The organism is Paenibacillus plantarum, from assembly GCF_013141695.1.
Classification (GTDB): Bacteria; Bacillota; Bacilli; order Paenibacillales; family NBRC-103111; genus Paenibacillus_E; species Paenibacillus_E plantarum.
Window position 1 is genome coordinate 1 of record NZ_WHNY01000057.1, and the last position, 115343, is coordinate 115343.

General features: G+C 44.9%; 84 protein-coding genes (1 of these 84 running past the window's edge). 28 read left to right on the forward strand and 56 right to left on the reverse strand.

Annotated features, from left to right (window positions below):
* Positions 1-328: 328 nt before the first annotated feature.
* Entirely contained in the window at positions 329-607 is a 279-nt protein-coding gene (locus tag GC096_RS16940; protein ID WP_171631790.1) for a hypothetical protein, read from the reverse strand.
* A gap of 167 nt (positions 608-774) precedes the next feature.
* Positions 775-1989, reverse strand: coding sequence for an S-layer homology domain-containing protein (locus tag GC096_RS16945; RefSeq protein WP_171631792.1), 1215 nt, complete (start codon positions 1987-1989; stop codon positions 775-777).
* Positions 1990-2207: 218 nt separating this feature from the next.
* Here GC096_RS16945 and GC096_RS16950 point away from each other — a divergent pair, with 218 nt between their 5' ends.
* From GC096_RS16950 to GC096_RS16965, 4 genes are all read left to right on the forward strand, one after another.
* Positions 2208-3863, forward strand: coding sequence for an FAD-dependent oxidoreductase (locus GC096_RS16950; RefSeq protein ID WP_171631793.1), 1656 nt, complete (start codon positions 2208-2210; stop codon positions 3861-3863).
* 154 nt (positions 3864-4017) lie between these two features.
* A complete protein-coding gene (locus tag GC096_RS16955; RefSeq protein WP_171631794.1) occupies positions 4018-4794 on the forward strand; it encodes a DeoR/GlpR family DNA-binding transcription regulator in 777 nt (258 codons plus the stop codon).
* Complete coding sequence (locus GC096_RS16960; protein ID WP_171631795.1) at positions 4787-5611, forward strand: HAD family hydrolase; 825 nt, start codon at positions 4787-4789, stop codon at positions 5609-5611. The genes GC096_RS16955 and GC096_RS16960 overlap by 8 nt, the downstream gene beginning before the upstream one ends.
* Complete coding sequence (locus GC096_RS16965; RefSeq protein WP_171631796.1) at positions 5608-6786, forward strand: MFS transporter; 1179 nt, start codon at positions 5608-5610, stop codon at positions 6784-6786. Before GC096_RS16960 ends, GC096_RS16965 begins: the two co-directional genes overlap by 4 nt.
* Before the next feature lie 273 nt (positions 6787-7059).
* Here the strand turns inward: GC096_RS16965 and GC096_RS16970 are convergent, their stop codons facing one another.
* From GC096_RS16970 to GC096_RS16980, 3 genes are all read right to left on the reverse strand, one after another.
* Positions 7060-7605: a hypothetical protein gene (locus GC096_RS16970; protein ID WP_171631797.1), complete on the reverse strand. Its 546-nt coding sequence runs from the start codon at positions 7603-7605 to the stop codon at positions 7060-7062.
* A 48-nt stretch (positions 7606-7653) separates the two neighbouring features.
* Positions 7654-9090, reverse strand: coding sequence for a DEAD/DEAH box helicase (locus GC096_RS16975; RefSeq protein ID WP_171631798.1), 1437 nt, complete (start codon positions 9088-9090; stop codon positions 7654-7656).
* A gap of 85 nt (positions 9091-9175) precedes the next feature.
* On the reverse strand, positions 9176-9751 hold the full coding sequence (locus tag GC096_RS16980; RefSeq protein WP_171631800.1) for an RNA polymerase sigma factor: 576 nt from the start codon (positions 9749-9751) through the stop codon (positions 9176-9178).
* A 410-nt stretch (positions 9752-10161) separates the two neighbouring features.
* Here GC096_RS16980 and GC096_RS16985 point away from each other — a divergent pair, with 410 nt between their 5' ends.
* Positions 10162-10425, forward strand: a complete 264-nt coding sequence (locus GC096_RS16985; protein ID WP_056613709.1) for a DUF2573 family protein — start codon at positions 10162-10164, stop codon at positions 10423-10425.
* A 43-nt stretch (positions 10426-10468) separates the two neighbouring features.
* Here GC096_RS16985 and GC096_RS16990 read toward each other — a convergent pair whose 3' ends face one another.
* Both GC096_RS16990 and GC096_RS16995 read right to left on the reverse strand, forming a co-directional pair.
* Complete coding sequence (locus tag GC096_RS16990; RefSeq protein ID WP_171631801.1) at positions 10469-11245, reverse strand: SDR family NAD(P)-dependent oxidoreductase; 777 nt, start codon at positions 11243-11245, stop codon at positions 10469-10471.
* A 74-nt stretch (positions 11246-11319) separates the two neighbouring features.
* Entirely contained in the window at positions 11320-11778 is a 459-nt protein-coding gene (locus tag GC096_RS16995; RefSeq protein WP_056613703.1) for a chemotaxis protein CheX, read from the reverse strand.
* Between the two features lie 280 nt (positions 11779-12058).
* Between GC096_RS16995 and GC096_RS17000 the strand changes: the two genes are divergently transcribed.
* A complete protein-coding gene (locus GC096_RS17000) occupies positions 12059-13738 on the forward strand; it encodes a PAS domain-containing sensor histidine kinase (protein ID WP_171631803.1) in 1680 nt (559 codons plus the stop codon).
* A complete protein-coding gene (locus GC096_RS17005) occupies positions 13735-14517 on the forward strand; it encodes a TIGR01457 family HAD-type hydrolase (RefSeq protein WP_171631804.1) in 783 nt (260 codons plus the stop codon). Before GC096_RS17000 ends, GC096_RS17005 begins: the two co-directional genes overlap by 4 nt.
* A gap of 279 nt (positions 14518-14796) precedes the next feature.
* On the opposite strand, the gene GC096_RS17010 is transcribed toward GC096_RS17005, so the two are convergent.
* Positions 14797-15375: a PadR family transcriptional regulator gene (locus GC096_RS17010; protein WP_171631806.1), complete on the reverse strand. Its 579-nt coding sequence runs from the start codon at positions 15373-15375 to the stop codon at positions 14797-14799.
* A 13-nt stretch (positions 15376-15388) separates the two neighbouring features.
* Positions 15389-16915, reverse strand: a complete 1527-nt coding sequence (locus GC096_RS17015; RefSeq protein ID WP_171631807.1) for an MDR family MFS transporter — start codon at positions 16913-16915, stop codon at positions 15389-15391.
* A gap of 267 nt (positions 16916-17182) precedes the next feature.
* On the opposite strand from GC096_RS17015, the gene GC096_RS17020 reads away from it, so the two are divergent.
* Positions 17183-18085 (forward strand): LysR family transcriptional regulator, encoded by a 903-nt coding sequence (locus GC096_RS17020; RefSeq protein ID WP_056613689.1) that lies wholly within the window; start codon positions 17183-17185, stop codon positions 18083-18085.
* 11 nt (positions 18086-18096) lie between these two features.
* Positions 18097-18903: a histidinol-phosphatase gene (locus tag GC096_RS17025; RefSeq protein ID WP_171631809.1), complete on the forward strand. Its 807-nt coding sequence runs from the start codon at positions 18097-18099 to the stop codon at positions 18901-18903.
* A 62-nt stretch (positions 18904-18965) separates the two neighbouring features.
* Here GC096_RS17025 and GC096_RS17030 read toward each other — a convergent pair whose 3' ends face one another.
* A complete protein-coding gene (locus tag GC096_RS17030) occupies positions 18966-21281 on the reverse strand; it encodes a bifunctional diguanylate cyclase/phosphodiesterase (RefSeq protein WP_171631810.1) in 2316 nt (771 codons plus the stop codon).
* A 318-nt stretch (positions 21282-21599) separates the two neighbouring features.
* Here GC096_RS17030 and GC096_RS17035 point away from each other — a divergent pair, with 318 nt between their 5' ends.
* From GC096_RS17035 to GC096_RS38475, 7 genes are all read left to right on the forward strand, one after another.
* Positions 21600-22682 carry a ParB/RepB/Spo0J family partition protein gene (locus GC096_RS17035; RefSeq protein ID WP_171631812.1) on the forward strand — a complete coding sequence of 361 codons (1083 nt, stop codon included), beginning with the start codon at positions 21600-21602 and terminating at the stop codon, positions 22680-22682.
* A gap of 183 nt (positions 22683-22865) precedes the next feature.
* Positions 22866-23543, forward strand: a complete 678-nt coding sequence (locus GC096_RS17040; RefSeq protein WP_171631813.1) for a GntR family transcriptional regulator — start codon at positions 22866-22868, stop codon at positions 23541-23543.
* Positions 23544-23573: 30 nt separating this feature from the next.
* Positions 23574-24680, forward strand: coding sequence for a mannonate dehydratase (gene uxuA, locus GC096_RS17045; protein ID WP_171631815.1), 1107 nt, complete (start codon positions 23574-23576; stop codon positions 24678-24680).
* The gene (locus tag GC096_RS17050; RefSeq protein ID WP_171631816.1) at positions 24664-25518 is read left to right on the forward strand and encodes an SDR family oxidoreductase; all 855 of its coding nucleotides are present in this window, start codon (positions 24664-24666) and stop codon (positions 25516-25518) included. Before uxuA ends, GC096_RS17050 begins: the two co-directional genes overlap by 17 nt.
* A gap of 157 nt (positions 25519-25675) precedes the next feature.
* A complete protein-coding gene (locus GC096_RS17055) occupies positions 25676-26332 on the forward strand; it encodes a transcriptional regulator (RefSeq protein WP_171631817.1) in 657 nt (218 codons plus the stop codon).
* A 37-nt stretch (positions 26333-26369) separates the two neighbouring features.
* Positions 26370-26552, forward strand: coding sequence for a hypothetical protein (locus tag GC096_RS17060; protein ID WP_171631819.1), 183 nt, complete (start codon positions 26370-26372; stop codon positions 26550-26552).
* Between the two features lie 357 nt (positions 26553-26909).
* Complete coding sequence (locus GC096_RS38475) at positions 26910-27101, forward strand: hypothetical protein (RefSeq protein ID WP_216626158.1); 192 nt, start codon at positions 26910-26912, stop codon at positions 27099-27101.
* Positions 27102-28353: 1252 nt separating this feature from the next.
* Here the strand turns inward: GC096_RS38475 and GC096_RS17065 are convergent.
* The 4 genes from GC096_RS17065 to GC096_RS17080 all read right to left on the reverse strand — a co-directional run bounded on the left by GC096_RS17065 (position 28354) and on the right by GC096_RS17080 (position 33570).
* Positions 28354-31629 (reverse strand): response regulator, encoded by a 3276-nt coding sequence (locus GC096_RS17065; RefSeq protein ID WP_171631820.1) that lies wholly within the window; start codon positions 31627-31629, stop codon positions 28354-28356.
* Between the two features lie 68 nt (positions 31630-31697).
* On the reverse strand, positions 31698-32111 hold the full coding sequence (locus GC096_RS17070; RefSeq protein ID WP_171631822.1) for a hypothetical protein: 414 nt from the start codon (positions 32109-32111) through the stop codon (positions 31698-31700).
* Positions 32112-32247: 136 nt separating this feature from the next.
* Complete coding sequence (locus GC096_RS17075; RefSeq protein ID WP_171631823.1) at positions 32248-32739, reverse strand: CYTH domain-containing protein; 492 nt, start codon at positions 32737-32739, stop codon at positions 32248-32250.
* A gap of 18 nt (positions 32740-32757) precedes the next feature.
* Positions 32758-33570, reverse strand: coding sequence for a helix-turn-helix transcriptional regulator (locus GC096_RS17080; RefSeq protein WP_171631825.1), 813 nt, complete (start codon positions 33568-33570; stop codon positions 32758-32760).
* A gap of 119 nt (positions 33571-33689) precedes the next feature.
* Here GC096_RS17080 and GC096_RS17085 point away from each other — a divergent pair, with 119 nt between their 5' ends.
* Positions 33690-35396, forward strand: a complete 1707-nt coding sequence (locus tag GC096_RS17085) for a glycoside hydrolase family 2 protein (protein WP_171631826.1) — start codon at positions 33690-33692, stop codon at positions 35394-35396.
* A gap of 57 nt (positions 35397-35453) precedes the next feature.
* Here the strand turns inward: GC096_RS17085 and GC096_RS17090 are convergent, their stop codons facing one another.
* Positions 35454-35816: a group I truncated hemoglobin gene (locus tag GC096_RS17090; protein ID WP_171631828.1), complete on the reverse strand. Its 363-nt coding sequence runs from the start codon at positions 35814-35816 to the stop codon at positions 35454-35456.
* Between the two features lie 162 nt (positions 35817-35978).
* On the opposite strand from GC096_RS17090, the gene GC096_RS17095 reads away from it, so the two are divergent.
* The gene (locus GC096_RS17095) at positions 35979-36248 is read left to right on the forward strand and encodes a hypothetical protein (protein ID WP_171631830.1); all 270 of its coding nucleotides are present in this window, start codon (positions 35979-35981) and stop codon (positions 36246-36248) included.
* 250 nt (positions 36249-36498) lie between these two features.
* On the opposite strand, the gene GC096_RS17100 is transcribed toward GC096_RS17095, so the two are convergent.
* The gene (locus GC096_RS17100) at positions 36499-37263 is read right to left on the reverse strand and encodes a hydroxypyruvate isomerase family protein (RefSeq protein ID WP_216626161.1); all 765 of its coding nucleotides are present in this window, start codon (positions 37261-37263) and stop codon (positions 36499-36501) included.
* Between the two features lie 71 nt (positions 37264-37334).
* Between GC096_RS17100 and corA the strand changes: the two genes are divergently transcribed.
* Entirely contained in the window at positions 37335-38285 is a 951-nt protein-coding gene (corA, locus tag GC096_RS17105) for a magnesium/cobalt transporter CorA (RefSeq protein WP_171631832.1), read from the forward strand.
* Positions 38282-39190: an AraC family transcriptional regulator gene (locus GC096_RS17110; RefSeq protein WP_171631833.1), complete on the forward strand. Its 909-nt coding sequence runs from the start codon at positions 38282-38284 to the stop codon at positions 39188-39190. The genes corA and GC096_RS17110 overlap by 4 nt, the downstream gene beginning before the upstream one ends.
* A gap of 268 nt (positions 39191-39458) precedes the next feature.
* Here GC096_RS17110 and GC096_RS17115 read toward each other — a convergent pair whose 3' ends face one another.
* Both GC096_RS17115 and GC096_RS17120 read right to left on the reverse strand, forming a co-directional pair.
* Positions 39459-41147 carry a DUF8769 domain-containing protein gene (locus GC096_RS17115; protein ID WP_171631834.1) on the reverse strand — a complete coding sequence of 563 codons (1689 nt, stop codon included), beginning with the start codon at positions 41145-41147 and terminating at the stop codon, positions 39459-39461.
* Positions 41148-41150: 3 nt separating this feature from the next.
* Positions 41151-42200, reverse strand: coding sequence for a glycoside hydrolase family 88/105 protein (locus tag GC096_RS17120; protein WP_171631836.1), 1050 nt, complete (start codon positions 42198-42200; stop codon positions 41151-41153).
* 190 nt (positions 42201-42390) lie between these two features.
* Here GC096_RS17120 and GC096_RS17125 point away from each other — a divergent pair, with 190 nt between their 5' ends.
* Positions 42391-42996, forward strand: coding sequence for a hypothetical protein (locus tag GC096_RS17125; RefSeq protein ID WP_171631837.1), 606 nt, complete (start codon positions 42391-42393; stop codon positions 42994-42996).
* A 314-nt stretch (positions 42997-43310) separates the two neighbouring features.
* Here the strand turns inward: GC096_RS17125 and GC096_RS17130 are convergent, their stop codons facing one another.
* The 26 genes from GC096_RS17130 to GC096_RS17255 form a co-directional block, all read right to left on the reverse strand.
* Positions 43311-51065 (reverse strand): S-layer homology domain-containing protein, encoded by a 7755-nt coding sequence (locus GC096_RS17130; RefSeq protein ID WP_171631839.1) that lies wholly within the window; start codon positions 51063-51065, stop codon positions 43311-43313.
* Between the two features lie 32 nt (positions 51066-51097).
* Positions 51098-51463, reverse strand: coding sequence for a heme-copper oxidase family protein (locus tag GC096_RS17135; RefSeq protein ID WP_171631840.1), 366 nt, complete (start codon positions 51461-51463; stop codon positions 51098-51100).
* A gap of 38 nt (positions 51464-51501) precedes the next feature.
* Positions 51502-52254 carry an SDR family oxidoreductase gene (locus tag GC096_RS17140; RefSeq protein WP_171631842.1) on the reverse strand — a complete coding sequence of 251 codons (753 nt, stop codon included), beginning with the start codon at positions 52252-52254 and terminating at the stop codon, positions 51502-51504.
* Positions 52255-52339: 85 nt separating this feature from the next.
* The gene (locus tag GC096_RS17145) at positions 52340-52795 is read right to left on the reverse strand and encodes a DUF2269 family protein (protein WP_171631844.1); all 456 of its coding nucleotides are present in this window, start codon (positions 52793-52795) and stop codon (positions 52340-52342) included.
* Between the two features lie 300 nt (positions 52796-53095).
* Positions 53096-55147, reverse strand: coding sequence for a LuxR C-terminal-related transcriptional regulator (locus tag GC096_RS39095; RefSeq protein WP_281366813.1), 2052 nt, complete (start codon positions 55145-55147; stop codon positions 53096-53098).
* 129 nt (positions 55148-55276) lie between these two features.
* A complete protein-coding gene (locus tag GC096_RS17155) occupies positions 55277-56092 on the reverse strand; it encodes a carbohydrate ABC transporter permease (protein WP_171631846.1) in 816 nt (271 codons plus the stop codon).
* A 15-nt stretch (positions 56093-56107) separates the two neighbouring features.
* On the reverse strand, positions 56108-57001 hold the full coding sequence (locus tag GC096_RS17160; RefSeq protein ID WP_171631970.1) for a carbohydrate ABC transporter permease: 894 nt from the start codon (positions 56999-57001) through the stop codon (positions 56108-56110).
* 121 nt (positions 57002-57122) lie between these two features.
* Positions 57123-58454 (reverse strand): ABC transporter substrate-binding protein, encoded by a 1332-nt coding sequence (locus tag GC096_RS17165; RefSeq protein WP_171631847.1) that lies wholly within the window; start codon positions 58452-58454, stop codon positions 57123-57125.
* A gap of 11 nt (positions 58455-58465) precedes the next feature.
* Positions 58466-59344, reverse strand: coding sequence for an HAD-IIA family hydrolase (locus GC096_RS17170; RefSeq protein WP_312886288.1), 879 nt, complete (start codon positions 59342-59344; stop codon positions 58466-58468).
* Positions 59345-59564: 220 nt separating this feature from the next.
* A complete protein-coding gene (locus tag GC096_RS17175; protein ID WP_171631849.1) occupies positions 59565-60113 on the reverse strand; it encodes a glycerol-3-phosphate responsive antiterminator in 549 nt (182 codons plus the stop codon).
* A 98-nt stretch (positions 60114-60211) separates the two neighbouring features.
* Entirely contained in the window at positions 60212-65617 is a 5406-nt protein-coding gene (locus GC096_RS17180) for an S-layer homology domain-containing protein (protein ID WP_171631850.1), read from the reverse strand.
* A gap of 410 nt (positions 65618-66027) precedes the next feature.
* The gene (locus GC096_RS17185) at positions 66028-66954 is read right to left on the reverse strand and encodes a dihydrodipicolinate synthase family protein (RefSeq protein ID WP_171631851.1); all 927 of its coding nucleotides are present in this window, start codon (positions 66952-66954) and stop codon (positions 66028-66030) included.
* A gap of 41 nt (positions 66955-66995) precedes the next feature.
* Positions 66996-68009: a succinylglutamate desuccinylase/aspartoacylase family protein gene (locus GC096_RS17190; protein ID WP_171631852.1), complete on the reverse strand. Its 1014-nt coding sequence runs from the start codon at positions 68007-68009 to the stop codon at positions 66996-66998.
* A 16-nt stretch (positions 68010-68025) separates the two neighbouring features.
* Positions 68026-68760 carry an MBL fold metallo-hydrolase gene (locus GC096_RS17195; RefSeq protein WP_171631854.1) on the reverse strand — a complete coding sequence of 245 codons (735 nt, stop codon included), beginning with the start codon at positions 68758-68760 and terminating at the stop codon, positions 68026-68028.
* Positions 68757-69779 (reverse strand): Gfo/Idh/MocA family protein, encoded by a 1023-nt coding sequence (locus GC096_RS17200; RefSeq protein WP_171631855.1) that lies wholly within the window; start codon positions 69777-69779, stop codon positions 68757-68759. Before GC096_RS17200 ends, GC096_RS17195 begins: the two co-directional genes overlap by 4 nt.
* 27 nt (positions 69780-69806) lie before the next feature.
* The gene (locus GC096_RS17205) at positions 69807-71009 is read right to left on the reverse strand and encodes a threonine synthase (protein ID WP_171631857.1); all 1203 of its coding nucleotides are present in this window, start codon (positions 71007-71009) and stop codon (positions 69807-69809) included.
* A 77-nt stretch (positions 71010-71086) separates the two neighbouring features.
* On the reverse strand, positions 71087-72589 hold the full coding sequence (locus tag GC096_RS17210) for a glycoside hydrolase family protein (RefSeq protein WP_171631858.1): 1503 nt from the start codon (positions 72587-72589) through the stop codon (positions 71087-71089).
* Positions 72590-72619: 30 nt separating this feature from the next.
* Positions 72620-73510 (reverse strand): carbohydrate ABC transporter permease, encoded by an 891-nt coding sequence (locus GC096_RS17215; protein ID WP_171631860.1) that lies wholly within the window; start codon positions 73508-73510, stop codon positions 72620-72622.
* Positions 73511-73523: 13 nt separating this feature from the next.
* On the reverse strand, positions 73524-74453 hold the full coding sequence (locus tag GC096_RS17220; protein WP_171631861.1) for an ABC transporter permease: 930 nt from the start codon (positions 74451-74453) through the stop codon (positions 73524-73526).
* A 149-nt stretch (positions 74454-74602) separates the two neighbouring features.
* Positions 74603-76153 (reverse strand): extracellular solute-binding protein, encoded by a 1551-nt coding sequence (locus tag GC096_RS17225; RefSeq protein ID WP_171631862.1) that lies wholly within the window; start codon positions 76151-76153, stop codon positions 74603-74605.
* Positions 76154-76373: 220 nt separating this feature from the next.
* The gene (locus GC096_RS17230) at positions 76374-78629 is read right to left on the reverse strand and encodes a helix-turn-helix domain-containing protein (RefSeq protein WP_171631864.1); all 2256 of its coding nucleotides are present in this window, start codon (positions 78627-78629) and stop codon (positions 76374-76376) included.
* Positions 78630-78970: 341 nt separating this feature from the next.
* Positions 78971-80284 (reverse strand): aspartate aminotransferase family protein, encoded by a 1314-nt coding sequence (locus tag GC096_RS17235; protein ID WP_171631865.1) that lies wholly within the window; start codon positions 80282-80284, stop codon positions 78971-78973.
* An 18-nt stretch (positions 80285-80302) separates the two neighbouring features.
* Positions 80303-81760, reverse strand: coding sequence for a M81 family metallopeptidase (locus GC096_RS17240; RefSeq protein ID WP_171631867.1), 1458 nt, complete (start codon positions 81758-81760; stop codon positions 80303-80305).
* 54 nt (positions 81761-81814) lie between these two features.
* The gene (locus tag GC096_RS17245) at positions 81815-82207 is read right to left on the reverse strand and encodes a RidA family protein (protein WP_171631868.1); all 393 of its coding nucleotides are present in this window, start codon (positions 82205-82207) and stop codon (positions 81815-81817) included.
* Positions 82208-82419: 212 nt separating this feature from the next.
* Positions 82420-84195: a sensor histidine kinase gene (locus GC096_RS17250; RefSeq protein WP_171631870.1), complete on the reverse strand. Its 1776-nt coding sequence runs from the start codon at positions 84193-84195 to the stop codon at positions 82420-82422.
* Positions 84192-84953 (reverse strand): response regulator transcription factor, encoded by a 762-nt coding sequence (locus tag GC096_RS17255; RefSeq protein WP_171631871.1) that lies wholly within the window; start codon positions 84951-84953, stop codon positions 84192-84194. Before GC096_RS17255 ends, GC096_RS17250 begins: the two co-directional genes overlap by 4 nt.
* 331 nt (positions 84954-85284) lie before the next feature.
* Between GC096_RS17255 and GC096_RS17260 the strand changes: the two genes are divergently transcribed.
* On the forward strand, positions 85285-87486 hold the full coding sequence (locus tag GC096_RS17260) for a glycoside hydrolase family 88/105 protein (protein ID WP_171631873.1): 2202 nt from the start codon (positions 85285-85287) through the stop codon (positions 87484-87486).
* 125 nt (positions 87487-87611) lie between these two features.
* Here the strand turns inward: GC096_RS17260 and GC096_RS17265 are convergent, their stop codons facing one another.
* The 9 genes from GC096_RS17265 to GC096_RS17305 all read right to left on the reverse strand — a co-directional run bounded on the left by GC096_RS17265 (position 87612) and on the right by GC096_RS17305 (position 105667).
* On the reverse strand, positions 87612-88457 hold the full coding sequence (locus tag GC096_RS17265) for a carbohydrate ABC transporter permease (protein WP_246302800.1): 846 nt from the start codon (positions 88455-88457) through the stop codon (positions 87612-87614).
* On the reverse strand, positions 88454-89356 hold the full coding sequence (locus GC096_RS17270; protein ID WP_171631874.1) for a carbohydrate ABC transporter permease: 903 nt from the start codon (positions 89354-89356) through the stop codon (positions 88454-88456). The genes GC096_RS17265 and GC096_RS17270 overlap by 4 nt, the downstream gene beginning before the upstream one ends.
* 14 nt (positions 89357-89370) lie before the next feature.
* Positions 89371-90732 (reverse strand): ABC transporter substrate-binding protein, encoded by a 1362-nt coding sequence (locus GC096_RS17275; protein ID WP_171631876.1) that lies wholly within the window; start codon positions 90730-90732, stop codon positions 89371-89373.
* A gap of 231 nt (positions 90733-90963) precedes the next feature.
* Positions 90964-96021 (reverse strand): Ig-like domain-containing protein, encoded by a 5058-nt coding sequence (locus tag GC096_RS17280; RefSeq protein WP_171631877.1) that lies wholly within the window; start codon positions 96019-96021, stop codon positions 90964-90966.
* Between the two features lie 726 nt (positions 96022-96747).
* Positions 96748-98631, reverse strand: a complete 1884-nt coding sequence (locus tag GC096_RS39355; protein ID WP_171631879.1) for an ATP-dependent helicase — start codon at positions 98629-98631, stop codon at positions 96748-96750.
* On the reverse strand, positions 98631-100430 hold the full coding sequence (locus GC096_RS17290) for an ATP-dependent nuclease (RefSeq protein WP_171631880.1): 1800 nt from the start codon (positions 100428-100430) through the stop codon (positions 98631-98633). The genes GC096_RS39355 and GC096_RS17290 overlap by 1 nt, the downstream gene beginning before the upstream one ends.
* Before the next feature lie 182 nt (positions 100431-100612).
* Positions 100613-102904, reverse strand: a complete 2292-nt coding sequence (locus tag GC096_RS17295; protein ID WP_171631882.1) for a helicase-related protein — start codon at positions 102902-102904, stop codon at positions 100613-100615.
* A complete protein-coding gene (locus GC096_RS17300; protein ID WP_171631883.1) occupies positions 102894-103832 on the reverse strand; it encodes a Hachiman antiphage defense system protein HamA in 939 nt (312 codons plus the stop codon). The genes GC096_RS17295 and GC096_RS17300 overlap by 11 nt, the downstream gene beginning before the upstream one ends.
* A 1019-nt stretch (positions 103833-104851) precedes the next feature.
* A complete protein-coding gene (locus GC096_RS17305) occupies positions 104852-105667 on the reverse strand; it encodes a hypothetical protein (protein WP_171631885.1) in 816 nt (271 codons plus the stop codon).
* 540 nt (positions 105668-106207) lie between these two features.
* Between GC096_RS17305 and GC096_RS17310 the strand changes: the two genes are divergently transcribed.
* Positions 106208-107176, forward strand: coding sequence for a cation diffusion facilitator family transporter (locus GC096_RS17310; RefSeq protein WP_171631886.1), 969 nt, complete (start codon positions 106208-106210; stop codon positions 107174-107176).
* An 87-nt stretch (positions 107177-107263) separates the two neighbouring features.
* Here GC096_RS17310 and GC096_RS17315 read toward each other — a convergent pair whose 3' ends face one another.
* Together GC096_RS17315 and GC096_RS17320 are read right to left on the reverse strand one after the other, a co-directional pair.
* On the reverse strand, positions 107264-108325 hold the full coding sequence (locus tag GC096_RS17315; protein WP_171631888.1) for a LacI family DNA-binding transcriptional regulator: 1062 nt from the start codon (positions 108323-108325) through the stop codon (positions 107264-107266).
* Between the two features lie 94 nt (positions 108326-108419).
* Positions 108420-110003 carry a PucR family transcriptional regulator gene (locus GC096_RS17320; RefSeq protein ID WP_171631889.1) on the reverse strand — a complete coding sequence of 528 codons (1584 nt, stop codon included), beginning with the start codon at positions 110001-110003 and terminating at the stop codon, positions 108420-108422.
* A 208-nt stretch (positions 110004-110211) separates the two neighbouring features.
* Between GC096_RS17320 and GC096_RS17325 the strand changes: the two genes are divergently transcribed.
* The 5 genes from GC096_RS17325 (at position 110212) to GC096_RS17345 (ending at position 114286) form a co-directional block, all read left to right on the forward strand.
* Positions 110212-111018 carry a cysteine hydrolase family protein gene (locus tag GC096_RS17325; protein ID WP_171631891.1) on the forward strand — a complete coding sequence of 269 codons (807 nt, stop codon included), beginning with the start codon at positions 110212-110214 and terminating at the stop codon, positions 111016-111018.
* Positions 110990-111418: a cupin domain-containing protein gene (locus GC096_RS17330; protein ID WP_171631893.1), complete on the forward strand. Its 429-nt coding sequence runs from the start codon at positions 110990-110992 to the stop codon at positions 111416-111418. Before GC096_RS17325 ends, GC096_RS17330 begins: the two co-directional genes overlap by 29 nt.
* A 37-nt stretch (positions 111419-111455) precedes the next feature.
* Complete coding sequence (locus tag GC096_RS17335) at positions 111456-112529, forward strand: aromatic ring-hydroxylating dioxygenase subunit alpha (RefSeq protein ID WP_171631894.1); 1074 nt, start codon at positions 111456-111458, stop codon at positions 112527-112529.
* Between the two features lie 42 nt (positions 112530-112571).
* Positions 112572-113408: a creatininase family protein gene (locus tag GC096_RS17340; protein ID WP_171631896.1), complete on the forward strand. Its 837-nt coding sequence runs from the start codon at positions 112572-112574 to the stop codon at positions 113406-113408.
* Positions 113409-113497: 89 nt separating this feature from the next.
* Complete coding sequence (locus tag GC096_RS17345) at positions 113498-114286, forward strand: phytanoyl-CoA dioxygenase family protein (protein ID WP_171631897.1); 789 nt, start codon at positions 113498-113500, stop codon at positions 114284-114286.
* Positions 114287-114625: 339 nt separating this feature from the next.
* Here GC096_RS17345 and GC096_RS17350 read toward each other — a convergent pair whose 3' ends face one another.
* On the reverse strand, positions 114626-115343 hold the 3' portion of the coding sequence (locus GC096_RS17350) for an ABC transporter ATP-binding protein (protein WP_171631899.1). It continues 107 nt past the right edge of the window; only the last 718 of its 825 coding nucleotides appear in the window; its start codon lies off the right edge, out of view; its stop codon occupies positions 114626-114628.

Consider the following 115343-nt stretch of genomic DNA (forward strand, 5'->3'; position numbering starts at 1 on the left):
GGTACCCAAAAAAGTGACGTTAACCTCCGAAGAGAATTCCGATTACTTTTCCGGGGCCCAAATTTAAAGCTGACTTGCTCATTTGAAGCTAGCGAGATTATTAATCTCATTTAAAGTCACTTTCGTGACTGTGCTTACTCACTCGTTGTTCAGTTTTCAAAGATCAATTTCTTTCTTTTCCCAATCCGCTCTCACGAACAGGAATTACAATATAGCATATTCATCCAACCAAATGCAAGCTTTATTTCTACAAGTTTCGATAAAATTTGCAGTTCGTTTTGGCCGGACCAGTAATATACCATGGGTATTTGGATAATGCAACACCTTTTTAAAAAGAATATCGATTCAACTCTTGCACCACAAGTTCTTGCTCAAATTGCTCTTTCAATGAATCATTACTTGGAGAAGTCGCAAGACCAATTTCCTTGAACTCACGAATGAGATTCTGAATCTCATGAAGATTACCCTGCTGCACATAGTGCTCTGTCTGATTAATGACGTGGAAGGCCGTAGCCTGATAAGCATCCGTAAAACTTTGATCAACACCCACTGCGCCTCGATAATCAGCATAATACCTCTTGAACGTATCCATTAAACTTTCTTCCATCCTAACCATCTCCTCTCCTGATATAGCATAGTTTCCCATTAACCTTTCCAATTTATACAATTTAATGTACAACAAGCCCCCTGCGAATTTATGCAAGGAGCTTGTTGTGAGAATCTAACCTTTTTCATCTCTTTATATATCTATAGTAAGAATGCAACTTATTAGCTTTATTTAACGTCAATTGTAGTAACGGATTGATTTTGGCCTTTAAGCTGAATCACATGACCTGCTGAGAAGTTAGCTAGGTTCCCCGTCAAAGCGAAAGTCGAAGACACATTATATGTAGTTGATTGATCAACGCCATTGATATTTTGTGTGATCGTGATTGTTGCAATTTTACCTTGAGCGTTAATTGTTGTTGCAGTCAATGTACCCAAGATGTCGAATGAAGTGTTTACAGGTGCATTACCTGTTACTTCTACAAATACTACTGTATTGTTGAAGGTACGTACTTTAACTGTATCGCCAACAGCAATTTCAGTAGGGGCAACCTTGACACCATTACGCAATACGAAAACATCTGGGTGCAAGTTATACACAGTCGTTGTACCATTTTTAGTTAGGGAAAGAACATTGTTGTACACAGCTGTGTTTACCGTTCCTGAATTTGAGTTTTGATCTTGGCCAGGTAATTGCTCGTTAGTACGATCTAGAAGAGCTGCTAATTGCGCACGTGTTACGCTTTGATTAGGTTTGAAAGTATTGTCTTCAAAACCGTCAATTAAACCTTTATCAACCGCTACTTTCACATAACCAACAGATCCAGCTGGAATTTGCTTAGCATCCTTGAATGTAAGTGTGCTAGTCATGTTTGCTTTAGCTTCTGCTTCTAATTTCAATGCTTTCACTAGAAGAGTAGTTGCCCATAGACGGTTTGCATCTTCATTAGGCTTAACACTGTCATCACTCTCTGTGAACAGGTCGTTCTCAAGAGCTACTGCAACATAACCTACTGCCCATGCAGGAATTTTGTCAGCATCTTTGAAGTTCAATTTTGTTTGCTTTTCAGCATCAGACTCTGCTTGCTCACGCAATCCCATCAAACGAACAGCAGCTGTAATCGCCTCAATACGAGTTACTGTTTTCTCTGGTTTAAAGCTTCCATCTTCATATCCTTCAAATACACGCTTGGACGCTAGACTTGCAATGTAACGCATTGCCCATTGTGAATTTTTCATATCGTTAAAATTAATGTTAATTGTTACGTTTCCATTAATAACATTTTGTGTATAGCTCGTATTATTTTTAGATCCATTATTATTGTTTCCTTTACCACGATCATCGTTTTTATTTCCATTTGCAAATGCGGCAGTTCCGCCACCAGCAACCATAGTTAGAACAAGACCTGTAGCTACGAATTTTTTCATTAGGTTTTTTTTCATTTTAAAATCTCTCCCTTAGTCATTTTATGGTTTATACATAAGATTAAGATGGAGCCTTCGCGAAGGGTTCCTGGTTATGCTACAAGGATTCGCCAATGCTTGTCAGTTTTTGGGGGTGCAGGTTGTAAATCTTTCAGAATCAATTCTCAAAGTCTATTAAATCCACCCTGAAACTGCTAAACTTAGACCATATAGTTTAACGCTAAAGGAGCTTATGTATGCGCTTACGAAACCCGCGAGTTCAGCTCGCTATTGCTCTGGCTGTACTCCTAATTGTTGTATCAGCCTTCTCATTCAGCAAGATTTGGTTCAAACAAGGAAGCATCAACGTAACCGCTGTAGTTCCAACTGTTACCCACCAAGATACACCTCAAGTGAGCGAAGTACCTTCAGCCGTACCCAGTCCAGATACGAAAATAGCGAGCGTTGCCACATATCCAACTGAAAACGTAGATGTTGTTGTAATTGGTAGTGAGCTTGAAGGCCTTTATTTGGCCCGCGCTGCCATGGATGAAGGTCTCAAAGTGAAAATATTAGATCCCCATCAAGCCTTCGGCGGTCAAATCCTTCAAAGTCAGATGTTGTTTCTAGATGAAACACGAGATGAACAAGGACATTTACTCGTACAGGGCCGTGCTAAAGAACTATTCGATGGCTTCCGAAACGCTAAGATTCGAAAACTTTCTGAATTCACGACATATATGGACAAGTTAAGTAAAGATATCCCGATTGAGTCAGGCATCACAATTCAAGAGGTTGAACAAATTCAAACACCTGATTTTATGCACAAAATCCCATCCATCCTATATAAAACCAATAAAAATGAAGTTAAGAAAATTACGGCCTCCTATTGGGTAGATAACAGTGATTTTGCCGCATTAATGAGTCGCTTGGACGCTAAACGTCTACCAGGTCTTGAGAAATTCTATGGGCAAAAAGATATTGAGTACATGAGCGCAGGCATGATGATGAAGTTTAAAAACGTAGATTGGAAGAAGTTCAATACGACCTTCAATGCATTAAAGCCAGAGGAAAGATCGAAGCAATTCGGAGGTGGAAGTGTCAGTGATAGTTTCGCTATTGGGCTTAGCGGCATGACGAAGGCGTATCATCCTTCTAATGATCGTGTTTTCCTTAGAGGTTTGAATGCCGTGAATCAACGTGATGGCGAAGTCCTCATTAATGCGTTGCTAGTCTATACCGTGGATCCTGCCAAGCCGGCGTCTGTGCAAGAAGCAGTCTATTTGGGAAATAAGGAAACTGCTCAGATCTTGCAGCATTTCCGTAAAACATTACCAGGCTGGGAGAAAGCTGAGCTAGGCGAACTGCCAACTTACCCTTATATCCGAGAATATAATCACTACGAAATGGATTACACCCTCAAACCATCTGATCTCCTCGGAGGTACGATGTTCTGGGACAATGTCAGTATTGGCGGTTATCCGCTTGATCTCCAGGGTACGAGTGCCAACAAATGGGGAATTGAGATGGGACGCCCTGACAAATACGGCATGCCGCTTCGCAGCTTTTTACTGAAAAATTATGAAAATGTCATAGCAGCAGGAAAAAATGTTGGTTCCTCTGCGATTGCATATGGCAGCACACGCATTCAGCCAAACACGAGTTTAGCCGCAGAGTCCATCGGCGTCATCTTGGGCCAGCTTCATGGCAAACAGAAACTTCGCGAAATTAAACCCGAAGATATGCTGAAGCTCCAAACGTACTTAGCTACTCGTTATCAAATCAAGTTGACTGGCGTAACAGGAACCAACAAGATCACGGGTTGGAATGAAGAGGAAATTCGCAAACTGGATACTGGCGAAATCACTTATCCTAGCTACGTTCAAACACGTAAAAAACCAGCCGTTAAATGACATAAGAGTATTAATGACCGTGTCCTCGTTCAAGTAACGAGTGAGCACGGTTTTTTCTTTTCAAAAAAGGATTGAAAGCCAAGCAACATGCGTATACAATAAGTAATACACTTATATTCACTTACAAATACTTAAGTAAAGGAGGTTATCATCTTTGTTTCAAGAAGAACGACTCGTGTCCATCCTTGAATACTTAAAATCAAATAAGCGTATCTCCGTAGATCTGATTTGTGAGCTTTATGAAGTTTCTCGCGATACGGCTAGGCGGGATATGGTCAAATTAGAGGAGCAAGGATCCATCGTTCGTACGCGAGGTGGTGCAATTCTTCCCACACTTTCTAAAGAAGTAGGCAATTATGATCAACGGCTTCAGGAGGAATCCTCTTCGAAACTGACGATAGGTAAAACGGCTGCAACCCTCGTTCAAGATGGCGATTATCTAATGATGGATGCTTCAACAACTGTTCTGCATGCAGCTACTGCTCTGGCCTCTAAAAACAACATTGTCATCACAAGTTCCATTCAAACAGCCGCTATCCTTACTCGCAAAGATGGTATTACGATTCATATGCTTGGTGGTGTGCTAGACAATAAGCAACATAGTGTCTACGGGGCTAAGGCGATTGAAATGTTAAACGAGTATCACGTCGATAAGCTTTTCATTGGCACTTGCGGCATTTCCGAAAATGGGCTATCCGCCCCCAATGAGGAAGATTGTTATTTAGTAAGAGCGATGATGGAGCATGCTGATCAAGTGATCGTTCTCGCAGATCATTCGAAATTCGGCAAGCGTCTGTTCCATCGTGTTGTAGGATTTGAAAGTATTGATATTCTGGTAACGGATCAAGCGCTGAGCGAGGAAATGAAAGAGCGCTTACTGGCCAGTGAGGTTGAAATTGTACTAGCAGGAGGAGAAGAACAACATGATTAAACTAATCGTAAGCGATCTGGACGGCACGCTGCTTGACCATCATAAGAAAGTCACGGAACGGGAGCTGAAAGCTCTACAACAAGTGAGAGACGCAGGAATAACGCTTTGTCTGGCCTCTGGTAGAATGAATTCGGAGATGCAGCGAGTACTTCAAGATATCAATCATCAAGCTCATTCTGTTTCCCAAAATGGTGCTTTTATCCATTTGATGGATGGTGCGCTTCTGCAAGCGAAGCTATTTGAGCCTTCCATTGCCCACCGAGTGTATCAACTCATCGAATCTTTCGATGTAGTTAAGTTTATATGCTCCGGAAGTGCCAATTATATCGAGCACTTGAGTCCCGCTTCGGACGAGATTCAGAAGAGAATGTTCGAACTTTTTATCGTCCAGAACGAGATGAAACAATCCCTGAAGGATGCGTTTCCGATTTGTAAATTCTCACTTTTCGGGCATGTGGACATTTTGCTTGAGATCAAGACGATGTTAGAAAAAGAACACTGTGATCAATTGGACATCTATATCTCTGATAAAGATTGCCTAGACATCATGCCTCACCAAGTTTCCAAAGGCAGCTCCCTCCTTACACTTGTTTCCCACTTGGGATTAAAACCTGAAGAGATCGCGTGTATTGGAGACTCCTTTAATGATGTCTCGATGTTCGGTATTACTCCGCATAGCTTTGCTATGCACACAGCTCATTCTGATGTGAAAAAGGTTGCCACGAATACGGTAAACTCTGTTTCCGAAGCGATTGCCCAAGTACTGGCTTATAATGAAAAGTTTACGACTGAACGTAAAGGAAGCACAGCATTATGAAAAGATTATTAATTATGGGCTGTCTCTCCTACTTGTTAACAGGCTGCACGCACGTCATTTTCGGCGCGGTGTTACCTGAACTACTAGCCCATTACGGACGAAGCTACAGCGGTGGCGGCATGCTCGTCTTTTTGCAATTTGGAGGTTTCATGCTAGGTGTGCTTGCGATGCCTACACTCATTCGTACCATCAGTCGTCGAAGTACAATTACAATGGCATTTTGTTTACTTTTTATCGCTATGCTGGCTATAGGGTTGCTGCCCCCTTGGCCAATGGTCATAGGTCTGACATTCATTGCTGGTATCTCCTTCGGACTTGTGGAATCTAGTATCAGCACCTTTGTCCTCATGGCTGCCAAAGATCAACAAGCCGTTGCTTTCAGTAAGCTTGAGGTATTCTTTGGACTTGGCGCCTTATTCATGCCGCTTGTATCCAGTCTGCTCATTGCAAATGGGCTATGGAAATTCGCCTTTATGCTGCTCGGACTAAGTGCTCTTGCAACAGGCATCATTTGGTCAAAGCTATCCTTAGGCGAGCATGATGAATTACTTGCACATAAAGCGGATCGTTCGCAGAAAGCAGATCGAGTTCCTGTACTTTCTAAAAAATCGTTCATTTTTCTATCCTTACTTATGACCGTCTTCTTCTTGTATTGCGGCATGGAAAATACGATTGTAAATTTCTTACCGTCGATCTTTAAGGACCAGCTACAGGCTTCAAGCTCTGTCTCTACACTCGGTGTGACCGCTTATTGGTTAACTATGGTTGTGGGCCGCTTATTTGCGGGTGCACTAGCTGAGAAGATGACCTATTTCAAATACTTAGCTTTCTCGTTCGCATTAAGCTTAATCACCGTAATCATATGGGTATTTAGCACGAATCTTTGGAGCAGCTTTGCCGTGATCCTCTTGCTTGGATTGTTCATGTCAGGTATGTTCGCCGTTGCCCTTATTTATGCGAATCAACTGTTGCCTGGGCGTACGGAGCAAACGACGAGTGCACTCATTGCCTCTGGTGGTTTAGGAGGAGCGATCCTGCCACTTGGTGTTGGTTGGGGCATGGATCATTTCCATGTAGGTGTCTCGATCTGGTTTGTACTGATTAGCATGTGTGTTGTGTTTGGCATTATTCTGTATACACGTAGATGGCAGGCTCCTGTGTTGGGGGCAAATTAACTGGATAAACTACAGCTATTTTTTGAAGTTTTCGCCCTAATTTCCAATTAGATGGAAAATATGTAGGTGATTTTCGCCAAAACGACCAATCTAACCATTTCGGGGTAAATTAACTGCATAAAATCCATCTACTTGCTAAATTTCCGTTAAACTAGTGAAATTAACTGTAGAAATTACAGCTATTGTGCCAGACGGGGTGTAGTGGGTGGAGAACAATCCAAAAAGCAAAAGACCCTTCACATCCACTTAAGTGGATGTGAAGGGTCTTTCTTTTTACTGAAATGGCTTTAGTTGAATGAGAATCGCATTATCTTCAAATACAATATTTTTAATGCCAATTAATTTAGGCAAGTAAGATTGCAATGGAATTTCAATCGGAGCTAGTTGAAGCCACTCGCTAGGCAGTTGCCAATTCCGGATCTGTGTATTCACATGCTGGATGACCAAGTTAGGTGGATCCCATGCCAATGTGAATGTCGTGTGAGCACCAATTGGAATCCGATCGTGCCACCTCATGTTTACATCCGCCTCAACCCTAGCACCCTGCAGATCCAACTCTGCACCTTCCATCCGAAAATTATGCGGCAGTGTGCTGTGCGAGGCTAACTGCTTTTTGAGCAATTGATTGACTTCCTCTTCCGAAAGCCGCACGTCCAGCTTTCGGGAGAGGATCATTTCTGCAATTTTGCTGCTTATGGCGATCTCTTTATATTGTAGATCTAGCGACTTTGTTGGTTTCACATACTGAATGATGATGAATAGCATCACCGCGGCGATGACAGCCAGCATCAGGAGTGTGATCGTAACTTTCTTCAGCATGCCAATACACCTCGCAGATCATGAGTAGGCTTCGCGAGGAAGCGCGCGCTACTCTTCTTTATTCTGCTGCTTCTCTTTCAGCCAGCGCGGAGCGCCCTTGCTCTTGCGATCGCGCTCGCGTTGCGCTTTGCTGACGGCCTTGCCTGCGGCGGCCGTCTTCCCTTGCGCTGCCGGCTTCGCCGGAGCAGCGGCCTGCTGGCCGCGCGCGTCTGGCGCCGCGGCACTTACACGCACCGCGCCCGCAGGCGCGGCAGCCTCACGCGCGCCGGCGGAGCCGCTGCGCGAAGGTGCTGCTGCGCTTGGGCGCGCAGCTTCACGGCGGCTGCGCATCGTAGCCGCACTGCGGTCTTGGGCCGGGTCAACCAACCGGCCCTCGTACATAGCCTTCGGCTCGATCGTAATACCGAGCTGCTTCTCGAATTTCTCGATGATGAAGAGCTCTCTCGAGGTCACGATAGAAATCGAAGTTCCCTCACGGCCCATCCGGCCTGTCCGACCTACACGGTGCAGGTAATACTCTGCATTCGTCGCCACATCCAGATGGAATACGTGCGTCACACCTTCAATATCAAGTCCTCTGGCTGCAACGTCAGTGGCCAACAATAATTGGAATTTCCCCTCACGGAAATTACCCATGACTTTGGCACGATCCTGCTTGCTCGCTTCTCCATATAGAGCTTCAACAGAAAGCCCGACATATTGAAGCTTACCAACGACTTGTGCAATATCATCAGTTACATTAATGAAGACAATCGCAGAAGTTGGTTTAATCATCCGAACAAGTCTTCGGAGGGTGTCAATCTTTTCACGTTCCTGACACACGACATAGTGATGTTCCAACGTTTCAGCCGTACGCTGGGAGGGGTTAATTTTGATAATAACCGGATCCTTCAACCATCTACCTGCTGCTTGCTCCGTACTTTGAGGAATTGTCGCCGAGACAAACACCATTTGACTCGTGCGAAGCATACCTTTGAGTACCGCTTCTACATCCTGCATAGAGCCAAGTTCAAACACTTGATCAACTTCATCAACAATGCCCATTTTCACATGATGCAGCGTAAGCTTGCGAACTTTCATTAATTCCAACAATCGTCCAGGCGTTCCAACAACGATATGCGGGTGAAGACGCAGCTTTTCGATCTGTCTGGCAACAGCCGCTCCGCCGATTAAAGATTGCGAACGAATAGGGCCCCCGCTCGTCAATTTCTCAATTTCCTGCATGATCTGCATGCCCAACTCTCGCGTAGGGACAATAACCATGACTTGCAATTGTTTCTGTGTTGGATCAATTCGCTCCAAGGCAGGCAGCAAATAAGCGAGGGTTTTACCCGTTCCTGTCTGGGATTGAATAATCGCGTCTTTCCCTTGCAGGAGAACCGGAATACCTTCCGCTTGAATCGGTGTTGGCTCACCAATCCCTAATTCTTGTAATTTATCTAAATAAGTCTGTGCAATCTGCAGCTGTTCGAAACTCGTGCTCAATACGATATACCCCTTTTCTCTTCCAACCTCATGCCCATATTATATGCTAGAGTGCCTCAGCAAACAAATATGCAGACGCCGCCCTCTATCGATCTGATCCCCATTCGTCCAAAAACTTCTGTTTAATGGCATCCCGTGCACGAAAAAGCCTTTGTCGCACAACGCCTTCGGTCACACAAAGTTCGCTAGCCATATCTTTATAAGATAAATTATGAATCCATTTCATCGCGATAATCTGTCTATAAGAAGGATTAAGTTGATTGATATAAGCAATAACGGCTTCTCTCATGACTTTCATTTCAACCTCTACGTCTGGCGCAGCCGAATAATCTGAAGTTGGAGCTGACTCCTTTAAGGAAAACAATACCTCTGTCTCCAGTTCATCACGGTTACGTCTATGTTTGCGCAAATGATTGAGAGTCACGTTCCGCGTAAGTCTCTTGAGCCAGCCCTCATATTTATCAATTTCTGTTAATAAAGGGGCTTTGTGAACAGCACGGAGAAAGGCTTCCTGGATAATGTCCTCCACGGCAGCGTGATCTCTCAAAATAAAATTAATCATCGGATAAACGAGCAAGTAAAATTCTTTATAAATTTGTTCCTGCAACCCTTTATCTAATGTATTAAAGTCCCTGTTGAATATCTCTCTCAGTGACTTCATTTTATCCCCCCTAGCCTACAGGTAAAAAGACCCATCGGTTATCTACCTTATTTTAGGTTAAAAAGGGGGAGTAAACAATCGTTACCGTTAAAATAACAGGAAAAATTTTCCCCTTCACGAGGAAGCATTACTTGTAGAAGGCAGAATACTTCGCGACATTTTGACAGCCTCTACTTCATCTATTGAGAAAACCTCTATCGAAGCTACTCAAAGATGAGCGACCGCTATTCCACCCCACAAAGTGATGATAAGCTTCGATGTAAATTCCGATTACTTTGTGGGGACCCCAAGACATGTAGGTTTTATCGCCAATATGAAAGCCGTTTTCGGTTTCCGAATACTTATGCTTTCCTATGTGGTAAACTAAAAGTGCTCCAACTACTCTATTTCCATCCGAAGGGATGACGTACATGCCTACTGATTTCGAAAACGATTTTAACACGTTGGTCGCCAAGACCGCAGAACTTATTACTGGTGATACTTCCCCAGAAATGATCGAGAAAATCAAAATATGGGCTTTCTTCAATCATGTTCACAAGGCACTCCCCGCATTGGCTTCCCACTGGAATCAATCTCATCCTGAGGGCAAGGCAGAAATGCGAAAGATTTTCGAAGAAATTCGCGCACTGAATCAAGCGAAGCAAGCAGCGAAGTCTGATTCATCCGAAACGTAGCAAAGGCAGAGAAAAAGCGACCCCAATGTGACTGGGAGCCGCTTTATTTTTTATTCATGATACCTGATGCTAGTTTGTTAAAAAGGCGTGGAAACAGATGAAATAATTTAATCCCAACACCCGCTACAAAAGGCAGGTTTTTCTCTGGAATGTTTTTCTCGATCGCATGAATGAGCTCTTTGACTACTTTGTCGGGCTTTAACATAAACCAAGCGATGTTCTTGACATAATTACCGCTCGGATCCGCCTTGTCGAAAAATGGTGTCGCAATCGGACCTGGATTAATCGCTGTCACGGATACCCCTGTTCTCGCTAGTTCCATCCGCAAGCTATTCGTGAATCCTAGCACTGCATGCTTGGTTGCCGAATAGGCTGTTGATTTGGCTGAACCAATTTTACCTGCCATTGAGGCAACATTGACAATATGACCACTACCTGCCTTTAACATGTGCGGAAGCACTGCCTGCGTGCAACGCACGAGCCCCAAATAATTCACATCCATCATCTCTTCAAAATGAGCAAGTGGCGCTTCCGTAAATGATTCAAATATGCCATATCCAGCGTTATTAATGAGTATATCAATTCGCCCAAACTCGGCGATGATGCGGCTCACAACTTGATTGACCTCATCTGTATGGGTAACATCCATGGCGTAGACAGCGTGTTTCCCCGGCAAGCTCGAAGCAATTTGTTTCAACATATCCGTACGCCGTGCTGTCAACACAGGAATAGCACCCTTAGCTGCAAATTGCTGCGCCATCAATGCTCCAATTCCACTTGAAGCCCCTGTAATCAAGACGACTTTGTTCTTGATTTCCAACTTATTCCACTCCCTTCGACACGCAAAAAAAATGGAGCTACCATCCTACTGGTACTCCAACGTTTCTACTTATATTACGTAATTAGCACTTGAATGTCTAGTTCACCAATGCCATCCATGATTAAAGGAATGGTTAATGCTCTCTTCGGCACAAATCCTGCTGCCGTTGCAGATTGGACTAACTTCGGTGGTGTAATGTCGACCCGAACGCCTTGGTTAAAGAGCATCGTGCTCGCATTACCACTAATCATATTGCCCAATTCAGAAATGGCACTCTTTCCCATTTCATCCATCTCAGTGATGACGAATCCGCCCATCATGGCAGAAACCATTTTCAGAGCAACATCTTCAGCCAAGCCGAAAACGACGTCGCCTTCCATTTGTCCAGTCATACCAATTTGGATCCAGATATACTTTTCCACAAATTTGACGTCTTTAATGCCGAGCTGTCCTGTCGTTGGGCGAATGTTAGCAACTTGCTCGATGACGATTCTAGCCGACTCCAAAAAGGGATTAATGTACTCAGCCTTCATAGCTCCGCTCCGATCTCATTTGTGAATAAGTTCCACAGAAAAACGACCTTTTTCAACATTATACATAATATTTTAGGACAAGTATACTGTCAATTTAACAAAAATAGTTCCATCTACTCAGATACATGCCACAATTCTACCTTCATACTTAAATTGTCGAAACCTAGTATCGAATGCTTCCAAATAATTAAAATCCAAAAGCAATGGTAAATTTATACAAAATAATAACTATTCCTGTTAAACTAAGAAAGAGAATCCCAATAAGGAGAGATGAGAGTCAATGACGATGAACCCCCCTCCTGCAAGTACCCAAAAATTCACGATTTACCTGATAGCCGTCATAGCGATCTTCGGTATTCATTTAATTTATTTGCACCATCTTCCCCTTTTTCAAAATAACCGCTTGGCCAGCATCGCAATCGATAGTGGTATGTTCGTCGTATTTATGTTACTCATCTTATTAGGAATACGGTTACTCAAACGACGTGAAACGAGTATTTCGGAAAGTGCTGAACGATATAAATCACTATTCGATAACCATCCTGATTCCATTATTTCCTTTAGCTTGGATGGAGATATCCTTTTTTCGAATCATGGACTTGAAAGCTTGCTCGGATTGGGTGAAGAATCGTCCAAATCCGCCTCGTTTCTTCCAATGATCCATCCTCCTGATCTACTCAAAACGCTGCACCATTTCCAAGTAGCCTCAGAAGGAATGCCCCAAAATTTCGATGCTTCTTTCTTACATCAAAATGGTTTCCCTATCCCTTCTAATGTAACTTTTGTTCCTACTAAGGTGGGCAACCAAATCATTGGGGTGTATGCTATTCTGAAAGATTTGACCGAGATCAGAGAACAGAAGAAAGAAATTGATAAGCTCTATAAGCAAAATCAACTTATTCTCAATTCGGTATCGGAAGGCATTTATGGTATTGATACGAATGGACGCACGATTTTCTGGAACAAAGCCGCGGAAGCCATCACCGGTTGGAAAGTGGATGAAATGCTAGGTAGACGCATACATAACCTAATTCGGCCGCTTCATGAAGATGGAACTTTGGTCATACCTGAGGATAACGCGACAGTAAATACGATGCTTCAACGCGAAGGCGCGATCATGAATGAAGATTTGTTTTGGAAAAAAGATGGAGCCAGCTTTCCAGTAGAGTACATGTCCAGTCCTATGTTAGATAGTGGTGGTCAGCTGCTGGGTACCGTCATTACATTCAGTGATATCACAGAATTGAAGAAGACGCAGGAATTGCTTATTAAATCGGATAAGCTATCTGCCGTTGGACAGTTAGCTGCTGGTGTTGCACATGAGATCCGCAATCCGCTGACCGCGTTAAAAGGATTCCTCAAGCTGCTCAAGACAAGCTCTGCCAAGGAGCAATATTACATTGAAATTATGCAAAAAGAGCTGCAGCGTATAGAATTCATTGTGAATGAGTTTTTGTTTGTATCCAAACCACAAGCTACCCACTTCGTTACTAGCACGTTATACACGATCATCATGAGCACGGTAGAGTTACTTCAACCACAAGCACTTCTCTCTAATATCGAAATTGAAGCAGAGGTTGACTCAGGGCTTCCGCCTGTCATGTGTGATGAGAATCAAATCAAGCAGGTCTTCATTAATATTATGAAAAATGCGATTGAATCGATGTCGCAAGGTGGGAGTCTGCGCATTCATGCAGAGCTGAAAGGTTCGGGCAATCAGATTCTTGTTCGTTTCGTGGATCAGGGCTGTGGCATTGCACCTGAACGTCTTCCCAAGCTTGGAGAACCTTTCTATAGTACAAAGGAAAAAGGAACAGGACTGGGCCTAATGGTTTGTTTTCGGATCATTGAAGCACACGGTGGGTTCATGAACATTAGCTCTAAACTTACGGAGGGTACGATCGTCGAGATCACACTGCCGACAACAACTTACCTATCTAAAGGAGAAGCAACAGGATGAACGGATTTCTAATCGATCTAGATGGCACACTATATAGAGGGCACGAGCCTATCCCTGGTGCCGCCGCTTTCTTGCAATGGCTCCAGCAGGAGCAATTGCCTTACCTCTTGGTGACGAACAATTCGTCCCGCACCCCCGAGCAGGTTGCCGAGCATCTACAAGCGCTCGGCATGGAGGTACCCGCGGCAGCCGTCTATACGTCTTCGCAGGCGGCTGCGCAGTACTTGACCGAGCAGCGCGCTGGCCAGCGCGTGCATATGATCGGCGAAGACGGCCTGCGGATTGCGTTGGACGCAGCCGGCTTCGCGTTGGATGAGACGACGCCGGATTACGTCGTCCAAGGCATTGATCGCAGCTTCACCTATGGGAAGCTGACGGAAGCGGTCCGCCATCTGAAGCATGGCGCGACCTATGTCTTAACCAATCCCGACCGGATGCTTCCGTCGGATGGAGGGCTTATGCCAGGGGCTGGCTCCCTGGCCGCTGCGATCACCGCCGCCTCCGGCGTGGAGCCGGTGGTGATCGGGAAGCCTTCGCCGATCATCATGGCGTATGCCATTGAGCGGCTCGGTTTGCCTGCCGCCGATGTCTGGGTCATCGGCGATAACGTGCACACCGACATCCGCGGAGGCGCGATGGCGGGGTGCCGCACTGCCCTTGTCTTGACGGGCGTCGCGACGCCAGACAATGTGCACGAGCAGCTGGCGTCGGCTGGTTTGACGCCGGACTTGGTCTGCACGGATTTGCCCCATTTCATAGCGCAGCTGAATGACCGTTAATGACTTTAGCTTCTCACCTGAAGCTGAGTTAGTCCGATTTCCCCAAATTAAAACGAGAAATTCTGTTTGAATAGTACAAATAGTCCGGATTCGCCGAACTAAATACCCATTTTCCGTGTGTGAGTCGCGTATTGGGCGATTTAGTTAGGTAAAAAAGGACTAATTACGATGCAATGACGCTGCCAGTGATTTTTGTTCGGCAATTCCGGACTAATCGATCATTTACTACATAAAAAAGCATTACCTTGTTAAACAAGGTAATGCTTTTTTCAATTCGCTTCACTCGATCCGATCCCAGTCCACATCGAGCTCCGTATTTCTTTCCTGCAATCTACCGTCTCGGGCATCCTGTTGCAGCTCTTCCAGCCATTTCAACTCAGTGAAAGCACGTTTATAGCTGCCGACCATCATATGCAAGACGACGCGTGGAACGATGTTTAAGTGCTCGTCGTACAAACTTTTCATCTTATTCATGATCATTTTCTGTTCCAAAATTTTATGTTCAAGAATATCTGCAATTTTAGATTGATCACCATGAACGGTAAATGGCAGTGCCACATAGAGCGGATGATAATGTTTGATCTCTTCATGCAATTGATGAGACAACAGCTCTTGAAATTTTTGCGAACCCGCTTCCGTGATTTGATATATGGTTTTCTCGGGCCGATTCGTATCCCGCACGACTTCCAGTGCTTCTACATGACCATCCTTATGCAGTTGATCCATGGCATAATAGAGTGAACCGTCCTGCAGCTTCATATAATTCGCCATGCCGCGTTCTTTCATCGTTTGACGAATCTCATAGGTATGCCGATTGGCTTCCATTAAGAGTCCGAGAATGACCAGCTTCATCGACATTTGTGTTAACCTCCTAGTGTCCTACTGGTACATCTCCTTTGACAGGCGCTTTACCAACTTCTAGTTTAGCATTTCCCATCAATAAAATGAACGCGAGACCTAGTATAGCTAGAACAATCGTAGTTTGGAAAACTACGGCAATCGAATCCGCCAATGCGGTTAGAAGCTTATGCAATACCTCTTTGGGGATATTCGCTCTCACTTCGGGTTGAAGCAGCATGCGCGCGTCATGGAATTTCTCAGCCATAGCTGGGTCATTCAATGATTTCGTAATATTGTCTTTCAAAGCATTTACTTGAATGCTTCCGAATATCGCTACCCCAATGGCAGAACCAACGGAACGGAAGAAAGCTACTAAGGATGTTACCGTACCCCGGCGACGGAAATCGACTTTATGGAGTGCAGACATCGACGTGATTGGAAAACATGCGCCAATACCTAGCCCAAGAATAATCATGTAGGTTGTGATAACCCATCTCTCAGAATCAATGGAGATACCGCCAAGAAGCGATGTCGCCAACAGTAGAAGAGCAACGGATACAAGAAGCACATTCCGATAGGAGAATTTACCGATGAAGCGACCACCTAATGCACTACTTACAACAACACCCAACATCATAGGAGTCAAAGTCGAGCCAGCCGATGTCGCTGAACCTTCGAATACGCCTTGGATAAACAAGGGAATGTAGGTCCCGGCCGAAATGAGAACCGCTCCATAAGCAAAGCTAACTCCCATGCTAGATGTAAATAGCCGATTCTTGAACAAATCTAATGGCACAATGGGCTCTGCTGCGTTTTTCTCAATAAAAATAAACCCTGCTAAGAGCACGACGAACCCTGCAAATAAACCAATAATCTGCATCGAACCCCAAGCATACTCTTTCCCGCCAAACTCCAATGCGAACATGAGTGAAACGATGGCTGCCGTTAATACAACCGTACCGCCCCAATCAATTTTAGCCTTACTATGTTCCACGGACTCGTGATAAGAGAAAATAATCATAATCAGAGAAATAATACCTAGAGGTAAATTGATGAAGAAAATCCATTCCCACGTCACATGATCTGTGAAGTAAGCCCCAATAATAGGACCAAGCACACTGGATAAACCGAAAACTGCGCCGAATAAGCCCTGCATTTTACCCCTTTTCTCAGGAGGAAAAATGTCAAAAATAATAGCAAAGGTAATCGGCATCAACGCACCGCCGCCAATACCTTGGATCGCACGGTAGATGATCAGCTGTGTCATCGACGATGCTGTCCCACATAACGCGGATCCAATCATAAAGACGACGATCCCGATAATGAAAAATAATTTGCGCCCATACATATCCGAAAGTTTACCGAAGATGGGCATTGCCGCCACATTGGCAATCAGATAAGCCGAGAATACCCAAACAAATTGGCTAAAACCGCCCAGCTTAGATACAATCGTTGGCATCGCAGTCGATACAATCGTCTGATCTAGAGAAGCCAGCAAGAGCCCAAGCATCAAAGCTACAACTGTCACGGTCGGATTTGATTTACGTGATAAAGACATACGTGGAGTCTCCTTAATCGTTCTGTTTTAAAATACATAAATTATTATATTCAAATTTGAGTAATTTGCAAAGATAATTTTCAGTTATCCGCTTCTCTTCTATACAACAGTAGCTTACGCTCAGAGACCCGCAATTATCCCGCCATGTTGCCTAGTTAGCACTTCCTATCATATAATAAAGTCAGAAAAGGTTTTTATGTCCTTTACAATTTCGATAAATTTTATTTGTACCCTTGATCTTACATCTAACTTGCAGGAGGTAATCTGATGAATATGAACCAGTTAGAAACCCTGCTCACGATTTCTAAGACGATGAGCTTTCGTAAAGCTGGTGAAATTCTAAACTTGACCCAACCTGCCGTTTCCGCGCAAATAAAAAGTCTTGAGGATGAATTTGGTACGATTCTCATTGATCGTAATCAGCCTGTTACTTTAACAGATAGTGGAAAGCTTTTCTTGGAACATGCGGAAAAAATATTACGGATCACGAGTGATCTGAAACAGCGTCTTTCCGATCTGAGTCAAACCCCTCAAGGTCATATCCATATTGGCACAACGACTTCCATTGCCATGCAGATCTTGCCGAGGGTCCTTTCCTATTTCCAGGATCAATTCCCGCTGATTAAAACAACCATTCATTCCATGACCTCTTCTCAGATCATGACATCCGTGGAAAACGGTCATATCGATATTGGGATCACGTATTTGTTTGAGAAGAATCCAGCTTTGGAGACTTCCGTGCTTTACTATGATAATTTTGAACTCATCGTCTCCACGCACCATCCTCTTAGTCGTTTCACACATTTATCTATCGAGAAGCTTAGAAATATTCCGTTTATTATGCTTTCCCCAGAAACTGCGGGTCGACGTTTCGTCGATCAAATCTTCAAATCCTATGATGTCTCGCCTCATATTGTCATGGAGTTGTCAAGCAGTGAGGAAGTGAAGCGCATGGTCGAGTTAAATCTAGGTGTTGCGATCATATCCAAAATGTCTGTTGCGGATGAACTTCGACATGGCTCATTGAAGATGGTAAAAGTAAACGAACTGGATATTACCCATCCGGTAGGCGTAGTATATAAGTCAGGAAGATACTTGAATTCTGCCATGCAACAATTTCTTCGCGATCTCAAAGGAATGCCGGAAACGCAATTTATCGGTTCTGAATAGGAGGCCTTTCAGTGAAATTCGACTTACATACGCATCATGAGCGATGCGGACATGCGCAAGATACCATACGTGACTATATTGAGGCAGCCATTGCCGCTGGCCTTCAAGTAATTGGCATCTCCGATCACTCCCCCTACTTTGGAAGCTCGGAAGATCATGCACAACCTGCCATCGCCATGGCAAAAAGCGAATTTCCCCGCTATATTGAGGAAGTACTTCAACTCAAACAAGCGTATGCAGGTAAAATTAATGTACTCTTAGGTGTGGAATCAGATTATTTCCCAGAGCACGTGGAGATTTATAAGCAAGAATACGCGAAGTATCCGTTCGATTACATCATTGGCTCCGTTCATCTATCCGGAGGTGTGAGCATCTTCAATCGCAACCGATGGAAGAAGTTGAACGAAGCTGAGCACGTTGAGCATAAGGAAGAGTATTATCGTCTGATTGCTGAGTCCGCGCGATCGGGAATGTTCCAAATTCTTGGGCATATCGATGCGATGAAAGGCTTCTACCCTGCCTTTTCAGATATCACGACACCAAAGGTCGATGAGACTTTGAAAATCATCGGAGAATCCGGCGTTGCGATTGAGATTAATACGTCAGGCAAAACGAAAGATGTTGGCGGCTGGTACCCCTCACATGAGATTCTAGAGCGTGCGCTGCATTATGGCGTTGAGGTTACTTTCGGTTCTGACGCCCATGTCCCTAGCCGCGTTGCTGACGATTGGGAAGAAGTTCAGAAAACTTTGAAAGAAATTGGCTTCCAGCATTGGGTCTATTTCGAAAATAAACAGAAGCAAATTGTCGCGCTGTAGCGGACTTTTTCTTATTCCATATACCAAAGAGGTGCCCTAGTGATGGGGCACCTCTTTGGTATTTATATATCATAATTATGAACAGAATTTGCTCCTAAGAATGCCAATTTATCATGGAGTTCTTCATTCAGAATCGCTTGCAACTGTGCGGGTTTCATCGGCTTATAGAAATAATAGCCTTGGATGTGATGGCAGCCATTCGCCACCAAGAAGTCCGCCTGTTCTTCCGTCTCTACTCCCTCTGCAATCATTTGCAGCCCAAAAGCATTCGCCACAGAAATGATCGCTTTGATCATGGCGCGATCTTTGTCATCGGTTTGAACACCACGAACAAAGGACTGGTCCAGTTTAATCTTCGTGACCGGAAACCTTTTCAGATAGCTTAAGGATGAATAATGCGTACCGAAATCATCCACGGAGATAGAGATTCCTAATTGGCGAAGCCTATTCAAAACGCCCATTTGTTCATCCTGCATCGCTACATTTTCCGTGATTTCCATCTCCAAATATCGCGCTTCCAGCCCGGTCTCTTCTAGAATCGCAATAACCTTATCCACAAAGCGTTCATCATGCAGTTGTTTGACAGATATATTAACAGAGATCCTCAGCGGTTCAGTGGTTTGACGATGCCAAGCTTTCATCTGACTGCACGCGCCGCGGAGCACCCATTCACCAATTACATCAATAAGTCCTATTTCCTCCGCTACCGGAATAAAATCGGACGGCGAAATGTAGCCTTTCGTCGTATGATTCCAACGTAAAAGTGCTTCAACGCCTGTAATTGCCCCCTTCATGCAATCCACCTGGGGTTGATATACAATCTCAAGCTCATTTCGATCCATCGACTGACGGAGGTGATTCTCCATTTCCAACTTAGAAATTGACAACATCTCCATGTGTTGATTGAAGAAGCTATAGGAGCTGCCACTTTCTTTTTTAGCCATATACATCGCAATATCCGCATTTTTCAGCAGCGCTTCCCACGTTTCACCGCCATATGGATACTGTACAATGCCAATACTCGCATTTATAAAGAAAGAACGATTCGCCAATATACAAGGTGGTTTCAAGACAGCAATAAGTTGTTCGCAGAAAGCTTGAATTTCCTGCTGGCTAGAGCAATTCTCCAATAAAATCGCAAATTCATCTCCACCAAACCTAGCAAAGGTATGGAAAACCAAATGAGATTGCTGGATGCGTTGAACAACCTTTTGCAGCATATAGTCACCCATATGATGCCCATGTGAATCGTTGACCATTTTAAAATTATCAAGATCAAAGAAAAGGACGACGAGTGAGGTCCCCCTCACCTGATTGTAAGTAATTTGCTCTTTCAACATCATCTGAAAATGAGCACGGTTATGTATGCCTGTCAGTACATCGTGGTAGGCCATATAGGACAACATTTGCTCCGATTCCTGCATCCGCTTCGTAGACTCCTGTAGTTCCTGCTGACCCGCAATCAACTCTTCATTGGCCGCTGTCAAATCTTCATTCGCGATCTGCAGCTCTTGTGTCCTCTCGTTCACAGCTTCACTGAGCCGATCACGTTGTCGAATGATATAGATAATGAAGAATAAGCCAAGAAATAAAACGAGAAGTATGGAAAAGCGGATGATGAGCATTTGAATATTGATCGTTTTTACCGCGCTATCAGGAGGGGTAGCTGCTAGTTCCCATTTCGTATCCTGAAGATCGATCACTGAGATCAAAGGGGACTGAAAGAACATTCTATTTTCCCCGTAAAATGCTGGCATGCCTGGACTACGAATGGCCATCCGCGGCCCTTCATCAGCATCGTCTTCAATCCCTGCTTCAATAAGCAACTTGTCCATGTTAATGGCAACGGAGACGAAGCCCCAGAAAACGCCATCTTGAAATAGTGCTTTACGAGCTACCAAACCTTGCACACCTTGAAGCAGCATAAAAGGACCGTCGGTCGTCATTTTTTTCGTTTGCAGAGCTTGATTGACTTGCTTCTGAACATTCTCTCGAGGATCCTGCAGGAGATCCCAATTCATAATATCCTCATTCCCTTTCAAAGGATAAACGAACTTCATAACCCCATGTGGTGCTATGACAACATTAAAGGCAGACGCTTGTGAACCTGCATATAACGCTTCAATATACGCTTGAATCTCTTGATCACTTTTGTCTTTCAAATAGCCGGCGCTGACATAGGCCTCTAAACTTACCATCAAATTGAAATTACGATTAATGACAGACTGTAAAGCAACAGCTTTGGCAGATAATTGCGCAGCCTCCGTACTTTGCAGTTCATTCAGAAGCGATTTTTTATAGGTAGTGAGAACCGATTCAGTTGAGGTAAACAGAAGGACAAAGATGAGGGATAAGAAGAAATACTGCATTCTGTTCATAGGTCTTTCCTCCCATATTTGACTTGAAGCAGGAACATAATTCGACAACTTTCTCTATTATTTCATCTCTTCTCCCTTACTGGCAATACATTTATTTGCCTCCGGGCTCGTTTATACATGAGTTATGAACTTCTTGGTAACGCCTAGTATTTCTGGGACTTAAGTCTCGCCATAATGACTGCTCGTTTAATTAGCACTATGCCATAACTCAGGGTCCATAATCCCCCTACCAAATCCTTTCTAGCGAGTTGGCGTTCCCACACTTCCTTACTTGATATATAATTAGACTAGATGACCCTGACGAATGGAGACATGAAGATGGACATACATAACATTTCTATGCATCTCATTGATGAGGACACGGACCAGCCCCGCTACCAGTTCAATGAAGAAGCACTGCAAGAATTAATGAAAAGTATTGGGGAAATTGGCTTACTTTCTCCGATCAAAGTGCGTACAACCGCCAACAACCGATATAAGATCATTTATGGCAATCGCAGATATAAAGCTACCAAAATGCTCGGGCTTCCAACCATTTCATGTATCGTGTCCACGGTAACGGATGAGATGGAAATCTATCTAGAGCAGATTGCTGAAAATCTCACACGAGAAGGCTTCTCTCCCATTGAGGAAGCCGAAGCTTTCCATAAGCTCATGCATGATGCGAAATTTAGCTCATCTATTAAATATCTTTCTGGTAAGCTTGGCAAACCTGAAACGTATATCAAAAACAAGTGTGAGCTGCTTAAGTTTGGTAACTCCGTAAAGAAGCTCATCGTAGGCGGCACGGAGATTCGCAAAGATAAGCTTACGGAAGATCAATTGCTGCCGTTGAAAGATCTTCCAATGGAGCATCGTGATCCCTTAGCTCTGATCATGGCACGTGATGAAATGCCAGTCAGTGATGTGAAGAAAATTGCCAAGATGTTTAAAGATAAAGACATCTCTGACCGAATCAAGGGGCAGTTGCTCTATAAATCAGGGCCTGAACTAATCGAAACCTGGTCTACCTTCCAGAACAATCGGGCTGAACGCGCGAAACCGATCGCTGCCAAGGCACCTGCGAAAGCTGAGAAGATCAAAGTTGAGGTTCAAGAAGTTGCCGTACCTGCTGTGCAGGGGATTGATGGTAACAACGTGGGGCTGCCAGTAGAAGCTAATCCTTCTATATCGCAAGCTGATGTAAGTGCTGCTGCTGGATCGCTGTTACAAGCTAGACTACAGCAATTACTTCAAACGATTCCTACTCCACCTACTTCTAGCGAGCTGCAGCAGGAACAGGTTGGGATGAATGAGCAACAAAGAGAGCAATTCTCCCAAGACGTCTCGACGTTAGTGGAACAATTAGAGAAGCAATTAGAAGCTTGGAGAACGGTACAAAGCTTCGCTGTCTCTCGTTAAAATTAACCTACACCGCATGTGATTCGTGTTACTCCTAGTGAGGAAAGCACGAGCTGCATGCGGTGTTTTTATTGCTTGTTCAAATGTAGACGGCGATCCGAATCAACGAAGATTTACTACTTCCATACTACCATACAAGTATGGTAGTATGAGTTTAGGCTTCATTTTGCAAAGGAGATCCCTATGGATTATTTCAAAAAACCACTGATTAGTTCGACACGTGATGCCGTCTATCACACGCTAAAGGCTCAAATTCTGAGTCTTGCCCTGCTTCCAGGCGCTACTATTTCAGAGAAAGAAATGTCGGTAAGCTTCAATGTGAGTCGGACACCTGTTCGGGAAAGCTTCGTGCAATTAGCACAGGAAGGCTTGCTGGATATTTATCCGCAACGCGGTACGGTAGTCTCTCGCATTGATCTGGAGCTGGTGGATGAAGCTCGCTTCATTCGCGAACATCTAGAAAGCGCCGTTATTCGCTTGGCCTGTCTCTCTTTTCCGGAAGAGTCCCTGCGCTTGCTTCGAATGAATTTAGCCTCGCAGAAAGTGTGTATGGATGAACAAGACTTCAAGAAAATGTTTGAGCTTGATGAGGAGTTTCATCGGACGATCTTCGAAGGCTGCAAGAAAATGAACACATGGGCCGTCATTGGGCAAATTAATGTGCATTTGAACCGCACCCGTATGCTTCGCTTAGCGACTGATCATCATTGGGATGAACTCTATGCACAGCATGGGCAGATAGTGGATGCCATCCAAGAGCAGCAGCCAGATAAGGCAGAACAATTGATACGCAGGCATCTTCAAGTTGGCATTGCTGATCAAGCATTATTAAAAGAGAAGTTCCCTACGTATTTCAAATAGGTTGATTATATTGGAGGCGAATGTTCATCTATGAAAATGGTATTCCGCTGGTTTGGAGAGGGCAACGATACCGTCACCCTAAAGCAAATTAAACAAATTCCCGGTGTTGAAGGTATCGTCTGGGCACTGCATGATATACCTGCCGGTGAAGAATGGCCGATGGATAAGATTCAGAAAATCAAAGCCGGGGCTGATCGTGCGGGGCTGCATATGCAGGTCGTGGAGAGCGTCAACATTCATGAGGATATTAAATTAGGACTGCCAAGTCGCGATACGTACATGGCTAATTATAAGAAAACGATCGCCACGTTAGCGCAAGTTGGTGTCAAGGTCATTTGCTACAATTTTATGCCTGTATTCGATTGGGTACGGACAGATTTACATAAGGAGCTGGAAGACGGCTCGACGGCACTATTTTATGAAAAAAGTAAAATTGCCAACCTCGACCTAACTGAGCATGTTGGACGGATTAATGCCAACCCCGATTTCAGTATGCCAGGCTGGGAGCCTGAGCGACTCGCTCATTTGACGGAGCTATTTGATGCCTATAAGGATGTCACCGAAGAGCAGCTGTGGGCGAACCTCAAGTATTTCTTGGATGAAATTATTCCCGTGGCCGCCGAGCACGGTATTCGCATGGCAATTCACCCGGACGACCCGCCTTGGTCCGTCTTCGGATTACCAAGATTAATGACGAGCCAAGTAAATATTCGCCGTTTCTTAGCCTTACATGACAGCCCGTATAACGGGCTTACGATGTGCAGTGGCTCACTCGGTGCGAACCCGAGCAATGATATTGTCTCGATCGTGCATGAATTCGCGGATCGGATTCCTTTTGCCCATCTGCGGAATGTTCGCGTGTATGAGAATGGTGATTTCATTGAAACCTCTCATCGTACACAGGATGGCACGGTAGATATGTCAGGCATTGTGCAGGCGCTGCATGCGAACAATTATGAAGGATTTTGCCGGCCGGATCATGGTCGACATATTTGGGATGAGCGTTGCAGACCTGGATACGGGTTGTACGATCGGGCATTAGGTATCATGTATTTATGGGGACTTTGGGACATGCTGTGTCGCCAAGGTGGTAAATTACAAGAAGGAGCTGTCACTGCATATGAGCGGATTAACTAAATTCCCATCCCTGCAAGGGAAGGTCGTTGTGATTACTGGAGGCGCTGGCGTTCTGTGCCGCGTTATGGCATTAGAATTAGCTAGACAAGGCGCACACATTGCCATTCTGAATCGTACGCATGAGAAAGGCTTAGCTGTGGTTCACGAAATTCAAGCAGCTGGTGGCGTGGCCATTGCTGTTGCTTGCGATGTAACCGTGACGGAAAGTGTAGAACAGGCTGCTGCCTCCGTGACGGGACAGTTGGGTACATGTGATATTCTCATTAATGGTGCGGGTGGCAATCATGCCAGTGCGAATACGACGAATGAGATTTTCAAAATGGAAGACGTGGCAAATCCAGATGTGCAATCCTTCTATGATCTAAGTATCACTGGTTTCCGCAACGTGCTGGATCTTAATTTCGTGGGCACCTTAATTCCTACGCAAGTGTTCACTAAGCATATGCATGGCAAAACGGGGGCAACCGTAATCAATATCTCATCCATGAGCGCACCTTCGCCCATGACGAAAGTTCCTGCCTACAGCGCAGCCAAAGCGGCTATCGATAACTTTACGAAATGGCTAGCTGTTCATTTGGCAGAAAGTGGCATTCGTGTAAATGCCATCGCACCTGGGTTCTTTTTGACGGAGCAGAATGCCAAGTTGTTGATGAAAGAGGACGGATCGCTGACGGATCGCTCTCATAAAATCATTGCTCACACCCCGATGCGCCGATTCGGCAAGCCGGAGGATTTACTAGGCACGTTGCTGTGGCTGGCGGATTCCGACATGTCCCGCTTCGTTACAGGTACGACGATCCCGGTGGATGGCGGATTTATGGCTTATTCGGGCGTTTAGATTACTTACCCTGGTGATTTTAACCTTTCTCTTATATACTAATTTTATAAGATATACGGAGTGAAGCACACGCCGTTTCATTGCATAACGCTCATTATGAGCTATGCGGTGGAACGGTTTTGTTTGTTTATTTACAATGAATAGGAGGCTGAGATGAATGTCATTTGAGGAAAAATATAACGAATGGATGCAGGCAATGATCGCGCACGCTGGGACTGGGACCGTAAATTATCGAAGGCTCGAATTGTTAGAGAAAGGGTTGGGCCACGGAACAATTGAGTTTTTACGTTGCATTTGGTTTCCTGCCATCGGTAATTTCAATCATTTATACCCCGAGTGGGAGGTACGTGATTTCAATAATGGCTATCGCTATCTCGATCTTGCCTATATGCCTGGCGGCGTAAAAGGAGGAATCGAAATACAGGGATTTGGATCTCATGCCAGAGATCTTGATGTTAGAAGATTTAAAGATCTATGCATGCGACATAGCTTGCTAACCCTTGATGGGTGGACTTTTATGCCTATCGCTTATTTGTCTATCAAAGAAGATCCGAAACAATGCCAACAGCTTATCCTGTCATTCGTCGGAAAGTTCCTTTCAGCCGATGTGTCAGCTGGCTTGGATTGGGCAGAGGCAGAAGTCGTGCGTTATGCACGTCGCTTGCTTCGGCCAATTACACCGATAGAAATTACTGAACACCTTCGGCTCTCCGATCGCCACGTAAGACGAGTGCTGCATCAACTAGTTGAAAAGCAACTCTTGACTGTCGTCGGAGGGCGTCAGCGATACCGTACATTTCAGTTGAAGTTGTGACAGATGGGCGGGGCGTGGTTCGACGGGACACGGCTGGGTGGGGAGTGGCCGGGCTAACGGATATAGGCGCGGGACGCGGCGGGGTGTGGCCGGGCTAACGAACATAGGCGCGGGACGCGGCGGGGTGGGGCTAACGGACACAGGCGTGGGACGCGGCGAGGTGGGGCTAACGGACACACGCGACGCTATTTGGCATTATTCGATGCTCCTGCTTCGCTAACGGACACAGCGTACACTATGGAGTGGAAATCGGGCTAGAATCAGGTGTTTTGGACGAAATAGCGGCTGTAGTGGCCATTAGCGTGGGAAGGGGGCTGGATTTGGCTAAATAACGGCCGTAGTGGCCGTTAGAGTGATGGGGAGCTACTCTTGATCGTTCATACTCGCTCCCCTGATCCTTTATGCTCTTATTTCTATGTGCTCGCTCCCTCTCCCCCTGTTCAGTTGACGCTATGATTGTTGGGAGTGACGGGGCTAACGGATACAGAGTACGCTATGGAGTGGAAATCGGGCTAGATTCAGGTGTTTTGGACGAAATAGCGGCTGTAGTGGCCGTTAGCGTGATGGGGAGCTACTCTTGATCGTTCATGCTCGCTCCGTTGATCCTTTATCCTCTTTAGTCTATGCGCTCGCTCCCTCCTGTTCAGTTGAGGCTGTGATTGTTTGGAGGGGAGCTGCTAACGGACATAGACGACGCTATTTGGCATTATTCGATGCTCCTGCTTCGCTAACGGACACAGCGAACGCTATGGAGTGGAAATCGGGCTAGAATCAGGTGCTTTGGACGAAATAGCGGCTGTAGTGGCCGTTAGCGTGGGAAGGGTGCTGGATTTGGCCAATAACGGCCGTAGTGGCCGTTAGAGTGATGGGGAGCTACTCTTGATCGTTCATGCTCGCTCCCCTGTTATCCTATGTGCTCGCTCACGTTGATTCTTTTTGCTCTTTAGCCTATGCACTCGCTCCCCCTCCCCCCTATTCAGTTGAGGCTATGATTGTTGGGAGTAGCCGGGCTAACGGACACACGCGACGCTATTTGGCTGAATTCGATGCTCCTGCTTCGCTAACGGACACAGCGTGCGCTATGGAGTGGAAATCGGGCTAGAATCAGGGGTTTTGGACGAAATAGCGGCTGTAGTGGCCGTTAGCGTAGGATTGGCGCTGGATTTGACGAAATAACGGCCGTAGTGGCCGTTAGCGTAATGGGTAGCAACTCTTGATCGTTCATACTCGCTCCCCTGACATCCTATGTGCTCGCTCCGTTGATCCTTTGTGCTCTTAGTCCTATGTGTTCACTCACGTTGATCCTTTAAGATCTTTACCCTATGCACTCGCTCCCCTCTGTTCAGTTGAGACTATGATTGTTGGGAGTGACGGAGCTAACGGACATAGGCGACACTATTTGGCTGAATTCGATGCTCCTGCTTCGCTAACGGACTCAGCGTGCGCTATGGAGTGGAAATCGGGCTAGAATCAGGGGTTTTGGACGAAATAGCGGCTGTAGTGGCCGTTAGCGTAGGATTGGCGCTGGATTTGGCTAAATAGCAGCCACGGTGGCCGTTATCATAGGATTGGCGCTGGATTTGGCTAAATAGCAGCTGTAGTGGCCGTTAGCGTGGGATGGGCGCTGGATTTGGCTAAATAGCAGCTGTAGTGGCCGTTAGCGTAGGATTGGCGCTGGATTTGGCTAAATAGCAGCCGTGGTGACCGTTAGCATAGGCATGGCGCTGGATTTGACTAAATAACGGCCGTCGTGGCCGTTAGCATAGGATTGGCGCTGGATTCAGCTAAATAACGGCCGTCGTGGCCGTTAGCATAGGATGGGCGCTGGATTCAGCTAAATAAAGGCCGTGGTGGCCGTTAGCATAGGCATGGCGCTAGATTCAGCTAAATAACGGCCATGGTGGCCGTTATCATTGTTCCGCTCGCGGGCTACACATGAGGGAAACGGCTAACGGACACAGCGTACGCTATAGAGTGGAAATCCGGCTTGGATCACGATGAGCCTACTCCTTCATCAACGCTTACGCTTCATCCGGAATACAAACGATAATGCGCTCAATTTCCGCTGCGATCTCGGCAATCTGGTCCTCATAATTCTCATTCAGGAGAATTGTTGCTTGGAGCTTCACAGCTCCCGCATGCAGCGCTCCTGCCGATAAGCTGCCTGCTACACCGATTAGCGTATGCGCAGCTCTTTTGGCAGCGACCCAATCCCCTTCACGGTGATTGATCCGGAGCAGATCTGCGAAGTCACTATAATTCTTCTTGAACAGCTGCAGCATGACGAGAAGAATACTCTCTTTACCCTCCACTCGGGCCAAAGCTCCCTCCCAGTCTATCGCGGCGATACCTTGATAATAAGGTGTCTCTTCTCCATCAACCGGTTGAGGATCATTGAATCTTCGCTCCCGTTCCTTCCTCTTCTCGGGTTCCAGCCATTTGTGAATCACTCGAAACAGCAACTTCACATCTAGCGGTTTGCTTATCACATCGTTCATACCCATTCGGACGTATGCTTCTTGGTCTTGTTTAACGACATTAGCCGTAAGCCCGATGATCGGCATTTCACGAAATCTTGGGTTCAGACGTAGAAGTCTTGTAGCCTCGACACCATCCATAACTGGCATGTGGATATCCATGAGGACCAAGGCATATTCGCCTTTTTCCAGCTTGTCGAGCGCTTCTCGACCATTTGTCGCTAATGTGACTCTGTAGCCCCGCTCCTCAAGCAGCTCCATGGCCACTTGTTGATTAATTTCATTGTCCTCAACGAGTAGAATGTGCCCCCATTCCTCCACTTCAGCAGAAGGATTCAAAACCGATCCATACTCCACGACCCGCGACTCATGCTTAGGATGGAACAAATATTCCAACGTCTGATACAGCTCTAGTCGACTAATCGGTTTAACAAGTACCGCATCAGGCCTTATCTCCTCAGGGAGTGTAAGCAGCTCTTCCTTCCCCATTGAGGATGTCAGACAAATTAAGCGCGTTCGATCTCTTTGAATCAAAGCGAGAAGAGCATCCCATGTTTCTAGGCCATACATATCATCGCTTTCCATATCCAGGAGGAGACAATGGAAGTCATCTGCCCCGTTTTCTTTCCCGCCTAGCCGTTTGAACAACGAATCCCAAGAAGGAACCGTCGTTGCGATGAGTGCAAACGATTCTAAGGTATCCTGTAAGCTGTTTCTCATAAGGGGATGATCTTCAACAACCAACACATGATAAGGATCATTTCCCTCTCCAATATCCCACTCATCAGGATCGTCTTGCTCAATGATTTGAAAAGGTAAGGCAAAAGTGAAACGGCTCCCGCTTCCCATTATACTTTCTGCTTGGAGCACACCGCCCATTAACGTGATCAAATGTTGGCTGATCGGCAGTCCCAGACCAGTTCCTCCATACTCACGGCTCGTTGATCCATCTGCTTGAGAAAAAGGCTCAAAAATGTAAGAAAGCCGATCAGCCGAAATGCCAATCCCCGAGTCTTCGACGCTAAATCCCAGCATCATCTCCTCACCGGATGTCTGTGGGCCCAGCTCAATGTGAAGCATCACATAACCTGCACGCGTAAATTTAATGGCATTGCTGCAGAGGTTCAGTAAAACTTGCTTCAACCGAAGCGGATCTCCGAGAAGCCGTCTAGGCAGCTCAGCAGGCGTGCTGAAAATAAGCTCTATGGGTTGGCTCTTCGATAGTACACTGCAAATACTGGAAAGTTCCTTCAACAGCTCGTCCAGATTAAAGCTCGTTCGTTCCACCTCTAATTTACCTGCTTCAACTTTGGAAAAATCCAACACATCATTAATAATACCTAACAACGTATGCGAAGAAGAGGTAATATTCGTTAAGTAATCCTTCTGGTGCTCGGAGAGCGGTGTCTTCCCCAACAGTTGAGACAGCCCGATAATCCCATTCAAAGGCGTTCGAATTTCATGACTCATTTTGGCAATAAAATGACTCTTCGCTTGATTGGCTTGATCAGCTGCATGACGCATCGAAGCTTCGGTAAAATCGTGAATCGTACCCACAATCCCTTTCACTTCACCAGAGGCATGATGATAGGCTGAAAGTGTTACCCGATAGTCTCTTCTTGGCCCCTCCGACGACGGAATCGCGATTTCGAATCTCACATTATCACCACTCGTAAGCACTTCTTGAAAGTGCTGCTCCCAAAGCTCCTGCTCGGATACGGGTAAAAAAGCAATCATTGTAAGACCCAGCATATCCTCAGCTCTCGTTTGTGATAGGTAACATGCCGCTTGATTCACTGACGTAATTTCACCTTCCGTTGTGAAACCCAGAATGCCCTCCTGCGAGTTCTCTACGAGAATCCGATTCCGCTCTTCACTTTCCTGAATCCGACGTTCTGCCAGACTCTTCTCCGTAACATCCGTCGCCGAGCCTATGATTTCAACCACCTCGGTGCCATCAAAAACAGGCTGTAACGTCGTGAAAATGATTTTTCCACGTACATCCATTTCGTAGGCGACTTGATTCCCTCGGTAGGCTTCTTCATATTTGGATTGCAGGAATTGCGCAATGTCTTCCGAATACGATGGAATCGCATACACATTCTTGTAGAAAAAGTCATCTGGTTTAATGCCGAGCTGATGCAATAATTGACCATCAATGATCGTATATACCAAGGAATTCTGTATTTTTTTGAGCTTAAACATAAGCCCTGGTTGAAAACGCAAAATATCAAAAAGCTCTTGCTGTACCTGTCTTACTTGCCGTTTAAGCTCCTCGGAGCGCAAGAAATAGCGAGTAAGTCCTGCAACGAACATGCCGGCCCCTAAATGCAAAAGTAAATTCGGAATGACAAGCTCCATAGCAGGAAGTTTATAAATAAGAACCATATCAACAAATAACACAATGACAGGACATAATACGAGCAGCATCCATTTCTTCCAATAGTCGCGGATGTAAGAATGAATAAGTAAACCACCCGCATATATAATAAATCCTAGCAGCGATACCCGAAACAAAACTGCTGGATCGATCATCGTCCGGCCAATAATGATGACTACCGTCGTTATAAAACCAGAAACACCGCCACCGATGAAAGTAGCCATCAGAATTGCAACCGCTTTCAAATCTAGAATATGCCGTTCACTCACATGGACTCCAGTATAAGCAAGCATAACTCCGAAAAGTCCGTGTGTTATGCCTGCCCAAAACTGAAATTTCCATCGGGCAGCCTTTTGTAATTTGGGGGAGTAAAAAATTTGAATCGATATAAAAACAAATACGGCAACAAGCGAGAAATTGTTTAATAAGTCTCTCAACATCGTACTCACCCCATCGGATTGCAATCTCGTCCATCTACATCTATTATAGATGTCGAATTGTGTAAGGTCTACACGGTTTCATAATCGACTTGTTTAATCGCAGAGAAGACTAAATCAATCATCTCGGCACGTGCTTGGTGAATAAAGCCTAATGACGTTTGCTGTAAATTTTCAATGGAAACACATGATGTCAACATAATTTTACTTGAGAACACATACATGGACAGTTCGTAAGCAGAAGCAACATTTTTGATAACCTCGCTAATGTTCGTTCTTTTATAAGACTCAGGAAGCTCCATGGCATACATCAAATAAAGCGGTTCCTGTCTCGTTTGTGTCATTTGGAACATTTCTTTATACAAGGAACTCACATGTGAACGCCAAAGAAAACCAAATTTATAATGCGAATCTTCCTCCCACACTTTTTCAAACTGGGCTGTTAACTCGACAAACTGTTGACGGTAATAGTGGATTAAATTCATGAATAGCCCCTCGCAATCCCTTTAGAAGTTCTTACAATACTTAGATGATACCTAGTAATTGTTGTAAAACTTCTATCTAGACTTTTAGGGAAGCATGTTTTTTCCTCATACTTCGCTAATGAATCTAGGAGAGGAATTAGCGTTTCTGTAAAGTAACCCACATCGACTTATTACGGAACTCTTCCTCTGAACCAAGTTCTCTTCCGAACCAGCTCGGCGGTACAAACTGTTGCGCAGTCTGCAAATCAGGAAACTCCACTTCAACGACAAGCAGGTCGATTTGTTTATACTCATCGATTTCATAAGTAACCCCATCTGCTTCGAGGGTCGTACGAATCTTCTCTAATGGAATTAATCCTGTGCGCTCAAGCAGCTGTTTATAGATAGGCTCCGTGATGCTGTATTCGACTTCTTCTCGAACCATCCCATGTCCTGACTTGAACGTATGCGTAAAGTGGGATTCTCCTGAACTGTCCACTAGCTGGCGTACGCGAATTTCTTGATCGTCCGAGAAAGCCAAATACGTCTGATAAATATATTGTTTCGACACTTGCGTCAACTCATTATTTGCTAGTTCAGCCGCAGGAAATGCGGGCAATAAATACTTTCTTTCAATCTCGGCACCCATAATTCGGTTAGCCCCTCTCTATTTGTTCATTGTTCGAAAGCGAACCGGTGAAATCTCGTTCCATACTCGAAACATTTTACCAAAATGAAACTCATCTGCAAATCCACAAGCATCCGCGATCGCCTTCATGGGCTCATCCGTCAGTAAAAGCATCGTCTTCGCCTGCTCATTCCGAATCTGATTTAAATACGCTTTGGGCGAGATGCCCACATACTTCATAAACATTTTGCGTAATTGCGACACGGAGATATGGTAGGTTTTCGCCAGTTCTTCCAACCGAATAGGCTGATGATAACAGGTTTCCAACCACAGCTTCGCTTGCTGAAAAGCTTTCATGTAGGGATCACTAGACGTATCCGTATCCTTCATAAATTGGATTAATCGTGATAAGACATATTGGAATTCCGCTTGTCGTTCATGCGGGTCCGTTCCTCTCATGGACCACAAACGAGTAAACTGTGCTTCGAGCCAATCTGACTGCTCTAACGTGTGCGGTTTATAAAAAGGGATCCGCAGTTCCTCCACAGGAACTGGCTTCAGCCAATTGAGATGCTCATAAGGGATATCAAAAGCATCGAATAAGAGCATCCTAATACATAACGGATTGTCTATCGACGAAGTCATGTTCAGTTTAAACCCAGGCTTCAAATAAAACAAACTCCCGGCTTGTACATGTAGCGGAACTTCATTCATCTCATGGTGAAATTCCCCTTCACCACTCCGAATCCAATATAGTGAGTGCACATCTGTTGTATTTCGAATATCTTTCCAACCAGGATCGGGTGGCTTCTCATACGAAAGCCGATGATGATAAATACGGTGGTTATTCAATGGTTTTGTTCACCAACCCTGTAGCGATTTTGACAAATAGAGATGAGGTTTATCCATTCAAATGGACTCTTCTTCTATGATACGCTTTACGAAACATACATGAAAGGGGCTTAATGCTCGTGATACGTACTTTTCAGCAGCATAACTTACGACCTACTCGAATTTTGGATGGTTTATGGGATTTCATCACGGATCCTGACAATAAAGGTGTTTCTGAGGGGTGGGCGTCAACCTTCCCTGCCGGGTCAAAAAAGTCCGTCGTCCCATCTTGTTGGAATAACGAATTAGGTACTTACGATTATATTGGTGCCGCTTGGTATCGCACCTATTTTGATACGCTGCATGAGGCAAACATTCGACTGGTTTTTGAAGGCATTCTTCACCATGCCGATGTGTACGTGGATGGCCAGCCTATTGGCTACCATTTTGGCGGGTTTACACAGTTCTCTATGGTTCTCCCCCACCTAAGTGCAGGCAAGCATGAACTCGTGATTCGCGTTGATAATACTGTTGATTGGCAGACTTTACCGACAGATATTGCCGATTGGCACTCTTACGGGGGCATCATTCGTTCTGTTGAAATTCAAGAACTGCCGGATGTCTACATCGACTCCATGAAAATTGATTATCAATTGAAGGACGATACAGCGGATGTTCAGCTGCAAATTCAAGTTAGTTCGTTAGGCCAAGAAGACTGTCAAATTGAGGTAAGTGCTAGTACGGAAGGCCTTTCCCTCTCCGCAGGTCATGTCGTAGTTGCTGCGGGTCAAACGACTAGCCTCACCCTAAGCGGAAGCCTGACAAACATTAAGCGTTGGGATGTCGGCCAACCCGCGCTCTATACCTTCACTGTCCAAGCTGGTGAGGATGATCTTATCGATCGGACTGGCTTCCGTACAGTTGAGGTTCAGGGCAGTGATATCCTGCTGAATGGCAAAAAGCTGTACCTCCAAGGCGTAAATCGCCATGAGGAGCATCCGGAATGGGGATTTGCTTTCCCGCCGAAGCTGATGCTGAAAGATTTGGACATTTTGACCGACATGGGCTGCAATATCGTTCGTGGTTCCCATTATCCGCAAAGCCAGTTCTGGATCGATCTGCTGGATGAGCACGGGATGCTCCTCTGGAGTGAGATTCCGATGTGGGGCTGTTTCATGAGTGTGGAAACGCTGGCAAGCCCGATCTTCAGAGAGCGCGGCGTTCACATGTTGGGCGAAATGATTAGCCGCGACTACCATCATCCGTCCATCATTTTCTGGGGAGCGCACAACGAAATCGATACACGTACCCAAGAAGCGCTTGAGCTTACGAAAGCTTTCGTGAGCAAAATCCGCAGCATGGACTCGAGCAGGCTCGTCACGTATGCCACGATGCAGCCTGTGGAAGATATCGTCCTATCCTACTTTGATGTCATCGGGATTAACAAATATTACGGCTGGTATGAAGGCAGCGTGGATGGATTTAGTACCATGCTGGAGGACTACTTCGTTAATGCGGAGAAGCAAGGCGCTGCTGGCAAGCCTGTGATCATGAGCGAGTTCGGCGCGGCTGGGATTTTTGGCGATGCTGGCTGGGAGCCACGCCTGTTCAGTGAAGACTACCAAGCGGATGTCGTCACACGTGCTTTGAAAATCTTCCGCGACGACCCTCGCATCGTCGGGACGCTCATTTGGCACTTCGCCGACATTCGTGTCGATGTGCGGAGTGACCGACCTTACTTCCGCGATCGCGCGCGGAGCTTCAATAATAAAGGGTTGCTAAGCGAGTATCGCAAGCCGAAATTGGCCTATCGCTTAGTGAAGGAGATTTATCGCTCGGAACGGTAAGGCGGTAAAGCGAAAGGAACTCAGCCAAAATGGCTGGGTCCCTTTTTAAACTCATACTCACTTATGTAAAATATCGTCTTTCAACGTAGACACCTTCGCCAACACTTGATTGATCTCGTCTGCCCCCACCTCAAAATGAGCAAGCGCATCATGAAGATGAGTCGCAATCGCTTTGAAATGCTCTTCTTGCAGATTCATCCCTGCATGCGCCTTGGCCATAGATGCCCCCGTATATTGATTCGGCCCCCCTAACGCAAAACTAAAAAATTTCGCCTGATGCTTACGCTGCTTCTCCATATCCGTATTGTTAAAAAAGGGATTGACGGTTTCTTCCGCCAAAACCAGCTCATAGAAGTAGTCCACCACTGCCGTGATAGCCCCTTCTCCGCCAAGCTTATCGTATAACGTTGTTTCATTCACTTTGAATCCTCCTTCAGGACTACACCTATCTATCTGGTTATATTATCCAAGAATATAGGGAATTATCTATGGTTTCTATTTCCGCCCTTGTCCAGCACACAGTCAATCTAGCATGCATTCTATATAGGGTTACAGATGCTAACTAGAAACGAGGTGATTGATATGGCTTGTGTAAAAGTTAAAGCTGTTCGTCAACCTGACTTAGTTTTGATCAGCTGGTCTAGAAACCCTCTTGTTGCAGGCTCCCCACGCAGGATTACTTCAGTTCGTGTCATTGGTAGTTCGCAACCCTGCCGGGCTACATTGGTAAGAAATGGCTTGCTTAGTACGGCATTAGGTTGCTTATTGGACGATTTCAAAATCGTCTATCAAAAAAGAACCACTAGCATAAGTGGGTATTTGTTGCTGCAACGTTTTCGCATTCAATCATAGGTAATGAAGGAGCAGCTGAGGCTACCGTCATCCTGTACCGTATCTGGCATCAGTACTCACAAAACGTCCAATTACTTGAGAATAAAAAAAGGGACCTAGCCAACGGGGCCAGGTCCAAAGTTTATATTAAAAAAGGGGGTCTTGTTTATTATAATACCCTTTCTATGTTAGAGAACTGTAACAGGAATGTTCCAATTGTGTTACAAATGTTTCTCGTTTTCCAACCTGACAGCCGCGCTCCCTATTATTCTCACTTCAGTAGCTTTCGAAGCCCTACCTGCGGTTCCTCTAATGGGAAATATTCCAGCCCCATATGCCCCTCAAAACCGGTCTCATCAATGGCTTTAAAAATCTGTTCGTAATTCAGCTCACCATTGTCGAGTTCATGTCTACCAGGGTTGCCAGCCGCATGGAAATGGCCGATCAATCCGATATTCTCTCGAATGTTAGCGATCACATTGCCTTCCGTGATTTGTTGATGGTAGATATCAAACAAGATCTTCACATAAGGGCTGCCTACTTCGTTGATGATATGGAAAGCTTCTTCCGAAGAAGCCAAGAAATACCCTTGATGATTAACACGCGTATTCAGCGGTTCAATCAGCAGCGTTACGCCCTCTTTTTCCAAAATAGGCACACACGCCCGCAGCCCCTCAATTAGCGATTGCGTCTGAGCTTCTCGCGACACGCCTTCGAGTGCTTGTCCTACTTGCGAAATGAGCTTGGTGCAATTCAGACGCTTCGCGACCTCGATCGATTCGACGAGTCCTTCCAGATAGACACTACGCTTCGTTGGATCAACCAAACTCGTGAACTTCGTGCAAAATGTCGAAATCGAAACTCCCGCTTCCGCCACAGCAGCCGCGACAACCTCAATATCCTTCTGCCACCAAGACCAGAACTCTATTGTATCGTAACCGATCTCCTTCAGTTCATTCACACTTTCCCTAAAATCACGCCCTTTATAGAGCGCATCCATACAAACGGAGAGCTTCATCCCAATCCCTCTTTCCATTCTAATCTTTCTCCATTGTATGGTAAAATGAAGCAAATGCCTATGATAAAATGATTTGCTAGGAGTCCTATATGATACGAACGCTTGCCGTTACAACCGATTATGCTGTGATCCACGATCTCCCGCTTGAGGAATTATCCTCCCCCACAATTCGGTGGTACTGGGTTGATTTCTATAATCCAGATGAAAAAGAAGCCTTAAATTTGAAGGATCATTTCCACTTTCATCCCCTCACCATTGAGGACTGCTTTCATTTCATGCAACGGCCGAAAGTAGATCACTATCAAGACGTTCATTTCTTCGTCATGCACGCCATCGATCCGAAGACACTGGATGCGGAAGAAGTGGATCTGTATCTCGGCAGCAACTATATTGTCACCTTCCATTTGCATGAATCCAGAGAAATAGAAGATGCTTGGGCCCGGGTGTCCCAGCAAGAAAATCTGCGAAATCAGGGGCAAATCCATGCAGCGTATTTAATTCTAGATAATCTCGTCGATCAATATTTCCCTAGTGTCTATCAAATTGAAGACCTGCTCGATGATATGGAGAATAAAATGAATGCCGAAGCCATTGATGCGTTGATGAACCAGGTCTTTGAAATTCGTTCCCAACTGTTGAAATTACGTCGTACCATCGTCCCAATGCGTGACCTGCTGTATCGCATTATCAGCACAGATCGCATTGAACAGGTGCGTGAGCATCTCGTTTTTTTCACCGATATTCACGATCATCTGCTCAAGCTCTCTGAAATGGTAGACTCCAACCGTGAGATTACAGCGGATATTCGGGATAGCTATATCTCGCTCAACTCGAATCGAATGAATACGATTATGAAAACATTGACGGTCATTACCACGATTTTCATGCCATTAACGTTTATCGCTGGGTTGTATGGGATGAATTTTGCTTACATGCCTGAACTTGAATGGCATTGGGGGTATTTCGCCATACTCGCTATCATGGTTGGCATTGGCATCGGTATGTTTGCGTGGTTCCAGAAGAAGGGCTGGTTTAAATGAGGATGGGAAATGAACCGGTTAACTTCGCTATCGATGATTATACGAATCATTTTCTCGCTACTTATCCCGTATACTGTGAATTTCGGACGATTCCGCTTGATCAGGAGCACCAGTTACTGCATTCGCATAACGGATATGAGATCTATCTGGTTTTACAAGGTACAGGCACTTATATCGTTGGTGATCGTTTATATCCGCTTCATGCAGGCAGCCTTACGATCATTCATCCGAATGTCATTCATCGGCCATTCCACGGGCATAGCAAAGAATTTCATCGTTATGTCTTTTCCATAGATGAGTCTTATTTAGATCAACTGCACACCATTTGTAAACTGTCTGATCTCTCCATTCCTCGATTACTTGCCGAGCGCCATCCGGATTCTAGTCATTTTTTCCTAAGCGCCCCGCAGTTAGATCGTGTCCAGACCCTACTTACTGAACTTACACAGGCACTAGTTAGGCAGGAGATGGGCTATGAGCTAGCTGTGCTGCGATGCATCGCCGACTTTTTCCTTTTTTCTTTTGGATTACAAAATGAGTACACGACAACGCTAACTACAGGTGACCACTATCTCGCCCGTGATGTGCTTTCCTATTTGATTGCACATTATCAGGAGCCCTTACACATTGAAGATCTTGTGACTCGTTTCCCGGTCTCACGTTCGCAGCTCTTTACGTTGTTTAAAGAGACAACCGGAACGACGATTAAACAGTTCTTGATTGAATATCGGCTGAATAAAGCGAAGCGATTGTTGATGGAGAGCGATTTAGCTATCTCGGAAGTCTCAGCTGCCGTCGGGTTTGGCGACATGTCGCATTTCTTCCACGTGTTCAAAAAGGAAACCGGCTTGACGCCGAAGCAGTACAGGGTTAAGGCTTTTAAACGAAACATTAAATCTAACTAGTACCAAACGTTTGCTGCCAAATAACTGGATTTCCTGCAGCTAAATCGGCCCGATTCCGCTCGAATTAGGAAATAACTGGATTTCCTACAGCTAATTTCGGCCAAATGGTTCAATTTCGCCTGATTCCGCTAGATTAGCTACATATAATCCATCTAAATTGAAATTAGTGGCAATTCCGGTGAAATTAACAACCTATTTTCCAGTTAAAATGGCAAACGCGCAAAAAAGAGACACAGGAAAGCATTCCTGCACCTCTCATACACCCTGCTTACTGTACGCTTTCATGCAAATTCTGAGGTAACTGTACGCGATTATTTCTGTAGAAGTCCCACGTCTTCCCTGGCGCTATCGGCACCGTGATCGACATCTGCTCCTCCTGAGCACCTATTGTAGCTGTAACAGAATTGGCCCCAAGCTGAACATCAACCGCCGATAGCGTGTTATCAGCCTCGCCAAGTGATAATGCGAAGAGCCATACGGCTTTTTGAATCGCATGGAAATCAAAAGCCCTCTCCTCGCCCGCATAGATGACGTAATCCAAATGAAGCTCATTCTCACTGCGTTCGACTGCAACCTCGAGTGCTCCGTAGTCCGACTCCTCCAGAACAGCGTCAACCCGCAGCTGCGTATCTTCGCCGAGCATCGTCGTCAGACTCTTCCCTTCCACAACAGTTGGAAGCTCAAGCTCTTCCAATTCTCCGCCGAGCAGCAACCGAATGCGCAAATCATTCGCTTGGAACTTGCCGTTGATCACATCTAGCTCCTGATGCCAAGCACCATTGTCTGTCGCCAAATTGAAGCCGAACAGCACCTGCTTGCGTGACTGCACGCCCGTATAAATAGCAGAGCAGAAGTCCTTCCCATCTTTCAGAAATTGCAGCTGCACGAACACCTTCTTCCCACCGACATCCACGAAGCCCAGCAAGTTGCGACGCTGATTCCACATACTACCGATCGTGTAGCTTCCGAGTGAAAGCTTCTCATTTTGATACGTCGTCGCATAGTTCTGAAAGCCCGCTTCCGCTGCCATCATCGTCGGCTCAATGAAATACCTCTCCGCATTGGAGCTAAAATATGCATAATACTTCTCTGGGCATTGTATGCCCATCGATTCTTTGTTGAGGGCATTTCCCAGGAAATGCTTCTCTCGCTCCGTCATCAACGTGTAATAGCTACGGCTATATGGACCTCCCCATTCCCCGGTCGCCGGGTGGAAATGCTTCGCAATCATCTCCCACGCAATGTCTAACAATTGCTCAGCAAGAGTTACAGCCGCATGGGAAGCCGATTCTTGATAGATGCTATCCAATTCTTCAATCGCAATTGGCGAATAACAAGGGCTGTTATACTCGGTAAATGTGCCTACTCCTGACGTAAATTCATGAAATCGCTCCAGTCGTTGCTCCCCGTAGCTGCGAATCTCATTATCGCCAAGCAGCTCGCCGCCTACCAACGTAACAAAAGCCCCCATGATCGCAATGTTCGTATAATGCGGACCCACATTTCGCCGGATAATCGCTTGGCAGGCGTGATAAATAGCTTCACGGATCTGTTCGACTAATGCCACAGGAAGAGATTCTGCATAATTTTTCAAGATAAGAACCAATTTCTTCCCATGAAAATCCGCCATATTCCAGTCCGGTCGATCCATTTCATCCAGTGATTCTTCATAATTGTAAGGCCAAATGCCATATGTGGCTCGCGATGCATCCTTATCCTGCCGCTCCAGCACAACTTCAAGGATATCCGCTGCTCGTTGAATATTGGCCAGACCGCCATAGCGTAAAAGATCATACGCATAACACGTAGATGGATACAGTTGGTATACCATAGGATGTGTATCCGGCTTAAGAGATGTATGATACGTCTGTGTTAGCGGAGTCAGAGTTAAATTAACGTCTTTATCAAACTTTAATTCGTTCGCTCTAATTGCCTCCAAAAGCTGCTCACTACTCATCACTTACTTCTCCTCTCGCAATGCCTCAGCCAAGAGCATTAACACTAGGCCTTGTCCATATAACGTAGGATACGTTGAAATATCATCTTGATAAGCCTGAATGGTTGGCATCACAGGTGTCCCGCCAGATACCCCATTCACGATACCTTCCTCCGTAATATAGGGTTCAATTGAATGAATCACTAGCTCCACTGCGGCAGCAGTTTCATCTAGAGAAGGAATTAATTCCAGCTCCATGCCTTTCATAAGGCCATATGCAATTCCCGCGCTGCCCGACACTTCCCGATAAAAATGAGGTTGATCCATAACCGTGCTCCAAAGTCCGTCTTCCTGCTGGTACGCAAGCAGCCCTGACATTAAGCGTCTGTATCGTTCCTTAAGCTCATCCGGGATGGCAACAAGCTGATCAATCTCCTTCACGATCATCGGAATCCCTGCCGCAATCCAGGCATTCGCTCTCGTCCAACGCGCCGCTGACATATGATCACCCGATCCGCAGTTCCAACCGTGGAAAAGAACATTCGTCTCCTCATCCTGCAGCAATCGAAGGTGGATTAACACCTGCTTCAATGCTTCCTCCGCATACAACTTACTGCCTACCAACGACGCTGTGCGCGCTAGAAACAGTACGGCCATAAAAATCGTATCCGCCCACACCTGTTCAGCGAACGCCACATTTTCCGTCACCGTATGCTCGAAGGCATCTTCGCGAGTTCGTGGTGTGTCCTTAATCAGCCACTCCGCTACCCGATCCGCTTCATCCCGGAACCAAACATCGTCCGTAATCCGGTATAAAGCAGGGAAAATGGCGTAAGGCGCGATCGAATTAATCACCTTCGTTCCTTTCGCTTTTTCACTATTGTGCTTCACCCACGCCTGCAAATAAGCTAATACTTCGGTATTACCCGTTGCTTCGTAATATTCCAGCATGGCTATCACACCCACACCAGGCACCCAGTCCCAGTGATGAATGTCCATTCCCCATTCGCCAGAATGATCCTTCATCATTTCTTGCCATACCTTATTGGCGTGATTTGCATACGTCGAATTCATTGTTTGGGCAGCTCCTTTATAAAAAGATTACCTAAAGAGTAGCACCATTCGAACGTGTCCTGCTTGGGCTTCCGTCCCAAAAACATGGGGAATCGTCCAGAAGAACAGATGAGCTTTTCACAAAACTTTTCCAACCTCTCATTAACCGTTATAATACATGGATACAATTGGAAAATGGAGGTGCATAACGATGGGTTGGTCTGAATTGCATTTGGTACCTAATGAATACAATGATGAAATGAAGAAAATTGATGAATCGCTTCTTCAACTGCTTACTGAGCGTAAATCCATTGCAAAAGGCAGACGATTTTACCCGCAAAAGGAAGTCCTTCAAGAATGGTCAACGCGATTCGGTATTGAAATTCCACAAATCAACTGGTTGCTTAACAGTCTGAATGAGCATTACCCTGTCAGGCCGAATGAACCAGGTGATTTGGAGCACGTCGTGCCTATCATGAAGAAAACCGTCGTCGGTGACTTTTCGTATACGTTGACACATGCCATGCAGCACCAACACAGCAGTATTGTCTACGTTGAAATCAAACTTATTCAACTCGATGGACATTTTGGCAACTTCCGGCCACAACTCCAGCTTGATATCATTGGTGCTGAACTCTATCGTGTCATGAGAAATGGCGCAAGCGGCGGCGGAGGGCAAACCCAGATAACCTACCTTGTCACACCGCGTTTACCTGATAACTTAGAGGGCTTACATTTTGCCTTAATTCCGTATGCCAGTCCGATGGAGTCTCCGCCTAAAGAAATCATTTTGAATCAAGAAGTTCAATTTGATTAAAATGAGGGGAAAAGATCCATGCGGCTAGTACTCCCCCTTGTCCATATCGCTTTGATAGCAAAAAAAGCCCATACATTGGGCTTTTTTTGCTTTCATATAAGTACACAAGGAAAAAGGCTTAAGCTAGCTCTTTGCTTCTATATTACTGATCGCCACGGTAATTGTAAGTGCTGCAAGATATAAGGCTAGAGGTGTGCGTCTGCGCTTTGCGAGTTTTTTACTCAAGCTTCATCCCTCCTGATTGTAAAGTCTTTATAGGAAAATTTAACCAAACAAGAGGGATATGAATCAGCTTCACTGGAATCTTATTATACCTACCAGCGGAGATTACTGCACAATTTCGCCTTAATGGAGGCTTCTGCTTTCAAACCGCTTTTCTTAAACAAATCTTTAATTTTCTTTTGCATGTCGGCTTCTTTGCCCTTCACCGCCGACTTCTTAGGCTTAAGTAAATCAACGCGGAAAGGTCCCGCTTCCGCCCTCAAAATAGGTCCATCCGTTCGACACTTCGTATCTAAATCCTGACCCAATTTGTAACCAGCTTGTAAATTTCCGATCCCAGCCGTAAGTTTGGCCATTGCCTCCAACGAGAGTTCATTCTTAGCAATATCCTCGAATGGAGACACTTCAAGTCCAAGCCCTACGCCAAACCCCGTGTCCCCACAGGCAGATACGCCTTCCTCCGTGACGCAAACTTTACCGCCAATCCCGACAACAGCATACACAGATGCTCCTACGCAAAATTGTCCGCAAGGATCCCGGAACAGGATCGGGTTGTTATTGACATAGGCATACATATTCGTTTGTCCGCTTTCAAGCAGAATGGGATCACGCGCTGTCCAGCGGCCCGATAGGGGATCATAGTCACGGAAACCAAAGCGTACGAGTCCCGTATCCCTATCTTCCAGACCACCCGCATAACCGATTAACAACTCAAATGCCGCGTCGGAATCCGATTGCAAAACGCCATAGCTGTCATAACGTAGTTCCTTCACGACTACACTATTCTCATCCAACACCAGTTGCGGCGTGCCTACAGCGTCAGTCACTACGTAGTAGCGCTTCCCGCCACGTTCCAGCGCGATGAGCAGACCCATCTCATTGTAGGAATAGAGCGTTGGCTGTCCGCTTGCATCGATGGATGCCGTCATTAATTGCAGGGATTCGGGATTCCCATATACAAATTGTGTCTTACGCCCCATGCTGTCTTCCTTCGCCACTCTGCGGCCAAGGCCGTCATACGTGTACTTGTACGTGCCATTCGTCATACCGTTCATATACGTAGCGCTCGTCACTGTTGCTTCCAGCAACTCACCTCGTACACCGTAGCTGAACGCATCCGAGCCCCGTTGCGTGAGAAAGCCGTCTACATCGAAGCTGTAGGCAAGTGCTCCCACACGCTCCAACACATCGTGCTCTCTGTAAGCACTAACCACTTGTGCAGCGCCATTTACCTGACTTGTGATCCGATTTTTATTGGCATCATAGCTGTACGCTTCCGTAACCGTTATGCCTCCCGGCTCTGTCTGAGTCATGCCAATCAGCTGTCCATCCAGATCGTATTCATAATGAGTGAGCTCGCTGCCTTTCGCAGAAATGGCGGTTATGTCCGTCACGAAACCTCTCTTATCATACGTGTAGCCGGCCTTGTATACCTGACTTCCCTTCAATACATAGGTGACGCTGTCGATTTTGCCATACTTATCGTAAGCCACTTGAATGTCCATCTTGCCATCAGCCATCGAGCTGACTGCCTTCAAGGGACCGCCACGACTGAATTGAAACGCGCCAAACTTCGTGAGATTGTCTTCGTTATCGTATTGGAACACTGTGTTATACACAACGCCACCGACCGTCATGGCCATATTCGTCATGTTGAAGAAATCATCATAGACATAACTAAACGATGCATTCGTTTTACCTGTCAGTACCATCGATTTGATATTCTCGCCTGAATAATCATAGGCAATCTTTTGTTGTCTCGCGCTGTCCGACGGCATCGCACTTTCGATCGTTTTGGCCATATCCGACTGACCTACGTAAGTAAACGTTCGCTGTATATCTCCATCGTTGATGCCAATAGGCCGCTTGCTTCCGCTCGCCTCTAACACATGATCAATGATTCTACCGCTGCTCATCGTTGTATTCAACAGATTACGGCCGTTATCATACTCCGGATTGTACCAAAGCTCTGAACCTTCTGGGGAGAAGCCATCGAATTGGCCCAGTTTATTGAATTGCTGCTCGTACTTTGAACCGTCAGGCATCGTGATTCCCGTTAAACTGCCAAGATCATCGTATCCTTTGCGATACACTTTATTGCCTGGCGTTGTGACAGAGACAATCCGACCTGCAGCGTCATATTCGTATGTCTTCACGCTACCGAAGGCGTCGGACTCCTTCTCAATTAAGTTTTGAGCGTTATACGTGTAACTAACCCACTTCTCACCTTGTTGGACCCGCTCCATCCGACCTACAGCATCGTAGAAGGATTCAATTGGGAAGAGGTTGGTCCCTGGCCATGCCACCTTCGTAATCCGGTCTTTTTCATCCAAATAGGTTTCCGTTTTCGTGCCTTCTGCTGTTGTTTCCGTAAATTTATGATTTGCCCCGTCGTATTGAATTGTGAACACATCACCGTTCAATGTATGCTTGACCGTATACGATACCAACTCATTGTTATTATTGATTACTGCGGATCGTTCTTCCTTAAGTGTAGTTACTTTACCGTCGGGTGAAGTGTAAGTTAGTTCCGAAACGAATGGCGTATTTTTGCCAAACCTTGAATCCGTCCCGAACTTCTTACTGATCTTAGTACCGTCCGCTAGTGTTGCCGTTTCACTCTGCTCATCAATCTTCTCTGTTACTGTTCTGGCCCCGTTCGAATCCGTCAACGTATACAGTGTTTTCCCATCCGCCACCACGGTCTCATATGTGGTAGTACGATTGCTAGGATCCGTAAAGGTAACACGAGAACCTTTGTTGAGGATCGATTTGTGCAGCGTTTTGACACCACCCTCTGGATTGGTTGCCTTCACCAACAGCCCGCTGTCATCGTAGTCGTACTCGCTCACACCTTGCACAGGATCCGTATACTCGGTGAGCAGCCCTCCTTCATATTGCATCCGATAAGTCTCGCCTGCCGGGTTTGTAATGGAACTAAGTTCACCGCTGCTATCCACCTCCAAGATCGTTCGTTGCCCACCTGGCGCAACAATCGCTGTTGGCTTCCCTTGCGTATCACGCTCAATGCGTGTCAGATTTCCACTACGATCCGAGATCGACAGGAGGCGTCCGTCATTATCATAGGAGAATGCTTTCAGTTTAGCTCCGGACAAAGCACTTTCATTATGCAGGATCTTGCCAGTTGTTAAATCAAAAACATTAACCGACAAGCCATCCTCCTCTGGAATTTCGGCTTGCTGGAGCTTAGAGCTGTCAACCCGGTAGATGCTGCTGCCAGTACCCGCCACATACAGATAACTGCCGTTATAATCTATCGCTGCCAATGAAAGATAAGCTTTCGACGTTGCTCTAGCATGCTCAAGGCTAACTTCCTCTATAAGGCCATCCTTCACCTTATATAGCTTTTCTTGTTCCCAGCTGTTTTTCAATGCTGTGAACATGATGTTTCCTTCTCCATCAATGTACATCTTCAGCATATAAAATAACGCCTTATTAGCTGCCAAACCGTGATTAATCTCATAACTGCCCGTATACGTATTTGGTGATTTCCCCGCTATCTTGGTTATTACGCCATTCGCATTTATTTTCCTTATTCTTGAAGCATACTGCATGTGATTAAAGTTATCATAAATGCGATCATGAATATAAACAGACCCATCCGGTCCTGTTAGAACCGATGTCGCTTCGCCAATCGTTTTCTTATTGGCCTTTCCGCTATCTGCCCCTTCACCGCTGCCCATGAACTGAACGCGGCCATCAGCGCCGATCCGATAGAAGATATTTTGCCGAGAAATAGGGTTGTTCCCTGACACATATAAGGTTCCATCGGACGCTGCAGCCATGCTGAAAACCGTATACAAATCCGATTCGACGGCTTTAGCCCCATCGATAATATCACTGTTGACAGCATTACCTGTTCCCGCAAAAACTGACCAATGCGTCTCATCTGATTTCTTGAGGTAGATCTGCTTCTTCGTCGGTGAGTACCGATACACGTTCCCGAGGGAGTCTGTGCTTATCTGCAAGTAACTTTCAGATGGAAACTCATCACTCTTTTGAAAGCTTCCATCGTGATTTAGACGTGCAACGATTTGAGGATACCAGCCATTTTTAATGCCTCCAGTTGCTGTGAAATAGATAGTATTTCCAGGTCCGGGAGTTATAATCTTACCATCGGGACGGTAGACATCTCCAAGACCAGAGAGATCCAGCTTATTCAAGCTTTTATGAGACACAGTCTTCTTATTTCGGTCTCCTTCGTACATGGTATTCTCTTCGAAACTCAGCATATGATGGGCATCCAAACTCCACCCAGCGATTCCCACCTGCTCAAATGGATTGTTTGGACTTTCCAAGGAGCCGTACCAGACGCGTGAAATGGGTATTGTTGTAGTCTCTCTCACCCCTCCGATTACGACTCCTGAGCCGCTAAGCCGTCCAAAGCTCATCTGGAAATCACTCGAAGCTGCATAGTATTGAAGATTGTAATTATTAGATACGGTAATCTTATAAGGATGAGAGCCGATCAGCTTCCGCGCGTAAGCATCTATGCCATCCCACTGGAACGTATGGGTGACATTAGGAGCTGGATTGAAGGTTTTCCTATACGATTTACCTCCGATTTCGACTGTGACCGTCATGGAACGCAGCGAACTAGGAACGGATTCTCCGCTAACTGGTATCGTAAGCTTCGACCTGCTCTTGTACCCTGGAGTTCTTGTACTGCTATAATTTAAGTTCATTCCTGTACCTTCAATCGGAATCGCTTGCCCTAAGCTTTGATTCTGGCAGCCAATGATGGATCCCGCTTGTTCACACGGGTCTAACTCCTCATCCTCACTGTTCGGATCTTTGTCAACAGGAGGCTCTGCATCAGGAGGTGGACCATATGGCCAATTACAATCCCAAGGGGTGAAATGTTCAATTGGCACGCGCCAGAAGCTTTGACCAGCTGTGTACATACCAGCTAACTGTTGTCTTTCCTTGTCCGTAAAGCCAAGGGATGCTAGCTTATCTGCGCCGTCAATTGCGCCATCCCCATCCGAATCGATGGTGGCAATTCCATCGTCAACACTTAGGATGCGGATGACCTTTCCGTTGTCCGACGCAACCCAACGTCCAACTTCGCGGTCGTAATAACCCATGGGTACAGCCTCACCAACTGGGAATTTCAGGTAATTTTCCACATAATAAAATAAGGGTTGATTAAAACGAACATCAGTCGCTCCCGCTTGCACAGCTTCATCAGCAGACAGTTCAACGGCATGGGTGTAGCCGACAAAATCAGGAAGATCGCCTGGCATGGCGTTCATCCCATTCTCTCCGACAGTGTATTCCGTCGCACGAAGGTGGATTTCAGCCAGCGGCACACTCGATCCATCCAGCAACGTCATCGTTGCCGACGTCCCCTCTGGAAAAATTACCGTAGGCTGCCTAGTACCATCTGCATCAGTTACTTGGGAACCTTGGGCCGCTTGAACATGCCCAGCCGTATTCAAATCAACTACAGTTACCTTGGTGTCGTATAGATTCAGCACCACATCCGGCAGTGTCTCGTATCTCCCGGCAATTACGGTTACTTTACGCTGAACAGGCATGTATCCCTCTTTGGTTAATTGAATCGTCAGGACGCCGCCACCGTTTACCGCTAGATCAAACATCCCGTCGGCACGACTCCTCGTTACGCCCAACTCATTATGGTCGAGAATGCTAATAAGAACGCCTGCCAATGGCTCGCCTACTGTATCCTGCACTTGGCCACGAACAACAGATATGAGACTAGCTTCTATAGCCCCTTCAGCTACCCCCGTCTGCACCGGCTCACTTCCCGCATACAGAAACTCAACTGTGGAATGGAAGGTTGGCAGCGCGGTCGTCGGTATTTGCGTAGCTACCTCAACAGGATCCGGCGTACCACCCGATTCCTTCGGCGTAAGCGTGATCGGGATGGATCGGTCCGAGCGTTGGTCGGCTGAATCCATCGCTGTCACGGTGAATCTATATGCCGTGCCGTTCGTCAAGCCTGTAACGGAAGCTTCCGTCACTTTGCCCAATTGGGGGCCGTTCATCCAGGATACACCGTTGTCTGAGGAATAATGTACCTCATAACCCGCAAGGTTAGCCTCACTGTTCGCCAACCATTGTAACGTAACCAGCGTATTGCCAGCTTTACCTGTTAGTCCTGAAGGTGCAGCAGGTTTTCCTACTGGAGGAGCTTGCGGTAGCGCACTTACCTGGGCAGACTTCACTGACTCGTTGCCGGATGTATCCACCGCTGTGATCGCGAATAGATACGTCACCCCGTTCGTGAGTCCACTCACAGAATACGTTGTCACGCTTCCGCCAGCTACGTTGGCACTTGTGCTCCAAGTAGCGCCATTGTCGGTCGACGCATACACCTTATACCCCATCAGATCGCTCTCGGTGTTCGCTGCCCAGCTTAAACTCACCACGCTATCGCCAGCTGTACTGGTCAAAGCGACAGGAGCATTCGGCGGAGTCGTATCGCGGTTCCCATTGTTATTACCCGAACCTGATCCTCCGCCACCCCCACTGCCTCCTCCTGCGCTAACAGGCCGTGCGCCATCAATTGAAACATGACCTATCGTTAACGATTGTCCTGCACCTAATGATGTAAACGTCTGGAGGGCGTCATATTTATGACAGCTGCAGTCTGTTAACTGAGATTGCTCCGTATCCAGCAGCGACAAACCTGGAAACGTAGAAGGGCTCGCACCATAAATAGCCGCAGTTCCTCCACCTTCTGCGGCGGTTCGCGACAGGCTCGCATCCTCAACAAGCGTCAACCGATACGTCTTATTTGGCAGCACATTTGCGCGGAACGTACCGTCCAAACCCGTGACTGCATAGAACGTTGGGTTCGTCGTAAACGATAGGAAAGCGCCAACTGCCGGCTTGCCGTCCACACCCAGGACGGTTCCTTCAATTTGCGCGGATGGCTGAGCGGTAAGTGCTAGATCCGTTCGTCCCTTCTCATACACGATAGACTGATAACCTGCATATCCTTCTTTCACGACATGTACATCGTAATCTCCATAAGGAATCGAAGCCGCCCAAGCACCTTGATCATTCGTACGTCCCCAAGCCTTGTACATCCGCTTCCCTTTCTCGTGAATGAACACATCCGCACCTTGCAATAGCGTTCCATCCGTTTGACTGACCTTAATCGTAAGCGGTGCAGCTGTAACCTCACCACCTACGCTCGCAAGCTTCTTAGCTCGATGAAGAATAACAGCCACTTCCGCCCTCGTGATGTTTCGCTGCCCCTGGAAGGTGTTATCCTCGTAACCCTGCATGACGCCTGCTTCAACCAATGCAGCAACGGCTGTCTGAGCCCACACGGGAATCAAGCTCTTGTCACGTAAGGTCAACGATCCGGTCGCTGGTTGTTGCACCACTCGATTCAGCATCACCGCTGACTCTTGGCGGCTTACATCAGCTTCCGGTCTGAATTGGCCAGCTTCATCGCCTTGGACAATGCCAAGACGTGCTGCCTGGCGAACCTCCTCCGCAAACCACTCGTGCTCGACGTCTTGGAATGTCGGAGCTTGCGTATCTTGCAGCTTCACGGAAGTTGCTTGCACGAAGCGAAGCAGCATCACGGCGATTTCCGCCCGTGTCACAGTGCGTTCAGCTCGAAATGTGCCATCCTCGTAACCTTGGATAACACCAAGCTTTGTCATCTCGGCAATCGATTCCTTCGCCCACTCCGGCAAACGTTCCTCCGGCTTCTGTATATTTAAGCCGACATCACTAGCCCCGACTTGCTCAACCCCGTAAGGAAGAAATACCTGAACGAATAAGGACAGAATGAACAGCAAGGAACACAGCCTTTTCGTCAATACTTTATTCATCAAAAACATTTGAACACCACCTCACTAGCGTCATTCTAGGCCTATCTCATATAACGTATCGCATTAATAAACAATAGTATGGCTCCAACCACAACGAAAGTGCCACCCAGAGACGTTGCGATGATGAATCCTGGGTTTTCCGTATAGAGTAATCCGGCGAGTCCGGCCATCATGAGCGGAATACCGCTCATATGCAGCCAATAATGCGTCTTGCCTAACAAGGAATTTCCTGCAGTGGGAAACAGATGATACAGGATACCACCAAGCGCCATGGACACCCATCCCAATAAATTAATGTGCGCATGAACCGGGGATAACGTGTACACTTTGGATATGGACATAGCCATTCCCATGATCACACCGATAACGAAATATAATGTAGACCAGACTATCATTCTCCTTGCCATATTCATCCACCCTTTTTGGTTGTTATCTCTTCACCGACCTACCCCATTTTGATGCCACCGTTCACACTCGTACAGGTACCTGTAAGAAATCGACTTTCCTCACTAGCTAAGAAAGCGATCACACCTGCCACATCATCAGGAACGGCCACTCGCTGGAGCGGCGTCATGGCTGCAAGCTGCTGCTTAACCACTTCAGGCGTAACACTTGACGCATCCGTTTGGACGAGTCCAGGCGAGACCACATTGGCCGTTACTCCATAGGGAGCATTCTCTAAGGCTACGTATTTGGCAAATGCATTCAATGCTGATTTAGCAGTACCATGTGCCCCCATGTAAGGCAGCGGCCCATCCGCTGCATCACTGGAAATATAGATAATTCTTCCATATTTTCTAGCTATCATTTGAGGTAAAATCGCTTGTGTCAACGTAAAGTTCGCATTCATCTCATCATTGAGCTTCTGGGCAAATTCCTCCCATTGCATCTCGATCAGCGGCTTCATCACGAAGGACATATGTGCATTACTAACCAAAATATCAATGTCTCCTAGGGTAGACTGAATGTGAGTCACAACGTTATTAACCTGTTCAGCATTACGCACGTCAGCCCTAGCCAACACGGCTTCTCCACCAGCTTTGCGAATACGGTCTACGATTGCCTGGGCAGCATCCTCCTGCTGAATATAATTAACGGCAACCTTAGCACCTTGCTTAGCTAGCATAAGGGCTGCAGCCGCTCCGATTCCTCGTGCCCCTCCGGATACAAAAGCTACTTTTCCAACTAAACTTGTCATTGAATTTTCCTCCTATTATTAAATGTGCTGTTCTTCCTAGATCAATGCGACGACTGCCACACGGTGGCTGTCAAACCCGGATCGTTCACATTGGTTTGGCAATCATTAGAATGATTAATACGATCCCCATGATAGATGCCGCGTTGTAAAGCCTATTGGCTTTGGTAAGCAGCAAGCTTTTGTTTGCGTGTCTTTCTGGATTAAGTGACTTGGTATCTTCTTCGCTCAGCAATTGATTCAATTGACTCATGACAGGTGTCAGCACGCCTACCGCAACAAACTGAATAAGCACGTATAGCACGAGGGAAATCAGAATCCATAGATCCGAGAATTTCCACCCTGCAAATGCGACGAGCGCCACACCTGTAACAACAGCAATGGAACCGCCAATTTTCGGGAAATAATTGAGTTTCTGGAAAAGTGCCAGGGATTGCTGTAGCTGCTCATCTTTCTGGTTCCGTCTGAGTAAAATATGACCAAAGTAAGTTGGTCCAATGCCAACAATCGCTGACACGATATGAATTAATACAAGCCATTTCATGTGATTTTCCCCCATCTTTCCTATACTCGCAAACAAGCTTCTGGTCGGTTGTGTGCAATCAAGCAATTCCTCCTTTCGTTCAACCACCTAAGCCGGTCGGCTCACTTAACAAATAATTTAACATGACAATTTTTATTTCTAAATTATACGAACGTATAATATCCGACCTATACGTGGGCGAATCGATCAGGAGCAGAACCCAAAAAGCCCACACCGCAAACGGATGTGAGCTTCATGAATAGGGCATGAATTCCTAGAAACGGTCTTGATCAGTCCGCTTGAAGAAGGAGGGTTCTGAGATCAGCTTATTAGCGGATTACTGGCAAGCAGCTTGATTAATTGAGTCCTTCCCTTTACGGAGAACTTGCTGTAGATGGAGCTGACATGCTTCTTAACTGTAATTTCGCTGACATACAGGATTCTGGCAATTTCTATATTGGTCAACCCGTCAAGAACAAGGGCAACGACCTCCCGTTCCCGCTTCGTCAGCTGTAACTCCTGTCCACTGGATACGTGCAGCTCATCCGGGAATCCGCCTCTTTTTAATAAAAATCGTAGAAATGCCTCCAACTTATCGCCACGAGTGTCAAGTACGAAGGTTGGCGTAGGTGTCTTGTCATCATAGTTCTGATGGATGATACCCGGCGCCAATTGAAATCCGAGATTCAAATGCGCTTCACGAAAAAATCCCAATGGAGGCGGGGACGTAATGAATATACCGCCCGAACACATATACGAAAACATCAAATACATTGTCTCTATAACCATATCCGGATTTTGCCAATCTACGTAATCAATCGTCCGTATAAACCATCCCGCCTTGTCAGGAGGGTCAACCTCCAAAAGTTTGATTTCCTCCTGTGACAGTGAGGATAAATACGGGTTCGCGAACGGATCATCGATCAGAACAGGCAACGTCGACCTATCGATAGGAACGATTACGGCTAGACCTACCGTTCTCCCATCTGTGGAACGAAGGAGCATGGCCGCTTGTTGATCAAGATTGACCCACGTGTGTAAATCCAAATGCTTGATCGTAAGCGTCATATCCTCTTTCTCTACAAACTCTTCGTAGGATTGATCCGTCTCTGGATCCATGCCCGCCAGCGTTAGCGGGGTAGCCTCATCAAGCCTTAAGCGTAAATAGGCTTCACCTTCGTGCAGATTAGCTAGCGTCAATGGCTCCCATGTGTACTGGCCTCTGGAATAAGATTGAATAAGTGCTCGAATGAGCGGTATGCCCGTATAATAAAATAACTCTCCCACTTCCCAATCGGTTCTTCGATAGGGTGCAGAATGGCGAATCCGTGCCGCATAATATTGCGCTGCTCGTCCCCTGAGCCGTTCAAAATAAGCAGGGGTTCGCTCTTCCAGCTGCTTACGCATCGCGAGCCGCATTAAGTCATGCAGCATCCAGCCTCGTTCTGTCTTGCGGACAAAAGACAACGAGATCAAGTGACCGAAGGTTTCGTCATCAATTTCTTGGTCCATAATAACCTGCAATACTTCGCGATTGATACGAAGCAGGACCGCCGCCGCCTCTACCACTTTGCGCAGATGAGCATCAAGCACCTCACGTAGCCACGCCTTGGCTAGATGATCAAACCATCCTGTCTCATCTGTTGACGTATGCATCCAGTCCACATTGGGATTAACATCAGCAGCCAGCGAAAGAGCCAGCGGATGACCGCCTGTTTTAAACAAGATCCGTTCGATTTGTTGGCCTTCTGTAATGCCGCATTGTTGCAAATAAACCGCACTTTCCGCATGAGTCAAATTTCCGAGCGGCATGAATAGTATTCGCTCCCGAAGGGCGGGGGAAACGGTCCATGTCCCCTTCAGTTTATAACGGCCAGCGATCAGCAGCAGTATGTTGTCTGGGAGCCATTTAATAAAATGATCCCGAAGCCAGCCGTCCAACTCACCCATTTCCTCATAGGTGTCTAACGCCAGGACTATCTTCACTTCTGAAGCTAACTGTTTCAGCTTGGTCAAGCAAGCTTCCAACGGATCCCGATGCAGCACCCTCTCACCCGGTGTCAGCTGCAAAAGCAACTCTCTGCACAACAAATCACCCTTGTGATTAAAGTCGCGGCTGTCCAGATACAACATGATGACCCCTGCCCGCACTGCTTGTCTGCGGAACGAATCGAGTAGAAAACTTTTTCCGACTCCAGCCGTGCCGTACAGGTTCCAGATGGTTTTGCCGTCTAAGGCACCCTCTGTGATATTGCGTCTAAAAAGATCCAACTGCTCACTCCGACCTGCAATAAACTGATCCTGCCGCTCATCCATCATACTCACTACATTCATGTGCGGGCTCGAATCGGGCGCTCCCTTTTCATTTGCCATGAACCCTCCATATAAGCTAATTTAGCTGAATTATATACAAATTTTAACACAATTCCTGCGATTAATTAAGACCGTCCTTAGGGGATCAGAACAAAAAAAAGGAACCCAACCAATGGGGGTTCCTCATCATTATTTAATACCCGAATGCATGAAGCTTTCTACAAACTGACGTTGAAAGACGAAAAATGCGGTTAATAGCGGCAGGATGACCAACACGGTAGCCGCTGTTACCGTCCCCCATTGCGCGCCTGTCTCAAACGATTGGGCAAAAATCGCAATCCCGACCGTGAGCGGTCTCGTTTCGATAGAGTTCGTGATGATCAGCGGCCACATGAAATCGTTCCAGTGCGCACTGACGGAGATTAAACCAAACGCGATATAGGTCGATTTGGCTGAAGGCAGATATACGTGCCAAAGCGTTTGCCACCAACGACAGCCGTCCATTCTTGCAGCTTCGTCTAAATCCATTGGGATTTGCTTAAACGTTTGCCTAAGCAAGAATACACTAAACGAAGATGCCCAATACGGCAGCATGATCGCCAGTTTCGTGTCAACCAGGCCCAACTCTTTCATGATCGTGTAATTCGGAAAAATGAGTATGTCAGGCGGTATCATGATTTGGACAAGAAAGAGCATGAACATAACGCCTCGACCTATGAAATTTAATCTAGCAAAAGCATACGCCGCAAGCGTAGCCGTAATCAGTTGTGCAGCCAGCACACCAAGTACAATGATGATCGTATTGGAATAATAGCGAAGAAAGGTGATGGTTTCCCAAGCTGTCTTGTAGTTTTGGAAGGTGGGATGCTGAACCGCAAAGGGGTTTACTCGGGTAATGACTTCACTCGACGGCGTAAATGAAGTAAAGACAGCCCATACGAGCGGTACAGCAAAAGCGATCGCCAGCAGCGCGATGACCAAACGATTAGTGACCCTTACGACCATGATGCTGACTCCTTTCTAGTAATGGATCCGTTTATCCAGAAATGCATAATTAAAGATGGAAATACTAAGTAAGATAACGAGCAGCACGACGGTAAGGACCGATGCTTTTCCCATATCCCAAAAGCTGAAAGCCGTCTCATAAATATGATATAACAGCAAATTACTTGCGTTATTCGGACCACCTTTCGTCATAATGTACAGGTGATCTACCAATTTAAACGAATTCGTCGTCGCGATTACCATCACGAATAGCGTGGTTGGCATTAAGAGTGGAAACGTCAGCTTACGGAAAGTTTGAAAAGGGCGTGCCCCCTCCATTTCCGCAGCTTCGTACACTTCTTTCGGTAAATTTTGCAAGCCAGCCAAATAAAAAATCATAAAAAATCCAGTTTCCTTCCATATCACCATCAGCATCATCGAAAAGAGAACCCAATTCGGATCTCCTAGCCAATGCTGAGTCGGAATGCCAAACACACTTAAAAACTTATCGAGCAAGCCATAGCTGGGTGTATAAATAAACAGCCATATATTGGCGATAGCAATCATCGGAATGACCGTCGGATAGAAAAAGAGTGCACGCAGCAAGCCTGTGCCTCTGAGCTTATTATTGACCCATACGGCTACGTACATAGCTAGTAAAATACTCACCGGAACCGTGCCGATCGCAAGCAGCACATTATTTCTTAACACTTTCAAAAAAATATCGTCTTGAAAGACATGCACATATTGATCCAACCCGACAAACGTTTTGTCGGTGAAATCGGAGCTGTAGAAGCTCCAATAGATCGATTTTAAGATGGGGTAAAACGTAAATAAGCCTAAGAATAAGAGTGAGGGTATGAGCAATGCATAGGCGAAACTATTTTCTCTCCAGTTGATCTTCCTTTTTGTTCGAAGTGGCGGTTGCATCAAGGAAATTCCCTCTTTCTCACAAGTCGTGAAAGCCTGAGGCAGGGAAGCGCAGGCCACTAACTTGGAGTTAACCTCCGTTAGCCGAACGCTTCCCTGCCGTTTGTACGTTTACTTGCTGCTATTTTTGAAAGCTTTTCAAAATGTCATCCGCTTGCTGTTGGGATTTATCCAAAGCTTCTTTCGGCGTCATCGTTCCTAGCAAAGCTGCTTGGATGTTATCGTTAAATAGTTTCGTTACTTGACCGTTTTGGTATGTCGAAAGCTCGCTGTCCGCATATTGGAGTTGATCTCTAGCAACAGCCGCTTGCGGGAAATCCTTAATGTAGTTTTTCAGCTTGTCTGTCTCATAAGCAGCTTTCGTCGTGCCTACATAGCCGGTATCAATTGACCATTGCGCTACACGATCTGGCTGTGTCAAGAACTGAATGAATTTAACGGATGCTGCTTTGCGGTCATCTGGAATATTTTTGAAAACATACAGATTACCGCCGCCTGTCGGTGAACCATATTTTTTGTTGGCTGGCAGGAACGCTACACCAAAGTTGAATTTCGCATCCGTTTTGACTTTGGTCAGATTTCCTGTTGTATGATACATCATAGCCGTTTTCCCGCTAATGAAATCGGAAGGCACGGTTGCCCACTCCAGTGTACCTTCTGGCATAACTTTATCCTTGCGACCTAAATCCGTGTAAAATTGCAGAGCCTCCTGCACTTCCGGCTTATTGAAGAACACTTGCTTGCCGTCAGCTGAAACAATATTGGTGCCTGTTTGAAGGGATAGTGCTTGCGTCATCCAATACTGATAACCCGTGCTCGGGATTTCAAGCCCCCACTGCGATTTGTCACTGGTCGTGAGCTTAGCTGCATATTCCTTCAGCTCCGTCCAATTTGCAGGCGCCTTCTCCGGATCAAGACCTGCTTTTTTAAATAAATCCTTGTTGTAGTACAGCACGATCGTACTGCGTTGGAACGGTACGCTCCATACCGTATCCCCTGACTTGGTGTTCCCCATAAACGCTTCATAGAAGCCGCTAAAATACTCTTTGGAGAAGCGAGGTGTCAAATCTTCAATAGCTTTCATGGAAATCAAGCTGTACAAATCAGTCGAAAGCAGCACGGCTACGTCTGGCGAGTTGCCCCCCTGTACAGCAGTTGCAACCTTGGTCATCGTATCTTGGTAGCTGCCGCCATAAACGGGTTTAACCGTAATCGTTGGGTTTTCTTTGTGGAAATCGTCAGCTAGCTGATCAATTAGTTTCGTAATCGGACCGCCTACCGCTACAGGAAAGTAAAATTGCAGTTCAACTGGCTTCGTGTTCGCTGTTGCTTCCGCGCTTGCCGTCGGGGATGTCGATGCTGCAGCTGTCTTGGTATCCGTGTTGCTCTCACCCTTCGCGCAAGCTGTTGCTACCAGGGTTACCATCAGTAATGATACGAGTGCTTTTTTCATTGTTTTTCCTCCTAAAGTTGATTAAATGTAATTTCACTGAGCTCTTGCAAAATATAATCAGGTTCAATGCCTGTCCTAACGATGTCGTTCTTCGCGTCAGCACCAGTCAGTACTAGTGCGGTGTACATATCGTTCGAATTCCCGAATTGAATATCGGTGGATAACCGATCACCAACCATTAAGCACTCCGATGGCAAAATATGCAGTTGGTCGAAGGCCTTTTGCGCATAGTAAGCGGATGGTTTGCCGATCACATGGACGGTTTTCTGAAGGCTGGCTGTTTCCAGTGCTTTCACAAGCGACCATGTATCCGGGATCACACCATCATCGATTGGACAAAAGGGATCCGGATTAGCAGCGATCAGCTTAGCCCCATTTCGCAGGGCATTCACGCCCGCCGTTAGCTTTTCAAATGTAAACTGCCTGTCTAATCCGACAAGCACATGTGTTGCGAGCAGCGGATTCTCTGTCGTCTTTACTTGATTACGCGCCAATTCTAGCTCCATGGCCGCTTCACCGATCATCAATACAGTCGCATTCGGCTCAAGCTCTTGAAAAAACTTCCCAGCCACACATAAGGCCGTGAGTACTTCATCCACTTCGCAAGGAACGCCTAATTCGATAAGCCGCTGATGCACGCTTTCCTTGGTCCGAATCGTCGTATTCGTAACGAACATCACCGATTTGTCTTGCTCACGCAGCCAGCTCACGGTGCTCAATACACCCGGCAAAAGCTTACTGCCCGAATAAATGGTACCGTCCAAATCGAATAAATAGCCTTTGAATGAATGCAACTCCTTACTGCTTTTCCTTGAATGTGTTCGCTGAAAATGCTGGGTAGTAATCTTGTCATCGATTCCACGTTCAGGAAATCTAGATGTATCTGCCACAGTACTGCCTCACTTTCAATAAAAATAACCCTTATCCAAAAAACACGAAAACAAGCCAATTCAGAGTATGACAAGCATGCTCCTGCTTATTTTCACATTTTCCTGGACAAGGGTTTTCTCCTGGTCTCGACCCGATGTTTCAGTTCGTGTGATATTCATAGTTTTACTATAAAGGATAATTGTAAGCGGAAAATTATCGTAATTTAGTCATTTTGTAAACTTAACGTCCGTTCCACATGCTCGGATCTCCAATGGAAATGTAATCCGCACCACTATCTAGCGCTTCTACAATTTCTTTTTCGTATCGAATAAGACCTCCGACAATCAACGGTTGTTTGATGGTGTTTTTCAATTCTTTGATCACTCTCGGCATTAAGCCTGGCATGAGCTCCACTTCGTCCGGCTGTGTGCTGTTGATCATCCGGACTGCCGTTTGTAGGGCAGCCGTATCAATAATAAAAATACGCTGTATGCTTTTTATCCCAGCTTGTCTAGCTGCCGCAACTGCATTGGACTTGGTCGTAACAATACCGTCCACTTTAAACTTTTCGGCTAAATACCCTACCGCATGTGCATCCCGGCCAAGGCCGCCTACCATTTCAAGATGGACATATACTTGTTTGCCTGCTTGGTGAAGCTGTCCCATAATGGATTCCAAATTGCCAATATGACCTGTCATCAGATTAACTCGGGTCACATCACTTTCAAGTACTTTCGCGAGCTGATCGTCTTTGGTCACCGATGCTATAATTGGGTACTTCTTCAACATGCTCCCCCACCCCCACCTTAACCATAACAAATATTTGTTTGCTCAGGATTAACATCCCCTCCGCTATTCCTTTCTTAGAGGGGATGCTCACCATGCCATTAGTTAGAAAAGTTTAGAGCTTGCAGCATGCGGCTTAGCATCACTGCGCTTTCTGCACGAGTGCCGGTACTTAGTGGTGAAAAGGTATTTCCATCCCTGCCATTAATAATCTGCAGCTTGGAAGCTGTTCGGATCGCATCCTTGGCCCACTCGGCGATATTCGCTGCGTCACTGAACGTGACCGAGCTGGTTGGTTGGAGCTTAGCACTGTAGCCTGCGAATTGCAGTGCTCTGTCAATCATGACCGCCATTTCTTGGCGGGAGATCGGTGCATCTGGTCGGAATGTGCGGTCTTCATAACCACTTACGAGTCCAGCATCTGCCGCAAGGCTAACTGCCGTCGCAAACCAATCCGCAGCTTTAACATCCTTAAAACTTGTAGCAGACGATTGTGAGGAAGATAAGCCAAACGATCTCACCAGTAAAGCGGCAAACTCTGCACGTGTTACTTGGCGATCAGGTGCAAAGCTCGAAGCCCCTACACCCTGAACAATCATTTTATTCGCCATTGATTCCACGGTCTGTTTGGACCAATGATGTTCTAAATCGCTGAAAGTCACTGGGTTTGCCATCAGTAGATACGTGCTGTTCGTGCGGCTGTAGATGAGAACGTCATTACCTTGAATCGAGAATGGAACTGGATGATACACGGTATTGCCTTTCGCATCTTGTTCTACACGCACAGCAGCCAATGCCTTAATATCCGTTACAGCATCCAGCTTGATGGATCTAGCAATAAACTGATGGAAGTTGGACATTTCTTCGCTCTTTCCTTCTTCAGTTCCCACTGTAAGCGTAAAGTCGATGGCTTTCTTGACATCTTTCCCGGTTGCAATTGCTTCGGCAGCAGCTTTTTCGTTCAATTTAATTTGAATGGTCAAGTTAAGCTTATCTTGTGATGCTCCGAGCTTCTCTGCCAAAGCTTGCAAATCTACAGCTGACAGATTCAGCTCATAGGATCCAAGTTCAGTTTGAATGATTACGGTATGATTGCTTGCAGCCGACAACACGGCTTGAATGGCTGCTGGTGCCAGGATGGCAACTGCTTGATCCTTCTTCTCATTCAATGGCACGGCAACAATCAGCTTTTTGTCTGTTCCCGATTGTTGAATGGCCGCTTGGATCAACGCATCTGTCACTTTGAACGGAGAATCCTTAATTTCCGTACCTCCACCTACGCTGCCACCATTTTGCTCACTGTCATCTGGTACACTTGGCTCACTTGGCTCACTTGGTCCATTCAGCGTGATTGGCTGTGTGTACAAGTCATACTTATTGCCATCATTCATCGTGTAGGTATATCGTAACAACGCATGCGCTACACCTGAACCCTTGCCATTCGCTGTAATCTCATTACCGTTTACTTCAAAGGAATTTTGCCCATCCAACATAACAATCTCAGGTGCGATACTTGTTGTATCCCCTTTGTACGTTGTCACACTGGCTTGAATCGGAATCGTTTCATTCTTCTCGAGCGTAATCTCCGATTTCTCAGGTTTAATCGCTGCCGCCATATCTGCAGCCCAGTTGGCATAGTCGGTCGTTAAGCCCCAAGCGCCATTTATGAAGAATCGATTAAACGCTGTACGATCATTGAGTGTCCAAGGTGAAATCAAGATGCCACGATGCTTAGCAGCCTCCATAAAGTTTTGCGAGATACCGCCGTAGCCATTATTGAACGTAGCATTCAAAGGCTGGATGGAGCTAAGTACCGTGCGCAGCATGCCTTTCACGTTGTTCCCGCCGGACAAGCTTGATAACAAGCCTGAAGGCATCGTCGGCATCAAACTGTTCATACGCGAGATCTGATTGGCTACGAACGACATGTTGTCGATATCAGCTTCGGCATTTTTAGATTGGACCAACTGAACGAAAGCATCAATAGCCGATGGTGTGGATGTCTTAATCTCGTTCATGATCATTTTGCCCCGTTGCTGAACGAGGTCAATTTGTTCTTCCAATGTCGGAATTTTCACATCTGGATAGTCCGTCGGATGAGGCTTATTGGCATTGAGTGCCTTAATTTCGGCCAATGTGTAATTCTCGATATTGCCCGTGCCATTCGTCGTTCCCTTCAAATCACCATCATGATGAATGACGAGGTAGCCATCCTTGGAAATGTAAACATCATTTTCAATGAAATCTGCCCCATTATCCAGCGCCAAAATATTACTTTCAATCGTATTCTCTGGCGCAGCCGTCGGCAGTCCGCGATGTCCAATAATGTACGGTTTGCGTATCAAGGTCGTGTTATTGTTATACACACTTAAAGCATTGAAAGCCGCACTTGGCGTGCCCGTCACAATCCCATTAACTCCCGCAGTAATCAGCGTATGCAAAGCAAGATTATCCCCATTAGCTGTAGAAGCGTTTTTCGCCCATACCATGATCGTTCTCATTTGTAGATAGTTCGTATTCTCTCTTGTAGCAGCCTGCTGTGGAAGCACCGCAATATGTGCGAGGCTTGTATTGGTTATCCGACGAATTTCCAGCAGCTGATCGTTGTTCTCAATCGATTTACTAGTAAAATCCACGATTCCGCGTATGATCGGATACGCTTGTCTGGCCTTTTTAACCAAATCGCCATTGCTTGATATCACAAATATATCCTCAATACTATTCGCTTTCAGATACGGCACAAGGGCATCTACCGTCTGCTCATCTTTGACATAGAAGGCAGCCATCGTTGAAGTTCCGAGCGTAGTTAGGATCGCATCCAAATCCCCAATAACGGTTTGACTGCTAGGATCCGTCACTTTAAGATCCTTGTTGACATGCAAGATGGCGGTAGCAGGTAAGGAAGTACCTGTCAGTTTCGATAAATCGTTGGCAGTTGCAATCTCCGTCACAACGGTGGAAGCCATCGCAACTTTCGTAGTAGGTTCCGTCACACTTACATATTTCTGAGTCGCGGATAAAGGCAACGCATCCCGTTGTAAAGTAATCCGAATATTGTCTACCCTCATTTTGCTGCCGTTGGATTGTAATCCAATTCTTCCTTTTGCATACAAACCTGCATTGTCCGTATCCACGACAACCTTGTCGTTTATGATCTCCATCACACGATTGTCAAAAGCCTTGACCGTGTAATGGTACATTTTGCTAGGGTCTATAGCTTCCGTAAAAGCACCTGTATCCATAACATTCCAGGCATTTGATGTCGTTCTTTCAGCAAATTCTATACCGTTTGCCGATGTAGCGTCTTTTCTGACTGCCATTTGATAATACGGATAATCATTATTTTGAATGCGATACATGATCGAATGCCATCTAGCATTATCGTTCGCTTGCAAATGCGTCACATCAGCTTCGATTTTATAATTGCCAAAAGCCCCTAGGAACTCAGGCAAAAGTACACGCGACGGATTATCTGGCGCTGCTGCCGCATCCAATTCGAATCCTCCCGTTTTAACAACGGCTTTGCTCGCAGTCGTCCCTTCTTTTCGTGTCCAGCCTGCGGGAAGCGTTCCTTCCGTTAGCTGATCAAAATTTTCTTCATAGAGCACATACTCACTATCCGTTGCTTCTTTCGCTACAACAAACATTGAAATGGAAACTCCGTCTTTTTGAGCAGTTAGGGAGTATACACCTTTTTGGAGAACGCTCAGACTGGTACTATTCACTACAACGGAAGGGCTGCTAGTTGCCCAGGTCAAATCGCTGCCTGTCACTGTACCTGACGTAAAATCACTAAAATCTGCTTTAAACACGATTGAATTCAAGGGTACCGACTGATTCACTGTAGCTACAAAGTAACCATCATCGTGCTTTAGGGAATTTACTTTTGCTGGCACCGTACTCGGTGTTACCGTTACTTCTTGCAAGTACTCAGCCGTATCGTAAATCACTCTGACCGTTGCTTTACCCGTCTTAATTGGATATAGCGCATTATTCGAAACCTTGATGATCGACTCATCCGAGGAGTAGTACTTGATTGGTTTGTTTAAAATGTCTTCACTAATACCATCGGAGTAATACACGCTGCCCGTAACACTTATCGGACCGCTCAACGCTTCCATCGTGTTAGGTACGACAAGGTCAAGCCGATCTGCCGTTATTCGCGTTACCTTCAGGTTGTCGAACGAAACCCTGCTTTGATCCGCTTGCAGCCCTACTTTTCCTTTCTCCATAACGACTGTCGCTGGCAACGTTGTGTCCGTCACCATCGTGTAGCTAGGATCTGACTTTGCTTTCATATACTCCTTGACGTTATTGCCAAAAACCCGAACTTTCATCGTGTAGTCGGAGTTCAAAGTCAATGCTCTCCAAGAACCCGAAATCGGTGTTGGTGAGTACCAGTTGCTGTCCGCTTTGCGATAGGCGAACTCATAGGTACCATTTTGACGGATAGCCATTTGATTGTAAGGCACTTTCCCCGTAGAAGGCACTCTGAACATCAATGCTGCCCATCTTCCTGCATCCAGCACAGTTTCGAATCGTACATCCGCTTCAACCGTGTAGTTATCCCACTGTACCGGAGCAATAATTCGCCCCTGCTTACCTGAAGCCTTTCCGTCAAAAGTCATTCGTCCATTACCATATGTATCCTGTACGACTGTAAACGGCGCGCTTCCCGCGTTCACATCAGAAATCCATCCGTAAGGAATCGTGCCCGTCGGATTCGCATCGAAATTTTCCTGCAGCAGCACGGGATTCACCGGATCTGTCACGGGATTGCTGTCCACGAGGTTGATCACCCCAAAACCAGAGGTATCATTCCAAAATGAGCTCGATTGGTACGCACTCCAGTAACTGTTTCTTTGCTGCGCAGCGTCCGCCCCATAGCGGTCTGTTACGCCAATTTCCAAGCCCAGCTTCTTCGTCAGCACAGGATCCATCTTCAACATATCCCATGGGACCGCTGTTTCTAAAGACCAGCCCGTTGCGGTTTTCTTTATGGCCCGCAAAATCTTATTCGAATCCTTGCTGCTTTGTCCATTTGTCGCAGCCCCGAAGTGAAATTCAGGGGATGTAGAATCCGATTGATACACAAATCCGAGTTGCATATCATCTGTTGCATAAGGCGCAGATTGATGCATCGTTGGATCTAGAAAGAAATTAATATTATCCTGTTCAAACCAATTCCCGGTGCCAGCCGCAGTCAGACTCTCGTCATCTGCCTTAACCCCTATGTACAGGTACTTATTATCCCAGAGCATACCGAATTTACTATCTTTAAACGTTCCACCACCTGTTTGTTTCGTTAACCTCTGGTTAATTGACCAAAGTGACTCGTCCAGATCCCCATCAATCACCGGGGCATTAACCGTCTTCCTCACATCGAGAGAATTTCTTACATCTTCCGCAGCATGAGCCTCTTGGACATTCATTAGACCAATAGGTGCTAAGCTAGTAACTAGTGCAGCGACTAGTAGACTATTCAAAACCTTTTTATATCGTTTCATAGAATCAACCCTTTCTTGGAAAATGGATGAATGCATGTTATATACTCGTTAAAAAACAGATGAACCTACTTTCGATCGTCTTCAAATCCTCCTATCTGTTTTGGAGAACACAAAAAACCCTTCACGCATACAAATGACCTCAGCTAGCTTCCACTAGCCGTTCATTTGCTGCCATGAAGGGTTTTCTCCGCGTCTCCTACCCTTGCCTGTTCAGTTGTCCTATACTCATTCTAGTCATTGAGTGTTTGTGAAGTGTTATCTTGGCAATAAGAAATTGTAAAATATATGCGAATCAATAACCACCATTTGATGACATTCAAAGCTTTTGATAATGACACGTCATATAGAGCCCACCAGGAAGGGGGCTCTACTCGAAAAGTTAATCGATGATCGCGTTGAAGTGCTACGTATTATTCAATAATCAGCGGTCCCATTTCACTAATGGTTTGCATTATTTTCTTATGTATTTTCTGTACGAGCGGTGTTTGAGACTCTTGTACCTCTTCCATCGGGGCACGGACCGTACCGCATTCGATTCCCCTTAACCGCATGATTTCTTTCAGCGCGGAATGGGTGGGTAGTGAAAGCAGATCAGATATAATATCATTTATCGAAGTCTGCAATCGCTGCGCTTCCATCAACATACCTCTGACATAATACTGTTCCAGACGCACGAATAATTCGGGCATGCAACCGTAAGTCCCGCCGATACCGCCATCTGCACCCATGACTCGACCAGCCAGATATTGTTCGTCTGGACCGTTGAAAATTAGGAAATCATTACCACCAATCGATTTGAAACGCTCCAGCTCGAAAGTGCTGCTCACCGAGACTTTGACGCCGATAACCTTGGGATTTACAATCAATCGGCGCAGCAGGCCCGTTGAAAGGTTGAAGCCCGTTGTTGCGGGAATATGGTAAATGATAAAGGGCAGTTCCGTGCTGTTCATTATGGCCGTCCAATGTTTCTGCACGGCTTCCTCACTGTGCCGGTAATAGAAAGGCGGGACCGCCGATATGGCGTCCGCTCCAACACGCTCAGCGTGAATTGCTAGTTCAATACTGTCCCTCGTATTCACGGCTCCGATATGTGCAATGACCGCAATTTCCCCGTTGCTTTCCGCAATGGCTGCTTCAAGTACCCGCTTTCTCTCCTCCACACTCTGCAGCAGGCCTTCGCCGGTGCTTCCACAAACATAAACCCCGTTCACTCCCCTTTGGATCAAGAACCGGACCATCTGTTTGACAGCTTCTGGACGGACTTCCCCTTTATTGTCGTAACAGGAATTTATAGCAACAGTAACGCCTCTGAATTTATCCAAGTCAAATGATTTCATTGTCAGTTCCTACCTTCTATATATTGTTACCTATGAGCGAATCAACCACTCATTTCCGAGGCTAGTAAGTATACAGGATCTCCCTTTCGGAGGACGGGAGTTCCGAGAATCATAACGAGAAAACCATCGCTACCAGCAAGAATGCGCTGCCGCTCCGAACCATCCAGCCCATATATCGTTCCGATTAAGTCTCCTTGCCGAACTTCGCTCTCTAGTGAAATTGCAGGAACGAAGAAACCATCCTCTTCCGCTGTCGCCGAATGATCGAAGTTGCCGTCGCTGTATATCGTTTTAGGTTCAATAACCGGCTTACTGACGGGCCATTCGAGCGGATCGACGAGCATTTCAAGATGGTTCATAAGCCGAATCGTACCGTCATAGAACATTCTGGCATCTTCTTGACGCACCCTGCGTCCTCCGTAGGCCTCCGTATACAGCCATGGAATACCCAGTGATTGCGCCGATGATACGCTTCTGCCAGGTGCAATCTCGTTGTGCGCCCAGAGCAGAGAAGAGCCGAATGCCTCTGCAGCTTCCCGGCATCGGCGGCTAAAAGCAGATTCTTCTTCGTGATAGTAGCCAACTAGTGACGCAACCGCATAATGGGTTCCACCACTGTGCAAATCGAGCATGAAATCTGCATTGGCTATCATGCGATGATGAAGCTCATATGCCAATTTCTCCGTTACCGTCCCCCTCTGCTTCCCCGGGAAGACACGGGCCAAATTTACACCATCGTCCGGGCTTACGCGTGTACCCCCACGGTAAGCGTAGGGATTCGCACAAGGAATCATCAAGACATTCCCTTTAAGATCCTCGGGCTGCATGGCACTGAATAACCGCAGTATCGTCTCGATCCCTTCATATTCATCACCATGAACACCTGCCAGAATTAGCAGATTTGGTCCGTCTTCAGCACCTGCTAATTCAAAGGCAGGGATCCATATTTCATCCTCTTTCGAGTTGTCTTCTAAAAGCAGCCGATAGTTATGTTTCACTGACCGTGAACTTCGATTCCATGTAAATTGTTCGATCGATATGCTTTCCGCTGTCACCTGGCACACCTCCCCTTTATACAATACTTAACGGTGGATGCTCCTGCTCGAAACGCTCATGAGCAAGACGCACAGCATCACCACCGCGTTCGAGCAGTGCTTCCCCGTGTCCGGCAAACAACCGTTCCACTTTCAAGGAAGACAGTTTGGCTATTGTAGAGCGGTAATCTTTCATAGAGAAATCTTCTGTATCGATTATAGCCAGCTTGCCGCCAGAGAAGACTGTATCAGCGGCAAATAGCGTCTGCGAGCTGTCATCGAATAATGCGATCATGTCATGGCTATGGCCGGGAACATACAACACCCGCAGCCGAAAAGCCCCTCTCGAAATGATATCCCCTTCGCGGAGGATACGATCCACGGGGCACGACTTGAATTGGTACTGCTCTGGATAAATCCCGTCCCGTCTTGCCTGCTCGAGCCCGAGTTGCGCCTCATCCCCGCTTTCCACGATCGCTGCAGTCCGCTTGGAAGCCATGACGAGTAATCCAAGCTGATCTTTTAGACCTCTCGCGCCTCCAGCATGATCGGAGTGGGCGTGTGTAAGCACCAGTGCATTCACACGTTCGGGCATAATCCCATCATCCCTCAGCCGATTTAGAATAGCATCTTCTCCAAGCCCGGATCCGGCATCTATCAGTAGTACCCCTTCCTCGCTATCGATCGCATAAACATTGCAGTCATAGGGACTACTTAATCCGTAACCCAAGCTGCCTCCACCAACAACATAAACCCGCTCTGTTAATTTCACACTTTATTCCCTACCATCAACTGCGGTAGGTCTACAGGCTGCCCCGTCTTCGCTGACTGAAGCACAGCCCATGCGACACGCACCGCACGGTAAGAATCAACTGGCTTCAAGATATCCGAATGTTTGCCAGCGGACACACAATCGACGAAATGCTCAAGTTCGTCAATGAGCGGGCCTTTCAGACGTCCGTGTGTTTCATGAAAGTTAAGGATAGCGGGAACATCCAGTCCCGATTCATCGATATACGTAACGCCATACTCAGGGTCGATGATTTGAACGCTCCCCGTTTCAGCCATAATCTCCATGCGGACGTCCTGGAAGGAAGGACCTCTGTCAGGCAAGAGCCAATTGCACTCAATGATCCCGATACCTCCCTTGTTGAAGTGAAGTATAGCCCAGTTCATATCAGCAGCTTCAGACCCATCCGGTGCGGAGCGAGTCGCGTAGACCTGACGTACGTCGTCTTCCATGTACCAATGCATAAGATCAATATCGTGAATACCAAGTATATATACAGGCTCTATCCGGTTATATGTGGAGAAAGCGGACTTCCAATTGTTACGTTTCGCATAAATAGAGCGGATGGAGCCGAAGTCTCCCTTGGCAAGCCGCTCTTTGACAGCAGCATATCTTGGGTCGAACCGCAACAGGTGACCGGTCATCAGTATGCCTCTGTTTGTCTCGGCCTCTTGCACCAATTCGGCAGCAGCTTCAGGATTATGCGCGAGCGGCTTCTCGACGAACACGTGCAGTCCTTGGCTTAGAGCTGCTTTGACTGGTTCCATATGAAGATGCTCCGGAGTTAGTACATCGACGGCATCCAGTACGGCGGTGGCTAACATATCGGACCATTCCACGTAGAAGCGGGCATCTGGGAACCATTCCCTAAAGCGATCATGTCTTTCGGAATTGCGGTCGCAGAGGGCCACGACTTCAACGTTCGGGATACGACTTAATATGCGGGCATGCAGCTCGGCGAAGCGGCCAAGTCCAATCATACCCAAGCGGATCTTAACCATGGAATCATTCCCTTCTATGTTGTGACTTTATATATCCAAATGCTCGACGTCCAGGCATGGAACATGAATCTCCGAGGTCATATCCGACAATCGTTTGCCATCCTTGAAGCCGTTACCACTGATCACACAGACAACTTTATCCAAGGACCGACCGGGGTTTTCCTCACAATCGCGAATCAATCCAGCTACTGAAGCAGCACCAGCCGGCTCGCAGAAGATTCCTTCCTCCACGGCAAGTAATCTCTGAGTCTCCCAAATGAGCGAATCACTGACGGCTATGCCCTTGCCCCCACCGCGATTCATGATTTGCAGCGCCAGCTTGCCGTCGGGAGGATTTGGTACTTGCAAGCCTGAGATTTGCGACGTTGACGAACCAGGCAACGGCTCCTTCGATCCAGCCTGATACGCCCTTACGATGTTGGAACAGCCCTCCGGCTGGACGGCAACCATACAGGGTGCAGCCGCCGTTCGCACACTTTCATAAATTTCATTAAAGCCTTTCCAGATACCGCAGTATAATCCGCCACCGCCAGCAGGTGAATAAACATGTGAGGGCATGCCCTTCAATTCTTCATAAATTTCATAAGCAATGGTTTTAACGCCTTCCATTGCATACGGATTGTAGCGGAAAGCGGTGATCATAACTTCCCACCCATGATCTGCGGCCCCCTCAAAAATGCGATCGAAGACTCTCATCCCGATTTCTGGATCGTTTCCGAAGCCCTTAATCTTGCGAACATTCGCTTTGTACAGAAGCGACTGAGCCAGCTTTGCCTCTGCCACATTCTCAAGGACGAATAAATGATAAGGCATACCGGCACGGGCTGCATAAGCCGCAATAGCGGCTCCGGCATTACCTGATGAGGTTCCAATGCAAGCTCCCCTCCCCTGCCCGAGAGCCCAGGATAACCCCATTGCGGCAATGCGATCCTTGTAAGAACCGGTCGGATTACCGCCTTCGTATTTAAAATACAATTCACCGATGCCTAGTTTCCTTCCAAGACGGACACTCGGAATAAGTGGCGTCATGCCTTCTCCCAAGTAAAGCCTGCTTTTCGCTGGCACGGGAGGAAGACTCGCGTGATAACGCCAGATTCCTTTCTGCGTGCTGTCGCTTATCGACAAATGACCGTTCTCATACTGCGGAAGCAGAATACCTTCGCACGATGGGCACGCGTACAAATAAGATTCAGGCTGTTCAGTACCGCACTCTGAGCATATATTCCACACGATATCACTTCTTTTCTTATTAAGATGGGTAGAGCGGAACGCTTCGGATTGAGAATGATAACCAGTTCTCCCTACTACTACTCGATACGCAATTCTACCCATTGAATCGTCGTACGCGCCTGATCATTTCCTTCAACAGTCATGAAGTCGACCATCTGGTAGCCATCCTTCAGAGCGGATGATGGTATGGAGTACGCATAAGCTTGCCCTTCAGGTTTGGGCTTCGGCAACTCCACTGGATGGCCGATTCCGCAAGCTTCTCCGTTCACATAAACCTTTAACTGCTTCACACCAACATCGGATCCTACTGCAATCACAACCGCTGCCTCTTCTTCCGGCAGTGGCTTGTGCCCAATCGGGATGCGAACCTCACAGTTCTGACCGGGTTTCAGATCAATAGGCAGCGCCGTTGCCCGTGGATCCCCAGGTGACCATGTATCTGCGTATGTGAGCACGTGACGTCTTGGTTTATTCTGCAACGTAGCAAGTTCTCCCACTTCCCGCAGCAGTAAGGGGTAATGGTGCAAATCCGAGATTGCCGTATCAGCGTCCATGTAATTGAACAAGTAAACCCGGTCGGCGCCACGCGCAAGGAAAGATGCGGCTGCCCCGCGAACCGTCTCTAGCGTATTAGTCTGCCGCAGAGGGCTTGCTGGATACGCACGAATAAGCAGTTCAAGTCCTGCAGCCAGCACCGTACCGCTGCCTTCCAGCAGCTGCTTCCATAGCTCGATCGGCATATCTGTTTCAATCGTTTCCCAGAATGGGGTCGGAACCAGCATATCGACGAGTCCTTCGCGAGCCCAAAGCATTACATCCATTCCGAGATCGAAGGCTGTCTGTGGTCGTGAAGGCACACGGCAGCCGATCTTGATTTGAATACCGCGTTCCTCTCCTTTACGGTCGAGCAATTCCCTGACTCGTCGCAGGAAAGCAGTCAAATGTGCTCTACCGGACTCTTCTTCACCCGGTTTAAAGTGGAAGGCAAATCGCATCCAGTCGAGTTCAATTCCGTCGAACTCATATCTGTCCGCCACTTCCTCGATTAATCGGAAATGATACTCCCGGGTCTCCGCTTTGCCGAAGTCGAACGCTTTGTCCGTCCACGCTGCGAAGCGGTGCTGTACCCGCCTCAGTTCCGGGTGTTCACGCCAGAATCCGCCGATCAACGGGTGAGTCTCATCATTCACGCAGTGAACATCATTCATCCGGACCGATACCCATGGTGACAGTCCTTTCTCCCGTGCACGACCCAGCAAGATGCCGCAGAAGTCCAGACCATCTCGATGAATTTGCCAAGCACGGTGAATCCATGCTCGCGTAGATGTGCGCGATTCTTCCGGCAGGCTTTGAAAAAGCGGCTGATCGTCCCCAGCCTCAGGATCGTATCCCGTCCAGAATGAATCCCACACCTTGCTGTCGAATGACGTTCGCATTGCATTTACATTAACGAAAAATTCCTTTACCTGTGTATCCGCATATTGATCGACAAGCGCTTCAATTTCCGCGCGAGTCACCTCGCAGTCGCGCCGATTATAATAAAAATGGTTGTTGTCTTCATTCATGCACAAGCCAGCCATGTCATCTCTCCTTCGAATGAAATCGGTTCTTTACCCTTTGACCGAACCTGTCAGTACACCTTTTACAAAATGCTTCTGAAGAAAAGGGTATACGAACAAAATCGGCAATGTCGTCACCATGATGGCGGCTGCCTTGACACTTTCCGCCGTAGGCTTCTCCGCTAAACTTGCAAAGACCGATTGATTGATATCAACTGCGCTGTATTGAAGCACAATTTGCCTCATAATTGCCTGCACCGGAAGCTTGTCGGTGTCGTTGATGTAGATCATCGCGTCAAACCAGGCATTCCAGTGGCCGACTGCGTAGAACAGCCCGATTGTCGCAAACGTCGGCAGACTAAGCGGGATCACGATACTGACAAGTATTCGCAGTGGCGAGGCGCCGTCAATCGTAGCGGATTCCTCAAGGCTGTCCGGAATTTGCGTGAAGAAATTTTTCATGATGATCAGATACCAGGCGTTGACAAGCCCAGGAAGTATCATGACCCAGAATGTATTGGTCAGATGCAGCCCCTTCATGAGTAAATAATTCGGAATAAGCCCGCCATCGATCAGCATAGTAACGAAGATGAGGGAAATCACCACATTCCGTCCAGGCAACTGCTTACGCGCCAAACCGTAAGCCATCATTGCCGTAAATATCAGATTGAGCGATGTACCCACAACGACGCGCATAATCGTGATGTAGTACGCGTGGTACAAAGTTGATGTTCCGCTAAGCAATACTTTATAAGCCGTTAAGTCCAATTGCTGCGGGAATAGGATGAAGCTTCCTCTGCGGATAAGCTCGGTCTCGCTAACGAAGGACGTCGACAAAATCACCAAAAATGGAAGCAGGAACGTAAGTGACACTAGTGACAAGAACACAAAATTGCCGACTTGAAAAAGTTGCTCGCCGAATGAGGTTTTTCTATTTATCATAACGATCCACCCTCTACCAAATGCCTTCTTGATCTAATTTTTTGGCCAAATAGTTGGTGCCTAACAGCAAAATCATAGCGATAAATGATTTAAACAAAGCAACAGCCGTCGCGAATGAGTACTGCATCTCAACCATGCCCTTTCGATATACATACGTATCGATGATGTCAGCAACTTTATATACAGGTGGTGAATACAGCAGGAAAATTTGTTCGAACCCTGCATTCAACAATCCGCCGACTGCAAATATAAACATGATGACGACGATGAACATGATTCCTGGAATCGTGATATGCCATATTTGCTTGATCTTTCCGGCTCCGTCTACAACAGCAGCTTCGTACAGCTCAGAATTGATTCCCGCGATCGCAGCCAAATATACGATCGTACCCCATCCGACATCCTTCCAGATGCCTGACGTTACAAGCACGCTGCGAAAATAGTTGTTGTCTCCAAGAAAATAAACTGGATTTATCCCAAGCTTCTGCAGCAACACATTGATGATGCCCCCATCCAATGCAAAGACTGTTGTGATCAAACCCGCCATAACAACCATAGAAATAAAATGTGGGAGATAGGATATCGTCTGTACAATCTTTTTAAAAGCGGCAATTCTGACTTCATTCATCAGCAGTGCCAGCAAAATCGGGGCCGGAAATCCAAATAACAATCGGTAAAAACTGATTAAAAGAGTATTTCCTAATATTTCCCAAAAATAATAAGAACCGGTGAATGCGCGAAAATGCTTAAGCCCGACCCACTCCGAGGTAAATATGCCTCTGAGACCGTCAAACGGCGCTACATCTTTGAAAGCAATAATAATTCCGTACAGCGGTACATACTGGAAGATTAGAAAATAAAGCAGTCCGGGTAATATAAGCGCATAGTACAGCTTGTTCTTACGCATGAACTTCAGCATACCGTTAGTGGCTTGTGCCTTCATGTTAACGTTCTCCTTCCCCCAAAATCTCCCGGCTGCCGTCATACAAACCAGCTGCCTTTGATCCGGCTGCGGAGGCCCGCCCAGCAAAAGCCGGGCGAACATCGCGCATGTCCTTGTGTTTATACCGAGCGATATCTTGCCTCAAACGATTAACCTTTCGTCCCCTTAATCTTCATATTCTGAGCAGTGTAAGCCTCAATCCATTTGTCCATACCAGCTTTGTTCAACTCTTGAAGGAATTTGTCGTACTCCGAAATTGGTCTTGCTCCCATGATGAATTTCGTTACTTCCTCTTCCATCATGCGGTTCAAATCCGACAGTGCAGGCACTTGTTGGTTAATGGCAACGTTATCGTATTTATACGCTTCTTTGGCATCGCCAGGCATAGCAGCACGGTTCGTATTCGTAATATATTTGCGCATATAGTCAAATTGCGGCGCATTTACCGGGTCCTTCGTTTCAAACTGGACCGTATACGCAAACGTCGATCCGAGAACCAACTCACCGGCATAATCCGTGTTCAAAGTCTCCAACACATGATTTTTCTCATCTACATACTGCCAGTGCTTGCCCTCAATGCCATAAAACGCAAGGAAGTAATTTTCAATATCTGAATGCAGCCAATTGATATACTTCATGACTGCTTCCGGATTTTTCGAATTTTTGCTGATGGCCCATCCGCTAACATCAATACCACCCATACTGGTCACAGAACCTTTAGGTCCTTTCAGATCAACCGCAACCTCATATTTGGCATTAGCGTCGTTCTGCTTCAGCGCGCTTTCGTTACCTGCCAATGTCGAGTACCAGCCTGCGTAAACAGCTGCGCGATTCTGCTTAATCAATTCAACGATACGTTCGTTTTTTGCTGAAAATGCTTCTTTATAGATATAGCCCTTCTGATACCAGTCAGCCATCTTGGTGATGAACTCTTTATATCCTGGATGCATAACAGCAGGCTTCACTTTGTTGTCCGTATCGATCCAATTGCCATACCCAGTACCCATGAAACCGGCAGCCAGAGAGCTGTTCAAGCCAGCCAATGTCGTAAGCAACGGAATCGTTTGGCCAGATCCGGACGGGTCCTTCTCCTTGAACGTTTTCAGTACATTCTCCAATTCGTCGATTGTGGTCGGCATTTGCATCCCAACCTTGCTCAACCAGTCCTTACGCAAGTAAACCGTATTTCCTGCTATCGCAGGCAACCGTGGAATCCCCCATATTTTCTTATCTGCTGTCGATACAGCATCCCAAGAGTCTGCCCAGTTCTTCGGCCACAGCTGTTTGATGTTATTTCCATATTTATCTAACAAATCATTCAATGGCAGGAGAGCCCCTTTGCTTTGGAAATCGGGGATTTTACCAGCCAGGAACACATCGAGAGGTTCATTGGAAGCCAACAAGATGTTTAACTTCTCCCCCTCTGTTCCTTTTGGAGGAATAATTGGAACGACCTCAATACCAATCTTGTCGATGATAGCCTGCTTGACGAGTTCAAGATCCTCAGGTTTACTAATCTTCGTTTGCGATACTTGACCGCCGTTTGCGTAAGAATAAATTTTTTCTATTTTTTTGGATGCCTCTGACTTTGGAACGGTTGAAGTACTCGTTCCACCGTTCTCATTGGTTTCTGATGAACAAGCCGCAACTGATACGACTACAGAACTGGCCAGGATAAGTGAAAATGCTTTTTTCAACATACAATGAGCCTCCCTTTTATTGGCTAGATGGATCGCGATAAAGACTGAGGGGTCCGGAACCCGCCATGTGGTTAACCCTATTCAACATAATAGGAAATCGTTTTCTTCGAAATGCCCCATTCTTGCTCTCCATCTTCCTTAAAGTAACTAAGTAAAAAAAAGGGCATCCCGAAAAATTGAGGATATTCTTGCAATGAGAAAAGGACGGATTGCTCCGCCCTCATGTACCATCAAGTTCTACTGTTCGAACATGCATTTTACGAAACTCTCCCGGTGTCGTTCCTGTGCATTCTTTGAACAATTTGATAAAATAGTTTACCTTCACATACCCGAGCTGTTCACATATGTCCTTGACTTTCAGATCGGAATGAATCAACATCTCTTTGCTCTTCTCGATCCGAAAGGCGGTCAAGTACACAAGAAACGTCTGTCCTGTCTTTTCCTTAAAGCTGCGACTAAGGTAGGAAGGATTCAATCCGAGCTTTTCGGCGATAAGTGTCAGTGACATCGAGTCGCCGCAATCCCGTTCAATCATCGCCATCACTTCCTGGACGTGCCTGTTCGTCTTCTCCCTATGTTCCATACCGATCGAGTCGGCCATAGCTGAGACGATTGAAGTGAACCAGGTGCGAATTCCATCGAGGTCACCCATGTGCAGCAGCTCCGAATACAAGTTTTGCTTAACTTGCATCGACTTCTGCAAATCGATTCCATATTGACCTGCGGTATCCATCAACCCTACCAACAATCGTATCAATGATTGCTGCATCTGTCGAAATTGTGGTTTACCTCCCTGACCTTGAACACTCTGATCGATCAATTCACCTAATACGCGAAGAGCTTCCCTTTTATCTCCGGTCTTAATATAGTGCTGCAGCGAGTCTTCTCTATCCTTCGGATAATGAAAACTCTTCCCGTTATCCGGACGAATATCTTCGATATAGATAATATCACCTTGCCCGGTCATATCGCGATAGCCGAGTGCCTCCACTGCTTCTTCATAAGCTATCTTTAAATCCGTAATCTGGCGGCAGTATGTGCCAATACCAATTGAGCAGTGAAGTCCTATCTCGCTGAGGATTCCCGATTGGATCCGTTCGGCAAGCGTGAAAATACCCGTGAACTCGTCTTCAGTGCAATTGACTAGAAGCGCCAACGTTTCTTCGCTCAGCTCAACGAGTTCCATCCTCATTTCACCTGAGCCGACGTGTTGCCGCTCGATCATATCGGCTGCCCGAAGCTTATTCATACTTCTCCTCACGACGTCGATTTTCTGCTCCTTTGGTTCTTCTACCATAATTAGCAGCAACATGATGTTCTCCAAGCCGAGGTCAATATCAAGAAACCTTATCCGCTCGCTGATCTCCTCTTCTGTATATGTCCCTGTTTTGATCAACGTGTGCAAAAACTTTTCACGATAAGCAGGCAAGCTTTCCTTCAATCTTACCTGCAAACTCTTGCGGTCTTCGTAGGCTTCTACCAACCAGTTGCGAATTGTCCTCAATTCACCGAGCTGACCTTGACCAGGAAGTGCCGGAACGGAGTTATTGTGGTTGATAACGTAATAGAGCAAATTGCGGATTGGGTTGTAAATGTTGCGGCTGGTCAGTAACGCGAGAAGTGTAGTCGCAACGAACAATAAGGTTCCAATTGTCGCCATAATACTGCGCAAATTGTTGATGCTCGTGTAGAGCACGTCCAGATCGGTTAAGCTAACGAACGTCCAGCCGAGTGCCGAGGAATTCTGGAAGGTTGCCATGACACGGTAATTGTCGAGACGAATCTCAACCGCTCCCGCTGAGTCGCCCAGCTGTTCCGATTTCTGTAAATTTTCATCGGCCTCAATGGCGAGCTTATCGGCGTGATCGTATAACATGAGCTTGTGTCCCTGGGTATAGACTAAGATGCTGCCGCTCTGCTTGCCGCCCAGCCTCTTGAATATATTGTTGTATACGAGCTGCGCATCGAGATTGAACACGATATAATTGTCTTCGTCGCTGGACCTGAATACGATCGGAATGACTAGTTTGCTCGTCCCGTTCGATTTAACAGCGTTGCGCACATCCATAATGATCGGATACGCATGACTTTTCTCCGACAAACCAAGATCCCAGTCTCTGTCGTAGAAGCGATCTATTGGATATTGCAGATCGTTTTGCGTCAACATCATATTTTTGCTGCGATCGAACATGTAAACGGAATCAATAAAGCTGCTAGACATCCTCAGATTGTCGATATTAAAGCTCAGCTTCGCCTTACTCATCAAATATTTCTGCAAGCCCGGCATATCATCAGCATGTAAAGCGCCATTCAATCGCTCATAATATTCACCTCGGGGAAATTTGGCATAATCGCGATAAGTACTATCGGAAATAAATTGCATGAAGCTGATTCCGATCTGGTCGATGACGAGCTCCATCGCTTGTACGGATTTGCTAAGCGAAGCCATATTCGCTGCTTGTAACTCAGCTTTCATCGTCGACCTCGTATTTTGGTAAAACAAAAGACTGAGCAGGAGAAGAGGCACCACGGATACGAGCAGCGTAAGCGTTACCAACTTGACCAAAAAATTTCGGCCTTTTGAAGCCCTTATTAGCCTATGGAGCATCAGAATCACCCTCGTCAATATAATAAAGTCAATTGTACCATAGATGTAACCCCATACAGAGAATGAAATGATCAACTTAGCTTCTCCAGTCTATAAATAAAAGAGAGGCTCAATGCCTCCCTTATCTCTCAACTCTATTTTACCGCTACAATAGATAATCATATCCGAGGTGTAAACCAGGGAGTCCAAACTGCCGGATCGGCTCTCTTCTATACGACTAATAGCCCTAGTGCACGGTCAACAGCCAGCAAGGTTGCATCGATATCCGCTTGCTCGTGAACAGCTGAAATATACCAGAGACCATTAGGTCGTAGCAGTACGCCTTCCTCCAGCATCAATTCAGCAAATCGGGCATACTTTCCGCTATCTCTTTTATTGAACGTGTCGAAATTATTAACTTCCTTTTCATCAATAAACATCATGTGGAAAACAGGGCCAACCTGATTAATCACACCAGAAATATGTCGTTTGTGCAACAGCTCACGGATTCCAGTCGAAAGCTTGATGAATAGCTCCTCCATTCGAGCATACACAGCACCGTTATCCTTGGCTAACTCACGGATGGTTGCAAGAGCTGCTGCAGTGGCCACGCCATTTCCGTTTAATGTGCCCAAATGACTTACCTCTGCGGTATCGATATGCTTCATGATCTCCGCTTTTCCACCAACTGCACTGACGGCTATTCCGCCGCCCATCGCCTTACCAATCGTCACCAAATCCGGCTTAATTCCGAAGCGTTCATGCGCTCCTCCCAGTCCCAGACGAAAGCCTGTTATGACTTCATCCAAAATAAATACAATTCCCAGCTCCTCCGTCAGACGACGCAGCTCTTCCAAATACCCCACATTCGGCTGAATGCAGCCTGAATTACACATCACCGGTTCAGAAATGACCGCGGCAATTTCACCGGCGTGTGCTCGCAAGGTGGATTCTAATGAAACCACATCGTTCCATGGCAAAAGAATAATATCCTCCAAACTGCTTTCACTTTGCCCCATCGTTCCGGGAGGAACTGTAGCTGCCTGCTTGGCTGCAGTGGATTGCTGTAAGCCCGCTCCTGGAAAGGAAGTAAAAATTGAATCGGACCAACCGTGATAATGTCCATGAAATCGGACTACCTTTCGTTTACCTGTATGTGCCCGAGCGAGACGGAGCGCCAGCATGACGGCTTCCGTACCGGATCCGCTTAAAGCAACCTTATCTGCGCAAGGCAATATTTCCACTAATAAATCGGCTAGCTCTATTTCCCCATCATGCTGCAAACCATATGTATATCCCTTGCGCATAGCCATTAGAATCGCATCCGTTAGTCCATCATGCGCATGCCCTAAAATAAGTGGTCCATACGCCAGTAAGTAATCGATGAATTCATTTCCATCAACATCACGAAGTCTTGCGCCTTTCGCTGATTCTGCATAAAGCGGGGTCGGTTTCATGGAAGCTCGCAGCGAACTAGCCACGCCACCCGCAAGATGCTGTTTAGCCTGCTCGTATTTCGCTTTGGACTTATCTATTTGAAACATAGTATGATTACCTCCCGATTAAATGTCGTCAAATGGATAGATGGGACGCTGTAATTGTTCATATTGAAAATGTGCTAAATTAGAACCGCAGCAGCCTGGCGTATCCACTGGAACAATATATTGGCAAACATGGCCAAACGCGGTTTTCCAAGCAATAGCCGATTTGACCACAATGGCATGAAAATCCTCTGCTCTTAGTCCGACTGAGTTTATATGTCCTGGATCCCAGGGAGCCGTTCGTTTTTCCGTCAATACAATCGATAGCAGCCCAGCTTCAATAACCGCCGACTTCCCCATATCAGCCCATTGGCCTGTCATGTAAGGCCCGATATGCGTATATCTGCCATCAAACAACGTGCGGACGATTCCCTTCACCCCTACAGGTTCACCATGCAGTTTATCGCTTTTGCCACCAATCTCAGCTTCAAATACGGCGCCTACGCCAATTCGGTGAGCCTCCAAAGATGCTTCTATATCGCAAATGACGATAAGGCTCTTACGGGGAGGGTTAGTTAAATGCTTGAGTAAATGGGTTGCATCTGCTGGAGATCCGCCGCCTACATTATCTGAGCCTTCTACCAAAATAACTGGACCAACTGATATCGACATCGCCTTTGCGACGGCTTCCTCGGCTGGATAAGCAGTGTATACGAATCGTGCCCTGCGATCCCATGCCATCTGCTTCAGTTCATCCGCATACCTCTGTGCGAGAGACAGATCATCATTCGTCGTCACGATAAAGGCTAAGCCTGCATCAGGTACATCGCTATAAGGAAAACCACCAATTACTGAGACATTAAGAACAGAGGGGTCGTCTTCAATCGCGAATGCCCTGTCCATCAGCTCCTTCATAGGCCCTTCCTCATCCGTCAACATAACCTGCGGCACGATGAGCATACCAGGCTTCGACAGGGCCATCACTGGATGGATGTCGCATCGAACTGTACGAACCAATAGCTTCACTGCTTCAACGGCTCTTTCATAAGCATCGATATGAGGATAAGTATCAAATCCAACAAGGATATTTGCATGCTGCACCATCTCTTGGCTTATATTCGCATGAAGATCCAATGTTGCGGCAATCGGCATTGTGACACCCACTTGATCCCGCACCCGACGAAGGAATTCTCCCTCCATATCAGGAAGCCCTTCGGCCACCATAGCACCATGCAGCACAGCTATGATCCCATCGGCTGTATGATCAATCGAATCTATAACTGCGTTCAACAAAGTCTCCGCATCTTCGCCTGAAATCATCCCGCTTGGTGTTGCTCCTGTATGTAAGCCGCAGGAGATCTCCACCTCTTCGTCCTGCAAGCCGTCGAGCACACCGCCCATAGAGGTCCTCGTATTTGAGTAACGTGACAGGTATGCCTCATTACCCTGTACCCATTCGGATCGAAATGCTTCTATGTCGGTTCGACCAGGTGCAAACGTATTTGTTTCATGAAATAATCCTACGACTGCAATTCTCATCTTTTTCTTCCTTTCGGGGTACAAGCAACACAATTGCTCACTGCATCAGCAAATCTAGGCTTGAACCCGTTTAGATGGGGCATAAGCAATAACATCGATCTCAACCAAATAAGCTCCCATATCGACGGGGGCTGTAGTACGAGCAGGATACGGCTGCTTGAACACTTCCGAATACGCTTGATTATAACCAGGGAAGTCTTCCGTACGACTTACGAAGGCATTGGACTTGATCACATGATCTAAGGTTAATCCTTCTGCTTCCAGTATAATCTCAACATTAAGTAGGCATTGACGTGTCTGCTCTTCAATCGTTGTACCCGCAATCTCCCGGGTAACAGGATCTACGCCTACCTGTCCGGAGACATATACGAAATCTCCCGCACGAACTGCGTGTGAGAATGGCAACGGAAACTGGGGAGCTTGTGGTACGTTTTTAGCTTTTGACATGATGCATGTTCCTCTCTTTGGTTAAGTTTATTATTAGATCATATGGTTTTGTCCTATGTATTCTAAAAATGAAACCTAGGTTTCATTTATATACTTTATGTTACAGCAATATTCCCTAATTTGTAAATACCGATTTTATCCTACACTTAGTTAGGCGAACGGCAACAAAACCCAATCCGATTTGGAGTGGGTTGGCGATTCACCTAAAGTAATCAATTTGGATCAGGAAGTTCAGTTTGAATGACAGGTAATTGGATTCGAATCACCGTTCCCCATCCGTACTTACTATCAATTTCGAATGTAAATAAATCCGAATGTGTTAATTGCAGCCTTTTATACGTGTTATAAATCCCGATATGACCACCTGATTCCTCGCGAAGCAGCCCCATGCGTACTTGCACTAGACGATCTTTTTTCATCCCCATGCCCGTGTCTATAATGACAATGTGCAGCAGCTCCCCGATCAGCCTCATCCTTACTTTAATGTAACCAAATCGGTTACTTTCTTTAATTCCATGGTAGATGGCATTCTCAATTAAGGGTTGAAAGAGCATTTTCATAACATTTATTTCCAACAAGCTTTCTTCATAGTCCCATGTAAATTGAAATTTATCCTTGTATCGTGCATTCAGAATTTGAATGTAATGATTGGTATGAAATATTTCCTCTTTCAGCGAGACGGTTTTGTCCGCATCACTGATGGAATACTGGACAACCTCAGATAAATGATCGATCATCCCGCTCACCGCGTTATGCCCTCCGGTAAGGTCCATCGATTTCCAGAAAATAGTCCTCAACGTATTCGCCAAGAAGTGCGGATTAATATTCGACTGAAGCGCCATCATTTCCATCGCCTTCAGCTTATACTTCTTTTCCGACAACTGAACTTGCAAATAGCGTTGCTCGACAAATCTTTTCACAGTGCGCTGCATGATATAGCTGTATTCATCGGTTACACGTTCTGGCAACGCAGGTATCGGCAACCCCCTTTCGCCGTTTTCAATCGTACGAATAATCGTTATAATGCTCCGGTAGTTGCGTTTGGACAAATAATAGACAAGCATGACGCCAAGTATGAACGAAATCAGTAATAATCCAGCGGTCAAATACCCGAGTTTTATTGGCAATTGATAGAAGTAACGCTGAGGTGTTGCTGAGACATACGTAATTCCATAAATTTCAGACCGAATACTTGTAACGATATAAGCCTTATCTGCAGCAGAAATAGTAAAGGCGGACGAACCCTCGCTGCTTTCTTTAATTGCGATCGCGTCTTCTTCGATTTGTTCGGCAGTGGAACTGGCAACCTTACGACCGTCCTGCTGAAGCAGAAACAGCGATTGATGCGGGAAATAAAGCTGCTCATTGAGCATCCTCGCTATAGCATCTTTTTTCAAGTTCATAATGATATAGCCTTCTGGTTTGCTTGATCCAGGTGAACTAAATTTACGGAATACGGTAACTAATGACGTATCTTGGGTACCGAACCGACGAACGTCACGATTTTCAATAAATAAATTTGTTTCACTAGGTATTCGGGAAAGCACATGAAACCAAGATGTATCATAGTATTGATCCAGTGACGTTAGCCCTTCATTTGAAGCTAGAAACTTACCTCTTTCATTAAATAGATAAATATAGATAGAATGCACAGCAGGCTTAATGTTAGCAGGCGGATTTAACAAATTCATGAATGTGGCATAGTTATCACTATCAGTCGGCTGGATGCTTGGTCCCCTCAGGATAAGCTTAAGGCTAGAGATCAAACGTGAATTTAAATTTAACGTAAAATAAATCGGATCACTCACCTGAAAGATGGATTCAATGGTGCTTTTCGTCTGCTCCAGCATCTTTCCATTGCTCGTGTTAATTTCCTTTTTAATGTAATTCTGTGTAATCAAGATGGCAAAACTGCCTAATAAGAGCAGTGGAATTAGCAAGGGCAACATTAGTCTAACCAAGTATCGAATAAAAAAAGTTTGCCTCATTCGAACGAATTCTCCAGACGTTCATTGTCTGAGGACTTCTGATTCCGAAAATCACGCGGTGTCATGCCAAAGTAATTTTTGAAAGCTCTTGTAAAATTAAACGAGTTGCTGTACCCAATTTTGTCGCTAATTTCATACGTTTTATATTGGATATCACCTAAGAATTGAGCAGCGTTCTCCATCCTGATCTGCATTAAATACTCGGAGAAGAGCATGCCTGCATTTTTCTTGAAAAACTTACTTAAATAGTCTGGATTCATATGTACCAGCCTTGCGAGATCTTCGAGGGTAGCATCCCGATAATTCACTTCTACATATTCCTTAATTGTGCCAATAATCTTCTTAGAAAAGTCCTGCCCTTGCTTAGTGCTAGAGAGTAATTGTTGATCTAATTCTTCTTTAATATTGGTAAAAGCTTGAATGAGTTCCTGATAGTTGGTTGACTTCAAAATATACCTGCGCACGCCGTTTTCTAATGCTTTCTGTGCATATAGAAAATCTTTGTAAGCACTGAAGAAAATAATATTCACTTTGGAGTTAAGACTGCTTAATTCTGATGCCAAATCGATGCCAGACATAATCGGCATTTTGATATCACATAGTATCACATCAACTTCATGCCGCTTAATGAATTCTAACGCTTCTTTCCCATTCTCGACGCTGCCTACGACATGAAAGCCGACAACATCCCAAGGAAAGTATTTGCACAATCCATTCCGAATTTCATAATCATCATCCGCAATAAGCAGGTTATACATCCTGATCACCATCCATTATTTTCTTACTGACGCCAATAATGTAATCGCTTCCAAATTTGATAAATAGGCTAGTCAATCGTGGTGTTCAAGCTCTTCCGCACGAATCTAGTACACAAACTATACAGTAATTTTTTAATATTCGTCAAGGTCGTAAGCATGCTTTCCTATCTTCATTTGACGCATTTATATCATTAATCGACAACTCATTAAATTCCCTATTTTTAAGATAGTTTATCTCAATCTGCATTCGTTACATCTCGAATATGCCACTGATACGATGATTACATAACGTCCAGTTTCTATCCGATTACGTTAGGAAGGGTTGATCTCCATGTCATCTTATTTCGCTCCAGAAGAGAGCATATTCTTTAAACTGGGTCACAAGCCTGAGCAAACTATTGCTACAATTGCCAATAGGTATATAGGCTCTAATCCAAGCAATGGTTTTACTTTCAGAAGTTTTCATCAAGAAAGTTTCAAGCAGGAAGAGGATGGGCGATATGACATTAATCTTCAAGCCAAATTTCCGGAATCTCCCCTTGGAAGTTATGGATACGCATTTGCCGGCATTTATTGTGAGGCCGATTGTGAAATCGAATTATCCTTAAGCTGCTATGGTCCTGTTCGCATCTATCTACACAACAGCCTACTCTATAAATCCACAATGGATGATGATGTCAATATTCGGAGACGGAAAACAATTCAAGCTTCATTGCGAAAAGGCTGGAACCCCTTTTTTATAAAGCTGCTTAAAACCGCTTCTGGTTTCGGCTGTCAATTTGGCTCTGCGAATGGAAAGTGGTTTCCATTGCATTTTTTGGCCCCATTTACTGGGCGCAGCGGCATGGGTGGTTGGATATACAGCACACCTGTCTCCATTGACGTATTCGCTGAGGAGGGCTCTCTCCCTAGCTTCGACACCGATGAAGCAACCATTCAGACTCTTGAACAGCTAAGCTGGCTACCTGTTGTTCCTTCGACAACATTAACTGAGCACGGGGTTCATGAGCTGAACACGCTATTCCAAGGTGAATCTGGTAATGTTGCATACGCATGGAGCTCCTTTCAAGTTAGCAACCTCGGTGAAACTCTCCATAACTTCCATGTTGCGTCAGCAAGTAAGCTGCGAGTTTGGGTAGATAACACACTTGCAGCAGAGATTGACTCCAGCTCCACGTCGTTCCAGCTATCACTGCCTAACGGCAGGCACGACCTTCTTGTTGAATGCATGCGTGACTTGAACTCATGGCGCTTCGATGTAGAAATTTCCCATGCAGGAAAGGTTGTGCCCTTCCTTATTCCTGCACATGTGCATGGCACAGCTACACGCTGGTTATATCTCGGCCCTTTCAGTGAACGTTTGCCAACACCTGAGCGTATCCGTACGCTTCATCAGCTTTTCACAACCCCTGCTGGAGCCTTATCCAGCCATGCTTCTTCACAATATTGGCGAACGGGCGATAAAGACATCTTTGTGCGTCCCTATTTGGAAAATGAACTGCATGCCAAATGGAACTACCCGCTGGGTGTAACACTCTATGGGCTTTTACAAGCAGGCAGAGCGCTAAACAGATACGATATCGTCTCTTATGTAGTTGATCATATTCAAACCTGTACGGATCTCTATACCTATTCACTGTGGGATAAAGAACGCTATGGCAGCCCAGCCATTAATCATCAACTTGTTGAACTCAATATGTTGGATGATTGCGGTTCATTTGGCTCCGCCATGCTGGAGGTGAATCGCGAAGCAGATCACGCTACCATGCGAGACATTGCGCATATCGTGGCAGCTTATATCCAACATGGACAAGAGCGTAAATCTGACGGCGCCTTCTATCGGCAACGTACCGGTGAATATCAAGAGAACACCCTCTGGGCCGACGATTTATATATGAGCACTCCGTTTCTATGCAGATATTATCAGTTGACGGGTGATCTCACGTACATTAGCGATGCTGCCAAACAATTTCTTTTATTTAAAAAATACTTGTTCATCCCTGAGCATAATATCATGGCTCATGTGTATGATTTCAAGTACGAGACATCGACTTATATTCCTTGGGGAAGAGGCAATGGATGGGTGCTCTTCTCCTTGTCCGAGCTGCTTGCAGTCTTGCCTGAGTCTCATGAGCTGCGAGATGAGCTCATTGACTTCTTCCGAACTTTAGCTGCAGGTTATGCCAAATTACAAGGCACGAACGGATTATGGCATCAAGTGCTGACGGATCGCACTTCTTATGAAGAGACATCCTGCACAGCCATGTTCACCTATGCCTTCTGCCGAGGCATCCGCTACGGTTGGTTAGATCAACCTGCTCCCTATAAGGAAGCTGTGCAGCGTGCTTGGGAAGGTTTAACGAAGCTTGCAATTGATCAATCAGGCAACGTGTATGGCGTTTGCCGAGGCTCAGGTTATTCATTTACGCCACTCTACTACAAAGATGAATTGAATTGGATCCTGAATGACACACATGGTATTGGCATTATACTTCTATGTGGGATTGAATACATGAAGTTACAAGGTAACTAATCGAACAAGCTGTTGAATCCGCAATGCTGTTGCGTGAGTTCAGCAGCTTTTTTAATGGACCTAAGCTAAAAGATCAGCTGCTTCAAGTAAGCTTTCTACTCGAAGCAGCTGATCTAGGTGCTGGATTACCCTTTTAATCCAGTTGTTGCAATACCTTCAACGAAGTATTTTTGAGAAAAGAAGAAAATGATAACGCATGGAATAATGGCAACCATTGACATCGCCATGACTTCGTTCCATTTCGCTGCCGAACTCACGTCCAGGGACATGCGAAGCCCAAGAGCAAGTGTAAACTTTTTGACACTATTGATGTAGATCAATGAATTGAAAAAATCATTCCATGTCCAGATAAACTGAAAGATTGCTGATGAGAAAATAGCGGGTTTACACAAAGGCATCAATATTTTCGTTAAGATCCCAAAGGAATTGCAGCCATCAATTGTTGCTGACTCATCCAACTCTCGTGGCAATCCGCGAAAGAATTGCACCATCATAAAAATGAAGAATGGATAACAAGCGAACAAGGCCGGCATTGTGAATGGCAAATAGCTATTCAACCATCCGAACTCTTTGAACAGTATGAATCTAGGAATGATGATTACCGCGTTGGGCAGCATCAGCGTCGAAATCATAATGGCGAAGAACACATTCTTCAGAGCAAATTGAAATCTGGCAAAGCCATATGCCACTATCGTACTGGAGATTACAGTGAAAGCAACGACGGGCACAACCATCTTGATTGTGTTAAGCAAAAACACACCAAACGTAAATTGGCCGCTTCCTTTCCAGCCATTGGTATACGAGTTCCATACAAATTGCTTAGGCAGCAGTTGCAGCGACCCGAAAATCTCATTATTCGGCTTAAAGGAAGCGAAGAAAAGCCAAATGAGTGGATATACCATGATTAGCGCCGATATCGTTAAGAACGCAATGGTAAACCCCATTCGAAGCTGAGCTCGGTGAAGCCTCATTTGGATCCACCTCCATCTTCATAGTAGGTCCAATACTTCGACGTTTTAAAGATGATTACCGTTACTACAAGAATGAGCAGGAACAGAACCCACGACAAGGCGGAAGCATAACCCATTTTATAAAATTTGAATCCTTCATCATAGAGCTTAAGCGCGAATAAATACGTTGAATTCATCGGCCCACCGTTCGTTACGACGAATGCGCCTGTAAAATCCTGAAATGCATTCACCAATTGCATGATGATATTGAAAAATACGATCGGCGTAATCAAGGGTAAAGTTATCGTGAAAAACATTCGAAATTTGGACGCACCATCTACGCGACCCGCTTCATACAGTTCTGCAGGCACTTGCTTCAATCCCGCAAGGAACAGGACCATGGAAGACCCGAACTGCCAAACGGATAGCAGACTTAGTGTAAACAAGGCAACATGAGGACTGCCCAGCCAATTAATGGCTGGAAGATGAAGCAGATCAAGGAAACGATTCACCATGCCCTCTTTCATAAATAGGAAGCGCCATAGAATCGACACCGCCACGCTGCCCCCCAAGATCGAAGGCAGATAAAAGAGAGTGCGGTACAGGTTTACCATTTTCATCTTCACATTTAACAATAAAGCAACCATCAGGGCGAATATGAGTTTCATCGGGACGGAAATAAACACATAAGCTAGCGTAGTCGATAGAGATTTATAAAAATTGTTATCTTGCGTGAACATCGTGACATAATTGTCTAATCCGACAAACTTAGGGATATTCGTTATACTGTAATTCGTGAACGAATACATCAGTGAGGCCCCGAATGGATATAACTGAAAGACGAGAAACCCTACCAACCATGGCATAATATACAATAGCCCAACGTTTCGCTTCGCTATTTTACTTAAACTGACATTCATTGCTTCACCTTACCTTACTTCAAATCTTTAAATTTATCCTGAACGCGTTGCATCAACTGCTCTGTAGCCTTCTCTGGAGTGAGGTTGCCGAAGATAACCTTTTCACAAACATCTCGGATAATATCCGCAACTTCTGGATTATTTTGTACAGTTGGCGGAGGAGATGCAGGGCTTTTCAATGCGTTATCAACCATTTTAGCGATGTCTGGATCAATTTTATTGGCTTCAACAAGCGCTTTCTTGGCACTTTCAGAAGTTGGAATGGAACGTGTGTCAAGTAAAATCAGGGATGCTTCTTTGCTATTCAACAGCCAGTTAACAAACTTGGTGGCTTCTTGCGTACTAGCAGATTTTTTATTCACTGAAACGATCATGGAAGGCTTCGTTTTCACCGCTTGTGCTTTACCGTCTTTGGCAAAAATCGGCATTCCCACCACAAATTTGCCTTCGCCTGCAGCGGCTTTATACTTCCCGACCGTTGATGACCAATCCACCGTCATTCCTATTTCAGCGTTAACCCATTTCGGATTTTGTTCCATTTTACTGCTGAATAGTGCTGCGTCGCCTAGCGGTTGTGCTGCTCCGCTGTCAAACAATTTTTTCATAACCGTTAAGCCTTGTGTAATATCTTCTTTGGTTGCTTTGAATGTACGATCGTTGGATACCCAGTACGTACCATTCTTGGAGTATAAATACTCACTAAGTACGAATTCACCGAGTCCCCCCGTTGTCGTTCCTGGCTCAATGGCAAACAAGTATTGTCCTTTGTTCGCTTTATTGATTTTCCCACCTTCTTCGATGAGATTTTCCCATGTCCATTGTGTTTTCGTATCTAGACCATTCTTATCGAAGAATGCTTTATTAATCATCGTTCCGAAGCCGTTGGTCCCCATTGGCAGGGAAACTAATTTGCCATTGACAGAGTCATACTCATCTAAAATCTTCTTAGAGAATTGGGTTAAATCAACGCCAGGTTCTTTACCCAAATCAACGAATATATCGCCTTGTGCAGACAAATCGGGAAGCCATGGGTAGTCAAGCTGCATAATATCCGGTGCAGAGCCACCTGCGATTTGCGTCATGATTTTTTGTTGGTAACCATCATAACCTTGATATTCGCCTTCAATTTTCACATTCGGATTCAATTTCGTATAAGCATCAATCGCCGCTAAAGTTGCTTTATGTCTAGCATCCGATCCCCACCAGGAGAAGCGCAGTGTTACCGGTTTGGCATCAGCAGGCTTAGTCGTCTGACTCGATGAAGCTGCAGGAGTCGTTCCTGTAGAAGTTGAATTATTGTCACCACACCCTGCTAGTGAAGTGCTAATGGCTACCAAACAAGCCATTCCGATCATCTTTCCAGATAACATTTTCATTGTAACTTGCCTCCAGTTATAAAATATAAAGCGTTTTCTTGTCCCATAATTAATGTACCATCCCGATAAATACGTGAATACGCTTCCTACTTGATAAAAACTATCTTCATTGTACAACCTTCTCCGCATAGTCAATTATTGATATTTTATCCTCATACAGTGATAGAGGTCTAGTTAAAGGAACTGCCATTCCCTGTTATTTACAACAAGGTAACAGCAGCCCCTTCTTCCTTATTGGCTTTGCTGTAACAAGCGTTGAATAATGACCGCCGCTTCTGCTCTTGATGCAGCATCATTCGGCATAAAGCTGCCCCCACTACCTTCAATCATGCCTGAGCTCTGCAAGGCTGTAATCGCATCTTGTGCATAGCTTGCAATCTGTGAGGCATCGTTGAAACTCGTCTGTTGTCCATTTGTGCTCAGACTCATCTTAAGCAACTGCAACGTGCGATACATCATGACAGCCATATCTTGGCGTGAGATATTGCCATCTGCTCCAAAGCTGCCATCCTCGCGTCCGCTAATAATGCCTAGCTTCTGCGCTGCAGCTACCGAGCTGTAATACCAGTCAGTGGTATGAATATCGTTGAAACTTGATCGGTCTTGACCCTGATCCAACCCAAATGTCCGCATAAGCAGCGCTAGAAATTCAGCGCGCGTCACCGAGCTGTTCGGATCAAATTTTCCTTTGTCAACACCATGAACGATATCACGAGCGGCTAGTGCATGAATGCTAGATTCCGCCCAAGACACGCCTTTCAAATCGTCAAAGGTTACGTTGTTGTATGTTACTACGTAGTCGCCAGGCTCACTTGCAGCAAATACCATCTCTCCTGTTGCTGCCCGATAAGTGCCATGAACAAGCACCTTTAGCTTCCCATCGCTAGTTAGTCCACTCACGACAACCTGCTCTGGCTTTTCTCCAGGTTGGAGCTTATACGCGAATTCAATTTTTGCTGAAGACCCATGAAGTGTTGTCACTGGCTTATCATCCATTTGAATAGCCAGTCTATATAGCGAACCACGGCCTACTGCTTGGAATTCTTTTTCGGTTAGTGCTTTTGCATCCAACAGACTGAAGATAATCGTTAAGTTCTTCGCTTCTGCATCTGCTTCTGCTCGCAAGGCTTGAACTGGTAAAGAAATACGTGAATCTCCTGACTTGAACGCCAACTGCGTGATTCCCTTCGCGCCAATCTCTTGCAGCATCGCAAGTGGCAGCGTTGCTATTAAGGATGAAGCGGACTCACCTTTGGGAACATCCAATTGCAGCGTATTGTTCTTAGACTTCTCTATCGCCTGCCTTAACTGCTCGCCTGTAATGGTGTTTTCTTTGGTTGGCTGGGCAGGAAGGGATGGTGTCGGCGGATTCGGATTTTCTCCGCTTTCAGTAGGTTCCGGTGTATTCGCAGCCGTTACCATTACATTCGCCTTCGCACGCAAATTCGTACCTGCAACATCTCCTAATACGATAAACGTACCGACCGATGCATACTGACCCGCAGGGATATTATCCCAGCTAACAGCCAAACTTTTCTTCGTGTTATCACTATAGGTAGCTTCAACTACTGTCGGTAATTGTGGCGCTGTGCCGCTTACTGTCGTCACTGACACCGGTGTTAGGGATGTAATGAGCGCTTGCGGTTCATCTAGCGCATTCACTGTTACATTCGCCGTTGCACGCAAATTCGTACCTGTGACATCTCCCAACACGATAAACGTACCGGCCGATGCATACTGACCCGCAGGGATATTATCCCAGCTAACAGCCAAACTTTTCTTCGTGTTATCACTATAGGTAGCTTCAACTACCGTCGGTAATTGTGGCGCTGTGCCACTCACTGTCGTCACTAACACTGGTGTTAGAGTTGTAATGACCGGCGTATTCGCAGCCGTTACTGTTACATTCGCCGTAGCACGCAAATTCGTACCCGCGACATCTCCGAACACGGTAAACGTACCTACCGATGCATACTGACCTGCAGAGATATTATCCCAGGTAACAGCCAGGCTTTTCTTCGTGTTATCACTATAGGTAGCTTCAACAACCGTCGGTAATTGTGGCGCTGTGCCGCTTACTGTCGTCACTGACACCGGTGTTAGAGATGTAAGCACCGCATTCACCGTAATTTGCAGATAGCTAACAGCTTTGGCATTGATCGTACTCATCATTTTCAAGGTAGCTGTACCTGAATTAACACCCGTCACAACGGTTTCCAAACCATTGTTTTGAAGTGATATCACTTTATTGCTGCCGTTCACAGCAGCTTGATTCTCAACACTCCATCTCACGTAGTCCCCTGTGGAATAGAATGGGTGCAACCCGTTCACTTGTGCGCTTACTGTCACGGATTCTCCTTTCTTTATTGAAGAAGCCCCTGTGAGTGCGATACTTGGATCGTTGGTACTTCCTGGCATAACATCAACAGGCGTAAGCACAAAGCGGTCCGTGTTAATCGTTTTGTTCGAGCCACCTTGAAAGACGAAACGGAATTTTTTATCACCTGCTGATTGGAAGGCTACCGTTCCCAAGTCAAAGAATTTAATGGAATCTGCAGCATTTTGGTTCCACACACCGCCGGCACTTGCTCCATCAATAAACCATTGCCCGCTGCCTCGCGACGTCGATACTTTGGCTGCAGCCTGAACATTGTAGACACCCGCTTTAGGAACAGGAATGCTATATTCGATATAACTACCTGCTGTCGTAAGCGTAGACGTAAAGTTCATACCTCCTTGTGCTGAAGCATTCGGCGTTGAGCCACTGCTTACTTTAGTTGCTGTACCGCCGCTAACCGTTGTCTTGTTGGCCGTGAATAAATCCGCAGCGACAAAAGTACTTGCAGTTGGCAGTTTCGGAATAAAGGCGTCTTCCGTCGCTTCGAACTGATCGATGGACAACTGACCCGTACCATGACTATCAAGGTGTAAATCAACGATCATGACGGCTTGCTCCTGCTTGCCATACACAATCACCTTGCCAGTACTTCCCGCTGTTCCTGTACCTTGAATAATCAGCTTACCGTTATTCTTGGAAAGGTTAGCATTCGCGACATGTTCATCCGCATAGAGAACTTGGTAGTCATCGCCTTGATAAGCTTCAATCCAGTAAGCTCTACCCTTCGATGAATTTTCGTCTAAATCAATAGCAAAGTTCTTCAGCTGGTCCCCTGTTAAAAGTCCTTTAAAGCGATACGTGTACACCCCTGTATCGTCTAGCGATATATCTTCGATCAGGTACTGCTTCGCAGGATCCAACCAACGAAGATTAACATTCACCGCCGATGGTCCTGTTTTACCTCCACCGGTTGCGATCATTAGCGCCTCGTTCTTATTGTCCGATACTTGCATCATTACGTAAGGCCCTGCATTCTGATTCCAGTCGGCTGCCACGTTACTATCCCAACCTACGCCGTTATAAACGGGGCGCAAGATGGAATCTGTCAGCGTATGAATTCGCTCGGATTTGCGCCAAGTATTGAATTTGGCCATCAGATCAATGTTTTTCTGGCTCCACGTATTCGGATCACTTCCATGCTTGACGTTTCTAGCAAATAAGTATTTATAATACATCGACATATCACCATTGGTCATATCTCCAATGTTGAAATAGACGGAGTTCAGCGGCAAATGCCCAAACAGTCCTGCAAAAACTGGAACATCCAACGTTTCTCCGTACTCAGTTGACGAAGTTGTCCATCCGTTATCAATTACGTGTAATAGCTCATTCGAACGGTCGCCTTGTGTCGGCCAAATATCCACTTCCGTTGTATATTTCGCTTTGTAATCTGGATACTCATCCACAACATCGTTCAGAACTTGATTCGTCAACACGTTTTTACGATATACATTGTCCGTCGGATGTGAATATGTCGTAACGGCTTGGTTCGGCCAAAACTCCGTTAAATCGACCATTTGATGGGACAAATGATAGTTCTGGATCATATACTCAATGCTGGTTTTTTTAGCAGCAATGACAGCAGGATCGGCTAAATCATTCCCACGGTTATGATAACCGCCCGTCATCGAAAACCATAGTCCAAACATCAGCCCTTGATCCTTATAGTAATTGGCCAATCCAATCATATCGTCCGTATAGGAAGGTAGCGCTTGTGTGCCGTCTCTTGATGTACCGTTATCATCAGCGTTGTTCCAGCCATCATCAAACATCACCATATCAAATCCAGCTGCTTTCGTCTTCGGTACAGCTACAGAGCGGTAGTACGCTTCATTGCGTTTAGTTGTACCCCATTGCCAATCGTTCGTATTGAGAATGGTTGAGGTATGATTATACTTGAACCGTTCTCTCAAATGCGTTTCGACGGCCATTTTACCATCTACAATATCCCCCTTAAAGACAGCCAAGTTAACAGCAATATAAGGGAATTGCTCATTTGGGAACAACACAAGCTGCAGAGATTCCGGGTTCGTAGAGACCTTTACCATATCCCCTTTAAAGGCACTAATTCCTGCGAAGGATCTGGCCATATAGGGAGCGCCTGTATCTGGCGAGCTCGGATCTCTTTTCAGAATTTCCGTTTTGGAATTGACCTCAGGCCCCACATAGAAACCATCACCGGTATCATAACGATTAATAATAACTTTAATATCTTCACTAACTTTAGTCGCGTTGGCTTTATCTACGCCACCAGTTGTACTGGACCATTTGGTGATATAGGCATAATGCAAATTGTGGGCTTGATCCGGAAAGTCAAGCTTGATAACATCTGAAGATGTGATTTGAAGCCTTTTATTCGGGCTGTTATTTTTGAGATATGCTTGATATTTCAAACCCGCACTGCCTTTGTACAGTTCAAAAGAAAGCGTAACGGTTATCCCATTTTTGGTTGCTGGTATTTCCAATCGAGTTCCAACGGTGGAGATCTGTCCATCGGCTGCCTTCATCGTGATCGCGTGCTCCGTAGGAGTCCCTAGCACGTATCCGCCGTCGTTAGCGTCTAGACTTTGCGTTGTTCCAATTGCTTCTTTCCCCGTCTCCCCATTTTCCAAATAACGATAATTATAATGGAATAATGTGGAGTCGTTGTCCGCTGCAACCTGCGGCATATACTCGACACCTGCTGCTTTATTATAGAAGCTTGTCATGCGTATACTGCCATTATCCATGTACTCGATTTTCGTACGAAGCGCATCATTTTCAAGCGTCCATGTCAAATTATTATTGACTAAGTTCCAAGGTGAAGCTGCATCGGCTTCCGTTGGTTTGGCTGCAAGACAAAAACTGATCAGCAGCATGAAGCATAGCCCTAGTGAAAGTACTCTTCTCAACAATATTTACCTCCTTGACCTTCTGAGAGGTCATTGATTTCGTGATAGCCCTAACATGTAACTCAAAATAAAAAAACTTCCCCCCGTTCTCCAGCTACAATGTAATATAAAGCGCTTACTTAAAATTAACACACGCCAAAAGACCTTGCTATGCGCACAAGCTGACAAAATATATCTTCAAGCTGTCGACTTTTCATGCGTATCGATTATTGATATATTTGCGGTCATTGATGGACATTATGATTAAAAGCGCTTCCAGATAACGGAAACAGCACCTTCAACTTTAGAGTTGAGGGTGCTGTTTATTCGTTTGGGCCTGGCGGCCAGAAAGGTCATTTGTCCTGAACAAAAAAAGGAACCCAGCCAACGGGGCCGGGTTCCAGGATTTTGATGATTTCCAGGGAGTCAGAGAAAAGGAAAATCAACGCGTAAATCCTTGTGTAGCAAGGATTTACGCGTTTCATGAAAATGAAGGTGTTTCATTTTCAATGCGCCGCGGAAAGCCTAATCGCTCAAATCATTTCAAAAATCATTTCAATTTTAATTCAAGATTCAAAAAGATTGAGTACTTAATATGTTCTTGATTAACTGTAAGCGGGAACGCATCCATTTCAGCAAAGGTATGAGAATCAATAATAATATCCCCCCCTTAAGTATATTTGCAATTTTTTGTATTAGCTTGTAAGGAGATATTACGAGTTTTAAATTATCCTTAGGAAGTGTTTGTTAACTTTCTAATTCTAAAACGAATCTGGAAGCTGTTTGTGGTTTAATACCCCAAGGAGTCTCTTTCAGCAATGGATAAGTTAAATAGCAAAGTCTTTTTGATCGCGTTATAGCAACAAACATATTATGTTTTTCTTCAACAATTTGTTTTTTATCTTTAGAATTATTAAAAGCCTGTACAGCTCTGTAGTCTGGAAACACACCATCATTAAGTCCCATTATAAATACAACATCGTATTCCAGACCTTTAGACATGTGAACTGTTGTTAAAGCAATTCCTTTATCTCTAGCCGTATGTGCATTACCTAAAGAGACTGTTCTAACAAAGTTGCCTAACGACCTTTCACCAGGAGATGAGTTTTTAGTATAACTGTTCCAGTTTATTTCCCACGATTTCAAATCTTCACTAATAAGAATCTTTTCATGTTCATCTAGTTGGTCTTTAGAATGGTCAATAAAATCTCTCAATAATTTTAATGCTGTATGGAATTTTATTTCCCTCTCATTCTTCAACAATAAATTCCATGCATCATTCAAAACTTCTATTAGTGATCTCCAATAATCAGATGGGCTCTTCTCATTTCTAAGCTCTTCAAATGTCTGATATTTTCTTTTACTATTAATAAGTTTAGACAGTTCTACCAAATGCAACTTATCACGATTGTTTACAAGCAATCTTATTCCTAATTCAAATGCCTTTACAAAGTCTGACTCACTTGAAAAGGAACCTTTTGCTGATACTTTTAGCGTAAATTCAAAATTATTTGCATTAAGTAATTCTTCTATTCGCTTAAACACATACCGGTTTCTCGCAATAATCGCGATTTGCTCAAGTGTGATTACTTGGTTCTCAACATCAGGATGTCCACTTTTCAATAATAATTTTATTTTTTCAATAATGTAGTCAGCTTCTAATTGTTCATTCTCAAATTCATGTATTTCAAACTCTCCGTTGTACTTACAAATTCCATAGACTTCAAAAGACTTTTCTATTTTGTTAGCTGCTGCTATGACTGATTTAGATGACCGATAGTTCTCATAGAGCTGAATTTTTTGAGCATTAAAATCATCCAAAAAAATTTTATTTATATATTCATTATTAGCCCCACTAAACCCATAAATTGATTGATTAGGATCTCCTACCATTGTTACTCCAATTTGATCTCCGGCAAGTGCCTTGATCACTTCATACTGAGCTTTGTTCAAATCTTGTGCTTCATCAATGCAAATATACTTATAAACCTTTCTATACAAACGAGAAATACTTTCTCTTTCAGTTAGTATTTGAAAAGTGTATCTAAGAATATCATCGAAATCTACTACACCCTGCTGCAATAGCATATTATCATATTCTTCAAATAGTGTCTGAATTAATGGATCATCATTATAATCATCTGAGAACTTCAGATTTCTTTTTGCAGTGCTCAGATCATCGAGTAGATTCTTTATTATTTTTTGGTTCTCTTTAGCATCTAGGCCCAAATACTCTGTTTTAAAAGAAGGAATGCTCTCAATTGCTTCTTTAAATATATGTAGTCGGTCATTATAAGATTCACAAATATGCAATTCGTCAGGCAATCCAATTGAGCTACCTCTTGAAGTAACTATATCAAAACAAAAACTATGGATTGTCCCTATATAAGTGAAATCCTCTAGTTTTTTCTTTCCTAATGATTCAATAAGTCTTTCTTTTAACTCTTCTGTAGCTTTATTACTAAAAGTAATTGCCAGAATTTTTTCACCTTTTTTTAAATTTGAAATTATTCTTTTTATTCGTTCAGTAAGAACTCTCGTTTTTCCGCTTCCAGCTCCTGCAATTACCAACAAGTTCTTGCCTGAAAAATCAACTACCGCTTGCTGTGCATTAGATAAGCTACTACTCACTAATTTCCACCTTCTTTCAAATCATTTTCAATTTTAACAAATAAATCTTTGAGCTTTTGCGGAATTCTCCTTATTTTCTTTCTTGTTTTGCAGATCTCTTCTGCAATAGCTGTTGGATATTTTGTTTTATCAGACATAATACAATCTTTTGTTGCCCTATAATACCCTCCGTCTTCATCAGCTTTATAATTTCTTACAATGCCACCTTTGCCTTTTTGATCATTATAATGATTAATATAGTATTCCAAATAGTTCGGATCACTTTCTACTTGACATATAGCTTGCGTTATTTCTTTAATATAACCTTGTGATAAACAATATGTTTCAAAACATTCACCATTTTCTATTACAAAAACATTATCAAAATCAGTCAAATTAAGTTGAACTTGTTCTCCAATTAATTTTTTTAAACATGATTTTAAATCTCTTAGAGCTTCAGTCTCACCATCACTAAATACATACCATTTAATACTTAAACGATTTAGTACTCTCATAAATGGTGTATAGTTGTTACCTCCTACTCCAATAATATTGATACCTAACTCGAACGGTTCTTTGTTAAAAAACTCTCTTAAAAAAACTGTTAGTGCCTGTTCTTCAGTCTCCCCTTCTGCCAGTACAACTGCATTTGCATATAAAATTTCACCTCGGGTATTCATAACCGTTCTTCTTATTTTGCGTATATCATCATCGCTTAAATCGTCAACTAATAAAGGTAGCGCGACTGAACAAGCATCCACTTTTCTAACATACCTTATCTTATCAAGTTGGATTTGTGATAAAATGTATGGCGAATGTGTAGTGATAATTTTTTGTCCCATCATTGCATTTATATCAGAAAATAACTGACGCTGTGCTTGAGGGTGCACGTGAACCTCTGGCTCTTCAACAAGTATTAATGGAAGATATGCTAGCTCATCTGATATTCTCTTCTTTATTTTACTATTAATTTCGGCTTTAATAGTAGAAAATACTGCCCAACTCCTAACCCCTAAACCTAAATTTTCTACAGATGTAGGCAATGAATTTTTATTTGTATAATAAATATTCATGCCTTTATACAATGATTCAATATCTCTCGTAATAGGACTTATATCCACTTTACTTTCTTTTTCAGCAGTTGTGACTTTCAATTCATGACTTATTGATTTTAAAATCTCACTCTCATGAACGATTTTCTTATTAAGACGCTGGAGTTGCGTTTCGATGCTACCTCTTACAGTATCAGATACCTTTATCTTAGAAGTTAGCTTCCCCCATATTGATTTTTTATCTCTGATATCCAAAGATATATCTCTTTGAGCATTAACTAAGATATTCTCAATGCTTTCTAGAGTTTCTCGTCTGATACTATTACCGATTTTTGAAGTACCTACATCTAACCAATTATCTATTTTATACTTAATATTCGTATAAATTTCTTTGTCTGGATCGTAAGATATCTCTGTTCTAAATGCAAAATACTCTTTATCCGTTGTATTATCCAATGCAACACTATCGCCAAATGCTCTTGACCATTTCTCATCAAAAGCATCCTGAACTGTTCTATTTGCATCTATTGGCAATATTCTTACATCGATATGTATTTTCTTTGATTCATCATAAGGCTCATCTTTGGAGATGTATATGTCTTCTCTAAATACAGAGGAAAAATCAAATGCTAGATTTACTGCCTGAATAATATTGGATTTCCCTGAATTGTTTTTACCTACAATAACAGTATAATCATCAAGTTCAATTGATACTTCTTTAAGTGAGCGGAAATTCTTAATATATACATCTTTCACTAGAATGCCCATTTTAAGTCCTCCTATGATACGATTGTTTCTAAAAAATCAAACCATACTACTTCTCCTAGAAATAAACTTCGACAAATTCAAGTTATTCACCTTTGTACCTACGGGCTAATAGCCCAAGACCATAGTCTTGAGCTACAATCAACTCCACCCTCACTAACAACTTCTGCAATTATCTAGATTTACTAGGTTGTAATTAATTTTCTTAATAGGTTCAATTCATAAGTATCTAATATCCTTTTAAATTGATCTTCAAGATAGTCAAAATTATTATAAATTGCCTCTCTACTAAAATTCATTACATCATTCATTCTTGACTCTAATTCTTTAATCGCTGTTATTGGAAAACCCATTTCAGCGAGATAAGACCCAATCTCTGTTTGGACTCCTACTTCGTAAAACCTGATAATTCCATCAATGGCTAATGTATCAGACTTAACATTAGATAACTGACAAACATATTCTAATAAATTGCCAAAAATAGCAACAAACTTAGGAACCTTATACTCTACAATATTTCGAATATTATAAAATACTTTCATATATGCAGCGTCTACCGTTTCATAAGAATGCTGTTCAGTTTTATCTAATTCATGTTTTAATAATAAGAAAAAACCATTAGGCATTGCATACTGTGTTGCAATTATTCCATAACGCCTAACTTCGTATTCATCCAGAATATTTACGAGATGAAAATAATCAAGCAATCTATAAATAGTATTATTAGAAAGAAATGCCCGTATACTTGAACATTGAGCGACTAGACTTTCTAGTTCATATTTGCTTAAATTTTTGAGGGCCTTTATAATTTCGAGTTGTTTTAAACTATCGACTAACCTGTTCTTGAGAAGAATGTTCGGGTCAATTCCCTCATCAAAAATAATTTTATCTCTCAATGCTTTTGCTTGAGCATTTGAAATCGTTAAATCATCCAAATGACAGTTATCAAGGTCGATATATCCCAAGGACCTGTCACTAAAAGTAACAAAATCCAATTTATCGTCTTCTTGTTCAAGTTTCTTATAAATTTCAGATTCTAAATAAAATATACGTCCTATAAAATGGTGATAATACCTACCTGCTCTTCCATTAATATTTCTTATATCAAATGATTTCAACTCTTTATGTCCCTTAGTTTTACCATAAAAAATAATATTTTTAGCTTTGGTGTTCACACCTTCGGTAATCGAGGTAGTTGTGAAAATAAACTTGATATCTCCTTCGTTAAATCGTTCAAGAATTTCATTTTGAATATATTTTGGAAACGATCCATGGTGAACGCCAAACCCTTTTTTTAATGCATCAACTATAGACCAACTATTAGATGTTTGAAGGCCATCATGATTAAAAGAATAGCGTCTTTCCAAATGTTGAATAAAATCATTTAATTTTTTTGAATTCATTCCTGTTGGACTTAAATCCCTTGTTTCCCTCGCAAGTTCAGTAACTTTATTTTTTGATTCAGCATACACAATAGTTTGTCCCATATTCTTATTAAGAATATATGAAATAATAGTTTTTAATTTATTAAGTTTTGATGAGTCTATATATTTAATTTTTTCGTCATTTACTCTCAATATACTGGTCCAAGATATGATATGTTCTTTTTTTATAAGCTCCGTCTTAATATTAATAGGAATTACTGAGAACTTCTTAATGAACCTTTTAAATCCATCTCCTATTTTATCAAGATTAATATAGGGACCCGCTAGATAAAAGTCGTTAGTAGATTTTGATAGCAAATATAAAGTAATTCTAAAAACTCCATCTCTCTCACTTTCAACTACATTTTCCCCATTATCTGCCGTATTAAAAAAGTTATCAATTTTATATATTTCATCCATAAAGAAAAAATCTAGCTTTAATGTAGGATATTCATTGATAAAGTGAAGCATCCTCTCGGGAGTCAGTATAAACAAGTTGTGCTCTTCAAGTTCAATATGGGTATTATTAATTATCTTATACTTTAGTTGCTTTTCCTTAATAAACCGTCTAAATTCGAACACATTTTCATTAAGTAAAGAAACTGTTGGGAATATTAATGCAATATTATTATAACGATCTCTATTGTGATAAATAAGTTCTCTTAAAAGAAACGTTTTTCCAAATGATGTTGGTGCACTTACAAGAAGTCGTTTGTTTTCAAGCGATTGAAATTCTCGAAGGACTCTCATTTGGTTATAATCAAGCCTATTTCCCGTTGTAGTTGTGTAATATTGATCAATCAAATTATTTTGAAATACAAAACTGAAATCGTCGTCTGAAGTTAAATCTTCTAAATGTAAATCGTTCATAATATTATAACCAAACGTTCTCATTTTTTGAGATGCGATATATAATAGCTCTTTCATAAGAGGCTCGTCTTTTTCTGAACTCTGCTCTGAAATTTCACATACAATGTCTTTTAGATTATTAAAACTTTCGTCTGAACCATCGTATGCATTTATGAATTCAAGTAGTCTTAATTTACGCTCCATTTATCTCCACCATTTTCCTTCTTAATATTTCCAGATCACGTATAGGAATAAATAGGATTAGTACCTGATATTCAATATCTAAAAGCGAGTCAAACTTGCTATCAAATTTTTCTATTAAATTCGATAATTCATTTTTTATATTTTCGTCGATATCATCCTCTACCTCATAGACGTCAGGGGAAGAATAGGCTAAAAGACAAGGAAATACTATTTTAATTTTTTCTTTCTTAAAAAACTCATTCAATTCACTTGCCTTATCAACCTCAGAAAGCTTCCGCATTTCAGCCTTCATAGATACCATATTGATCTTCTTTAGGACTTCCAATGCTTCCTTAACAGCACTCTTCTCTTTATCTGCAACAAAATATAGTTGCTTAGATGTATACAACATATTGGTTTTTTGCTCTAAATCACTTGCGATGGAGCGCAGGCAATAACCTGTATCCCCCATTTTTGCTTGACCTAGCCACAATTCATTTTCGGTCTCACTTGTAACAATGTGTAGTCCATCAAATCCTTTTATTTCTTGATTGTCGCTCATTTGTCTATAGATAGCTCTAGTGGCTAATTTGTTTACGTTTCCTCTAAATAAGGTAATAAGCAAATCCAATAAAAGCTCGCTGTATAGACCATTTGAAGAACCATTCCGTTTTGGTAGTCTATGTTGCAATGCAAAGGTTGCAGCTGCTTCCAGATTGCTAAGCAACTCATATTCGAATGCATCCTCAACTTCTCTTTCCGAATAAGCATAAAAATAAATATATTTTCTCATAAATGATGCTAGCAACTCTTCAGTACCATTTTTATAGTTATGCCTGTAAGGATGATACATATGATTTTTTTGCTCGGAGTTATATTCATATAAAATTAAATTTCGCATATGTGAGCCAATTAGATCTTCAAATATTTCATAGTACTTCTTTCCCATGAAACCAACTCCAAATCGCCTAGGTTCTTAGTACCATATATCCATATTTCGACATATACTTTCATTTTCCCTTCCTATATTTTGATAATAATACATATTTAATAATCTTCTCCTTGTTTCAAGTTGTAAAATAATCCTGTTACAAAGAACAAGTCTTCACTTAAAGCATGGAAATTCGGATTACCCTACACCCTCACATTTATATCTATATTAATCTTGAATGCCTCCTTATTTCGCAAAAAAATACCAAGCACAACAATCGTGCTTAGTATTTTATATTTTCATATTGTTAGCGAAAGGAAGCTCATGTTCAAAAGTCCATTTAGAAGTGTAAATAAAACCAATAAGTAGTTCGAAAGCAAGATGACACACATTTATTTGTATTATGCAGCTTCTCTGTAAACGACTAGGTGAAGCAACTGACAATTAACTTACAGTAAACCACCACACATACCCTTGGCCCATAAGGGTTATTTCTAATAAAAAAAGCAGGAGACCAGCCAACGAGGCTGGGTCTCCTGCTTTTTCTGGTGTTACCGCGAATATAATATGATGTACATAAAGCTCCTGCTGCCTTATTTAATAAGGCTTCAGGAGCTTTATCATTTATAAGATTTATCATAGAGTTGCCATTGGTATCCCTACATTATTTATGGTTCCCGACAAGAAACCGACCAAGTTTATTGATAAGTATCCTGACTTCTCACCAGTACGGAATTTCAATTTCAATACTCTCTTTAAATAATCTAACTTACATAGTTTACGTTACTTTTCTTTAATAATTCCTACAAAACATTTTTCGCCTTAGATAAAGAGATGCTGTCCTGTTTTTAAAAGCAATTCTAGAATTACTGTTACTCCCTTTTCTCCATCAGTCAATTGCTCCAACTGGAATACGTAACTAAAAACTGATGAACCCCTAGACTCCCAACTAGCTATTTTATATCGGTCATAGTATTTACCAGTGACTAGCTTTTCTAGTTAAATTTGCTTATGAGTTTTATAAATTACATTTTATATTATTTTACATTATTAATTTCACTTTTTTTCAGGATTTTAGATTTGATGTTAACTTTTTGACGATCACTTAGTCCATTAAGATACTTAGACGTAAATAATTTGGCTCGATCTAATAAATAGTTAGGTATTTCTGGTGGAGTTTTTTGTGAGCCTACTCTTGCAGTCCCAAAGCTATGTAATTGAGTACCTTTCCACCCTCTAACCGATATAGGGTTAATATATGAAACTATTACCATACCCGGTAACTTATTATATATTATTATATGACCATTAAAAGAAAACCTAACATGGGTGTCAATGACTCTAAACGCATAATCTTTGAGCACAACGCTATTAATGCTTGAGTACTTATCTTTATCAATAAAGTATAAATGATGTGCATAAAGTCCAGGATCATTTCTTTTTTCTAAAAGATATTCACTCCAAATATTCAGCGCTTTTTTTAATTGATTATGTACATGAGAATTTTGATAAGTATTTTGTGTGAAGTAGAGAGTTCCGACACGCCAACTTAAAGATATAACAAACTTCAGAAGCCAGTCATCGTAATCAAATCTATTACTACCATTATGATAATTATAGAATATATTACTAGAGAAGGGGGTTTCAGCTTTATTTAGAATACCTTCGCAACCCTCACATAATAAATGTGGTTTTGGTAAATCTTGTTCAGGTTTATTTGGATTCATAAGATTTCTTAAATGTTCCGCTTTTGATGTATTTCTAATCCATTCACCTATAAACTTTGGCACAATATGGCTCTTTTTAAGTGTCTTCTCTTTTTCACATAGTGCACAAATCCCTGTAATTTCCACAGTTAATATTAGCCCCCAGTAATAAAATGTTACCCCCAATCCAACAGTTAATAATAAAAGCTCAGGAGTGTTTAATTAAAATACTTCGTTATATATTTGGAGATTCCTTTTTACTGTATTTCCTATTTCTCTAACTTTTCTTGTTCTCTTTATTATTTTCTACTTTAAGATAACGTTTTTTGGTCTGCAACATTATATTTTCAATTTTGTAGATGCTGAGAATCTTGACATCCGACAAAAAAAAGGAACCCAGCCAACGGGGCCGGGTTCTAAAAGTTTATATTAAAAAGGGGGTCTTGTTTATTATATTACCAAGTGAACATTATGGAACCATAACAGGAATATTTCATTTCTGTTACAAATTAGAAAACGCTTTATATTCTAATTTGCTGTCTCTGTTCTCCGCTCTCCGCACTGCCCCGCTCCTCTCCTCCCACACCTCACCTTCAAATTCTTCCCCAATTCCAGTTGCACGTTTCACCCAAGTGGCATATACTAAGTATACACTAATTAGAATAATTCTAAATAAGGAGGAACCCTATGAGCGTCGAGTATGACTATCATCATCTCCACCATGTGAAAGAACAAAGTAAGTCAAGAAAAACCCTATGGGTTACCCTCATATTAACGGCCTTTTTCACGCTTGTTGAAATTATCGGAGGGGTGCTTTCGAATTCCCTTGCTCTTTTATCCGATTCGGCTCATATGATTTCAGATGTCATTGCACTTGGTTTGAGCATGGTTGCTATCCAACTAGCTACGCGCCAACCCAATGCTCGCTTCACATTCGGATTCCTGCGCTTTGAGATTGTCGCTTCTTTTCTCAACGGATTAGCGCTTTGCATCATCGCTTTGGGGATTTGTATCGAAGCCGTCCAACGTGTACTCCACCCTCAGCCGATACAATTGGGACTCATGCTAGGTATTGCCTCGATCGGGTTTGTCGTTAACCTCGTCCTTACGTTGGTTCTCCATAACAGCGTCAAGGAGGAAGACAATCTGAATGTGCAAAGCGCGCTCTGGCACTTTTTCGGAGATTTGCTTAGCTCGGTGGGTGTCATCATTTCGGCCATTGTTATTTATTATTCCGGTCTTCTCTGGTTCGACCCGCTGATTTCGATCGTGATTGGGGGCATTATTTTTACAGGTGGCAGCAAAATCATTCGTGAATCCTTCATGATCCTGATGGAATCCGTCCCTGAAAAGTTTAATCTAGACGAAATCCGCTCTGTGATCGCGAAAGTTGAAGGCGTAGAAGATGTCCACGAAATGCATCTCTGGGCGGTTTCGACCGACCATTATTCCCTGACTGCGCACGTGTTTATTAGTCCTAACATTCAGCCCTTTTGTGTCATTCTCGCTATTAATGAGACGTTAAAAAGCAAGTACAACATCGAGCATGCCACGATTCAAATCGAGCACGCGGACATTAATCCGCACGGGGAATACGGGAAAGATTTCCTGCGGCAGCAAAAGCAGCTGAAACAACAAAACCACACAAGCGCCTAGCGCACCCTTAGAATAACCAGCTTGATGGAAGCTTCCTTCCTATTACAACAAACAAACCGTTAATCACCTCCAAGGTGACTAACGGTTCTATTCGTTATGCGTCGAATTACGCACAACCATTTCCATATCGATGAGCAGCTCATGCCCCTTCATCTGAGCCAGATACGAATCCAGCAGTATCGCGCTTTCCTCGTCTACTTCTTCCCCGATCTGCCGCATCAGGAAAGCCGCAACTAAACGCGTTTGCAGCTCGACTGGCATCTCGAAGCTCGTAATGGAAGGAGTACTCGCCTTCGCAAAATGCTCATTATCCATTCCGATAAGCTGCACTTCCTCAGGAACACGGATGCCTCGCGCATGGCATTCAGCAATCAACTCCAGCGCTAACGCATCATTGAACGTGTAGATGCCGATAGGTCGCAGCCCGCCGCTCACACGCAGCGCCTCTTCCAAAGTTCCAGCGACACCCAGCTCTCCTGCATCCAAAAGCGCATGCACGATCGTCTCCGCTCGGTCACCTAGCCCCGCCCGAAAACCCTCGATGCGCTGCTCATTCGCGCCCATTCCCTTCCGTCTTCCCGCATAGAAAACAGCTCGGCAGCCATGTGACAGAAAATATTGAACGGCCTGGCTCGAGGCCTTGGCAAAATCCAAATTCACAGCCAGTTTCGTAATCTCATTCGGCCACCCCCACCCGTTAAAGATGACAAGCGGCGTTCCTTCACCGACTAATTGCTGTGTGGAATGCATGCTGATCGCCAAGCCATGTGAAACTAATCCATCAACTCGTCGTTGCAGCAAATGCTCAATATGCCTCGTCTCCACTTCAGGATCCATGCCTGCCGCTGAGAATACAGATAAGTGATAGCCGTAACTGTGAAACCTTCGTTCTAGCTTCTCAGCAAATCTGCCATAATACCCGCCAAAATGCGGGAGAATCAGCCCTAACTCATTCGAGCGTCGCCGACTTAAATTCGTTGCCATGACATTTCGGCGATAACCTAGTCGCACAACCGCTTCTTCTACTTTGCGGATGGTTTCCGGAGACATCGGAACCTTCCTTCGGTTAATAACATTCGACACCGTCGCAATGGACACACCTGCCTCAGAGGCAACATCGACGATGGTAGCTTGTTTGTTTTTTTTCATCCCATGCCCTCATTCTTGAAACGCTTAAACTTATTGTAGCTAGAAGGGGATTGCTCGTCAAATCACCTACAATAGAACGACAATCGAACGATAGTCATAGAAGTTGTTTAAACAAGAGTGCAAGTTTTATTCGCAGCAGATCATTGGGATTTTTGAGATCTAGATGAAGCAACTCACCGATCTTCTCCAGCCGATACAACACGGTATTGCGATGAATGTATAAGTCCTTCGCCGTTTCATTAATAAGGCCATTATGTTCAAAATAGGACCCGATCGTCCGCAGCATTTCGGTGATATACTCCTCATCCTTTTGCCATAATGGTTGAAGGAGCGTATTCGTATAGGTATTCATAACCGTAGCAGGTACATGCCGAAGCAAATAGGTGAATTCAAGATTCGAGAAATAAATATCTGGCTCATCTATCGCGAATTGCTCACTAAGTCGTTGAGCTTCCATGCACTCTTCGTACCCGACCATGAAGTTCTCTAACGTTCGTTTCATGGAGCTGATATAGGAGGACGGTGAGCAGTTCAGAAGAACCCTCAGGAGCTGTGAATAGCTGCTCGCAATCCGCTTCATAGTCGTTAAGTTGGCCCCCAGTTTATCCGGGATTTGAATGAGAGAGAACAGCTTGCTATGTACAAACATATGGTGGGAGATTAGTTCAGTTAGCGGCGGAGCATCCTTCATGGCATCTTGAAGTTGTCGAATGAACACTTTTTTCTGAACCTGCTCATGCAAGGACATCTCATTCAACGGTGTTACGATGCAGAGATAAGCTCCCTTCCAGATGTCTCCTGACAGCCTCTTTGCTCGCTCCCCTACCTCATCCAGCGATAAGCTTCCTTGTAAATAGCGCTCAATCGCTTCACCCAATCGAAGGCCAACGGTTAGCGTCTGATGAAGCTGAATCTCTTCAAGATGATAGGAAAGTATGACTGCAGCTTGATGATAAACCCCTTTATCCGAGCTTGTGTTTCGTAAACTTGACGACATCACGAGAAAGTATCCGAGTAATTGGCTATTTTTCCAAAGGGGAATATGATACGTGAGTTGACCCAGCAACCGGCTTAAACGATATTCCGGCTCCCAAGGCCATTGGGAAAGTAGATCCTTCTCACTTACGCTTGTTGCATTATACAGAAGGTTCCCCAGTACATCAACAACAGCAAAGGGACATTGGAGAATGGCTTGAATTTCCTCAAAATAATTGGAGCGCTCATTCGCCTGTAGGGCGAAATCGACCAATTGCTTTTGTATATCGAGTACTTGATTCAGCTTCTTTGTATTTCTTTCATATTGCGCTTGAAACAGCGCAGTAATTTGCTCTGAGAACGTGACTTCAAACGGCAGTTCGATTAAAGGAAAATTCAACCTATCTGCTTCCTTTAGCACAGTACTAGGAATTTCTTTCCAATAACGACCAAGCTTAATGCCCAAACCAGATGAACCCCGTTCATTGAGGTTATGCAGTAATTCTACAAACAGCTCTGAAGAATCCTTCATGGCATAGCCTGTTGTCAGCAGTAACTCCCCCTGCTTCATCCAATTATAGATGTCAGGGGCGTCCATGAGATTTAAAGCGCTGATTATCCGCGAAATACCTCCCGCCCCAGCCACGATCTTCCCTTCGGATAAAGGATAAATGGTCATTGCTTCTTGTACCGTAATATTCATGAATAACACCCCTTTCCTGTAAAAGTGGCAGTCAAGTCGTCAATTATGTCAATTAATATAACATAAATTGGTTTTAAAACAAATGGAAATGAATTTTTTAGGTTATAACCCAAACATATGTCATCTTTATTTACACACATTTAATTCTAGGCTTATGATGAAGGCAAGGAATAACACCATACACGAATGAAGCAAACGAGGTGATCGCATGCACAAATTGGGTACCCCCTATAGCTATTGGCAGGTATCGAAAACTAACGTCATCCTTCAGCGCACGCCCAAACCGCCACAGCCTATTACTTTCCCTGTAGCCTCACGCAAGCTTACGCTTGATTTGCAACACACGGCGATTATTGTGGTTGATATGCAAAATGACTTTTGCAGCGTCGGCGGTTGGCTCGACCATATCGGGGTCAACACGCAGCCCCTTTTAAAGCCAATTGAAACTCTTAATAAACTCCTACCAACTTTACGTTTAGCAGAAGTACCTGTGATCTGGCTCAATTGGGGCAATCGTCCCGACCGGCTTAACCTCAGCCCATCCGTTCTGCATGTGTATAATGCGACAGGCGAGGGCAGTGGCATCGGCGAACCACTACCTCATAACGGCTCGCATGTACTCGAGCAAGGAAGCTGGGGCGCCGCGCCCGTAGATGGGCTGCATATCGAAGTCGATGACATCCATGTTGATAAATATCGGATGAGCGGATTTTGGGATACCCAGCTCGACAGCATACTGCGCAATTTGGCGATCGATACCATTCTGTTCGCAGGCGTCAACATCGATCAATGCGTAATGGCTACTTTACAAGACGCGGTGTGCCTCGGATATGACAGCATTTTATTAGAAGACTGCTGCGCTACGACCTCACCTGCATTTTGTACCGAAGCTACTCTATATAACATTCAGCAATGCTACGGCTTTGTGGCGAATTCCGCTGATGTGCTGGAAGCAATCGCCACACCTACTAGAGAGGAGAATGACTATGCAACTCGGAATCGCAGGACACTTTGAGGGATGCCCCGTTCACAAAATTTCTAGCAAAGACAGTAATAAATTCGTTCTTTTATGTGATGGGACACAAGTCCCCTTTGTTTCTGTTATTGAAATCTTCGATGTAGACGGACAAACGCCGCCTAACGAGCATTCTGAGGCTTATGAATACTTTTATGTGCTTGCTGGAGAAGGGATTGCAATTATGGGGGATGTGGAAATTCCCATCCAGACGAGTTCATTTTTCGTTGTTCCTCCTGGAAACAACCATCAAGTGATCAATACTGGCAAGGGACGGCTGTACGTATTGACGACTATGCTTCCGGATGAGGGCTTTTCCAATTTAATCAAGTCAGGGCCTGAGGTTAGCTTAGACGAAGAAGATCTCACCGTTTTGCGAGGACTAAGCTTAAAGAAATAATCCCTGCTAGAACGCTATAAACGAAGGAGGAACACCTATGTTGCAAGCTCAACAACCTGTTTTACGGAAATTTTATTATCCTGTACTCCCTGTCTCCCATCTGCAAAATGGCCCTCAATCCATTACCATGCTTGGTGAGAAAGTTGTTCTGTGGCTCGATGAGAAAGGCCAGCCTGCCGCTGCTATCGATCGTTGCTGTCACCGCACAGCGAAGCTATCAGGCGGAACCGTGGAGAATGGTTGTGTCGTTTGTCCCTATCATGGTTGGTCCTTTAATCGTGATGGGAAATGTACTTATTTCCCGCAATCCCAACTAGAGGATCCTCCCAAGGCTTATAAAATCAAAGCATACCGCTGCGAAGAGCGTTACGGCTATGTCTGGGTCGCATTAGATGAACCTTTAATGGGTATTCCTGAGTTCAAAAGAGCAGATGATCCGTCCTTCCGACAAATTGACCAGTTCTATGAAGTGATCCACTGTGCAGGCATGCGTCTGATGGAAAATTCCTTTGACGGTGCTCATGTTGCATTCGTTCACCACAATACATTTGGAGACAAGAATGATCCCGTGCCTCCCAAAATCAAGATTACCCCGAATGCCTGGGGCTTCGAAACATTTACAGAGCTAGGCGTAACAAACAAGCTGAACGACAAAGTGAAGGCAATCAATGTGGAAGGTGCCACAACGACACGAACCGTGTCTGGGCAATGGTTCATGCCTTTTATGCGGCAATCCGACATGACCTATCCGAACGGCCTGGTTCACTCTATCGTTACCTGTTCCACACCAATTGATAACGATTCCTGCATCCTCGTGCAGTTCGTGTATCGCAGCGACACAGAGGCGGATGTGCCCGCTGCGACGGTTATCGCTTTTGACCGTGCCGTTGTCGATGAGGATATGGCCGTGCTCGAAAGCACAGAAAGCGACTTCCCATTGGATATCCGGATGAGGATGGAAACACACATGCACTCGGATCAGCCTGGTATTTTGATGCGCGAGATGTTACTGAAGCTTCTTGCCGATCATGGTGAAACAGAAATGACAAGACCTCGAGACCCGTCTGCACTCACCGTAACTATTTTAGAAAGAGCAAAAACCAATTCATAATCCTACGAAACCCACATGAAACTATCGGAAGAGGTGATCGACATGTTCAGCAGATACGAGGGTACGGCGTGGGAAGCGCGCTTTTTGCCCCGATTATCTTCCAGAGAAATCGCCGAATTGCCCAAGGAGAAGGCGCTTGTCATTTTATCGATTGGCGCTGTTGAGCAGCATGGTCCTCATCTTCCTGTTATGACGGACGCGCTCATTGGTGAGGCACTGTTGACAAGAACGATGGAGAAGTTGAACGCTGATCTCCCCATTTGGCTGCTACCTCCTCTCGCCTATGGAAAGAGCAATGAGCATACCGGCTTTGCCGGGACAATATCCCTCTCCTCCTCGACGCTGCAGCATGTGATCCTCGATATCGCACACAGCTTGCGTCTCAGCGGCTTTCACAAGCTGCTGCTACTCAACTCACATGGCGGCAACGTTGATTTACTAAACCTTGTCTCTCGCGAAATCAGAATCGCAACAGGAATGACCGTCTTCTATATCATGCCGCATCAGCTTGATAGCTTTGAAGACATTTTAGCAGAAGAAGAACGTGAGTTCGGCATTCATGGCGGTGACTATGAGACATCGCTTTTGAAAGCCATCAAGCCCCATTGGGTAAGTGACGCATACGCTGTGAAGGAAATTCCTGACATGCAGAAATACCGTTATTTGACACTAGAGGGGAAGGTTCGATTTGCATGGAAAACTGCCGACATATCAGCCTCAGGTGTCATGGGTGATGCTACTTCAGCAACTGCCGACAAAGGCACTTTATTCATGGAGCGCATTACCGATCAATTGGCACAGGCACTTGTAGAGCTTTGTGATTTTGACATCGCGCAGTTGAATTCATTCCGAACCCCGAAGGAGCTACACTCTCAATAAATCCGCAAGCCAGTTTGGTCTAAGAGCGCTACTTCCGCTAGTCAATCTAGTTATCGACTGATCCCAATTTGAACAAAGAGGTGACCCCCATGTTTGAAGTACCCGCAGAGAAAATCGCATTTTATGAAGAGAATGGTTTTGTCCAGTTAGAGGATGTCTTGTCGGAAAAGGAAATCAACGAGCTAAGCGCTTACCTCGACGAGGTCATGGCGATTGAAGGTGAACATACCCAAAGTGTGGAGAAGGACTCCGACTACTTCAAAATTCTAAACAGCAAAATGAATACATGGCGGGATTCTGCCGGTATGGCCCTCTACGTGCTAAGTCCCAAACTTGCGGATATTGCCAGGCAATTTTCCGGTTCAACCGGCGTCCGCTTGTTCCATGATCAAGCCTTCTGGAAAATGCCCGGAGATTCCAAACCTACACCTTGGCATCAGGATGCCACTTATTTTCCCATGCATGAATCGAACGTTCTAACCCTATGGCTGCCGATGCATGATGTGGATGATGTGAATGGTTGCTTGTCCTTCATCCCAGGCTCTCATAAGGAAGGGAAATTAACGAATGTCGACTTTCTACATCCCATCGATTTACTCGAGCTCACCAAGGAAAGTGGTACAAACCTCCGTCGACCTGTCAACGTCCCTCTCAAACGCGGCAGTTTCACACTTCATCATGGACTCACTTTTCATTATGCACATGCCAACAAATCTGACAAACCACGCCGAGTCTTGACCATCGTCTATATGCCGGAGAATGCCACTTTTAATAGCAAAAGTAATCATGAGCTTACCCAAGGCTCTAGCCTTCAGGAAGGTGAACCCCTAAAGGGGCGGCTTTTCCCCGTCTTAGCATCGGCTTCACAATCTGACTAAGTGGCATGGAATAGGATGCCTGTTACTCTTTTGCTTTTAAAATGAATAACTGGAAAACCTCCATCTAAATTCTCCCTAATCGGTTCAAAATCAGAATTTGATGGATTTCATGTAGCTAATTTACTCACTTCTGCGGTTTTTGAGCAAAATGGCTCAAACTAGCTGGATGTTTTCCAGCTATTTCAATAAAAACGGAACTTTCCACCGAAATAGCTGGATGTTTTCCAGCTATTTCACTTTCACCACCTCCTCGCCCCCACCGAACCGGCTCGCCGGCCTCACAACCCAACACAAAAGGCACCACAAGCAGATCACTCTGCTTTGGTGCCCCCTATGCCTTTACTCGTCGTGATGCCCTATCAACGAAATGATCTGCTTCTTCAGCTTCACGAAAGCTTCGGAATCCTTCACATCCTCCACCTGCCTCAGCCCGCGCGGTATGACAATCTCACTGCGGATCGTGCCTGGATGCGCCTGCATCACATATACCCGCTGCGATAGGAAGATGGCTTCCTCGATATCGTGCGTGATGAACACAACCGTCGTTTTCTCCTTTTCCCAAATGCGCAGGAGCAGCTCTTGCATCGCATTTTTCGTTTGTGGATCCAGCGCGCCGAACGGTTCATCCATGAGCAGCACATCCGGATTATTCGCCAAAGCTCGCGCGATCGCGACCCGCTGCTTCATCCCGCCCGAAAGCTCCTTCGGCAATGATTTTGCGAACTTATGCAACCCGACTAGCTCCATGAAGTGATCGGATATGGTTCTCTTTTCGAATAAAGGAACACCCTTCAACGTCAATCCGAACTCAATATTCTCTCTCACGGATAGCCAAGGGAATAGCGTATAGCTCTGGAAGACCATGCCTCTGTCAGCGCCAGGACCTTCAATCTCATGCCCATTGATACTTAGGTCACCCATCGTCAAGGGCTCTAATCCAGCTATAATCCGCAATAAGGAAGACTTCCCGCAGCCTGAGGGCCCGACAAAGCTGACAAACTCATGCGCATCCACATGAAAGGACACTCGATCCAAAGCTACGAATTGCGACTTCTTC

Excerpts from the sequence above, each read along its gene's own strand:
- GC096_RS16940 (WP_171631790.1), bottom strand. The coding sequence starts at position 607 with ATGGAAGAAAGTTTAATGGATACGTTCAAGAGGTATTATGCTGATTAT.
- GC096_RS16945 (WP_171631792.1), bottom strand. The coding sequence starts at position 1,989 with ATGAAAAAAAACCTAATGAAAAAATTCGTAGCTACAGGTCTTGTTCTA.
- GC096_RS16950 (WP_171631793.1), top strand. The coding sequence starts at position 2,208 with ATGCGCTTACGAAACCCGCGAGTTCAGCTCGCTATTGCTCTGGCTGTA.
- GC096_RS16960 (WP_171631795.1), top strand. The coding sequence starts at position 4,787 with ATGATTAAACTAATCGTAAGCGATCTGGACGGCACGCTGCTTGACCAT.
- GC096_RS16965 (WP_171631796.1), top strand. The coding sequence starts at position 5,608 with ATGAAAAGATTATTAATTATGGGCTGTCTCTCCTACTTGTTAACAGGC.
- GC096_RS16970 (WP_171631797.1), bottom strand. The coding sequence starts at position 7,605 with ATGCTGAAGAAAGTTACGATCACACTCCTGATGCTGGCTGTCATCGCC.
- GC096_RS16980 (WP_171631800.1), bottom strand. The coding sequence starts at position 9,751 with ATGAAGTCACTGAGAGAGATATTCAACAGGGACTTTAATACATTAGAT.
- GC096_RS16985 (WP_056613709.1), top strand. The coding sequence starts at position 10,162 with ATGCCTACTGATTTCGAAAACGATTTTAACACGTTGGTCGCCAAGACC.
- GC096_RS16995 (WP_056613703.1), bottom strand. The coding sequence starts at position 11,778 with ATGAAGGCTGAGTACATTAATCCCTTTTTGGAGTCGGCTAGAATCGTC.
- GC096_RS17000 (WP_171631803.1), top strand. The coding sequence starts at position 12,059 with ATGACGATGAACCCCCCTCCTGCAAGTACCCAAAAATTCACGATTTAC.
- GC096_RS17005 (WP_171631804.1), top strand. The coding sequence starts at position 13,735 with ATGAACGGATTTCTAATCGATCTAGATGGCACACTATATAGAGGGCAC.
- GC096_RS17010 (WP_171631806.1), bottom strand. The coding sequence starts at position 15,375 with ATGTCGATGAAGCTGGTCATTCTCGGACTCTTAATGGAAGCCAATCGG.
- GC096_RS17015 (WP_171631807.1), bottom strand. The coding sequence starts at position 16,915 with ATGTCTTTATCACGTAAATCAAATCCGACCGTGACAGTTGTAGCTTTG.
- GC096_RS17020 (WP_056613689.1), top strand. The coding sequence starts at position 17,183 with ATGAATATGAACCAGTTAGAAACCCTGCTCACGATTTCTAAGACGATG.
- GC096_RS17030 (WP_171631810.1), bottom strand. The coding sequence starts at position 21,281 with ATGAACAGAATGCAGTATTTCTTCTTATCCCTCATCTTTGTCCTTCTG.
- GC096_RS17035 (WP_171631812.1), top strand. The coding sequence starts at position 21,600 with ATGGACATACATAACATTTCTATGCATCTCATTGATGAGGACACGGAC.
- GC096_RS17040 (WP_171631813.1), top strand. The coding sequence starts at position 22,866 with ATGGATTATTTCAAAAAACCACTGATTAGTTCGACACGTGATGCCGTC.
- uxuA (WP_171631815.1), top strand. The coding sequence starts at position 23,574 with ATGAAAATGGTATTCCGCTGGTTTGGAGAGGGCAACGATACCGTCACC.
- GC096_RS17050 (WP_171631816.1), top strand. The coding sequence starts at position 24,664 with ATGAGCGGATTAACTAAATTCCCATCCCTGCAAGGGAAGGTCGTTGTG.
- GC096_RS17055 (WP_171631817.1), top strand. The coding sequence starts at position 25,676 with ATGTCATTTGAGGAAAAATATAACGAATGGATGCAGGCAATGATCGCG.
- GC096_RS17065 (WP_171631820.1), bottom strand. The coding sequence starts at position 31,629 with ATGTTGAGAGACTTATTAAACAATTTCTCGCTTGTTGCCGTATTTGTT.
- GC096_RS17070 (WP_171631822.1), bottom strand. The coding sequence starts at position 32,111 with ATGAATTTAATCCACTATTACCGTCAACAGTTTGTCGAGTTAACAGCC.
- GC096_RS17075 (WP_171631823.1), bottom strand. The coding sequence starts at position 32,739 with ATGGGTGCCGAGATTGAAAGAAAGTATTTATTGCCCGCATTTCCTGCG.
- GC096_RS17095 (WP_171631830.1), top strand. The coding sequence starts at position 35,979 with ATGGCTTGTGTAAAAGTTAAAGCTGTTCGTCAACCTGACTTAGTTTTG.
- GC096_RS17100 (WP_216626161.1), bottom strand. The coding sequence starts at position 37,263 with ATGGAAAGAGGGATTGGGATGAAGCTCTCCGTTTGTATGGATGCGCTC.
- corA (WP_171631832.1), top strand. The coding sequence starts at position 37,335 with ATGATACGAACGCTTGCCGTTACAACCGATTATGCTGTGATCCACGAT.
- GC096_RS17110 (WP_171631833.1), top strand. The coding sequence starts at position 38,282 with ATGAGGATGGGAAATGAACCGGTTAACTTCGCTATCGATGATTATACG.
- GC096_RS17115 (WP_171631834.1), bottom strand. The coding sequence starts at position 41,147 with ATGAGTAGTGAGCAGCTTTTGGAGGCAATTAGAGCGAACGAATTAAAG.
- GC096_RS17120 (WP_171631836.1), bottom strand. The coding sequence starts at position 42,200 with ATGAATTCGACGTATGCAAATCACGCCAATAAGGTATGGCAAGAAATG.
- GC096_RS17125 (WP_171631837.1), top strand. The coding sequence starts at position 42,391 with ATGGGTTGGTCTGAATTGCATTTGGTACCTAATGAATACAATGATGAA.
- GC096_RS17130 (WP_171631839.1), bottom strand. The coding sequence starts at position 51,065 with ATGTTTTTGATGAATAAAGTATTGACGAAAAGGCTGTGTTCCTTGCTG.
- GC096_RS17135 (WP_171631840.1), bottom strand. The coding sequence starts at position 51,463 with ATGGCAAGGAGAATGATAGTCTGGTCTACATTATATTTCGTTATCGGT.
- GC096_RS17140 (WP_171631842.1), bottom strand. The coding sequence starts at position 52,254 with ATGACAAGTTTAGTTGGAAAAGTAGCTTTTGTATCCGGAGGGGCACGA.
- GC096_RS17145 (WP_171631844.1), bottom strand. The coding sequence starts at position 52,795 with ATGAAATGGCTTGTATTAATTCATATCGTGTCAGCGATTGTTGGCATT.
- GC096_RS39095 (WP_281366813.1), bottom strand. The coding sequence starts at position 55,147 with ATGGCAAATGAAAAGGGAGCGCCCGATTCGAGCCCGCACATGAATGTA.
- GC096_RS17155 (WP_171631846.1), bottom strand. The coding sequence starts at position 56,092 with ATGGTCGTAAGGGTCACTAATCGTTTGGTCATCGCGCTGCTGGCGATC.
- GC096_RS17160 (WP_171631970.1), bottom strand. The coding sequence starts at position 57,001 with ATGCAACCGCCACTTCGAACAAAAAGGAAGATCAACTGGAGAGAAAAT.
- GC096_RS17165 (WP_171631847.1), bottom strand. The coding sequence starts at position 58,454 with ATGAAAAAAGCACTCGTATCATTACTGATGGTAACCCTGGTAGCAACA.
- GC096_RS17175 (WP_171631849.1), bottom strand. The coding sequence starts at position 60,113 with ATGTTGAAGAAGTACCCAATTATAGCATCGGTGACCAAAGACGATCAG.
- GC096_RS17180 (WP_171631850.1), bottom strand. The coding sequence starts at position 65,617 with ATGAAACGATATAAAAAGGTTTTGAATAGTCTACTAGTCGCTGCACTA.
- GC096_RS17185 (WP_171631851.1), bottom strand. The coding sequence starts at position 66,954 with ATGAAATCATTTGACTTGGATAAATTCAGAGGCGTTACTGTTGCTATA.
- GC096_RS17200 (WP_171631855.1), bottom strand. The coding sequence starts at position 69,779 with ATGGTTAAGATCCGCTTGGGTATGATTGGACTTGGCCGCTTCGCCGAG.
- GC096_RS17210 (WP_171631858.1), bottom strand. The coding sequence starts at position 72,589 with ATGGCTGGCTTGTGCATGAATGAAGACAACAACCATTTTTATTATAAT.
- GC096_RS17215 (WP_171631860.1), bottom strand. The coding sequence starts at position 73,510 with ATGATAAATAGAAAAACCTCATTCGGCGAGCAACTTTTTCAAGTCGGC.
- GC096_RS17220 (WP_171631861.1), bottom strand. The coding sequence starts at position 74,453 with ATGAAGGCACAAGCCACTAACGGTATGCTGAAGTTCATGCGTAAGAAC.
- GC096_RS17225 (WP_171631862.1), bottom strand. The coding sequence starts at position 76,153 with ATGTTGAAAAAAGCATTTTCACTTATCCTGGCCAGTTCTGTAGTCGTA.
- GC096_RS17230 (WP_171631864.1), bottom strand. The coding sequence starts at position 78,629 with ATGAAAGCTGAGTTACAAGCAGCGAATATGGCTTCGCTTAGCAAATCC.
- GC096_RS17235 (WP_171631865.1), bottom strand. The coding sequence starts at position 80,284 with ATGTTTCAAATAGATAAGTCCAAAGCGAAATACGAGCAGGCTAAACAG.
- GC096_RS17240 (WP_171631867.1), bottom strand. The coding sequence starts at position 81,760 with ATGAGAATTGCAGTCGTAGGATTATTTCATGAAACAAATACGTTTGCA.
- GC096_RS17245 (WP_171631868.1), bottom strand. The coding sequence starts at position 82,207 with ATGTCAAAAGCTAAAAACGTACCACAAGCTCCCCAGTTTCCGTTGCCA.
- GC096_RS17250 (WP_171631870.1), bottom strand. The coding sequence starts at position 84,195 with ATGAGGCAAACTTTTTTTATTCGATACTTGGTTAGACTAATGTTGCCC.
- GC096_RS17255 (WP_171631871.1), bottom strand. The coding sequence starts at position 84,953 with ATGTATAACCTGCTTATTGCGGATGATGATTATGAAATTCGGAATGGA.
- GC096_RS17260 (WP_171631873.1), top strand. The coding sequence starts at position 85,285 with ATGTCATCTTATTTCGCTCCAGAAGAGAGCATATTCTTTAAACTGGGT.
- GC096_RS17265 (WP_246302800.1), bottom strand. The coding sequence starts at position 88,457 with ATGAGGCTTCACCGAGCTCAGCTTCGAATGGGGTTTACCATTGCGTTC.
- GC096_RS17270 (WP_171631874.1), bottom strand. The coding sequence starts at position 89,356 with ATGAATGTCAGTTTAAGTAAAATAGCGAAGCGAAACGTTGGGCTATTG.
- GC096_RS17275 (WP_171631876.1), bottom strand. The coding sequence starts at position 90,732 with ATGAAAATGTTATCTGGAAAGATGATCGGAATGGCTTGTTTGGTAGCC.
- GC096_RS17290 (WP_171631880.1), bottom strand. The coding sequence starts at position 100,430 with ATGGGCATTCTAGTGAAAGATGTATATATTAAGAATTTCCGCTCACTT.
- GC096_RS17295 (WP_171631882.1), bottom strand. The coding sequence starts at position 102,904 with ATGGAGCGTAAATTAAGACTACTTGAATTCATAAATGCATACGATGGT.
- GC096_RS17300 (WP_171631883.1), bottom strand. The coding sequence starts at position 103,832 with ATGGGAAAGAAGTACTATGAAATATTTGAAGATCTAATTGGCTCACAT.
- GC096_RS17310 (WP_171631886.1), top strand. The coding sequence starts at position 106,208 with ATGAGCGTCGAGTATGACTATCATCATCTCCACCATGTGAAAGAACAA.
- GC096_RS17315 (WP_171631888.1), bottom strand. The coding sequence starts at position 108,325 with ATGAAAAAAAACAAACAAGCTACCATCGTCGATGTTGCCTCTGAGGCA.
- GC096_RS17320 (WP_171631889.1), bottom strand. The coding sequence starts at position 110,003 with ATGAATATTACGGTACAAGAAGCAATGACCATTTATCCTTTATCCGAA.
- GC096_RS17325 (WP_171631891.1), top strand. The coding sequence starts at position 110,212 with ATGCACAAATTGGGTACCCCCTATAGCTATTGGCAGGTATCGAAAACT.
- GC096_RS17330 (WP_171631893.1), top strand. The coding sequence starts at position 110,990 with ATGCAACTCGGAATCGCAGGACACTTTGAGGGATGCCCCGTTCACAAA.
- GC096_RS17335 (WP_171631894.1), top strand. The coding sequence starts at position 111,456 with ATGTTGCAAGCTCAACAACCTGTTTTACGGAAATTTTATTATCCTGTA.
- GC096_RS17340 (WP_171631896.1), top strand. The coding sequence starts at position 112,572 with ATGTTCAGCAGATACGAGGGTACGGCGTGGGAAGCGCGCTTTTTGCCC.
- GC096_RS17345 (WP_171631897.1), top strand. The coding sequence starts at position 113,498 with ATGTTTGAAGTACCCGCAGAGAAAATCGCATTTTATGAAGAGAATGGT.